Raw genomic sequence first — 115343 nt, 5'->3', positions numbered from 1 at the left:
GACCGCGCTGTACGGCGTGCTCGGCGTCGATCTGACTGAGATCCACGGGTTGGGTCCATCACTGGCATTGAAGCTTATCGGGGCGTGTGGCACCGATCTGAGGGCTTGGCCGAGCGCCAAGCACTTCACCTCCTGGCTGTGCCTTGCGCCAGGCAACAAAATCTCTGGTGGCAAAGTGCTTTCTTCACGTACCCGAAGGTCTTCGAGTCGGGCAGCCGCACTGTTGCGGTTGGCAGCCACAACCGTTGGCAGAAGCGATACAGCGCTCGGCGCATTCTATCGTCGGCTAGCCTCCCGAGCGGGCAAGTCGAAAGCCGTGACGGCGACCGCCCGCAAGATTGCGGTTTTGTTCTACAACACACTCCGGCATGGCATGAGCTACAAAGATCCGGGTGCCGCCCATTATGAGCAACAATATCGCAGCCGCGTCCTCGCCAACCTACAACGCAGAGCCAAATCGCTGGGCTTCGTCTTACAGGCCATTCCGGAGGACGCCAATCCGGCTGTTTCTTAGGAAGTCGATCGCAATCTTTGCCGGAACCCGGACATGAGCTTCCGCTTCATCGAGGACCATCGCGACGCCTATCCGGTACGATTGATGTGCGCCGTGCTCGAGGTCTCGCCGGCCGGCTATTACGCCTGGCGCGATCGCCCGGCGAGTCAGCGGACCAAATCCAATGCCACGCTGCTGGCTGCGATCCGGCAGGCCCATCACGACAGCAGCGGACGCTACGGCAGTCCCCGCGTCCATGCCGTGCTGCGGACGCAGGGCCGTGGCGCCAGCCGCGGCCGGATCGAGCGGATGATGCGCCGGCACGGTATCCGCGCCATCACGGCGCCGCCGCGCCGGGTGCGCACCACCGACAGCCGTCACGACCTGCCGATCGCCCCGAACCTGATCGCGCGCGACTTCACAGCGGAAGCCCCGAACCGCGTTTGGCTCGCCGATATCACCTACATCCCGACCGCGGAGGGCTGGCTGTATCTGGCGGCCGTCATGGATCTCTTCAGTCGAAAGATCGTCGGCTGGGCCATGCGGGATCACATGCAAGTCGAACTCGCATCCGCGGCGTTGACGATGGCCATCCAGCAGCAACGGCCGCAGGCCGGATTGATCCACCACTCCGATCGCGGCGTGCAGGGCGGATTCAGGCGGTCGTCGCAACACCAGTTACTTTCGCTCATGACAGCAAGGCGTCAAGCGCCTCCGCGGGTGTTTTCCAACCCAGTGTCTTTCTCGGTCGGGCATTGAGGGCTGCTGCCACAGCGGATATCTCGTCGGCGCTGTGGATGCTCAGGTCTGTGCCTTTGGGGAAGTACTGCCGCAACAAACCGTTGGTGTTCTCGTTAGTGCCGCGCTGCCAAGGGCTTTGCGGGTCGCAGAAGTAGACCTGGATACCCGCATCGATCTTGAGACGATCGTGCTGAGCCATTTCGGCTCCCTGATCCCATGTTAGCGAGCGGCGCAGCTCTTCGGGCAAAGTGATGATGGTGCGCGTGATCGCGTCGCGCACGGCTTCGGCCCCATGTCCCGCGAGGGCGGGCCCGTTCTTCGCGCGCGGAGCTTCGCCATGTCCCGCCAACCGTGGAAGGTGCAAGAGCATCGTAAAGCGCGTCGTGCGCTCGACCAGCGTGCCGATTGCCGAGCTGCTAAGACCGAGGATAAGGTCTCCCTCCCAATGTCCCGGCACTGCTCGATCGGCCGCTTCAGCGGGGCGCTCACTGATCATGATCTCCGGCGAGACAAAGCCCTTATCTCGCCTGCGTACGCGTGCTCTGGGCATCCGTAACACACGCCCTGTTCGCAAGCAGGCCGTCAGTTCGCGGCGTAGCGCCCCGCGGCCCTGAACGAAGAGGGCTTGATAGATAGCTTCGTGGCTGATGCGCATCGTCTTGTCGTCCGGGAAGTCGATCGGCAAGCGTCGGGCAATCTGCTCAGGGCTCCAGGCTTTGGCCCATCGCCGATCCTTGCGCGGCCCATGCCGGCGGCCCTTCCACGGAACGGCGGGACCAGGAACAGGAGTGCCGCTCGGAGCCACGACGACACCAGCAAGTCGCTCTTCCACATAAGTGCGCAAGGTGGTGTTGTGCGCAAGCTTGGTCAGCTTCGGACGACGGGCCGATCGATCTGCATGCCACTGGGCAGTCGTCGCCCGGTACTCCAACCCGCCGCTGCGGGTGGCCGCATTGCGCCGCAGTTCACGCGAGATTGTCGAGGCAGCCCGACCGAGGCGGCGCCCAATCTCCTGTATGGAATGGCCCTGCACCTTGAGGAGTGCGATCTCCTCGCGCTCTACCAATGAGAGGTACCGCCCAGAGAGCGGCTTGGCCGAAGATCTGAACATCGCTGGTGGCATGCCGCCCGCCTTTCGGAACCATCTGGTTCCGACAGGTTGCGACACTCCGGCTTCGAGCGCAGCCTCTTCGCTGCTCAGTCCACCGGCAATCGCCCGCCAGAATCGATTTTGTTCATCGCGCCCTGCAGCAGACGGTCGTCCTGGCGATGGTAATGGCGCTCGTCCTGACCGTGCCGATCGCCGCTTTCGAATGCTCATCGCAACCTCCACCTCCAGAGTGTTGCGACGACCGCCTGAATCCGCCCAGTATGCCTCACACGCCTATCGCGACGCTCTCACGGGCGCCGGCATCGTTGCATCGATGAGCCGCAAGGCCGATTGCTACGACAATGCCCCGATGGAGAGCTTCTTCCATACCCTGAAGACCGAGCTCGTTCACCATCGCGACTACCAGACCCGCGCCGAGGCCCAGCGCGATATCTTCGCCTTCATCGAGGGCTTCTACAACCGCACCCGGCTCCATTCCGCGATCCGATATATCGCCCCGATCGAGATGGAGCTAAAAGCCGCTTAAACCCGTCCACTTTTTCGGGGGAAGATCAGGAGTCGGTCAACTGTCTCTAAGTGCCCCTTGGCGATCGCAATTAGCCTTTCTCCCGAGCGGAATTCATCGAGCGCGGCGGAGAGTCCGCGATTGAACGCGAGGGCGCGCTGACGTTCTTCCTTGCCGAGATACCGGTTGCGACTGGTTATCGCGAGCCCATCCTGCTCGCGAACGGTCGCTACGGTGACGAGCTCGATTGGGAGATTGAGATCAACCGCCATGCGACGCACGACTGCGCATTGCTGAAAATCCTTCTGGCCAAAAACAGCACGTCGGGCTGCACCATGTTCAACAACTGGCATACGACAGTCGCGACACCGCGAAACTGTCCTGGCCTGAAGGCTCCGCACAGAGGTTGGGCGAGGTCGCCCGGTTCAACTAAGGTCTCGAAATGACTCGGATAAACTTCCTGTGCATCCGGCGCAAAGAGGAACGCAACACCGGCGTCGCGGCACAGTCCCTCATCCTGCAAGAAGTCGGGCGTGTAGGTGCTGAGATCCTCGTTCAGTCCGAACTGAGCGGGGTCGACGAAGATGCTGACGTTCGATCGCCGGGCTCAATCAAGCCAGCCCGGCGTCAGATCGTGCCGCCGGCCGACTGAGCGCATGGCCGCGGCGGTCCGGGTCGTATTCGAATTCGCCTTTGCGCCCGCAGGCGGTGCAGCGGAATTTCGCCATCTACCGGTCCTCCTCGCCGCCGCGCCGACGTCCTGCCAGGAGGTCCATCCGCCGGGCCACGGGGTCGTCGTCCGGCAGCTCTTCCGAAAGACCTCGAACCGCACGTCGATGGAATCGCAGACCGGGCACGTGAAGCGCTCGGAATCGTAGGTCCATGCGCCGCTCACGCTGCAGGCGCGGCATTCGAATCTCGCCATGGTCACTTCGGGACGCCCCGCCTCGACGAAGCGGTCGGCGGCGCGGTCGTAGAAGCGGTAGCGGACGCGCCAGCGGCCGCCGACGAGATGATGGTCGACGTGGAGGTCTTCGAGTCCTTCCTCGACCGGAACGGCGGGGCGGCCTTCCGCGTGCGCCTCGCAGCGCGTTGCGGGCCAGCCGCCGCCGCGCAGCACGCCGCGCGCTCCGCAGAGCTCCGCGTCGTACTCGCGCCGATCGGCTGGATCGACGGCAACTTCAAATCGGCAAAGGTCGAGAAGAAAATCGTGACCCAGGTGTTCAAGGCCGTCACGGGCATCAGCCCGAAGGACATCGCCAAACAGGGTGTCCTGGGAGGCGATAATTCCGAGCTCCGCAAGCTGGCCAACGCGGTTGCGGGCGGAGAAAACTCAGCGGTCCGCGAGGGACTGCGAATGCTCGATCCCAGGAACGAGAAGGGATTTGTTGGAGGTCATAATTCGGTGCCGCGGATCATCGGTCGCCAGATTGATCAGATCGTGAATCCGTTTCGCTGGAAATGGTAGGCGGCTGGCCGGACACCGATTGCCGCCCTGGGTCCAAAGCTCAGGGCGGTTCACGCGACGAAGCGCTTTCATCGAACGACAAAGAGGCGCAGCAGGTCAGACGCCGCTACGCATCTTCCTTGTTTGGCTCTAGCTGTTGAACGATTCGAAAATATCCTTGGCTATCGCTCTACCCTGCTCGATGCCGTCGTCGGCGTCGTACTGCCAGTGGATACCGAGCCAGATCCGGCTCTGCCCGTTCTCGACTTCTGCTTCTGCGAGATTCTTGAATTTGCGCTCGAATTTCGGCCGCGTCGCTCCGGTCGGCCCGCTGTTCAGCCCGTTGTACTCGTCAGAAGCGAACTTGAATGGGGTGTCGCCTCGCAGATAATGGCGCATTGCCTCGAAGACCTCTCCTCCGAATACGGCGTGTCCCGAGGGATAAGGCCGGAAACGGAGGCGTCAAGTTCGCGCCCGCCGGCGTTCTGTTCGATACTTGCGCGCCGAGCGGCGTGAACTCCTTGTTCTTGCACCCGAGGATCGTTGTATCCGGATCCGGATGTAAGTGACGGGCCGCGCACGGTGAAATTTGTACTTTCCGGTCCATGCGCCGATACCGGCATCGGCCATGGCAACGTTGATGAAGGCGAGGTACTGGGCCAGATCCTCGACACGCCTGATTGGTTGTTCTCTGAACCGACCGACAACGCGATTTCGTTGTAGAGCCCAGGGGGCGCGCACAGCAGCGGGGTCCCGTCGTACGCCAGTAGATGCCCTTCAGTGTCTCGTTCGAGGGATCAAGGGTCGGAATCCGTCTCCCAGACATGCAGGTTCGAGCGCCCGACGACGCCATCAGGCTTCCCGAATTGGAAGTGAACCTCGGGATGCGGCCGCCCCACCAAGATCAGCGTCGAAAACGCATCGATGTCGATCGGAATGTTGCGGCCGTTGGCCTTCGCTTCCGCCAGCATGCAGCCGAACAGCTTCAGAAAGTAAAAGTGCACGTTCAGCATTTCGCGCTTCGTGCCTGAAGATGCGGTTGCAGGGGGCCCATTGCCCGACCCTCAACCGCCTCGAACGCAACCGGTCCAACATGCACTCCCAGGCGCGATCGTGTGGCGGGGCACGGGTGTTGTTGCAGTGGGCGCAGATACGCACCGGCGACTTGAGGATCTTGGCATCGAGGCTTCCAACTGGGCTAGTGGCGATGCGCAAGCCTCAAGCCCCTCCTGGGCTATGGTCAGCTACGCAGTGTCGGCGGAAGCCAAGGAGGCCAAAAAAGGGGGTATGCCTGACTGCGCGCGCGTGCGCGTCGATTGGCGAGCGCTGTCTTGTGAAACTAGATCCATGAAGCGATCGTGCTAATCGAGACGCTCTCACCCGCGGCTCTTTACCCGGGCCTACTGCAGCTTGCCCAGAAAGATGCAGTCCCAATACATGCTGTCTTTCCAAGCCTGTTCCGCTTGGTCGCGCTCCCAGGCCCATTGACTTCGGTTGCCTGACGGCTTCGCCTGCGTAGGGCAAAGAGCCAATAGCTGGTCGGTCACGCTCTGGGCCTTGCCCACCGATAAGAATTGGAAGAACGGATTCTCGCCTTGTTTAGCGACCAGTGTCTTGGCCGCGGCATCGAGGTCGGGATCCTGGAGACTCATCGTTCTTGCCAGGAACAGGCCAACGGACGCGAGGTGCAATGGAAAGCCTGGTGTATTCGCGGTGGCGGATGCAAGAGCCTGTCCAGGCACGGACAAGATCAAATTCCTTGGGAAGGGTGCGGCGCCGGCTAGGTCGTCGATGACATCTTCGCAGAGCCTGGCCTTCGCCGAGCCAAGATAGTTTGCAGTTGCCTTCAGATATGTGCAGTCACCCGGACGGAACGTGCACCGCTTGTCAACAGCGTCGTCGGTACAATATCTGAGCCAGCCTTCCTTGATGCACTTCGAGCCGACCTTGATGAGGCAGGGACGATTATCCGCTATCCATTGTAGCCAGCGATCGAAAGCATTCACGTCCCTGGTCGCCACCGCGTACAGCATGACACCCAGCGCCTGATCGGGCGAGAACGAAACGTCATGATTGGGATACGTCCAGCCGATTCGGCGCGGCGATCGCCACCAACGTCCGTCAGCTCCCTGAGACAGACGCACACCCTCGCATCCTCTGCCGTCGCCTGCGGCGCAAAGTAGGCCGTTGAACAGGGTCATGTCGCCGTCGTCGCAGTGAGTTGGGTCTCCGGCTGAATATTTCGTAGGATAGGGCGTGCCGGTCGCATTGCAGAGGAGTGCTTGCGGTGGCTCCCAGAACATCAGGGCATCCGACAGCGGCGTGGCCAGCGCGCAAGTGAAGTGGATCACGAACGATAGAGCAACGGCGAAAATCAGAAAAATATGACGCATCGTCGCTTCCTCAGCACTGCGTGTGCGGACGCGGAACACAAACGCGCTCAAGATCGATCTCGATCTGCCCCGGAGACCCGACGATCTGCGTCTTGGAGAAATCGATCGAGAGAGTGACCGGCGCAGGCCCTCCTCCCTTCGACAGGAAACCAACCTTGGCGCCGCCGAAATCCGAACACGGGCTGAGTGCCTCGAACCGACTGTTGTTCATGCTGACGCATTGTGGCAGTCCGATCGTGATTGATGGCTCGATCGAAGCGATTTTCGGTATTGCTTGGTTCAAGGCCAGTTTCAGAAGAGAGCCGAAGTCCACGGTGTGCTTCGCGCCCGGATTCAACTCAATGGAATTATCCAGCGCGGAGAATTCCATCTCGACCGATCCGTTTGCCTTGATCGACGGAGTGGCTATGGAGATCGACGGCTTTCCCACGAGCCGCGCGGGAACGTTCTGCCCGGTCGCGTTGTCCGATGCTTTCAGGTCTTCGACGATGATACCGGCGTTGATCGTGGGCGTGCCGCCGTTAGCACCGAGCTGAGCGGTGACGCCGGCGATCACGAAGCTGATGCCGTATTTGTCCGTCGACCCGTTCGGTTGATAGGTGGCGCTTACAATCATTGGGAAGAGGCCACCGATGAGGCCGAAACGTTCGTCGGAGGGAGAGTTTATGGTTTGAGGTGCCAGAAGGGTGTCGCGGATGACGATCGTGGCGATGCCGTAAGGATTGTTGGGAAAGTACGAAGTCAGGCCGACGCTCTTGCTAAGGGCTTCTCTTAGGTCCGAGGTCGTATTGAGGACGCGGGCATGCGTCGCGCTCGCTTTGCCTACGATGTAGCGTCCTTGTTGAAATAGAATATCGCCAGGATTTGACGTGTCGGTGACGAGATATTCCGGAAATGCGAGATCGCCCGAGATCGGCCAGATCTTCTGCTTATCCGCGGGCTTCGTCTCCGGCACCCACTTCGATCCGTCCCATTTGGCGAAGGATAGCTGAACGGAGAGATTCGGGCCCGATGGAACGTTCGGCAAATTTGCTATGTACTGCTTCGGCAGGATGATCGGATAAGGAAGCCTGACCGGTACTGGTAATGCGATCTGGAAGAAGTTGTCCACGTTGAGCGCGCACAACAGGATGGTGAAGAAGTCGTCCTTCGGAGGACCGACGAGCGGCAGGTCTCCGGACAAGCATCCGGCGCCGACGATGACCGTGTGATTGGTGCATTGCGCTGCGCGCACTTCAGCAAACACAGATAGCGCGACCGTCGTCTGTACGGTCCCCGTCAGCAAATTGTAGTGCGACTTTCGATGGTCGCCGAACTGAGACAGCGCTCCCGTAAGCTGAGGCGTCGTGCAGATGGTGCCGTTGTTGTGATAGTATCCGTCGTAGCCGGTGCCGCTCAAGTTGTCGATGAAGTCGAATAGGCCGCCACCCATAGCCACGACGATGTCGTCGCGCGGATACTTGTACGCGGTCTGAGCTACCGCTGCGAATTGACACGAACAAATGAGCATCAGCGCGAGCGCGCTGGCGCGCATCTCCCAGAGCAATCTCATGAGAACTCCAATACGATCCGACGAAACGAATTGCGCCGAAAGGTCACTCGGCATACCGAAAAATTTTTATCTACTGAAGCGTGCGATGATCTTTTAACGCTCGGATTTTGTCAATAGAGTGTGGAAGGATCGCGGACGATGATTTTAACCGACGAAAGTTTCACGAGAGCAATTTGGACGAAGCAAATGGCCAATACAACAGATTATCAAACAAAGAAGCCGTGAAGGCCGCCCACGCAAAAATTCCGATCCGTGAAGGGCGAGATTTCGTGATCTGCAGGGTTCTCGAATGGGGGTACCAGCGCGGCGGCTTTGTTGATGCCAAGCAGTTTTTTGCCGTCGTCATCGAGGACGACCTTCCCGAGCTGCATCGATAGGCGAAGCTCCAAATACGGCGGTCTAAACGCGACCTCTCGATTTGACGATCTCGACGGTCGCTGCGGCGACCTCGATTGGGATACGGGCCGTCTCACGTGAGGGAGTGGATGGCTGGTCGATGGCCGCAGCCCTGCGCTGTTCTCCATTGGCGGATATCGTCGACCGACGCGGCCAGGCGCAAAAGACCCTACCCGGATATTGCAAGCAAAAGGTGGCGGAAGGAAAAAATTCACTTCTAGGTTTACTAACCGAGGTTGATGGTTTAGCCTGCTCTAGTATTGGCAGCGGTAGGAGTTCAGTCGTGGTGATCTCGAGGCGAAACGTTATGCTGCAGGGCGCCGTGATCGGCGCTGGTGTGATCGCCAGCGGCATACCCGGAATGAAGGCGCTCGCCGCAGGCCAGCCGCCGGAGCGCCGGACGCTCGAGGGATTGGCCTGGAACGATCCGATCGTCGCGACCTATCGGGATGCGGTCGGATTGCTGAAGCAGAAGTCAGCGACCGACAAGACGGGGTGGGCGGGTCTCGCCGCCATCCATGGCCTGAACCCGAACGCCTACAAGTTCTGTCCGCACGGGAATTGGTACTTTCTCCCTTGGCATCGAGCCTACATCCTGACCTACGAACGCATCATCCGGCAGCTGACGAACAACGACGACTTCGCTCTGCCATACTGGGACTGGACGACCAATCCGACGATGCCGGAGGTGTTTCTCGATCCCAAGACCAAGGACGGCAAGCCGAACTGGCTGTACGTCGACGACAACGATTTCCAGCAGAACTGGAAGCGGACATGGCCGGCGACCGATCCGATGCCGTCGCGCTTCGTCGGTCCGGCGGTCCTGCAGGACATCCTGCATGCTCCGGACTACGAGTCGTTCGGAACGAGCAGGCCGCGCGGGCAGGACAGCCTCGACGCTTCATGGGTGCTCAAGCGGACCGGACTTCAAGGCACGCTCGAGCGTCTGCCGCATAACATGGTGCACAACAGTATCGGCGGCTGGATGCCGTCGGCGATGTCGCCGCGCGATCCGATCTTCTTCATGCACCACTGCAACCTGGACCGGCTCTGGGCCGTGTGGAATTCGCTCGGCAACTCGAATTCCGACGATCATTTCTGGAAGGACATGACGTTCACGGACAACTTCGTGAACCCCGACGGTTCGTCGTATTCGCCCAAGGTCTCGGAGCTCGCGACGCCCGAGGCGCTCGGCTACACGTACGGCCTGCCGTCCACCTCGATCGTCGCGACGTCGTTCCCGAACCTGGTTGCCTTGCAGGGCAAGCTCGTGACCCTGCACGCCGCAGGGGTGCCGAAGGCTCCTGACGTCAAGACGTTCACGTCCTCCCCGAGCGGTCAGGACTTCGGCACTATCTCGAAGCCGCTCACGGTGCCGGTCAGCGTCGATGCCGGCCTTGTCGCAGCGGTCTCCAGACGTCGTCCGGTCTCGTCGGGAACCGAATTCCTGAACTTCGCCGCGGCGCGCGAACAGAGAGCGACGGGCGCGCGCGTATTCGCGTTCGTCCGGGATGTGGCGACGACGCAGCCGCAGAACACGGAATTCCGCGTATTCCTGGACCATCCCGGCCTGAGCGCGCAGACGCCCGTGAGCGATCCCGGTTACGTGGGCAGCTTCGGAATCTTCGTGCACGGCGAACATGGCGGTCACGGCGGTGGAGACGCCAACCCTTCGTTCGCGCTCGATCTGACCGGCGCCATGCAACGCGTCTATGCGGGTGGGCAGCCTCCGTCCGGCAAGATCGATCTGCAGTTCATTCCGGTCCCCATCGCGGCCAACGATCCCGTCGGCACCATACGTCCGGGTGCCGTCGAGATTGCATTCGTCAACGCGTGATCCCATGTCGGTGGTGTGCATGACTGCCGGGAGAACGTCATGGCGAACACTCGTATGCGTCGGATCGCCTCAGTCTGTACGCTCGTTCTTTCGTTCTGGTGTTCGACAAGCCACGCCCAGGAGAATGACCCGCTGCTCGCCACCGTCGACAAGCCGGCTGTCATCACGGCGACGCGGCGCGCCTCCACCGCCACCATCGGCCGGTCCGAGGTCATCGTCGGGATCAGCCGCTATCATCCATCGGCCGACGGTTCGCCGATCGAGGTCGTCGTCGACGGTCGCGTCGAAGGAGGCCCGGACCGGGAAATCGGGCGCTTCGGCGTCACGCCCGACCGGGAGTTCGTCGCCGACGATCCATCCGACGCCCAGCGCTTCCGCTTCGCTCTTCCGCCCGATTTCGCGGCCCGCGCGGGGGCCGGCAAGGCCCTCACGTTCATCGTGCGCCTCGTTGCCGTGCGCGGGAGCGGCAAGGGCGCGTCTCTCCGGGTCGGAGATGTGGAATTGCCTTGAGAGCCGGATCGACGTGCCGATTCCGCGAACGGGAGGATGCGATGGACCGACGTAGGTTGCTGTTGGGGGCTGCGGGTCTTCTCGTCGGCGGGGGGGCATCGGCCCAATCCGCCGCCGACGCTCCGGAACTAGCCGGCAAATGGACGTACCGGAGTTTCCACAATCGTCCGGCGCTCGTGGACGGCGATCCTCAAAAGGCGCTGCGCCTGATCTTCGCCGAGGCCGTGTTCACTTTCCAGACCGAAGGCAACTCGTTGAAGGGCGGGATCGACTGGGAGGGCGGAGGCCTCGACCTGGCGGGAACGATTCAGCCGGCGACCGCGACGACGCCGCTCTCGGTGGCCATCGTGGGCTCGGGCAGGCCGAAAACGAATACGGACGGCTGGGAATACGACTATCGGGCCGCGCTCGCGTATCGCTGGCCCAATGGCGTCGATCAGCTGCCCGCCCTCGTCGGATCCGTCATCCGTGCGAAGCCGCACAACGGAGCCCCCGCAGGATACGTCGCGTCCTTCATCGCGGTACGACAAAGCTGAATTCATCATCCGTTTCGACGGGAAAGCGCACATGTTCCGCAGACGATCTTTTCGATTTAGTTGTGTTGCCGAAAGACGCATGGTCATCGGGGTGCTCGCGGGCACGACATCGATGCTGGCGTGCATGGATACGGCTACGGCCCAGCAGGATCAGCAGATCAAGCGGATTGTGACGCCGCCGCCCGCCGCGCAAGTGCTCCGTGCCAGGCCCAGCGGTAGTCTGCTTGCGCTCGATGCCATCATCGCCGGTCCTCCCCTGGTTTCCGGAGAGGCGGTCATCGAGCTGAACATCGATTACACGGATTCCAAGATCTACAATCCGGCGACCGGCGACTACGACGCTGTCCGGCTCCGCTCGTACAAGGATGCCAAGCAGACCGCGCCGGCGAAGGTGCCGTTCGTCGCGCCGACCATAGACATCTCGCCGGGCGAGACCGTGCGGCTCACGTTGCACAATCTGCTGAAGCCGGAAAGCCAGAACTGTCCCTCGCCGGACGGCAAGATCAACACGCCGCATTGCTTCAACCGGACCAACCTGCATTCGCACGGACTTTGGATCAGCCCGGCCGGCAACAGCGACAACGTGCTGATCAGCATCAATCCCGGCGTAGACTTCCAGTACGAGTACAACGTTCCCCCGGATCATCCGGCGGGAACGTTCTGGTATCATCCGCATCTGCACGGTTCGACCGCGCTCCAGGTGTCCAGCGGCATGGCGGGATTGCTCATCGTCCGCGGAAACCGTCCGCCGACGTCTCAGAGCCCCGGCGACATCGATACGCTGCTTAAGGAAGCCACCGGAGCCCCGTTCCCCGAACGGCCGGTGCTGCTGCAGCAGGTGCAGTATGCCTGTCGCGACGCGAGCGGCAAGATCGAGGTCGACGCCAACGGCGCCTACGCGTGCAAACCCGGCGAGGTGGGCGGTATCGAGAGCTACGACCAGTTCGGTCCAGGCTCCTGGCCGGAATCCGGCCGATACACGAGCGTGAACGGCGAGGTCCTGCCGCTCTTCCCCGGCGCCCAGGCCGGACGCATCGAACGTTGGCGCATCGCTCATGCGGGCGTCCGCGACAGCGTCAGGCTGCAGTTCAAGAAGATGCGTCCGGGCGTCGTCTACGGGCAGCTCGCGGACGCCAAGGCGCAGCAGGATTGGGTCGCCGCCAATTGTCTGGGCGATCCTCTGCCGCAGTTCGCGATCGCGAGCGACGGTCTTACGCGCCGTAAGATCGCGCAACGTCAGACGACGGTGCTGCAACCGGGATATCGCGAGGACCTGCTGATGGTCTTCCCCGAAGCCGGAGACTACTGCGTGATCGACGACCAGGCGCCGGCGAACGCGAACATCAACGCGGACGTCAAGAGCCGCAAGCTGCTCGGAAGCGTCAACGTCGGCGTCGGGTATTCACCCGGCAGCGACCTCAGGGCCTTCGTGACGGCTCAGTTGCTGGCCGCCGCGGACCGCAACGTACCCGTAGCTTCGCGTCAGAAGGTCCGCGACGATCTGTCGAACGATTTGCGCTTGACGTCCTTCGCCCCGCATCCGGATGTCTCGGACACCGAGGTCAAGGGACATCGTCAGGCGGCGGATCTGAGGATCGGCGGCACCGGATTCGGAGTGAACGGCGTGCCATATAATCCTACCGGCGCGCCCCGCGTGCTCGTTCTCGGATCCGCGGACGAATGGACCTTGACCGCTGGCGTGCCGGGACATCCGTTCCATATCCACGTGAACCCATTTCAGATCATGGAGATCCGCAACCCCTCGAACGTCGATGTGAGCGTAGATGGCGAAGCGGACGATCCTCAGTACGCCAATCTTAAAGGCGAGTGGCGCGACACGCTGTTCGTCAAAACCGGCTACACCATCGTCACGCGATCGAGGTACCGCAGATACGTGGGCGACTTCGTGCTTCACTGCCACATCCTGGACCACGAGGACCAGGGAATGATGCAGAACGTTCGCGTGGCGATTCCGGATGGAGCGGGTGGAGTCGCGATGAATCACCATTGAGTCCGCCGGACGATCCCGATGGTGTGGTTGCGGTGCCCCGGTTAGAGGCGCAGCGGCCGCATCAACCGCTTCGTGGCGATGATGCCATGCCGCCGGCCCCGCTGACGCGGTCGCGTGCCGTCGTGTGCAGCTTCTGCGGTCATCCGTACATCCAGCCCTGCACCGCGCAGACGGAAGCTGCTTGCCCAAACATGATCTGGCTGCGCGGCGCGGCCCAGCAGTCCACCCGACACCATTATATTCCGCAGTTCTATTTGAGGCGCTGGGCTGGAGACGACGACAAAGTCTGCGAGTTCAGCCGCCCCTACAAAAACAAGATCTATCGCCAGCGCGTCTATCCATCCAGGCCGGCTTCGAGGACCGGCTCTACGAAAAGCCGGGCGTACCCAAATCGATCGCGCAGCAGGTCGAGGACAAGTTTATGGGCCCGGTCGACAACTTCGCGGCGAAAGCTTTGGACATCATCGAGGCCGAAGTTGAGAATATCCGCAACGATGCCGAGAGGCGGTCGGCCTGGTCGCTCTTCGTGATGTCGCTCATGATGCGGATGCCCGAGGACGTGGCCGCTCTCACACAGATTGAGGAAGACAAATGGAAGCTGGAACTTCCGAGCTTGAGGGAGAAATATGCCGCCAACCGCAAGCCGGACGATCCCGAGACGATCGAGGAGTTCATCGAAAAGAAGGATCCTGAATACTTCGGACGGTAGGTCATGGACGATCTGCCGGAATTGACGCATCACGAAGGGATTGGGCAGGCACTCAACGGGATGCGCTGGTCCGTCGTGGTCACGCCGGACGATGCACCGCCGTTTCTCACGTCCGACAGGCCACTCTTCATGTCGAAGACGTTCAGCGAACCCGAATGCTACCTGACCCTCCCTATAGGTCCCCGCCGCTTGTTCGTCGCGACCAACACTGGAGAAATCGAGTGCAAGTTCAAGGACCGGCCGCCCAAGGAGTTGGCTCACGAGGTCAACTCTCGGGTCGCCAAACAGGCCGTGAAGTACGTCTACGGGATCGACCATTCGGAGTTGGAATTCGTCGATAAGCTGATATCGACCGCCCGCCCGCCGAGGCTGATGGAGAGGTTGCGCGACCGGCGAAGGCAGGGACCGCCCGCTTCGAAGCGCCCCTGAGTTGCCTCGAAATCGGCCGAGATTGACGGTCTGCAGGCCCGAATCGGTGGTACAAGGCGTGGTCACAAAATCCGACTGGCCTTGTAAGGAATCCTTGTTTTATGCGGGTTTTCGCGGCCTGAAGGCATGGGGGAAGGGAGTCCCACTCTCTCCGCCAGCCTTCGCAATGTCCGGCCCGGAGACATAGGTAACGGAACGTACCTAAGACATGGGTGACAACCTCGTGCCGAACGGGTTGTCGGGGTTGCAAGGTCTTTGCTCCAAAAATCGATCCAATTTGCGGCCGGGGGCGTGCGATCTCGCGTTCTCATGTGGCGCGTCGTGGCCTGCTCATTTTTGCTCGGCCGCCGCTGTCGCCGTCAACCCCGCGCGTGCCGCGCCCCTTCGGGCTTCGGGGGGTGACCGCGACAGCGGGGCCAATCAAGGGGCCCGTCATGCCCGGAATGCGTCGCGATCAGGAGATTTTGGTGGTCGCTGCGACATCGGTGACGGGCCTGGGGCCGAATGGATTGTCGAGAGGTTGCAAGGTCTTTTGCTCGAGGTCGAAGTATCCGAGATCGTAGTGCATGAAGCTGACGAGCCAAATGCCCTCATCGACCTCCTTGATGCCGAGCTTTTGGCCAGCCAGCACGGTCGAGATATTGATCCTTTTACGATGCAGGCAGAGGCGACCGCAGGCCGTGACGACGACGTCGCGGTCGTGGAAGGGATAGGTGAGCTCCGGCAGGCCGGCATAGACCCGCGTTGAAGCGGTGTAGAGCTCGGCGGGGCACTTCATACCGAGCAACTCATGCGGTCGTTCGGCATTGAACTCGCGCAGGAACGCAAAAATGCGCGCTTACCATCCTCGTATGCCGGCGGGCCCGGAAGTCGACGTCGCCTCTTCTACTGAATGAAAGAGGCGGCCTCAGTTAGTGGCCTTACTTTGCCAAAACCAGGATCGCAGTCGACCGCGGCCTCAACGTCAGAGGGCGACTCTTCGCTTAAACCATTTCCTTGGTAGGCCAATGTAGTAGCCACGCCTCCGAAGTTCCGGCTCGGACCTGTTGAGCGTTTCGCAAATGGATTTCACAGGCGCGCCTGCATCGACAAGCTCGCGCAACAGTTCATCTTCCCGTCTGGTCCAGCGAGGAGAGCGGAGAGCCGCCTTCAAGTTAACCTCTTAGCCCTGAATTCATGCGGTTCTAAAGAAGAACTGTCCGCCAGCCCCGACAAGCTTGGTCTGCGATCTCCGCGTTCGTCTGGAATGCGCAGTACAGTCCCAATCAGGATGACGAAACTCATCTGAACAGATTTAAGTGTGATCAACTGTATGGCCTCCCATAGCGTCGCCTCGGCTATCCCAGCGATCGTGTCCTCCTCAAAAATGCCGGCGGAGGAATTCCTTCGAAAGCTATACGTTGGCATAGCCGAAGCTGGTCCTATGCCAACGAAATTTTGGAGCCACTAGGACTCGCCCAGACCTTGACGGACAACCTGTGAGATGGGCGTGCGGCCCTGGAGTTAACCTGCGTGCGATAGCCTATGGCTAGGATCGCCCGCCGCGGCCAGAACCGGCAGTACCAAACTCATGCAGTGGACCGGGCGCCTTGGTCGCAGCCAAGGCCGCGTCGACCAACATGGCGCGCGCAGAACTGCGGCCGATCTTGCTGATGCGGCCGTGATGGGCAGCTCCCAGTCGCGACAGCCGCACCCGCGGGTTGAGCCCGAAATCGCTCACCAGCTTCTGCGGGCTGTTGAACCGGCTGATCCTGCAGCGCAGTCCGCGTGATATCAATGCGGCCTGCATGTGTCGTGTGTATCGGGCTGCCCGGACCGTGCTTCCGGTGCCTCGGCTTGGACTCCTAGCTGTCGATGCACGCATGTCGCTTCCGGAGCAGCGCGGACTGCCTCGGCGCCTCGAGTGAGTGAGAACCCCACGCTGTCCCTGCTACGCTCGCTAGCTGAGCGCGCGGCATCGCTTCAGCACAACTCCGAAAAGGCTGCTCGCGCCTAAACTCTCGGTTCCAAATGACCTGACGGGAGCTGCGGGCGACAAGACAACTACGGATTCGCACTCTCGGCGCGTCAGGGGCGACCAGCCCTAAGTTCTCGGCTCATCGTGTCTGGCAGGAGTTGCGAATGGGACGGGTGATTGGCATTGATGTCCACCGAACCTCGGGGAACTGGTGCTGGGTGCAAAACACGATCGACAGCGGGATTGGCTTGCAGCCTTGGAGCCAGTTTAAGGCCGTTTTCCCAATGCTGTTCGCGGATCGTGAGCGTGCGTAGTCTAAGCACGGCCAAATGGATATCTTTGGGCCCGCGACCTCTCCGAACTGATGAGGACTCGCCCGTAGCGCCGACCATGCGGCGTCATTTGCTGTCGCGATCCCGAGGAATGCGTCGGCAACCAGCGAGATATTTGGTGGCGGCGTGAAAGTAGCGTTGTCGCCCAGGTATTATCCATCATCACGAAGCACCCGACTGGTGCGCCAGCACACGAGCGAGCAGTTCTAGCGCCTGATGGCCGACCATGGCATCCTTTGCAGCATGAGCCGTTCCGCGCCTAAGTCAGCCCGGTTGAGTTCGGGCGCAAGACGGGTTTAGCTGAACCCGGTGTCCATTAAACCGGCAGCAGCTCAGGCGCTTGCTGAACGCGTAAGGCCACCGATTTCTCGGGTTCGGAGCTTGCCGGAATGGTTGGCGGATTGTGAATCGGCGATCGGCAGGCTTGCGAGCACTAAGTCGACCGCTGCCCTATCCAGCCCCCAGGCCCGGGCAGCGTAGGATGGCCGGCGGCGGATGATGTCCGCCGGCCATCTGCTCGGACGAGTTGCCCAAGTTCCATACGAGGAGATTTGTGGTTCATCGTAGCCATCAGAAGCGAAGATGAACCAGAAGTTCAAACCGAGCAAAGCGACGGCAGAACAAGTATCGCCGGCGGGTGCGTGATCGCCTCGCAGTCCGACAACTGAACTTCTCCCGCACCGTGTCGATCACCTTGAATCGACCCTGGGATCTCTTCCAGAGTCGAGGTCGCCCTTCGCTTATTGCATGGAGGCCCGGTCTTTGCGTGCACCGAAATGCTCCGTGACGAAGACTTAGAAGACGGGCACAAAGAACACAGCGAGGAGCGTTGCTGAAATCATGCCACCGAATAACCCGGTCCCAATGGCGCGCTTGGTCTCGGCGCTGGCGCCGCGGGCAAGCATCAATGGGACCACACCGAGTGCAAAGGCCAGTGAGGTCATTAGGATCGGACGCAATCGAAGCCTGGCTGCTTCGAGGACGGCGTTCGTAAGCCCACGCCCTTGATTGGGAAGGTTCTTGGCGAATTCGACGATCAGGATCGAGTGCTTGGCCGAAAGACCTATGATAGTAATAAAACCGATGGTGAAGAAGACGTCATTTTCGAGCCCGCGCAGATGGGCCACGAGAACGGAACCGATTATAGCGGCACGACAAGCGTTACCGAGAACGGAATTGACCACTCTCGCAAAGCGCAGCCAGCAACAAAAAGACGACCAACATGGAGAGAGCAAGCAGGATTGGCGCCTGCGAGGCAGATTGCTTTTCCTGCAGAGACTGTCCAGTCCACTCGACTGTAAAACCTAGGGGAGTTGTGAGGCTAGTCTTTCCATTTCCATCATCGCGTCGCCGCTGGCTGGGTGCAGCCCCTGCCGGCAATGCGCATGGCCGGGTAGCCGTTGTAGCGGACGAACTGGTGGGGACTGGTTTTCCCGACCGGTGTGACGAGTTCTGAAGGAAACCATAGGGCCTGCATTGTTGCTGACATAAAGCTTGAGCACGCCGTCAACCTGCATGCGGCTCGTCGCAGCGCACACGCCGCGCCCGTATCACCACGGTTGTAGTGCCGGCTTGTCTGCATCCTCGCCAGATATGCTTGGGGGCCCGTTTCTACGTGGCTGAGGTGAGCGCCCGTAGTTGCCCAAGCTTGGCGCGGGCAATCGTGTTGATGTGCATGTGCCCATCTCGTGCGGCCATTACCACACCGATAGTGCGCCTTTACGCCGTGGGCCAGCCACCAAACCTGGTAGGCGTCCCTTGATCGCTCTTGGCGCTACAATTCCGCAGCCCGTGGGAGCTTGAGACACTCCCGCGAAGGCGAGGTGGTTAGCGTTGTTATGGCAAGGTTGGCCACTGAAGTTAGTGGGGCGTGGTAGGGACAGCGCTTTTTCGGACCAGCACAAGCGCCGAGTCACGTCGGGGCTAACTTCACCGGCAGCGTGGGCGCGGCAGGGACAGCGTCGAGTTCTCTTGAGGGAAGGCGCCGAGTCGCACCTGCGTTGCCGTCAATATCAAAGGGGTTAACCCGCTAGTTAGCTATGAAATGGAGGTACAAAGCATCCCATAGCGCCGCTCGGCTAAGAGCACAGTGGTGAAACGCGATCGAGCTCTCACCCAGATTAGCTCGCTACGCGATCTGACGCGATGGGTTCGGATGGACTGTGATCGGTATTGTGACCGGGCAGGCCGCATGCCAGGGCAACGTCACCTTCACGGGGCTTTTGATGAAGGACGCTGCCGACTTGGCCGACGCGCTGTCTTGGATCTCTGCTTTCAAGCATCGTCGATCGCGCAAGTTATGGCAGGGGTTGACTGCGCCTGTCCTCCAGCCCGACTTGATCCCCCCAACTAGCTCTGGGACGATCTGAAGAGCATCTGTTCGTCGATAGGAACGAGCGCTCGAGTACGGCAACAGATCACCGTATTCCTCCACGATAAGGCGTCAGGTCCGGGTTGATTCGAGTCGCAATGGACGAGGACGGCACAGTAGAGCTTCGAGCATGCGAATCTTCAACTCGACAACGCTCGGCTCGTTAAACAGTGCCAACGTCCGCTCGATTAAGTCCGCATGGGGAAGCGCGTCCGCAGTCCAGCCGAGTGGCACCAGCGTATCGGCGAAGCGCCAAACCACATGGCGCTAAGACACTATGGCATCCGCTCCCGGGAGAAGAGCGCGCCAATACCATTTCGCCGGATTGTGCAACGGAACGACGGTAAGGCGGAACCCAATTCTGAAAGCGGCGTCTGCGAAACGAAATCGGCGCAAGTACGGCGACAGGCAGCAGCATCAGAGCACGTAGCGCGTAAGAAACCGACGGAATTGTGCGATCGGGCCGCCGGTGAAGATACCGCGTCCAGTACTCCCAATCGCGCAGCCGAGATCTGGCTCTCCTGCGAGATCTGAAACAATCACGGTGACATCAAAGCGCTGGAGGTGCTGCGCACTTGGACCCAGCAAAGGAGCCTCATTGTAGGACTCCCGATGAAGACTCCGTCGCGGGCTGACGCGAGTTCGGCCTTGAGGTAGTTAACTCGATCCGAGAACTCGATCAGCGGCTGGCCGAACTTAATGTCGAGAGCGAGCAAGTGAAAGCGCGCATCGTCCATAGCCTGTTCGTGTTTTATCTTCGCTACGCTCAACGCCGCGTTGTTGGCATGTCTGGAACATACCGATGGCCAATACACGCGGCGTGGCTAGGATCTCGTCAAGATCGTCGACTGCACTACGCTGAGCGTTACCGCGGGCGTCGCCGAATCCATGTATGATCCGTCGGCGCGGCCGTCCAGTTTCGGTTGTTTGGGAACGATCGTATTTGTACGAGGTCCGTGCCGAAACGCTGCCGTCAGATGACCCCGGCGCCCTAAAATGGTCCAACATCTTCGATGCTTCATTGAACGATTTTGACCAGGATTGCTCACGACATCCAGGTGGCACGTCACTGCGCCAAAAGGAGTCTTGGAGTCGGCACGATTCTTCTGAAGATCGACCTGAACGTACAGAGAGGAAGCCGTCAATTTTAATGCGCCCTGCAAGGGAAGCTCTCCGGCATCGCCGTTCCGATATCAAATGATAAGCAACGCGTGCTTCAGAAAATACGGAATCTCCAATTGATTAGTCTGACCTCGGCAGCTCTGTACTTCGAGCGGCGTTTGTTGAAGCGACGATCGAAAGACGCGCGCGTCCCCGGCACCAGATCAGCCCCTGTGCAGTCGCAAAGGTCCGAAATGTGCACGAACAAATCCATGCCGTCGCAGTTGTCGAGTCTGACGAAGCCCCAGCCCTTCTCAACACTGTAGGAGACTACCGTTCCAGTCTGCATCTCTGATCTAACGTGTGTTCGAGGCTATGGCATGGCCGCTTAGGCGTCGGAATCGCAAGCCACAGCAAATCGGCGGGGCGGACCAGACGCTCGCGACGCCGAGCCCGCCCCTAACATCGCCGTATCTGGAGCAATACGTGATGGTACCCTAACCAGGCAAGGGCCGTGCCGAATTGAGAATTGGAGGTTCAGCAGGGACTTCGTAGCGGGCTGCAGGGTCAAGTTGTCGACATTCGTTTGAGAGCTGACGTCCGTCGTCAGACTCCTTGAACTAGCTGCAATACATCGAGGCGGCAATGCCTTCTGGGCGCCAGATCTCGAGATGTTCTCGCGCACAGCACCATGCGGATCCTCTCTTCCGCCGAATAATGCCGGCGCGTCTGTCGCCTAATGTCTTTTTACAACTTGTTCTGCCGGTGCTTTGCCCGGTCCGCATTTCTGTTTCATCTTCGTTTCCGCTGGCTACTATGAACCAGGAACTCCTCCCAAAGCAAAATCACACTGCCTGTTTTACAGGCCCTCACGGCGAATACTCTTTATGTCAGCGTGGCGCCTCGGCTAGCTAAGTGCCGCGCAGTCAAGCGCCGGCAGCAGTGCATGTCTAGGACAGTTCGCGAAGCTGGACTGGCAGGCCCAAGCAAGCATGGATAGTTTGCGCCGGACCAAAACAACGCCGCACCCCACGTGCGCGTCAGTCGGCAATCTGCACGTCCTTCGCTATGGCGAGTAAGGTCTCGGCTTTGAGCCTGCCGGCCCGGAAAGCTGTCGTAGGCTCGTGGCTCAACAACGGTCGCCTACTGTGCAGATTAGGCTGCTTCGCCGGATCATGCATCCTGCTGTAAGACGGGCTCGGCTTGAAGACTGTGAACGGTCTTTTGAACGCATCCGGAAATGCGCAGCATCTTCTCGACTGAAACAATCTAAACGGCAGGTGACACTGCTTCGGTGGCAGTCCGAGGCAGCTCGCGATACTGAACTCGCTTGAGAAGCCGCGTTCTTGAGAGTGAACCAAATCAATGTCCATCGTTCATGGCAGCCGCTCGTCTTGTTAGTTCTTGTGCATGGTGGAATCTGCGCGAAGTTGATGGACGCTAGAGAGGGCAACGATGCGCGTATTCGAGACAACGCAAATTGGCCGGCCCACTAGTATCCGAAGGGAAGTGCCTCGGAGATTCCAGGCCGAAACCGACACGAACCCGGTGCAGACCATCGCGCTCGATGCACCAGGTACTATCGCATCGAAACGTGAAGGCGCCAGCTTTGAAGTGACAGGGCTTCGTAGGTGCGAGCTCAAATGTTTGAGTATTTTCCTGAAAGCGCAGGTATGATCACCATCATTGGCTGGGAATTTCTCGTTCGAAGTCGCCCTCCGCCTCAGCCAGCTTCCGGAACGTGCGGAGGTCGACACGTCCGCCTGAGGGAGTATCAATATAGTCTATGTCTACTCCCGATCTCTCAAGACACTCCGCCTTACACAGGGCTTCTCTTGCGCTCAAACTTTGAACCGAAAAATGCTTCCGGCTAAACCCCGTTCGATGACACCTAATAATGTAGGGCACGGATCCCCCTCCGTTGAGAGCGACAGTATAACCAACTTCCCGAAACAGTGCGACCGACCATTCTTGGTAGGTCTTTGCGGGCGCGTTTGCGCGATCACCGAGGCTCCTGAGCTTCAAACCGACTTTCTGAAGCAGAACTGTGAGATCCTCTCCAATCAAAGTGCCAGACATCCGTCGAACTTCATCTGAAGTGAGTCAGAGCCAATAAGCTGGATGGCTACGGTTATCGTCTCAAAGTCTGTCGGACCGGCAGCAGAAGGAGAAATGTTGCGATAGAGTTGCGCTACGATCCAGGCAATGGGGCAATTGTGCATTTGCCGAAGCAATATTCGCATCACTCCAGTTGACTTCAGCGTTTCCTGCCTGCGAAGGCACGTCGTAGTGAGGTGAAGAACATGGAAGTCCTGCCGCACTGAGCCGAACGCGGAATGCTGTTCAAACTGCCACCTCATCCCTTTCGATCGGATCAAAGTGGCATAGCGCCCCGTCGGGCCACTCCCGAACCGCTGCACCTAAGGACATAGCTATGTTGCCATCAAGCGATCTTTGTTGGCCTCCAGAGCGAATCTCAAAGGGGATTGATGCTGTGCTGCAAGGTCGGCGTGAAGGCGCTTACCGAAAGCGTCGCCCGCGCTTGTCAGTTGCGACCCCTCGCATTGCAAGCCCCAAGTGCGCCTCGCCCGCATAAAAGCGGCCCCAGCCAATTGGCTGCAGCCGGGGCCGTTGTGCTCTGGCACGGCGGGGGCTATCGGCCAGGGCCGCATCAACAATCCAATCCCTTCGCCACAAGTTCGTGAACGATAGCTGCGCCAACGAGGCGGCGCTACTTTTGAAGCGCCTACGATCCATTGCCACCTTGATCTCGAAGGTGGCGACGATCGCCGCGCAGACCGCTGCACCGCCAATTGCTGGTACAGCATCGTTTCGACCATATGTGTACTAACACTGGACCAAGGCGGTTAATCCGGCCCCAGCCGTGAATCAGGACAGGCCGAGGCGGCCTTACTCTCGATGCTGGGGGTTCTGGTCGTGCCAGTGCGCCATCTGTTTGTACTCGCGGGCCATCTGCTCGAGCTCGCGCTTCGCTTTCGGATTGCTGGTTAGGGCGGCCTGGTGCCGGCCGAGCAGTTCAAGCGAGCGGTGCTAATAATTCGGCGGGAGATTGGTCTGGCATTCGGCAGAATACCACGCCCCCCTCGGGGACAGTCAGCTGTGTTACAAAGCGAACACTTCTCAGAGGGCCGGGCGAGAAGACCGCAGTCGCTGCCTCAAGACAGCTCCACGCGACGTTCCGCACGATCCGCGCTGCGGCTTGACCTAGCACATCGCGCGCTAACCCGGCGAGGATCTTAGCCGATCGTTAGCAAGAATCTGCAGTTTGCTCTTGGGACGAGCCGTGGGGACATGCACGGCCTTGTGCTCGGGCTCGGGGTCGAGGGTCCGCCAGCCAGCCCCGGAGGGCCTTCCATCACGCCCCTAACTTTCGATTCACATGTCTGGAGTCGGAACCGGTGCACGCCGTAGCGTTGGTGAAACCGGGGGCTGGCTATATATTTCACTTAGACCAGGGCTCTCCCTCGCGTCGCGTGCCTACGTCGTTGTCGTGCTGCCGGACCGGGGGGAAGCTTCCCGCATTGCGCAAGGAGCTAACGTCGGCTAGTGGACCCAGGCGCGGAGATCGGCACGCGGCAAATCCCCGGCGTGGGCGGCCTTATCGCTTTTTTGAAAGCAGCTCGCGAAGGGCGGCCGCGTCGAGCATCTGCTCGGCCAGAAGCTTCTTCAGCTTCGCGCTCTCCTCTCCCAGCGCCTTAGCGCTTGGTCTCAGAGACATCCATGCCGGCGAATTTAGCCTTCCAATTGTAGATCGTCGCTTCGGAGATCCCATGCTTGCGAGTCAGGTCAGCCGTTTCGCCCAAGCCTCATCCTCCTTTAATACCGCGATAATCTGCTCTTGCTGAACCTTGCTCGCCTCACCTGTCCGTCCCTCTTCAGGCCGGATTCTTACTACTTCGCCTTCTGGAACAAATACTTAGTGGCGGGTCACGTCCCAGAAAAATCCAAAAAAGTTCACGTCAAAAGAGGAAGCGGAGCACCTCTACGGGAGCTACTGAAACTGGCGGTTTTCTAGCTTCTTGACTTGGGTTTTATCTGGACGACAGCCAACGGAGACCCTCTATGTACATACCATCCCACTTTCGAGATGACGAACTCGAGAGCATTCGAGCGACAATCCGCTGCGCCCGATTGGCCAACCTGATCACAGCGACATCAGATGGGCCACTGGCGACGCCTCTTCCGCTCTTCCTCGATGAGAGCGAAGGCAAACACGGCGCGCTGTACGGGCACCTGGCGAAGGGCAATCCGCAATGGCGCACGGCCCCGATTGGAGAAGCTCTGGCGATCTTTAGTGGCGCAGAGGCTTATGTGACACCATCCTGGTATCCAAGCAAGCGTCAAACTGAACACGTGGTGCCTACATGGAATTACATCGCGGTCCACGCCCATGGGCCGATCGAGTTCTTCGACGATCCTAAACGCCTGCTTGAGATCGTGACGCGTCTGACGAATATCCATGAGGCGTCACGTGCGACGCCCTGGGCCGTCAGCGATGCGCCCGCGGATTTCATTGCCGTCCAGTTGCGTGAAATCGTCGGCGTGCGCATCCCGATCACCATGGTCGAAGGCAAGCGCAAGATGAGTCAAAACCGCCCTGCGCCTGATCGCGTTGGTGTCGCCACCGGCCTAGCGGCGAGCAAACTGGCACAGGACCAGGAAGTTGCAGCTCTTATCCTGGCTCAGGACTGAGACGATAATGTGTATGACCTTGGCCAACAGCGCCGATGGACATTACATCTGCAGCTCTCACACGCTCCAGCGGTAGAGATTAACCCAGGCATACAATTACCTCGCCACATTTACTAACCGAACAGTCGGCTCGGGCTTACCGCGCTGTAGACACTTGTCTGTATTGTGACAGAGGCACAATCTCGTGTCAGGTCCAGTACAGCGCGAATATCGAAAGTCCATTCGGCATTGTGGCTTGCCAGCGCCGCCTGGGTTGGCGCCTCCTGCTGTCCGCTTCGGCTTCACGGTTCGACATTAGAAGGGGAGGTCGGTGATCGAGTTCTTTCGTCACTAGGTCCAACCATCGGCTCAGTTCGATGACTCGCGCCAAATACCACGATTCGTTCAGTGCCCATTGGCGGTACACGGTCGTCTTTCGCTTGGCACGATGCTTGCTGAAGATCATTCGTTCCGAGAGGAAACTGCAAGGGCTTACAAAAGCAACATGAGCACAACGGCTTTGATCGGTGGCGTCATTCCGAGCACCGATGTGGTGAAACGTGCAGCGCGCATCGGCGCCGAAATCAAAAATATCAAGCTATCAGGCGATCTACCGGATCACGCGATCGCTGCGATCAACAGCTTATTGCTCGAGCACAAGGTGATCTTCTTCCGTAATCAAGGACATCTCAATGACGCCGAGCAGGAGCGCTTTGCCGCTCGTCTCGGAAAGTTAGTGCCGCATCCGATGCTCGGTGCTACCAAGGGGATGGCGTCGCTCCTAGAACTGGACTCCACTCGCGGCGGCGGTCGCGCAGACGTTTGGCATGCGGATGGGACCTTCGCCGACGCCTATCCCAAGATTTTGGTCCTGCGGGCCGTTGTAATGCCAAGGTTCGGAGGCGACACCGTGTGGTCGAACACAGCTGCCGCTTATCTTGGTCTGCCGCCGCCTCTACAACGGCTTGCCGACGACCTATGGGCCGTTCACAGCAACGTTTTCGATTACGCCGGGATCGCGCGTGTCCGCGAGGTCGACAAGAAGCACTTTGACGAGGTGTTCACCAGAACGGTTTTTGAGACCGAGCATCCCGTTGTACGCGTCCACCCCGAAACAGGCGAGCGGACGCTAGTGCTCGGCGCCCTGGTGAAGCACTTTGTTGGGGTCGGCAAATACGACGGACAAAAGTTGTTCGATCTGTTCCAATCTCACATCACCGCGCCCGAAAACACTGTGCGCTGGAACTGGCTAGAGGGCGATATTGCAATATGGGATAACCGCGCAACGCAGCATTACGCGGTCAACGATTACGGGGACCAGCATCGCGTCGTACGGCGGGCCACGGTCGAGGGTGACGTGCCTGTCAGCGTCGATGGCCGGAGCAGTGTAACGCGCTTCAAGGCGACCGAATAACTGCAGTCGGCACCCAGCGCCTCGCGTCTGAAAACCGAGAAAACCTGGTAATCAGAGTTGTATCGGGCGCGAACACACCTTTCCGACAAGATATCTCGGCTCTTGGCGCCAGCTCGGCAGCGCCTAGAGTTAGCGTCGCCCAACAGTCTCGGAAACCTTGAGCATCACTGTCCTTCGCCAGCGGCCGGTACGTGGCCTTCACGTTTCAGTTTAGAAAATCCTCGATCCGTGGCCATAAATCGCGCCAACATGGGAGCGATGAGCTTAGTCGGATCGACCATTTGACCACCCTGACGCGTAAGCGCTTCTGCATATGCAATGAGATCACGATGCACGGCCGCAGGCAGCTCCGTACTCACTTTGACCGGCTTGTCGTCTGGAAGCTCTCCAATTTTGAGTTTTGGCATGTTGTCACCCCCTATAGGGCGTAAGTATGAGGTCATGATTGACAAGAACACGAACCGGGAAGCCAGGTCGCACAGTCAGAGTAGGCTGGATGCTGAGACTGCGGCGAACGACCTGCTGTCCGGTTTGATTCAGTGAGTCGGAGGCGCCGTGTCGCAATGCCTGGATGATTGCGCTGTCGTTGCTGTTGGTGTCCGAGCCGGCACCCAATTCGGTCCCGACCGCCAGAAACGTCGATAGTGCCGCAGCCTTGAACAGTTCACCCCAGTGATTTTCGACCTGATCTTCGAGGCCTGCATATCCGGCAGTATCAGCGCCAAGCTGCCGCTCGAGAACGATTGAACGTCCATTCGGCATAATCAGTCGGGTCCAAACGAGCAGAACGCGCGACTGGCCGAAAGTGACCTGGCTATCATAGACCCCGATTAGGCGCGCTCCTTGGGGCACTAACAAGAACCGACCGGTGGGCGTGTCGTATACGTTTTCGGTCACCTGCGCGGTGATTTGGCCTGGAAGATCCGATCTAATCCCTGTAATCAGAGCTCCCGGAATCACAGTTCCGGCCTGCACGATGTAGGGTGAAGCGGGCCTGGCGATGCGGTCAGAACTGACCGTGCGGCGATCCACAGAACCGCTCACAAAGGCAAGCTTTCGGTCTTGACCGTTTTGCGCAGATCCGTCATCGCCGGTCCCCGCTGCATTCGATGGCACGACGCGGTCACTTCCAACAGCCGCAGCGGCGGGCGGACGTACTTCACTTCCATTGGTCGAAGCGAATAGACGACTGATGCGAGCAGCTTCGGTCTCTTGATCCCGCCGCTGCTGGCCCGGATCAGCGCCGCTCGTCGGCAACTGGGCTTGAGCGGCGAGGATCGGTCGGCCGAGGTCCCCGGGGAGTGGCGGACCAAGCTGTGGGATCGACTGGCGCGGGACGCCAGCATAGTCCTTCGGCAGCGTCGTTATGCCGTCGGCCACATTGTGGTGGTCGGTACTGTAAAGCTCATCGGCCGCTTGATTACGTGAGCGATTGTTCTGTAGCGACCATAGCACCGCTCCGCCAATGACAAGCAGGGCAACCGCGCTCCCGCCGGCCAAGACCTTCCGCGACAACCGCGTCACGCGCGGATGCTCTGCTCTCAAGCGGAAGCTCTCGAGCTGCTCCCCTTGTGACTCCGGCGGAACTGCTTGCTCGTGATCGTTTACGTTCCGAGCGTTCATGACGACGGCCTCCCGTCGGTCCTGACAATCCTGACTTTCTGCTGGTGCTCGCCGCCAAGCCGCAGTTCAGCGGCAGCAAACAGCCGATCAACGATCAATACGTTGCCGTAAGCGCGATAGTTGACGAGTTCGGTCTTGCCGTCTGGGCCAATGACGAAGAGCGGAGGCATCTCGCCTTGCACGATCCCCGCCGGGAATTCGATGTAGACCTTGCGGCCATCGTCATATGCGGCGAGCGGCCGCCAAGGAGGGCTGTCCCCTTCGATGGCATAGCGGGACATACGATGCGCCGGATCCGGCAGGACGGGCTTCAGAGCAACTGAAGGGGATCGTTCGCGCGCCGCTTCCGGATAGTACCAGGCAACGGATGGCATATATGGCCGCTCGCGGGAGCGGAGTTCGATCAGGTAGGTGCGCCGGTCGGTATTGACGACGAGGTTGGTCTCGATCGACGCTCGGGTCGGCTTGACCAGGATATGGACCCGCCGTGTGTCGCCGCTTCCGCTTTCGGTGTCGCCGACGACCCAGCGGACGGTATCTCCGGCCGCGATCGGCCCTGATCCCGTCAACTGTTCTCCCTCCTCGAGCGCGATATCCGTGATCTGCCCCGGTGCGGCGTAGATCTGATAAAGCGCCCCCGGACTGTAGGCGTAGATTTGCGCCGCGTTGAAATACCCCCGCTTGCGCGGTTCGACCCGGGCTGCGCTGTTTGCGGTCTCAACCCGGCTCACGGGTTCAGCGTCTTCCTTCCCTCCCGGCTTGCCGCCGAGGGCTGGTTTCCAGAGAGGCGGAACGTGAAGCGGTCGCGATCTATCGTCGAGAGCTACTGGCGTCGACGGTAACGGAGGGACTTCCGCGTCATAGCTGATTTCCGGAGGAATGTAGGTCGCGCAGCCACCGAGCGCAGATGAACCAAGTAGAAGAGCGGACAACAACGCACGCCTTGTATTCACGAACTCGGGCCAGGCCGAATTGAGCCTACTTTGCGCGGCTGGATGCTTCGATCGAACGTCAAACAGCGTCTTGGTCACTGACTCAACTCCTTTGACCAGTTGATGGCGCGGACGTAGACGCCAAGGGGATTCTTGCGCAGGCGTTCGGCATCGCGCGGTGTCTCGATCACGATCGTGAGAATTGCGGTCCAGCGCTCAGTCGAGCTCAACGAGCCGTTGTCGTAGACGCGCTGGGTCCACGCGACGCGAAAGCTCTCCGACGACGCGCGAATGACGCTCGAGACATCGACGGAGATTTGCGCCTTACCCAGCTTGGCAAAGGGATCATTGTTGCGCGCGTAATCATTGAGCGCAGCGGCGCCGCGATCGGTCGTAAAATCATAGGCGCGGAGCCAGTTTTGGCGCAGAACGATGCCGTCGGCCGGCAGACCTCTGACATCCTCGATGAAGCGCGCCAGATGGTACGCGATCTGAGCATCTGTAGGCTGATAGTCGACGTTCGCAGGAGCAACCCTTTGGGATTGGCCGAGATGATCGACTTCGACCACCCATGGCGTGATCGAGCCTTGGCTGGATTGCCAGACAAGGCTGCCAGCGAGACCGGCCGACAGCATCAAACAGCCGAACGCCATTAGGCGCCAGTTCTTGGCTTGCACACGCGCCGATCCAATGCGTTCGTCCCAAATCTGCGCGGCTTTTTGATAAGGCGTAATCGGCTCAGGCATGCGCCCGTAGTGAACTGATGGCCGTTTGAACATTGATGGTTGCCCCTAGTATCGAGTGATCGGTTTCAAGTCGTGCGATAGGTGGATTTGAAGCGCCGCGGTGCGGCGGAGATGCAGTGGTGCATCTCAGCGTTCTCCTTCGGACAAATCGACGGAGGAGCCGCTGCCGCCATGATCGCCCGAGCGGACCGCGTGGCCGGCGGCCGAGGCACCATGCCGAATGGTCTGAGCACGCTTCATGCGGCGCGCCCAGTCGGGCTGCCCTTCGGCCGAAGTGCTCGCGGTCTGCGCACCGGCTTCCCCACCTCCGCCGAGCGCAGCCGCTGCACGACGCAACGGGCTCATGGCAGCGGAGCCGCCAGCTTCCGCGACGCCGGCAAGGCCACCGCTTCGATAGGCGGCCGATGCTCCGCTTACAACCGCGCCGCCACCGCGTGCGGCGCCTGCAACCGCACCGCCAGCGAGACCAGCACCGCCAGCGGCAAGTCCCGCGCCCGCCGCAACAATGCCGCCGGCAGCAAGGCCTGTTCCGATCGCGGCGCCGGCGCCGAGTTGCGGTCCGCCTGATACCAGGCCGTTTGCGATACCCGGACCGAAGATGCCGAGGCCCAGCAAGGAGAGCGCCGCGAGCACCAGCGTCATTGCGTCTTCGATGGTCGGCTGTGCACCGCCGAAACCCGCGGTGAACTGCGAGAACAGGGTGGAGCCGATGCCGACAATGACGGCCAGGACCAGGATCTTGATGCTGGAAGATATGACGTTGCCCAGAACGCGTTCCGCCGCGAAGGCGGTCTTGCCAAACAAGCCAAAGGGAATGAGCACGAAGCCGGCCAGTGTCGTGAGCTTGAACTCGATCAGGGTGACGAAGAGCTGGATCGCCAGAATAAAGAAGGCGAGCAGCACCACGGCCCAGGCGAACAGGAGAACGACGATCTGGACGAAATTCTCGAAGAAACTGATGTAGCCCATCAGGTTTGAGATCGAATCGAGCAACGGTCGGCCGGCATCAAGTCCGACTTGGGCGATCTTTCCCGGCCGCAGAAAATCCGATGCAGATAGGCTTGCGCCGGATGCTTTCAACCCAAGACCGGCAAAGCTCTCGAAGACGACACGCGCGAGGCTGTTCCAGTTGCCGATGAGGTAGGCAAAGACGCCTACAAATAGCGTTTTCTTGACAAGGCGCGCGATAATGTCCTCGTCCGTTCCCCAACTCCAGAACAACGCCGCGAGCGTAATGTCGATCGCAGCAAGGGTCGTTGCGAGATATCCAACCTCGCTTCCCAGCAATCCGAATCCGTTGTCGATATAACGCGTGAACGTTTCAAGGAACTGGTCAATGATCCCCGTACCAGTCATGGCTTGCTCGCCTCAGGGGTCGCCAAGTTCGGATATCCCTGCGAGATCCGGCTTTGATCCTTTGGAGCGAGCGCCACGCCGGCGGCGGAATCATCGCGACCTGGAACTGCGGGACCGTCTTTCTTGCCAAGGAAGCGACGGCGGTTTTCGGCCCAAACTTGCTTGCAACGCTCATAGTCCCCTGCTTGCTCCGCAGTGACGCTGCGGCAGCGCGCGAGGTCTGAGCTGGTTGCGTTTGTCGTCTGCTCCGCTTTCGGCGGCGGAGGACCGTCTCCGCCGAGAAGCTGAATCGTGCAGGCAGTGACGACCAACACGCCAATTGTCGTAAGCAGTGATAACGCCTTGAATGCCCGGATGTCGGTCATCAGTGGAACATCTGCACGTTAGATGATTGATAGCCCTGCCCTGGCGTAAGAAACCGCCGGAGCTGTTCGCGGCCCTGGTCCTGGGCCGCCGCGCGTTGCGCGACTTCAAGGCTTTGCGCCCTGCCCTGCGCCGTCACGACAGCGGTGAGGTCGGCGAGTTGCTGCGCGTTCAGCGCGAGAATCTGGTTGCCAGCCTGTGTTGCCTGCAGCACGCCGCTGGCACCCTGGCTTGATGTTACGAGTGTGGACGTCTGGATACGATTAGTGTCGAGGTTGCCAACGATGCCGGCCTGGACGCGAAGCGCGTCTTGCGTTGCCGAGTAAGTATTCTGCCAGCGCGATTGGGCGTTGGAGATCAGCAACTGATTCGACTGGCTGCCGGTCGCCGGCGCGTAGCTCGTCGAGAAGGCATGATCGATCTGCTGGACGTCGTAGCCAATGCGCTGCGCCTGAGCCAGCAATTGCTGGGTCCGCTGGATCGAGTTTTGCAGTTGCTGCAGCGACGAGTACGGCAGGCTTGCCAGGTTCTTCGCCTGGTTGATCAACATCTGTGCCTCGTTCTGCAACGAGGTGATCTGATTGTTGATCTGCTGCAGCTCCCGCGCGGCCGTCAGGACATTCTGGACGTAGTTGGTGGGATCGAAGACGATCAGCGCCCGTGCGGGCACCGTGACGCCAAGCAACAGCGCGAAGGCGGCCGTGGTCGCCAATAGGCCAAGAGGTCTCATAGCGATTTCTCCAGATTGACGAGATTGGGAATCAGGTCGGCGGCCCAGGCGGTGCCACGCTGCTGTAGCCAGGCCGAGACAAAGCCGTCAGGTCCATGTTCGGTGACGAGCTGTGTGATAGCAGCCTGGTCTGCCTTGGAAGAGGCTGCGGCGAATGCGAGCGCGACTTCACCAAGCCCAAGTTCGAACATCCGGTTGCCCCGACGCGACTGGCAGTAGTAGTCGCGCTTTGGCGTTGCCCGGCTTAGAAGTTCGATCTGGCGGTCGTTGAGTCCGAAGCGGCGGTAGATGGCGGTGATCTGCGGCTCGATCGCTCGTTCGTTCGGCAGCAACAGGCGCGTTGGGCAACTTTCGATGATCGCCGGCGCGATCGCGGAGCCGTCGATATCCGACAACGACTGGGTAGCGAAGATGACGGACGCATTCTTCTTCCGAAGCGTCTTTAGCCATTCGCGGAGCTGGCCGGCAAAGTTCTCGTCGTCGAGGGCAAGCCAGCCCTCATCAACAATCAAGAGTGTCGGCCTGCCGTCGAGGCGGTCCCCGATACGATGGAAGAGGTACGCCAGCACGGCCGGCGCAGCACTCGTTCCGATCAAGCCTTCGGTCTCGAAAACCTGGACCGAGGCCTCGCCAAGGCGCTCGAATTCGGCATCGAGCAGGCGCCCGGAGGGACCGCCGAGGCAATAGGGTTGCAGGGCCCTTTTCAGGGAATTGGATTGCAGCAAGACTGAGAGGCCCGTGAGCGTGCGCTCCTCCCTCGGCGCCGAGGCGAGGGAGGTGAGCGCCGACCACAGATGATCCTTCACCTCCGGGGTGATCTCGACCTTTTCCCGTGCCAGGATCGCTCCGATCCATTCCGTGGTCCATCCGCGCTCATTAGGATCGTCGATCCAGGCCAATGGTTGCAGAGCGACAGGGTCTTCGTCCCCGTCAGACAACGCACCGCCGAGATCATGCCAGTCGCCGCCCATGGCGAGCGCGGCCGCCCGGATCGAACCACCGAAATCGAACGCAAAGACCTGCGAGTTCGGATAGCGCCGGAATTGCAGCGCCATCAGAGCGAGCAGCACCGACTTGCCGGCACCGGTTGGTCCCACCACAAGGGTATGGCCGACGTCACCGACGTGGAGGGAGAAGCGGAACGGTGTTGATCCCTCGGTCTTGCCAAACAGAAGAGGCGGGGCCTTGAAGTGCAGGTCTCTCGCCTCGCCAGCCCACACGGCCGACATCGGAATCATATGGGCGAGGGTAAGGGTCGAAACCGGCGGCTGCCGCACATTGGCGTAGACGTGCCCCGGCAGACTGCTGAGCCAGGCTTCGACGGCGTTCACCGTCTCGATCATGCAGGTGAAATCGCGCCCCTGAATGACCTTCTCGACCAGCCTCATCTTTTCATCGGCACCATTTGGATCGCCGTCCCACACCGTGATGGTTGCCGTGACGAATGCCTGTCCGATCTGATCCGAACCCAGTTCCTGCAAGGCCGCATCGGCGTCCATTGCCTTGTTATGCGCGTCGGTATCGAGCAGCGTCGACGCCTCGTTGGTCATGACCTCCTTGAGAATGGCGCCGATGGACTTTCTCTTTGCGAACCACTGCCTGCGAATCTTGGTCAGCAGCTTGGTGGCATCGGTCTTATCGAGCATGATCGCTCGGGTCGACCAACGATACGAGAACGCCAGGCGATTCAGGTCATCCAGAATTCCCGGGGTCGTCGCCCCAGGAAAGCCCACGATCGTCAGCACCCGCAAATTGGCCGGGCCCAACATCGGCTCGAGCCCGCCGGTCAGCGGCTGATCGGCCAACAGCGCATCGATGTACATGGGAATCTCGGGCACTCGAACCCGATGACGTTTGGTCGAGATCGTTGAATGCAGATAAGTCAGCGTATCTTGATCATCGAGCCAGGCGCATTCCGGCATGAACCCTTCGACGAGTTGAAGCACGCGGTTGGTTTGGTCGATAAATCCGCGGAGAACCTCGCGCGCGTCTGCTCCAACGGTGCGATCCCGGCCCTCATAGAGCAATCGCTCCGCCTTAGCCGCTCCCTCCTCCGGAGGCAGAAAGAGGAAGGTCAGGAAATAGCTGGACTCGTAATGAGCGCCCGCCTCCTCGAACTGAGCCCTGCGTTCCGCGTCCACGAGCGCGGATGCGACATCCGGAAACGTGCTCGGAGGATAGGCCCCAGCGAAATGACGCTGCGCCTCAACGAATACGGCCCACCCGGATCCGAGGCGACGGACCGCGTTGTTCAGACGGCCGGCGACGGCGACAAGTTCAGCGGGCACTGCGCTATCCAGGTCAGGTCCCCGGAACTTTGCCGTCCGCTGGAACGAGCCGTCCTTGTTCAGGATGATTCCTTCGTCGATAAGGGCTGCCCAAGGCAGGAAGTCGGCGAGGCGTGCACTGGAATGGCGATATTCGGCAAGGTTCATCATGACCGAGAGCTCAGAGGTTGAGATGGCCGGGAATGCGCAGATGTCGGCGCACCACATCGACGAACGCGGGATCGCGCTTGGCCGCCCAGACAGCGGCCATGTGGCCGATGAACCAGAGGACGAGACCCGCGATCCAGAGCCGCAGTCCGAGTCCAAGGGCTGCCGCCAGCGTGCCGTTGACGATCGCGACCGACCGCGGCGCGCCGCCCATCAGGATTGGCTCAGTGAGTGCGCGATGAACGGGCACGACAAAGCCTGCCACCTGATCATCCATCAGATCACCACGCCGCCGCCGAAGGAGAAGAACGACAGGAAGAAGCTCGAGGCGGCAAACGCGATCGACAGACCGAACACGATCTGGATCAACCTACGGAAACCACCTGACGAGTCCCCGAACGCGAGCGTGAGCCCGGTCACCACGATGATGATGACGGCGATGATCTTGGCGACCGGACCTTCAACCGACTGCAAGATCTGATTGAGTGGCTGCTCCCACGGCATGTTCGAACCAGCCGCCCATGCCGGCGCCGCTCCCAAAAGCACCGCGCCGAAGGCGGCCAACGATGCACCTCGAAGAAAGCGAAATTGCTGACGCATGTCAGTCTCCTGCTGATGAAAGGCTATAGTCACCGGCGTCTCCGAGCCCAGAGACGATGGCGAGCTCGGCGAGGCGACGGTCAGCGCCGCGGCCCGCAAGGACAGCGACGAGGTTGATGGTCTCGGCGATCAGGGCACGCGGAACCGTGATGACGGCTTCCTGGATGAGTTGCTCGAGCCGTCGCAGCGCACCGAGCGCGGTGCCCGCATGAATAGTGCCGATGCCGCCGGGATGGCCTGTACCCCAAGCCTTGAGCAGATCGAGCGCCTCGGCACCTCGGACTTCGCCAATCGGGATGCGATCAGGTCGTAGACGCAGCGAGGACCGAACGAGGTCCGATAACGTGGCCACGCCGTCTTTGGTCCGCAGCGCTACAAGATTGGGCGCCTTGCACTGAAGTTCGCGCGTATCTTCGATCAGCACGACCCGATCAGTAGTCTTTGCCACCTCGGCCAGAAGGGCATTCGTCAGTGTTGTCTTGCCGGTAGATGTCCCACCGGCGACGAGTATGTTCTTCCGTGCAGCGACCGCGCCCTTCAGGATCTTGGCCTGCTCCGAGGTCATGATCTCCTTGGCGACGTAGTCGTCGAGCGTAAACACCGCGACCGCTGGCTTGCGGATAGCAAAGGCCGGTGCTGCAACGACCGGAGGCAAGAGACCTTCGAAACGCTCACCGGTCCCGGGCAGTTCTGCCGAAACCCGTGGCGCGCCGGCATGCACCTCGGCGCCTACGTGATGCGCGACCAAGCGAACAATGCGCTCGCCATCCGCAGCCGACAGGGTTTCGCCTGTGTCGATCAGACCATTCGACAACCGGTCGATCCACAGCCGCCCATCTGGGTTGAGCATCACCTCGATGATCGCTTCGTCTTCGAGGTAACCGGCAATCGCTGCCCCGAGCGCGCTGCGCAGCATTCGCGCACCGCGCGAACTCGCTTCCGATTGAATGGAATGGATTGCCACCGTTCGCCCCACCGAATCAGGACGTCCAACGAGCGTCCTCAGATGGGGATGATTAGAAAAGGCACCGATGGACTTGGCGCAACAAGCGCTTTCGGTGATCGTAGGCTGGCGTAGAAAAAGAAAGCCTGAGAACCGATACTTGGGGTCTGCTCAACGGCATCCGTTCGCTACGGGTTGCTGCTCACCACTCCACATCGTCATCCGCAGGCAAGAGGATGACCGAATTTTCATACAAGCCAGCTGACTCGACAGCGTTGGAAATAGAAGCTGGCATGAAGAAAGGGATCGAACTCATCCATGAAGCGATGGACCGGCCCCAAGGCAGCGCAAACCAGACCAACGCCGCGATCTGCAGTGCTACGTTGAGACCGAACGCGACTTGATAGGCTTGGACGGGCCTATGGCCATCATTCGGAGACAATTGCTCCAGGATAAGACCTGTCGTGTATTGTGCCAGAAACGCCCAACCAAAGTGCAAGACGTTCAAGGCGCCGTTGGCACGACCGGCAAGCTCCGGCGGAAAGTAATCCGCTATCACCGCGAAGCTGACCACGGTTGCCGTTCCGACAATTGCGATAACAGACCAGGGCAAGATGGATGGCAGAGGCGCTCGTAGGATCAAGGCAAACTCAGCTGCGATAAATAGTACTGCAACCATCGCCAATATTGCCTCCGCCCCGATTCCCCTTCGTTTGATGTAATGGACCGTCATACCGAACAACCAGGCACCGCAGCTCAAGACGATCGACATTATGAACAGCTGTCTGACGAGACCTGCGCGATTAAGCCCCTCAACGTCTGTCAACCACGGCGATGCCCACAATCCCTGCAGGGACCAGGCCGATCCGATGCAAGTCGCCGACAACGGGGCCATTCGCCAAAAGCGCCGATCGCCGAAAACGGAGCTAAGGGTCGCGGGGGTTGACGCTATCGATGAGACAATGCCTCGTTCGGGCACCACGACATGGATGAGAATGGCCGTCGCTCCGGTAGCGGCCGCTAGAATCTCAAAGAGCGGCCGCCAGCCCATCCAAGCGAGTAGGTGTTCGACGGGAGCCGTAGCGGTCACCGCTCCTAGCGACCCCAGCATGATCATATAGCCGTTAAGCAAGGCAACTCGCTCTTTGGGGAACCAGAGGATGATGGACTTCAGTCCTGCCGTCAGCGCCGCAGCAACACCAAACCCGATCATTGCACGCGCGATCAAAAGCGACAGGAAATTGGTCGATACCGCGAACAGTCCGGCGCCCGCTGCTGCGAGCAAGAGCAGAACACTCTGGACACGACGTGGACCAAAGCGGTCCAACAATATGCCGACGGGGATCTGAGCCGCCGCGAACACAAGGAAATAGACTGACGTAAGCAGCCCGAGGTCGGCAGTCCCGAGCCCGGTATCCGAGTTGAGATGACTAGCGATCGAAGCGTTGATCGTTCGAAACAAATACGAAAGATAGTATCCAACCGCAAACGGGAGAAATACGCGCGCGGTGAGGCGCCATGCCCCTGAAATCTGCATGCTGGCCCCTCTTGCTGTCAGCTCGTGCAAGCCGATAGCGTGACTAGCTTTTCGTCGGTTCGGCTAAATCGCTGCGGTCGTAGGCTGGCGTAGAAAAAGAAGGGTCGGCGCGTTTGCGCATCCACGATGCTCGGTCAGGATTCGTCGACCGGTTCCTGACGGCGGATATCTTCCGGAATCTCACGTAGAAAGCTCTGGCCTTTCTGCAACCTGCGTCCCAAGGTCTCAACGAATCCTTCAAAGCGCTCCCGACCCTTTGCCTGCGCGGCCGCCTGCGCGTCGTTGGGTAGAGGCGGCGTAATCGTCAGCCAAAAGCGAATGAAGAGGGCTAAGGTCTCCGCTGTCAAACCAACGTCCCGCTCCAGCCTCTGCATCTGACGCGACAGCCGATCCAGGCGACGGCTAAACGCCGCCTCCCGCCTGTCCGCTCCATCCGGTGACAGAAACGAGGCGACAGCCGCTTCCACGATCGCAGACCGTGAAAGCTTCTTGCGATCGGCGAGCTCCGAGATCTGTTTCAGAAGCTCTGGCGGGAAATAGACATTCATTCGGTCGCGCATCTTGCCCTCAGAGCTCCATACCGTCATTCGGGTCCATGGCGACCTGACGGGCGACACCGCACATTTGTTGGCGCACGAGCCGGGACTGGCGGACCACGTCATCGTCATCGTCGAGAACGGCGGCAAATTCCTCTGCCGGCGTCGGTTCGATTGTTTCTTTGACGATTGCGACGTGATCGGGGAGCTCGGGCTCACGACGGAGCCCGCTATTCGCCGTGTCTTCCTCGGCCTCCGGGGCTTTGTCAGCCGGACCTCCCGTCGGCTTCAGCGATCCGAGCGCTGACCATCCGTCCGTTCGCGGCGATCGGCCGGCGCTCGCCGGATCGGGCGGCGACAAAACCCGCTCGGTGAACCGGCGATCCTCGTAGTAGCGGACCTTCTTCGCCCGGATCGGCGGTGTGCCCGCCACCATGACGATCTCGTCCATCGGCGGAAGCTGCATGACTTCGCCCGGGGTCAGCAGCGGCCTCGCCGTCTCCTGGCGCGAAACCATCAGATGCCCAAGCCAGGGGTTAAGCCTGTGACCGGCATAGTTTTTCATCGCCCGCATCTCTGTCGCTGTGCCCAGTGCATCGGACACCCGCTTGGCCGTCCGCTCATCGTTGGTCGCGAAGCTGACCCGGACATGGCAGTTATCGAGGATCGCGTTGTTGGGCCCGTAGGCCTTCTCGATCTGATTGAGCGACTGCGCGATCAAGAAGCTCTTGATGCCATACCCCGCCATGAAGGCGAGCGCAGACTCAAAAAAATCAAGCCGCCCGAGTGCGGGGAACTCGTCAAGCATCATCAGGACTCGATGCAGGCGGTCGCGGGCGTGCAGATCCTCGGTCAGGCGTCGGCCAATCTGGTTCAGCACCAGGCGGATCAACGGCTTGGTCCGCGAGATATCGGAGGGCGGCACCACGAGATAAAGCGTCGTGGGACGGCTGTCTGCGATCAGATCGGCAATCCGCCAGTCACAGCGGCAGGTCACCTGGGCCACCACGGGATCGCGATAAAGTCCGAGGAACGACATCGCGGTAGACAAGACGCCGGAGCGTTCATTCTCGGATTTGTTGAGGAGTTCGCGCGCGGTTGAGGCGACCACGGGATGGGCGCCCTGCTCGCCAAGGTGCGCGGTGGTCATCATCGCCTTCAGCGTCGCCTCGATCGGTCGCTTCGGGTCGGACAGGAAAGCGGCGACGCCAGCCAAGGTCTTGTCCGCCTCGGCATAGAGGACATGGAGGATGGCGCCGACCAGGAGCGAATGACTGGTCTTCTCCCAGTGGTTCCGCTTATCGAGCGAGCCTTCGGGGTCGACCAGGACGTCGGCAACGTTCTGCACATCGCGAACCTCCCATTCTCCGCGCCGGACCTCGAGAAGCGGATTGTAAGCCGAGGATTTCGGGTTGGTCGGGTCGAACAACAGGACGCGGCCATGACGCGAGCGAAAGCCCGCGGTCAGTTGCCAGTTCTCCCCCTTGATGTCGTGCACGATGGCCGAGCCGGGCCAAGCCAGCAGCGAAGGGACCACAAGACCCACGCCTTTGCCGGATCGGGTTGGCGCAAAACACAACACGTGCTCCGGTCCGTCATGGCGGAGGTAGCCGCGGTCGAGCTTGCCCAGCACCACGCCATCCGGACCGAGAAGTCCGGCTGTCCGAACCTCCTCCAAGCCGGCCCACCGCGCCGAGCCGTAGGTCTCCACATTCTTGGCCTCGCGCGCGCGCCACACCGACATGCCGATTGCCACCGCGATCGAAACGAAGGTCCCGGACGCCGCGATGAAGGCACCCTCGACAAAGACTTGTGGCGCGTAGGCATCGTAAACAAACCACCACCAGAAGAAGACTGGCGGGTAGTAGACCTTAAAGCCCGACAATTCGAACCAGGGTCGACCGAGTTCGGGCTGATAGGCGAGCCGCCACGCCGTCCACTCGGTTGCTCCCCAGATGGCCAGCAAGACGATCAGACCGACAACGATCACCTGCCCCCAGAGGATTTTGGTTCCGGACATTCCGAGCGTCCTTCCGCAACTGAATTGGTGAGATAGCTAGAGGCCGAGGTCGCGCTTCCGACCAAAGCCCCATTCGATGCCACCGCCGTCCTTCACGACGCCGGTGACGTGTTGGCCGAACCTCTTTTCGAGTTCGCGGGACCAGGGCACGAGCTGGAAGCCGAGCCCATTATCGATCATGGCGAAGCGTCCCGAAGTGAGCGTCAGCCGCTGGCGATACGTGCCCGCCACATGCTCCCCGGAGGCGGCGTTCACATGAGGCAAGCCGGTGCCGGCCGAGACCTTTGCGGCCACCTCGTCCAATTCACGTCGGCGTAACGTGCTCAGGAGGTCGCGCTGCAATATGATGCGTTGGCCCTGCCGCCGCGCCAGGCCTTCCTGGATCAGATGCTCGGTACGGGCTTCCATGGCGTCGCGTGTCTCGCGGCCGAAGCCGCCCATGGCGAGCGGCATGGGGTTGCGTTCGACCAGCCTGTGGTCGAGCCAAGTTGCCCCTCTTGCCTTGACCTGACCACCAAGATCGAGATCGGAACGGGTCGCGAGCAGCACGGTGGGGCGCGGATCGCCGGGTGGATCGAAACTCCGGACTTCGACGATGCCGCCGACTGGCGGTGCATATTCGAACGCCTCGAGCCCTCGGAAGCGCACGTGGTGCGCGCGTCCATCTGTTCCGTCGATGAGGGCGTAGGTCTCGCCGGTCAGTTCGTCATGCAATCCACGGTCGACCAGCCGTCCGATAATCTGGGCCGTCGGCCGTCCACCCTCGATGACGAAATCGGCAACGCCGCGGGCTTCTCCACGCTCGGTAAAGGCGCGGTGCATGGTTTTGATGATGTCGCCGCGCATACCGAGGTCGCGCAAGCTACGCTCGGCCTCGAGCCCTACCATCCATTCCCCCGGCGCCGCGGATGCGGCAAGGCCCATCTTCTCCAAATGTTGAAGGCGACCGATCATCAGGCGCCGGATCTCGGAATCGGACTCACCGGGACTCTCTGAGCGCAGATCGATATAGCCGGTCTCATCTGCAGCCAGCCGGATCTCCCCATCGAGCCGCGTCCATCGTTCCGCCGTGACTTCCCTGTCCAGCGAATTGCGGATCGCGTGCTCTGGTTTTGGTCCCAGTTCGATGGCAACCAGTTCCTCGGCGCGTGAGCGCAGGCCTCGGCTGATGTAGTCGCGGGAGATCACGAGATCCGCCCCTTCGTCATCTACTCCCCGAACGAGAAGATGGACGTGAGGGTTGTCGGTGTTCCAATGGTCGACAGCCACCCAATCGAGCCGCGTGCCGAGATCGGCCTCCATCTGCCTGGCGAGATCGCGCGTGAAGGCCTTGAGATCGGTCATGTCACCCGCATCCTCCGGTGAGACGATGAACCTGAAATGATGTCGGTCGCCCTTGCACCGTTCCGCGAAAGCCGCGCTATCGGCACGGTCGCTGCCGGCATCGAACATCTCGGCTCGCTCACCGCTCCGGGTCACGCCATCGCGCTTCAAATATGAGAGGTGGGCGGTCAGTGGCGCTGAGCGGAAGGCTCGCCCTTTGTGACGAACCACTCGGGCCTTCACCACGACGCGCCGCGTCGGGCTGAACAGTCTGGCGCGGCTAAAGGACAGCCGGCCACGGCCAAACGTGGAGCGCCCATAGGCCACCGAACGCCTGCCCGACCCTGCCTGACCCGAGGTGTGTCCTGCTTTCTTCGCCGCCCGCAGTACTTGGTTGATGAAGCTCTTCGGCTTAGGCGAGCGCGTGCTGCGGATGCGCCCAGGCCGAATACGCAGGTCACTGTCGCCCACGGTCACGGCAGGACCTCCCAACGATCAAACGCCCACACGGTGCCGAAAACGCCTTTGATTGTATCAATCAAAATGCAAGGCGCGGCACGCGCCCCGACCGACTGGCACGCCAGAACACAAGCCATGCCAATGGCTTGCGGTTCGACCGGCGAGCCCCTTTTATCTCGCCTTCCTAATCGGGCGGGCAAAGTCAACTCATTCCTACGCTTTTCTTCGACTCTTCGAACTTCAGCCATTACCGACTCCCTGCATCGACAACGCACAAGCGTCACCACAACCGCGCTTGCGATCAGCATTCACCAGGCGGGGTCCATGCGTTCCTTCGCGTTCAGCACTTCGGCCGTCGCATGCTCTTCATCAGGTTCGTAAACAGGGCTGTCCAAGCAGTCCGGCGCTCTCGTCCCCGAAGGGCGGCAGCAGGCAAGAGATAGCGGACATTCCCCGTTTCGCGGCCCCGCCAGGGGACGCTCACCGCGCGCGCGGATCTCTAATTTCGCTCCTCCTCAACATGCCGGGCGCTAGACCCAGTGCTAATCCGTCGTCACCTGCATCGCGGCTACCGAGCCGGTTTTAACCGCAGCCGCTGCGTGACTTTGGCGCCGAACCCGACGTGAAAGTCGGTCTCGCTGACCCACATCCGGTGCAGAATGCTTGCGAGCTTGCGCGCAACCGCGGTGATCGCGCACAACATGCTCGACCGTTTGGCGATCCGCAGGCCCCAAGCCCGCAGTGCTGACCATTTTCTGACTCGCAGCAGCAGGCTTGCGGCCGCCTCGCAAAGCGCTTCGCGCACGGCGACGTCACCCTGTTTGCTGATGCGCCCTTCGTAATCGATCGACGTGCCGGACTGGTGCCGCCTCGGCGCCAAACCAAAATGCGCGCCTACTGTTCGCGATCTGGCAAAGCGCCGGGGATCATCGACGCCGATCTTGAACGACAGGGCCGCAACGGGACCTACGCCTGGGACCGTCATCAGGCGCCGGCAGACAGCATCATGCTGGACCACCTGCAGCAGCACACGATGCAGCCGATCGTGCCCCTCGAGGATGGCGCGGCGCACATCCAACATCGCCTCGATGGTCATTACGAAGATCGGATCGCTGCGCTCGATCAGCTCTCGCACGCGGGCTTCGTAAGCACTGCGCGCAATGGCTCCAACGAGCAACCCATAGGCCCGCAGCGCACCACGAATGTGGTTTTCGAGGTCGATCAATTTGCGCTTGAGCAGCTTTCGGCTGGTCAGCAGCGTGCGCATCTTCTGCATGTCGATATTCTTGACATGAACTGCGCGATACCAGCCCAACCGCATCATCTGCGCGATGCCGCGCGCGTCATTCCGGTCGGTCTTGTTCCGCATTGTCGACAGCGAAACGCGCATGTGACGCGCTTCGACGACAATAATCGGGAGCCCCGCTGGCTGCAGCTCGCGATACAGCCAGATACCTAGCGATGACGCCTCGACTCCGACCCTATCGAGGCGATCCGCGTAGCCCTCTACAGCGGAGCGGATCGCCTCTGGCTCTGTGCTCACCTTGACTTCGCGGAGCGTGAGGCCATCGCTATCGACGATGCACAGACTGGTTTCTTTAAGACCGACGTCCAATCCAACGTACAGCTTCATCAGAGCTCTCCTGTGTGGCAACGACGACCTAAGTCGTTGCACCGGGCTCCGGATTCCGCCACACGGCGGCTATCGCCGTGCACTGGTTTCTCGGAGCCCGATTTGAAGAGCCCTCTTAATCGGTCGTGTCGTTGGCTTGCTCTCAGCCATTTTCGCTTCCTTTCTCGCTTGCGACAAGGACCTCTGCGCCACGCTTGAACGCGCTGTGCCACCACAGCCGGGAGTCCCGGTGCGCCGTGCACTCTTCCGCGCTCATCGACGGCATAATCTCGCTGCAGCAGGGCAGCGCGGACGCCGTCGCGGCGCATCTTTCCATCGGCATGACGGAGCCACATCACAGGCAGTCCGGCGTGGTCCACATCGCACGTCACGTGCGTGGCCACAGGCAAGATAGCGTGCGTTCCGTCGTCGTTGATCTGCACCAGGTCTCTTCCGCTTGTGGCGGAGCTCCGTGTTCAAAGCCTTGCGGTCATCGGGTCATTGATCTGCAATCGGCTCGGGTTGGTCATGCATGGGCTCCGAGCAGCTTGCGGTCCTTGGCGGCGGCACGCGCGCTCACGTCCGCCTGCGATGCGCCCGGATCGCCGCAATAAAACGTGCCATCGACCCACATCGCATGCATGATCACCGCAAGCTTGCGTGCCACCGCAACGGTCGCCTTGCGGTGGCTCGTGCGCTTGGCGATCGCCAGCCCCCACGTCTTGACCTTGTCCTTGCGCTTGAAGCGGGTCAGCAACGCACTTGCCGCCTCATAAAGCGCCCGCCGCACGTCGCCATCGCCCGCCTTGCTGATCCGCCCCTGCACGTCGATCGACGTGCCGGACTGCCAACGCCGCGATGTCAAGCCAAAATAGGCCGCCACATCACGCGACCGCTTGAAGCGTGCAGGGTCGTCGATCGCCGTCATGAAGCTCAGCGCTGCCACCGGGCCGACGCCGGGGATCTGCATGAAGCGCCGGCACAGTTCATGGCTCGCCACCAGCTTGACCACGAGATCGTGCAGCCGGCAGTACTCCTTCCACAGCGCGGCGCGCGCGTTCAGCATGGCATCGATCAGCTCGCTGACCAGCGCATCACCCGCCACCACCTCGCGCACCGCCTGCGCGAAGCCGCCGCGGCCAACATGACTGAGACGAATGCCAAACACCTTCAGCGAGTGCCGAATCGCGTTTTCCAGATCCAGAAACTTGCGCTTCAGATTGCGCCGGTGCGTCAAGAGCAGCCGCAGCCGGTAGCAGGCTTCGCTCTTGATATGCGCCTTGCGGAACCAACCGGTGCGCATCAAATGCGCCAGGCCGAGCGCGTCTGTCCGGTCGGTCTTGTTGCGCTGCGCCTTCAGCGCGGCGCGGACGTGGAAGGTTTCCAGGCAGACCGCGGGTACACCGAGGCGAAGCAATTCCGGGTGCAGCCAGGGTGACAGCGACCCCGCCTCGTGGCCGACCCGGCGCAAGCGGCCGAGATACGGCGTGAGCGCCACCTTGATCGTCTCTGGGTCGGTTACCACGGTGACCTCCAAGGCCACCTGGCCTTTGTCGTCCACCACGCAGATCGCCGTCTCGTCCATGCCGACATCCAGGCCACAGAAGAATTCCATCGCTCGCCTCCCGCGTTGCTGAGGCGGCGCAGTGTGCGCTTCATTCATCGCGCAGACCACTTGCGCTGCGGCCGCACATCCCGCTGCAGACCGATTACGGGCGGCCTTCCTAATCGGGCGGGCTCGTAGTCTCCCGGTCGCCGGTTCCCGAAAAAGCCGCCGCGTCTTGGCAGCCAACTCGCGAAGCCCCCACTGCTTCGGAGCGCTTGCGATAGCGATCGTTACCCGAAGGGCCGAGACACCCGTAGGGAGGCTCGGTGAGGAGCGAAGCGACGAGTAGAGCGCGGACCGAAGGCATCGCCCGTACGCCATCAGCACGTGCCACTTGCTCGGTGAAGCGCGCCGAGCTTGCGAACCCGCACACTTGGTCATTGCGATACTCCCGAATTCGATCGAGGGACGAACACGCCAATAGGCCGGGGGACCATGGGCGAAACATCGGGCGCCGAGATTGCGGTCGTGACACCGCCCGACGGCATAAGCGCCAGCAACCGATCACGCGGTTTCATGAGATCGGATCGCGTGACGAATAGCGCCGCGCCTGCTGATGACTGTCCGCTGGACGTCCATCTCGGCGGCAGTTCGATGGCAAGCAGATTTGCAAGCTTTGCGACGTATGCTCGCGTCTCGTCTGGCAGAGAGCCGCCCGCGAGATGCTCTTCATAGCGAGATGGTCCCGCGTTGTACGCGGCAAACACGCCAGGCGAGCCATACCGATCGAGCAGTTCGCGCAAGTAAGCCGTGCCGGCCATAATGTTGTCGTGCGGGTCGTAGAGGTCGTTCCCGAGATTATAGCGCTCGCGAAGTTCCGCCCAAGTCGCCGGCATGATTTGCATCAGGCCCATTGCGCCTTTTGGCGATCTGGCGTGCACGTCACCAGCACTCTCGATACTTTGGACTGAACGGATCCAGTTCGGCGGAATTGCAAAGCGTAGTGAGGCTTCATTGATGAAGCCGGCATATGAGTGAGCGGTCTGACTGATCGCCGGACGTCCCTCTGATGCGCTCTGGGCAAAAGCATCACTGTCGGACGCGGTCAGAAGAAGCAGCAAGGGCACGACAGCACAAGCGCGCGTGCCCAGCCGACCGAAGCATGCGGTCGGGCTCGCGCCAGCCTTGCAGGCATCGATCGAGGCGGAGTGCTCCCGCCATTGATCGAACAAGGGAATGGCGAGGAGAACACGTCGAATCCGCACGATCACTCCTCCCACGTCCATACCGGTATCGCACGGCCGATCACGCTAGATGCCGGAAGAAATCCAAAATACCGACCATCAAGAGAGTCGTCCGACTGCCAGTTCATCAGAAACAGCTCGCCGGCGCCGACGACGCGGCAGCCCTGCCATTTCGGCAATGGCCGCCCGCGTCCGTCGCGATCCTTCGCCTCGCCCACCGCGACCTCGTCGACCGAAATCGAGGGGCCGGTTCTGCAGACACTCTGCCCCGGAAGGGCGAGCACGCGCTTCAGCATGGGAACGCCAATGGGTAAATAGCCGTTAAGGTCGAGGAAGGTCGCGAGCGGCTCCGGCGGTTGCACGGCGACCAATTCAGTGACTTGGAATTGGTCCGCCGGTCGGAGGCGGTAGAGACCGATCGGCACGCTCGCGGATGCGTTCCAGATGTAAAGTGGAAGCGGCGGCTCCAGGACGATTGTCGCGACGAGCGCAGCAGCAGTCCCAAACGTCGCAACGAGTATCTTCAGGCGGCCTGTCATCGCATCACCCTTTGACGATGGAGCCAGGCCTGGTGGCGCGCCTTCGTGTAAGGACGCGGGTTTTCGTTGACGGACAGGCGGTTATGAACGTGATGCCAATGATCAGGCGCGACGTCAGCCGGATCGATGCCGAGCGCCTCAATGGCATCGATCATCTGCAACACCCGTTCGACCTTCGGCCAGCCGGACAGACGCAGCAAAATCTCTCCGCCGGGTGTCACATAAGGCACGGTCGAGCAGCGCTGCCCCGGCGCAACCGCGCGCAGGATGTCGATCCGCGAAATGATTGTCCCAAAGTCGTTGGAGGTCCACCGGACGAAGGCAAAGATGCTGGCGGGCGCAAATGACAGGACGCGACGATGACGATCAAGCTTCCGTTCCTTGACAACGCGACCGAACCGAATGCGGTTTTCGATTCGCTTCTCGAGCCACAGGACTTCCACTTCGGTAAGATCGCTCATACCGTGGCTCCCATACGCTCGAACTGGGAGCCGTCCGCTTTGGCGGAGGGGAAGGGCGTGTACGGCTTGTGAAGGCCAGCAGGACGGACGGGCCGGCTTTGCCGGCCACCTTCCATTCGCTTTGCGGCCTGGTCCGTTAGAAGAAATCCGAAGGATTTCTGGTTAGCCGGGGTACTGACCGGTGCCCCCTCGCCGGCCGTGCCGCTGCGAAAATGCCTCGCAGCGATTCGCGAACGGAGCGCGCGGTGCGGTCCGGCGGTCGGCGGTGGAGGCGAACGATGGACATCTATGCAGGGCTCGACGTGTCGCTGGAGACGACGAACATTTGCGTGGTGGATGGTGAAGGAAAGGTCATCCGGGAAGCGAAGCTCGAGACCGATTCGGACGCGATCGAGTTGTTTTTGGCGGAATGGGGCATCCACCTCAAGCGCGTCGGGCTGGAAGCGTTCTCGTACTCGGCCTGGCTGTTCACGGCGCTCGCCGAAAAGGGTCTCCCGGTGATCTGCATCGAGACCCGGCATGCCAAGGCGGCGCTCAACACCATGCTGAACAAGACCGACCGCAACGACGCCAAAGGCATCGCGCAGATGATGCGGACCGGCTGGTTCCGCGCGGTCCATGTCAAGTCGGAAGCCGCGCAAACGCCGCGGGCGCTGCTGGCCGGGCGCAAGGCGCTGCTCGGCAAGGTGCTGGACGTGGAGAACACGATCCGCGGCCTGCTCAAGCCATTTGGCCTGAAGGTCGGCGAGATCTCGGTCGGCCGTTTTGCAACTCGGGTGCGCGAGATCGTGGCCGGGAAGAAGGAATTGGAAGCCATCGTCACGCCGTTGCTGGACGCCCGCAATGCGATGCGGCTGCAGCTGGCAAAGCTGCACCGCCTGGCCCTGACGGCAGCGCGCAGCGACAGCGCGGTGCGACGGATGATGACGGTGCCCGGTGTCGGCGCGCTCGTGGCGCTGACCTTCCGCGCCACCGTCGACAATCCGGCGCGATTCAGCAAGTCGAGCAATGTCGGCGCCCATTTTGGCCTGACGCCGCGGCGCTACCAATCCGGACAGACCGATCGGGTCGGCAGCATCTCCAAATGCGGCGACGAACTGACGCGGGCGATGCTGTACGAGGCGGCGATCGCGATCCTCACCCGGATCCCGAAGAACTTTAAGCTGCGGCTGTGGGGCGTGCGGCTGGCCAGGAAGAAGGGTCTGAAGCGCGCGGCAACCGCGGTGGCGCGCGCGCTCGCCGTGCTGCTGCACAAGATCTGGATCGATGGCACCACCTTCCGGTTTGGCGCCGGCGGCAAGCGCGGCCGGGTCGCTGCGGCGATGTAAGGGGCTCCGCGACCCGGCCGCTTCCACGCGCGCCTTTTCCTTCCGCCACGGCGGAGCGGCGTCTCCCGGGGAGACGGGGATTTGGGTGAGATCGCAACTTTTCTTGCCGGCGGCTTCATGACGACGTTTGAAGCCATCAAGCACGGCGCTGGTTAGCCTGACCGCCCATTCCTCAGATTCTGGCTTGTGGTGGCCGTCGTGCCAACCACGGATGTTAGCGAGTTCTCCTCGACGAGCGAGCGGCCGCAAAAGGACGTGACGCGCAGCAGGCGATGATGGTGATGCTAATGATCGCGCAGATTTGCGCGCGATGGCGGTGGCGCGCGTGCGTTGGCGACAACAATCGTATTGCAGCGAAGCTTTGCGCGTGAGAGAGTGGATGCATGAGGCATCCTCGTTGCACGCGCGGCCGACTTGTTCACAACGTACTGATTCACAACAAGAAGTTAGTGTCAGCATGTTAGTAAAGTTAGAGCGGCCGGAAAGCGCGAAGAAACAAGCTCTTAAGCTCGATTCCGGTCCCTGATAGCACGAGGATCGGGTCCCCGATAGCACGAGGGTTGCGGTCCCCGATAGCACGAGCTGATTCACAGGTTGTCCTCCGAATTTGGAACGAGACCGCGCCGGCGCAAGCGCGCCGTTAAGGGATCGACAGACGTAGGCGCGAAGTTCAGTCGCTCGGTGCCATCAGGATCCCGTGTGAGCACGAGCTGATAGCCGGGCAATGTCTGGCGCTGAACGATCTGACGTACGTCGTAAGCAAAGTGCTTGAGCGGCGAGAGGATGCCGGACTTGGCATGGAGATGCACAAGGTCAAAGCTCCAGCCGCCATCCTGGTGGCCGCCGTGCTTGCGCACGAGGCGGTAAAGCCACCGCTCAAGTCCGCCCGTCAGATCGAAATAGGCGCGGTCGATCGTCAGCACGAGCGCGTCGTCGATGACGCCCGCATAGAACCAATCCGGCAGGATCAGCTCGAGCCCGAATGGGCGGCCATTTGCATCCGCCGTCTCCTTCCACTCGTTTATCCAGGAGAAGCGATGCCGTCGTCGTTCCGTCGGCTGGCGGATCGACGTCAGCACCGTCGTTGACTGAAGTCTGTCGAGGCCCGCCTTCAGACGGTCATAGTCGCGTGCGCTGGTGCCGCGGCCGACGAACGTCAGAATTTCGTATGGCGTTGCAGCCATCAGACGCGATGTCTTCAGGCCGGCATCCCGAGCTTCGACGATCTGAGACGCGGCCCAGATCAGAACGTCTGCATCCCAAATGGTCGCCATGCCGTGTTCCGGAACAGCTTCGACACGAATTGAGATCGCACCTGCGCGGAAATCGATCGGCACAATTCGCTTCGTTTTTGCGAGCGAGAAGAACGGATAGGCCATCAGATCCTGCGCATCTCGCGGCGCGAGATCGCCGGGCAGCGCCCGAAAGAGCTCAAGCTGGCCGCGCTCGGAATGGTGTTTGCGCCGCATAGTCACTGCTCTCACGCGGCTATCAGCGACGTTCCTGACCTGCATAGGGACGCAGGGCCGGATGCTTCTTGGCGGGCAGCACGGTCCCCTTGCCGGGATCGGATGTCGAGGTCTTGGCGCCGCGGTCGGCCCACGCTTTCAGGTCATCGACGGCGTAGACAACACGTCCGCCAATCTTTCGATATGTTGGTCCGGTGCCGTACGTGCGGTGCTTCTCCAGCGTGCGACCGGACAGGCCAAGGTAACGCGCTGCCTCCGGGGTACGCAGGAAGCGCGGGGGTAGACCGGCCATCGGATCGGGCATTTGGGGACTCCAGGATGACAGCGCACCACGGATGGCGGCGCCAGCGTGTGTGCGGTCATCATGGAGGAGCAGGTTCTCGGACGGGGATGCCGAATATGGAGGGAGCGGTTTTCGGCACCCTTGGGAACGACGCTACACATCCCCCGCCCGGGCCGCAGAATTTTGCGGTAACCACCGCGCATCAACGCGAGGCCGGCTTGCACCAGGCAGATCCTTCGATTACGCAGATCGTGGGTCTTCCAGGCGCGATCTGGGACGCGTTTCTTCCCGAACAGTACTTCGGCGATGACGCGATAGCTTGCGCGCGCCATGCGCGTCGAGCGCACGGATCGCAGCCCTCAAGCGGTCGCGCCGCTGTTTCGACAGTTGATGAAATCCAGGACCTGGCGCGCGTCCATTCATCGCGCGCCACAGCCGGCGCGCTGCATGCGCCCGCGCGTCGAAATCGCTGTCAAATGGCAGCTCGGCCGCATATGACGCGCCGAGCACCGGCGGCTCTCTGGACCAGACACGGTGATCTACCGCGCCGATGCGCAGCATGGCATGCCAGCCGTCGACAGCGCGGCGCACCTGGCCGGCTGCAAGGTTGGGCAGCGGTTTAGACGTCAAACTGCCATCGACGGTCGAGGCGACTGTGACAGGAATGACCGCTGCCAGAACCTCGGGCGCCCAAAAGATCGTCTGCTCGTCGAAAGACCTCTGCGGGTCATGGGCGAAAGCAGATGCTCCACCTCCTCCTGAATTCTGGTGTCACTTCGCCATCGGGGCTGCTGGCGATCATCGCCTCAAAGTCGCGTCGAAAGTCCGCGTTGCGGCGAAGACATTCCCAAGCGATGTCGGTGATTTCGGCGTCTTGTAGGGTCTTGTAGGATTCCGGCGACCGCCAGTTGAATTCAGGCACTGCTTCCGCCCCATTGCACGCAGCTAAAAGGATTGCGGCGCAATAGGTATGAACGAGGCGGTTGTAGGAAGCCCCTACTTCATTTGGCGCGAACAAGGTGACTCTGAGATGCGCTCCGCGCAGCAGAAGCGAACTTACATGGCGACATGCTGTTCGTCATAGTCCGTCAACGTCGGCTCGTTCGGCGCACTGTCAGCTACGTCTGGATCTAGCGATGGCTTCTGCATCATACCCGCTTTTAGGACGCCTATAAGCTACGCCATGATTTGATCGCCATCCAGACCTCCGTTGCCCGTTGGAATCCTGGATATTCGTTCGGTAGACTCGGCGGCCGAGCTCGGTCGCGCACGTAGCGTCGTCACAGTCAATAGCATGTTCGGATCGAATAGGAATGATGGTTCCTAGACGCGTCAGTTCTCATTTCGCCATGGATCTCAAAGAGATCATGGCTGTGAATCTGCGTCGGAAACGCCACGATCTACAAATCACGCAGGAGGAACTGGCCGAGCGCGCGGGTTTTAGCGCCCGGTACGTCGGCGCCATCGAACGCGGTGATGTATCCGCGTGCGTGACCGTGCTCGGGCAAATTGCCGAAGCATTGGGGGTGGAACCGGGGGACCTACTCAAAAATGCTGCGCGGCTTAGCAAATCGTAAGCCGCCTTAGGCCAGCCGCGAAGCACCCCGCCCGGCGGACCGGACGGGGCTTGGTGGGGCGCTCTTACTCGCCGTTCTTGCGCGGCCGCGACCACAGGAGGGTGTAGCCTTCACCGCCCTCGTCATCGAACAGGTTCGCGTAGATTGGAGCGTTGAAGGAAGGATCGTCGAGTTTGAGCGAGAGGTAGTCGCGGCCCTCCTCGGAGCGCTTCGACCAGGCGGCGCCGATCTCGGCTCGGCCCACGTAGATGCGGTGGCTGGGGGCGTTGTCGTTGGAGCGGTTCGTCTCGGCGACGATACGGACGCCCTTAGCTTGCAGGCTCAGGGTGACGATCTCGCCCTGAAAATCATTGCCGACCTTCTTGAAGGAACCGATGTTAGCCATGTCACTTCTCCTGTTGTGTTTCGAGCCCGCGACCACCGCGGCCTCGATGGCGATCTGCAGGCCGAAGACGATCGGCGACGCACCCGCTCGCGGGCCGGAGCGCAGCGGAGGACGCCGTTGTGGCGACTTTCTTGCCTCGCGAGGAATGGGCGAAGCCCAGGGGAAGAAAGTCGCATCAACGGCGTTGCGGCTCAGACGATCGAGGCGAAGCCGGTCTTTGGCCAGATCAAGCCATCAATGAGGCCACGTGCGTCGCGTGCTGGACCGCAATCTTAAGGAGAAGACATGGCTTATCTCGGTTTTGCTGAACAAGAGGTCGGAACGATTCAGAGCAGAAAGAGAAACAATCTGCTGCAAAGGGCGGTATCGTCTCCCAAGAACGGATCGAGGCAACACCGCTCCGCCGCGGCTGCGTGGGCCAGACCGAAATGCCGGCGGCTTGATCGAGGAGCTCCGAGGAGGACTGCCTCTCCCGCCCTCAGGTCTCGATCATCCCCGTTCATCGCGCCGATCTACGCGAACCTATTCGACGATGAAGGCGGTAAACGGTCATCCCTCGGGCCTTCCGGCCGTAAGAACTGGTTAGGACGGGCTCTCCACCACCCTACCCGGTTCGAACGGGCGGGTCTCGGCCAGAACGATCAAGCGCGTCCATGACGTGACGCCAATGCAAACCGCGCCCAGGCAAGCGAAGACCTCACGCCAAGCCAACGAAGGCACCCCGATCTGGGACACGGCGAACACCACATGATAGCCGGCAACGGCGGCGGGAATCGCAAATGCTGTCGCGATCGCGATGCGCAAAGCCAAGGATCGGGCAATTGCGACCGCGACTTGGCCGAGGACGAGCGTCAGCGCACCGCCGGCCGTCGCGATAAGCAGCGCACCAATGAGGCTGGCGCCGCTCTGAAACGCCGTCATCCCGATACTCAGGGCGACGAAAAACGGCAACGCATACACAGCGAGCGCAAAGATCGCCCAGCAGAACAAGCCGATTCCGAGTGTGTTGAGAACAAGCCCAAGGGCGAGCATGGTGGTGGCTCCATGTGCATAAATCTACCGGACGCGCCTTCCACCACCACCACGGCGCAACTCTGAACGTGAGACCGAAACGAGGCGGAGTTGCGGCGCATGCAATCCGCTTTGATCTGGACGCGAGAAGACGGCGCTCACGCACCGTCGAACTTCCAGACAGGAATGCCGAGGCGCTTCGCCTTGTCGGCGAGGTTGTCCTGGATTCCCGTGCCCGGGAAATGCATGACGCCGATCGGCAGGAGTTCGAGCATGACGTCGTTGCGCTTGAATGGGGCCGCCTTGGCGTGCTTCGTCCAGTCGGGCTTGAAGGCGATCTGAGGCACTTTGCGATTGGTCGCCCATTTGGAGGCGATAAGCTCCGCACCTTTGGGCGAGCCGCCATGGAGCAGGACCATGTCGGGATGCTTGGCGTAGACCTTGTCGAGGCGGTCCCAGATGAGGTGGTGGTCATTGAAGTCGAGCCCGCCGGTAAGTGCGATCTTCGGTCCTGGCGGCAACAAGACCTCGGTTTCAGCGCGACGCTTGGCTTCGATGAAGTCGCGGGAGTCGATCATTGCTGCGGTCAGTGTGCGGTGGTTCACGAGCGATCCTGATCGAGGGCGCCAGGACGATCCGGTGTGAGTCTCAAAGCGCTCGATGGCCTGGTCGCGGAAGAGCTCAAGGCAGTTGCGGCGCTCGATCAAAGTGATGCCTTCGGCCGCCAAGCGCTCGAGTTCGACCGATCGTACCTCGGAGCCATTCTGCTCACGCTGGCTCTTTTGCTGCGCCTGTTCGTTGTCGTCGAGATGGCGTTCGATGCGGTCGACGGCGCGATGGAACAGGTTGACGGTCGACCACAGCAGATCGCCCAGGTCCGGCTCGAGCCGCGTGTCGCTCAGTGTCGCAACCAGGGCGTCGAAGATGTCGGCGACGGCGCCAGCGATCATCTTGCCCTCGGGAAGCGGCCGTGGGTCAGGCTGGTCGTCGAAGGGACGGTAGCCGAAGAGCTGTAGTTCGGTGAGGACGTGGTCAGTTGGAGAAGAGGCGTGCGGCGGTTCAACCTCGTCGTGATCGGTCATTGGAGGGACCCTTTGCCGGATCGGCCGCGCCCATCGCGGCCTTCGTGGCGATCACTCAGACGGCGGGCGGAGCGGGCCAGAACCCGCAAGGGCCGAAGCGGCAGCGGAGGATGGCGGAGGCCGGCTATTTTGCTTCGCGATGCAAAGCGCGCCGGTTTGATGGCTGTTGTGTCTGCTTATCGCCGGCGCGCGGCGGAAAATAGCCGGGCGTAGCCATTGCCGGCCCGGGCCGCTTGCCGTCCGATCGCCCTCTAGAAGGCCGAGGTCGCGTCCTCTTCCGGCAGTGGCCTCGCTATGACCGACCGATCAACGTCGAAGCACCGCTATTCTGCGGCTACGGTCGACGCATGCATGAAGCGAACGACGTCCTCTGGTACGAGTTGAAGCCGCAACGCTGCTCGCAGGAAATGGAGACCGAAGATGTGCAGGTCTTCGTTGAAATCGCCCAGCCGGGGCGACAATGTGATCGCTTCAATGCCGGCTTCTTGCGCGCGCTGGGTGAGAGTAGCCTGCACGGCATCTCCAGCGGCATCTGCGTCGCGGGCGATATAGAGCCGACGCAGGCTAGACGGCAGCAACATGGCTGAGAGGTGATTGGCTGAGAGCGCCGCCGCCATAGGCAGAGTCGGCAGCACGTAACGCAACGAAAGCATGGTCTCGATCCCCTCGCCGGCGGCGAGCACGTCGTCCGCCACGCCGAAGCGAACGGCGTTGCCGCGCAGGTCGCCCATGGCACGTCGTGGCGTGTCGATCGGAGCCTTGCCGAGAAGAATGCGATCAAAGCCGTCTGGATCGAGCCAGGTTCGGTGCACTCCGGTGATCCGCCCCTCGAGGTCCGTGACGCAGGCAATCATCGCCGGCCAAGTCTCTGTCGGCGAGTGTTCATCCGGTCGATAGTAGCAACGAGGATGGAAGCGCAGGCTGCCACCATGGTGGACAAGGGCTATTCCGCGACGCTGCAAATACGTTTCGACCACCGTCCCCTCGATTGCGCTGGATATCGCAAAGAGCCGACGGGCGGCTTCCTGCGATCCAGCCGGCGCCATCGAACGAAGGGGTTCTGCGACCGGCTGGGGCTCATGACGAGGCAGTTTCAGAAACCGCCTCGCTTCCTCGGCGGCCTCGCTGAAGTCGTGCAAACCCCGGCATTCGCGGATGATGTCGAGGAGGTCGCCATGCTCGCCGGTCGCAGCGTCAGTCCATTTGCCGGCGGGGCCCTTAGGTGATTCCTGGAGCCGCACGAACATCGAGCGGCCCGGCGTGTTGCGGACGTCTCCGACCACCCAGTACCGGCCCGCCCGCTTGCCATTGGAGAGATAGTATCGGCACACTGCCTCGGCCTCGCGCGCGAGGCGGCGTGCCAACTCGGAGGCGTCGTGGGACATCACGCGGCCTCCCGCTCACTGACGCGCGCGACCGGATAGGTGTCGAGTACCTTTGTCAGGACCCCGACGCCGCTTTCGTCCGTGGGCACGAACATCCGCAGCTTCCAGGAGATGATCTCGCCAAAGAGGCCGTAAGCACGGAGCCGATCGCGCATCGTGTCGTTGAATCCCGACAGCTCGATGCGGCAAGCGCCCATCACCCGGACGCGTCGAAGCTGGAGTCCGTCCGCGAGGTCGAGGACAGCGCGTCCCTCCATTACCGCTGCAAAGGCAGCGTCCGGCGACAGCGTGGGCGCGTCCGCCGAGATGGCGTTTGCGACCCACGCGGCAGAAACCTTGCGCCCGATGATGCGTTCGCCCGCATCGGTCTGGAGCCGATAGACGCGGGTCGATTCGTTCGGCAGCCGCTTCCAGATGGGTAGCAGCAGTCCCGCAACGACGTGTATCGTGCTTTCCGTGAACTCCGGCACCTCGGCAATCTCCGCCAGCCAGGCAGCGGCAAAGCGCTCGCGATCCGCTTCAACCCAATGGCTCTCCACCATCATGTTCAAGGGGACCTGGTGCTGCTCCATCGGTCGGATCAGGCGGACGCGGCTCTCGATCTCGCCGTCGTCGAGCATGATGCTCGAGGCCGGGACCTGCACGGCCGCCCTGCCCGAGCGCTCGTTGATCAGCAGGACAGCATGGGCTGAAAGACGAGTCAGAGCGTCATCCAAACCAACAGGATGGTTACGCTGGCGCTGGATGATTGTGAGCAGCCGGGTCTCGGCGCTGGTGCCCGGATGGACATAGATCGTCCGCCGGTCGGTGACGACAAAGCTTTCGGCGCGGAGCGTTTCCAGCCCGAGGTCGTAGGTGCCCGACGCGACAGCACCCTCGATCCGAGCGGTCAAGAGCTGCTCGAAGGCAGTGAACAGGACATTCTGCAGGTCGATGGTGAGCGCCAATAACCTGTTCAGGAAGGTCGTGATCGGCGGCAGGTCATCCCTAAGGCCATTGATATCCGTCAGTTTCAGGCCGGTCGCATCCTCGAACCTCTCGAGCGAGCAACCTTCGACCTTGCCTCGGACGAGCAACGTGTAGAGTTGACGCAACGCATCGCGCCCGTACTGACTTTCGAGATTGTCCTCCGGCCGGAATAGACCCTGCCCTCCGGTCTGGCGCTGGCCGCGCGTGATGGCCCCCAACGTGTCGAGCCGGCGGGCAATGGTGCTGAGAAATCGCTTTTCGGCCTTCACGTCGGTCGCGATCGGGCGAAACAGCGGCGGCTGCGCCTGATTGGTCCGGTTGGTTCGACCGAGACCCTGGATCGCAGCATCCGCCTTCCAGCCGGGTTCGAGCAGGTAATGAACCCGCAAGCGGCGATTCCGGACCGACAACTCGGCGTGATAGCTCCTCCCCGTGCCGCCCGCGTCGGAGAACACGAGGATGCGCTTGACGTCGTCCATGAAGGCCGATGTCTCAGCGAGATTGGCCGAACCGGCGCGGTTTTCGACCACCAACCGGTCGCCCTTGCGGATGACGCGGCGCGAGCGGCCAGTCACTTCGGCGACCATGTCGGTGCCGAAGCGCTGCACGATTTGATCCAGAGCGCCGGGTACCGGAGGCAGCGAGGCGAGTTTCTCGATGAGGCGGCCGCGTCGTGCAACGGCTTCCCGGCTCTCAACCGGCTGGCCATCACGATAGACAGGCCGAGAGCAGAGGTTGCCCTCCGAGTCTGTAAAGGGCTCGTAGAGCTGAACCGGGAAGGAATGGGCGAGATAGTCGAGCACATATTCGCGCGGGGTGATGTCGACCTGGACATCGCCCCAGTCTTCGGTGGGGATCTCGGCAAGCCGACGCTCCATCAGCGCTTCGCCCGTTGAGACAATCTGGATGACAGCGGCATGGCCGGCGTCGAGATCGCGGTCGATCGATCGGATGAGCGACGGCGTCTTCATCGAGGTCAGGAGATGACCGAAGAAGCGCTGTTTGGCGCTCTCGAAGGCGGATCGGGCCGCGGATTTTGCCTGCCCGTTCAGCGTTCCGGTTTCGCCGGTGATGTTGGCTGCCCGCATCGCCGCGTCGAGGTTGTTATGGATGATGCTGAACGCATCTGCATAGGCGTCGTAGATGCGAACCTGTTCCGGCGTAAGCTGGTGCTCGACGAGTTCGTACTCGACGCCCTCATAGGACAATGAGCGGGCGGCATAGAGACCGAGCGCCTTGAGGTCGCGCGCCAGCACCTCCATCGCCGCGACTCCCCCCTCCTCGATTGCCTCGATGAACTCGGCGCGCGTGGCGAATGGGAAGTCGGCCCCGCCCCAAAGGCCGAGGCGTTGGGCATAAGCGAGGTTGTGGACCGTGGTTGCGCCCGTCGCCGATACGTAAACCACGCGAGCATTGGGCAAGGCGTGCTGGAGCCTCAGGCCTGCGCGCCCCTGCTGCGAGATCGCCTGGTCGCCGCGCTCGCCCTTGCCCGCGACCGCATTCTGCATGGCATGGCTCTCGTCGAAGACGATCACTCCGTCGAAGTCGGAGCCCAACCATTCAACGATCTGCCCGACACGCGAAAGCTTCTCGCCGCGCTCGTCGGTGCGTAGCGTGGCGTAGGTGGCAAAAAGGATGCCTTCCGAAAGCCGGATCGGCGTGCCCTGGCGAAATCGAGACAGGGGCGTGACGAGCAGTCGCTCCATGCCAAGCGCGGACCAGTCGCGCTGGGCATCTTCGATCAGCTTGTCGGATTTGCTGATCCAGACCGCACGGCGGCGGCCCTTGAGCCAATTGTCGAGCAGGATCCCGGCGACCTGCCGCCCCTTACCCGCGCCAGTACCATCGCCGAGAAACCAGCCGCGGCGAAAACGGACGGCATTCTCTGCATCGTCACGCGCGGCGGCCACAACATCAAAGGTCGCATCGACCATCCAGGAGCCTGCAAGAAATTCGGAATGCGCCTCGCCGGCATAAATGATGCTCTCGATCTGAGCGTCCGACAGAACTCCGTCTGCCACCAGACTTGGAGCCAGATGCGGACGCTGGGACGGCTTCGGCGGCGCAACGGATGCCATCGCCGCCGACTGCACGAGCTTGGTCGGATGTGCGCATGATCCGGGAATACGGATCGACTGCAATCCATACTCCTCGTAAAGCGCATCGGTGAGCCGGGTGCCTTCCGGCGGCGACCATTCGATCGTCTCATACGTAAGTTCCACACCTTCTGGCGCGCTCCCCGAAGTGGACGAGGGGCTTGGTGCAATGGGGCCGGCCGATCGGGAGATTGCAGGGCGCCTAATGACGTCGGCTACGACGGGCGCAGCGACGGACAACCGCGGAGGCACATGCTGATTGATCCACTCGAGCAAGGTGGCGACATCGCCGGCCATGCCTTGCGAGGTGGGAAATGCCTTCGGATCGGCGGCGGGCAACTTATCAATTACGAGCAGCCGCGTGTCAGTCTGAGTGCCGTGCTTGGCGTAGACGGCGCCGTCGATCGCGGTAGAAAACACGACCTGTCCGCGCTCCTGGAGGCGAACGAAGGCCTCTAGCCACGCCGGGTTTTCCGGCGCAAGGCCTGCGCCAACGATGGCAACCAGGCGCCCACCATCGCAAAGGCGCGCGAGCGCTGAAGCGATGTGCCGGAAAGCGGCGTCTGCCATCCGTCGATCGACGTTCGCCACCGCGGAGAACGGCGGGTTCATCAGAACGACGCTCGGTACTACACTCGCATCAAGGTGATCATCGATCTGCGCGGCGTCGAACCGCGTGACCTCAACGTTGGCAAACAAATCATCTAGCAGCGCCGCGCGGCCTTCGGCCAGCTCGTTCAACATCAGAGAGCCGCCGGCAAGCTCGGCCAGGATGGCGAGCAAGCCGGTCCCAGCGGATGGCTCCAGAACGCGGTCGGCAGGCGTAATGCCGGCTGCGGTGCATGCGGCCAGCCCAAGCGGGATCGGCGTCGAAAATTGCTGGAGCGCCTGACTGTCCTCGGAGCGCCGCGTATGAGTCGGCAGACAGCTCGCGATTCTCGCGAGCATTGGCAGCATGGCAGCCGTCGAGCCAGCCTTGGCGCGCATGGCCGGACCGAACTTGCGAAGGAAGAGAACGGTTGCCGCCTCGCAAACGTCATAGGCGGTCTTCCAATTCCAGGCGCCGGCCGCGTCCGAGGCGCCGAAGGCCGCTTCCATGGCGCTACGCAGGACGGCGGCATCGATGCGCCGGCCGCGTTCGAGATCAGTCAAGAGGTGTCGCGCGGCCCTAACGGCGGCGGAGGTGAGAGTAGCAGCGGCACGCATCGAGAGCGGCGCGGCGGCAGCGCCGCCCGCGAGAGATTCGGTCATGACAGGATTTCTTTCGGAGAGCAGGAACGGGTCGAACCATCAGGCGCTCTCCTCTGACCCCAACGGCTCAAACCCTTCCCGGCCCGACTCTCCCTCTCAGCGCTCGCCAAAAAAATGGGGACCGGCGCTGCACACCGGTCCCCAAGCAGCGCGGGATGGCTGGAGCCATCCCGCTCTATGTCACTCAGCCGCGTCGAGCTGTTGCGGGTCACCGTCGCCGGCGTTCTGCCGATCCTCATCGCCGGCGAGGAATTCGGGCAGCGGGCCCGCTTCGCCCTCCTGCGCCACTGGCGGCGCATCGGGATCGACAAGGCGCAGCGGCTCCGGCAACCAGGCCGAGCCATCGAGTAGACGCTCGGCCTCCTTTGCCATCTCAGCCTTCTTCAGATGGTCGATCAGTTGTGCCGACGGCTCGCCCTTGGCTTCCCGCACCGCCTCCAGAATGCGCGGCTTGGTGACCCTACCGAGATAGTTGTCGACGGTCGGCCGCCAGCCAGCCTGCACCATGTCGAGCCCGATCGCGCGTGCCAGCACATCCGCTTGGTTGAGACGGGTGCGGACACCGTGAGCGGAGACACGGCCCTGATTGTAGCGGTTGGCCGGCTCATAGACGGCATTGACCGCAAATGATGCACAGTGGGCGAACAATGATGCCTGTGCAGCTACCCGCGACCGCGATCACCGTGCGCTGGACGGAAGCGCCCTCTTCTTTACCTTCGGTCGACAACGCACCGGCGTCCTGCCCGACGTCACAATCAGTTGCCGGCACCTCGTCCTCTGGCCGGACGTAACCCCGGTCCACGGAGAGGCGCCCCTCGGAATCGATGCTGATGAAGACACCAGCTCGGGCGATCTCGGTCGGATCGTATTGCATCGGCCGGTTTTCGAATGCCGCCAGTGCCGCCTCGATTTCGCCGAGACGCTGGTCGATTTCGTCGGGCAGCTCGTCGGCATCCTGATAATCGGTTTCCAGCTTGGCTTGCTCGGCGTTGAGGGCATCGATGGTGGCCTGCTCCTCAGGCGAAAGATCGACAGGTTTGCCCTCGATTTTCCGCAGGCCTTGAGTGTGACCGTAGGAGAATTCTACGGAGACTGAGATCCACTGCCAGCCTTCGGCAGCAATGGTCTCAGCCTCGGCGGTGAGTTTTTCGGTCACGAGGCGGTCGAGCAACACGACGTCCTGAAGCCAGCCGCCGTCGTCGTGCTCGAACAAATCCCGCAGAACGCCGCCACCCGCCTGCTGATAGGCGTCGAGGCCCACAAATTGGGCCCGACGATCGGACCCGCGCACGGTGTTCTCGGTCAGCATGCGGCGGATCTGGTATGGCTCGTCATAACCGGAACGGCTGACGTTCTCCCATACTTGCTCCTGGCGGGCGTGATCGGCCGTGACTGAAAACGCCATGAGCTGCTCGAGCGTCATGCCGTCTTCGGCATAGACATCGTGCAACTTCGGCGAGACCGACGCTAGGCGCAGGCGCTGCTTGACGATCGCAGGGTTCACGAAGTGCCGGGCGGCGATGTCTTCCTCGGTCATGCCGAGATCGCGGAGAGTCTGGAAGGCCCGAAACTGATCGAGCGGGTGTAGCGGTTAGGTTATGCGTCAAGTGTCCTGTTAGTTGGATGGCGTTGATTCTTTGATCGTTTCGGCTGCGCCGTGCATTTTAGGTGTATCTTTGGCGCTGAAGCGCAGCCGGTTGTTTTCAACCACGATGGCTTTCTCGACGGAAGCGATAGTCGCCCTTTGATGCGTGCAGTGCTTTGGCGATAGCCTTGTTGATGTCGTCGAGATTGCAGGACTCCGGGTGGAACTTACGGCCAGCCCATTCATGCATGGCTTTGTGTTCTTCATGGTCGGGGTCGAGCCAGGCCTCGAGGAAGTTGGCATAGCCTGAAGGCCCACCAGCGTCTTCGGGAGGTCCTGACCGTGCGGCGGCGATACAGCGAGGATATTGGGCACTCTCCTCGCGCGCGACGCGCTCCAGGCGCAGCAGATGACGCCAATTATCGCCAAAGTCGTATTTGTAGAGGATCGTGAGAGGGCTTTCGCTGGGATCGTGGGGTAAGTGAAGGTCGATCATCCTGACCTCCGTCGCCTCGAAGATGCGGCTGTCGGACAGACCGTCCTCGTCGAACTCTGGAGCTCCGTAGATAAGACCGCCGATATTGAACTGATGCAGATGGCTGTCGGTCCAGCCGAAGGCGGCCTGCAGAACCTCGTGGAGTTGAGCAAGGTTGAGAGTTATTGGCAGTTCGAGGGTGCGGCTGATCTTGGGCTCGATACCGAGGATATGAACGTCGGCGCGCACGATGAAGCTGTCTGGATCGAAGGGGTCGAGCATGCGGCAAACCATGCCGCGCATGATTGTCGCAGGCAATGGGTAGAGCGACAAATATCCTCAGCGAACGCGGCGACACAAACCGGCAATCATAGATGACGTCAGGATTTTGGCCCGCGCGGGAGGGGCACTGGTTTCACGGCGCGATCACGTTCGGCGATCAGGCGGGCATTATGGTGCTTCTGCCGCTCAATCTCCGTTTCGGCTTCGAGGATACGCTTCAGCAGTACGGCATTTTCCGTCACCATGCGCCGCTCTTCGATCTGCAAGACCTGGATCAGAGTGCGCTGCTGGGCGAGTTTGTCTTCCCACGCCGCCAACCTTTCGGGGACGATCTTGCGATCGCAGGCGCGACGCAACTCATCGATCATCGAGCGATGGTTGGTGTAGATGGCGTTACGACCGACACGCGCCTCGCGTGCAAGCGTCGCAATGGTCAGGCGGTAGGTTCGCTTTTGCAGGTCCGGGTGTGTGGGCAGCCCCTTCACCAGGCGCTCCAACGCCTCCCGCAGCTTGCAGTGGGTGTTGCGCAGGCGTTTTTCGGCAGGCGTGAGGGCCGGCATTTTGCCGGTCTTACGCGCCATGGCGGGCATCCTTTCCATGGTCGAGCTCGTCAAGGATGCGATCGCATTCGGCAATCCGCGTCTGAGCGAGTTGCCGGCTGACTGGATCCAGGTCAGGATGGCCGAGAAGATCGGCATTGCGCTCACGGCGGGCCTGCCAGACAGGCCTGTGCTTGGCGGTGACGGCGAAGTTGGCGCAGGTGAGACACGTGCTTTCGGTCCTCAGCACGGGGTTGGGGCCTTTCTCATCGCCGAAGCAGGCGGCCGTTTCGACGCGGTAGACACAATAGCCCCAGTCACAAACACCGAGCCGCAGATCAGTCTCCTCCATCAGGAAGGAGACATAGGCCTGGACATCGCCGTCGCGCGTGCGCCCGCGGAACTGGGAGCGCGCGGCAATCATCCTGCCGCCCTTGCCCGCGAGGGCGGTTGCCGTCAGTACCTCTTCTAGAGCAGCGCGGGTTTCTTCCTGAGCATGCCGGTCAATCAGGTCGTTGAGGGCGAAGTCGGTCCCGACATAGCCGCGATCGGTCATGGCCCGGGTCACATGACCGAAGTGGGCCTGAAGCGCATGCAGGCCAGTGCGGTCGCGCTTGCCGACGAAGCGGGCGAAGGTTTTTCGGCCCTGATGCGTGTTCAGATGCCGGGGCTCGCCCTCGTGGTCCGGCAGACCGATGAACGGCGCAAACTGATCATTCAGCCGCCTTATAATCGTGGAGCCGACGGGGAGGTCAATGCGGGCGGCAGGACCGACCAGCCCGGTACTGGCCATCGTCAGGAAGAGATCGTCTCGTCCGCTTTGGGCTCGCAGGCGGGCGGTCAGCCGCTCCATGACCACGACAGCCCGCTCGACGGGGGCCGGCGCAACCCAGCGATGGGCTTCGCCATCTATGCTACGCGCCGTCTTGTAAATCCGCCCGACGAGATAGGCGAAGCTCTCGCTGCCGTCGCCGGCAGGATGCTGCTGGACACAGCCGATCTGAAGGCCGAGGATCTCCGAGAGACGGGCGCCGACAAGATAGCTGACCACCACAAAGCAGGCGTCGTAAATGCGATCGGCGAGATAGCGCACCTGCTTGGTGCTGGTGACGGGTGCCTCGTGCCAGGCAGTTTCCTCCCCAGGCAGTGTCGCGAAGGTGAACGGCGCGATCGCGTCGGTCACGATGAAGCCGGCCTTCGTCTGGCTGATCCCGCTAGCGAGCGCATGGTCGTAGACGGACTGCGCCTGGGCCTGCAGAGCAATGACGTCGTCGGCCGGGGTCCCGATCAGCCGCAGCGCCGCCGAGACCAGGGGTACAGCGATCGCGTCCGGCGTATAGGGCAGCCAGCCCCGGTCGTGGCGAACGAACCGCGGCGCGATCCCCGGGAATGGATCAGCGATCGCCACTTCCGGGAACTTTGCTCCCTGCAGATAAAGGCGCGTCAGCAGATTGGCGTGGTTTTGCAGCGTCGTGCTCTTCAGCGGCTTGCCCGGTTTGTGGCCCGGACGCTGCGCCATCACCGTCATAAACCGGTCGCAGGCGTCGTGGTCGAGATCGGCAAAGCACCGATATCCCTGCGCCGCCATCCAGCGGATCAGCATCCGCAACCTACTGAAGACGGAGACGATCGTCGATTCATGAGCGTTGCGGTATCCAGGAGGCGGGTCGAGTTTCAGGCTCCACACGAACAGCTTCGCCGCCTCTCGCCAGTCGGCCCATCGCGGATCACTGAACCGACTGTCGTCGGCAAGGACAAAGCCCCAGTCGAGTGAGAAGTCAGCTCGGTTGCTGCCAGGGCGCCGACCGTCGAGATGCCAGACCCGATCCAACCACACCGAGCGTGTCGAGATCCGAAGCGGCGCACGTGCTTCGGCGGGAAGAGGGAACGCCATGGAAGCCGTCATCGCTCACTCCAACGGCGGAAGCGGTGCGAGGGCCAGCATTCGTTGATTGGCATCACCTCGCAGTGTTTGCGGGAAGTCCGGCAGGATGTCGTCGACCAAGATGCGCAGGCTCGGCGCATACAGGAGCTCGAAGCGACGCGGATCAATGCGTTCACGCGCCCGCTCCAGTTCGCCGATCGCCTGAAGGATGCGCGCCATGTGCTCCACATTGATCGGTATGACCAGTCCCGGGCAGCGCAGACATCCGCCGAAGTGCCGGCAGACCCGACCTGCTATCGAGCCTGCTGCTGTGCCCGCGACCGGGTTGAGGCAACCATGACTGAACGGAACCGTCGCATTGCTCGCCAGCGCAATCTGGTCGCGCTGCGCCCGATCCTCGCCGTTCCCCTTCGCGCCGACGATCCAGCCGAGCATCAGCTCCTGCGATCGGGCGATGGTCTCGCGCTGGATGCGGTGCGTCTGCGGCCCCTTGACGTAAAGCTCGGTCGTGTCGGCGCGGGCATGGTTGAGCATATCCTGTGTCGCGACGATGTCGCCGCCAGACGCCTTGTAATATTCGGTGGCGACGCTGCCGCGCAGCAAAACGGCGGCAAAGTCCGGCAAGAGCTGACGTGCGCGCTCCGGTGCAGCCTTGTTCCAGATGGCGATCCGGGCATTGGAGCGTTTGATGAACGGCTTCAGGGCGTGCGCCAAGGTCGCCTCCGCAATCAGCGTGACCGTATTCTTCTTCTCGCTCTTCACCAGGAACAAGCGGTTTCGTTCCTGCCGGCTGGCTTGGGCTACGAGCGGCGCCGTCATCGCCAGCAACCTGTCGATCAGATTCGGCGCCGCGTAGCGGCGACGGCGGTCGAACGATCGCCTTTGCGCGCGCTTCACTTTGGCGCCGGCCCGAGGCTTGGCCCACTCGACGATGATACGATGCTCGTCGAGCGGATGTGCCACCTGGCAATCGCGCGTGATGAGCCGCAGTGCATCCGGATTGCCCGCCGTTTGGATCGCAATGGCGATGAAGAACGCGACGACCGTCTCGCCGGTCAGGTGCATGTAGCCGGCAAGATGACGAAGCCCGCCATGGCGGTTCGCCGCCGATATGTTGATGCCGCTGCGGATCGCTTCCGTGCGCGACGGCAGGACACCGTCACCCACGACTGCAAAGGCCCGGATCAGCTCGCAAAGCTCGGGATCGACGCCATCAACCGGCCCGCGCGCCCCAATGATCTTCCGCCCTGCTTCGAAGCGATCCCATGCCTCGTCGATCTCCTCATAGCACTCGCGCAGGATCGCCTTGAGGTCCCCTCCGCCGAGGCGCGGCCGTGTATCGGCAATGCGGTTCGGCCAGACCCGCCAGGGGAAGTCGATCCGCGACAGCAGCCGGGAGGGATGCCGCCGCTTGGTCCAGTCGATCATCTGGCGAAGCTGCATCAGCACATTTGCTCGCGAGTTCTTTGACCATGGCTTATTCGTCTGCTCCGCGATCTGTCGATCCAGCCATGCGATGTAGCGCCCGACCATGGCAGTGGTCAGATCAGAAGCGGACAAGATCTGGTCGTCCTCGCCCACAAAGCGCGCGAACACCTGCAACGCCATCCAGCAATGGCGCTGCGTCTCCTGGCTTGAGGCGGCATGATGATGGCGGAAGGAATCGGCCAGAAGCATTGCAATGTCCGACGGCAAACCGAGCCTGCCGAGATCGTAGCGTTTCACAACCTCGCCCCAGCCGTCGCGGAAGACGACGATGGTATCGGCTGGCTGATCCAGAACGATCGGCGCCGCAGCCGACAGCCTCCGGTCGATGCGCTCGCGTTTAACGGCCATCGGGGATCAGCTCGCCATAGAGATAGTCGATGCTGTCGGCGAGGTCCCGCGCATTCAGCTCGACGCAGCGCAGGTAGATCGCCGTGCTCTGGATCGAACTGTGCCCCAGCAGAACCTGCACGATCTTCAGCGGGTTCAGATCGGGCGTGGTCGCTGCCTGACGCTGCAATCGCACCAGCATCGTCATCGCAAATGTATGCCTCAGGTAATGCAATGTTCCGGTCACGCCAGCCGCGCGGAACGCCTCGGCAAACACCGCCGTCAATCGCGACTTGCTGACCAGATTTCCCTGAGTGTTGAGGAACAGAGTCGAAGGCGGCCGATAGTCGGGCCTCGCTCGACGCAACGCCCGGACCTGCGGCGTGCGAACCTCGTCGATGTAGCGCTGCGTGCGGTCGACCAAGCGGATCGGCGGGTAGATCGTGCGCGGCTTGTCACCCTTGGTGATCGTCAGCGGAACGCCGACCAGCGGATGATCCTCGTCATCCAGATGCGCTGTCTCCGGGACCTGGAATACAGCTAAGCCACAAAGCTCTTTGCGCCGCAGCCCCGTCGCCAGCGCCCATTCCGCCATCAGGCGATAGGGCATATCCAGATGCGCAAAGACGCGACGCAATTGGTCGACACGCAACGGTCTCGGCAAGCGCTCGTGCTCGGCTACCGTCAGGATGTTCGCCGCCATGGCATCTGGACGCGGATCGACATGCGCCAGGAACGATTGTCGCCGGCCGGTGCCCACCCGCACATCGACGAAGTGGAACGGCAGGCTCTCGATCCAACCGCGGCCTTGCGCCCACGCATAGAACCGACAGACCGTGCGGACCCGATCGTTCACCGTCGAGCGCGCGTAGGGCCGTTTCGTATGCGGGCTCGGCTGCGACAGCATGCGATTGCGCCAGGCCGCAATCTCGGCCTCGCTCACGCTGTGCCAGACGAGATTGGACTGCTCCAGGCTGTCAAACCAGTCGTGAAGATGCTCGCCGTAGGTTCTGACTGTTTCCGCCGCGTGGCTGCGGCCGGGTATCGTGGCCAGCTCCATCAGCCAAGCGAACACGGGCTCGATGATCGCCATCCGTTCCGACACCAAGATCGGAAAGTCCACCGGGATTGCAGCATACCCCATCGCAGCCCTGATGATCCGCACCACGATCTGTCCTCTTTGCTCACGACCTTTCCAAACGGCAAACGACATCCTGAAGGGCGTAAGCCCTTCCATCAGCAACAAAGAGACAGTTTCTCGAGCCAGCTGTTATCTAAGCGGAGCGCCTGCGGCGCCCTCTTCTCTTTGAATGCGAGGGGTTCCCCTCGCGCTCTCCCGTTCGCCACGTGGCAGGGTTGCAGGACTTCGCCTGCAACCATTTGACTAGTTTGTGGTGTCGCCGCCGCGTCAAGCGTTGTCCTCGCTTACGCTGCGGGAACGCTTGACTCGGACGTCTGTGTGCCTCCCTCGAAACGCCCCGCTAAGGTCATCGATTCCCATGACGGACCTAAGACTCTAAGAGGACAGTTGCGACACAGAACCTAACAGACCGACCCGCTCATCGTTCTCCGCCACCGAATCGTCCGGGGCGATGCCCCCTTGACGCACAACGCACGGCACCGCCTGCGTCTTTGACATGCGTTTCTGTTTCACCAGAAGCTTGAGGGCACGATAGCGCCTGCCGCCCGCCGGCACCTCGAACATGCCGGTCTCGTTGCCATCTGCATCAACGACGGCCCGGACACTCAGACTTTGCAGAAGCGTACGCTGCGCGATGCTCTCGGCTAGCTGTTCGATCGAGACACCGGCCTTGACGCGGCGAACGTTCGACTGGCTAAGCACGAGCTTGTTGAACGGAATGTCCCGGGAAGGCGACAGCGTGATCTTTTGTACGGCTTTCGTCATTTTGGCTCTCCACGACGGGCGGCCGTGAGACTCTCTCTCGGCTTCCAACCCGTCGCGAACAGCCCCCCTCCTCTCACTCTCGCGCGAGGCCGAGCATCACGCCGCCTCGTGATCGGCGACAGCCGAATCCAGCGACGGGGGCTCAATGGACCCGGGAACGAAGCCGAGCAAATACTCCGCGGCCTTGCTCGCCTGCGAGGCGGCACGCACGATGGCGCGATTGTCTTCGCGCAGGACTTCGAGCCAGGAGCCGATATAGTCGGCATGGCGTACGGTCGGGACGATCCCGAGCGACGCGCAGCTGAACGCGGAACTCAACTCGGCGACCAGTTCTTCGAAGGCGTATTTTTTCGTACCGTAGGATCCGCTCTGGTCGCGGTTCAGACGCGATGAATGCCCGGTCGCATGACCGAGTTCATGCAAGGCCGTGCGGTGCCAGTTGATGGGTTCGAAATAGGCCTGCGGCGGCGGGACCTGCACGTAGTCTTCGGCGGTTGCATAGAATGCACGATCCCCGCCGATCCGAAATGGAATTCCGCTGGCCTTGATCAGGGCGTTCACCGTGGGTTCGATGAGGCCAGCCGGGGGTGGCGGCGCAGCGGTGGCAATCTCGTCAGGCAGATCTGCGCACTGATCGACATTGAAAACGGTAAATCGTTTGAGGAATGGAATCGCCTGCACGTCTTCGCCAGTTTCAGCGGCGCGTCGTTTTTCGTCATTCGGCACGAAACGATCTGCATAGACAACAGTGGTGCCGCGCTCTCCTTTGCGAACGTGACCACCAAGCGAGAGCGCCTGGCGGAAAGTGAGCCAGCTTTGCCCGGTGAATCCGCGTTCGATCACGGCTCCCCAGAGAATGAGGATGTTCACGCCACTGTATTGCCGCTTGGTCGACGCATTTTTCGGCATGGCCAGCGGCGCTTTCGCCGCGGACGTACCCCAGGGCTGAACCCAGGGGACGCGTCCGGCCTCAAGCTCGGCAATGATCTTGTCGGTAATTTCGTTATAGAGGGTTGCCCGGTCCTGGCCGGCGCGCGCGCGAGCAGTAGTGTTTGACATCGCGGGTCTCCGCGACGGGCGCCGCGAGCCTCTCTCGCAACTTCTAACCCGTCACGGAAAAACCAGCCTGCACTCTTACTCTCAGCCCTTGCGCCATCTACCGAGGGCCTCATTCGCGATCAGGCGTGCGCCCAAGGGCGCATCGCCGCAACGGAAAATGGCACCCGGAGAGCGTGAGCATAGCGACCCGAAGGGGCACGCGGGTCCGAGTGCAGCGACGAGACCGGTTCAATAGCGGCACCCGGGAACGGGGCAGTGATAGCGATCGCCGCAGGCGAGCCCCTTTCCCGAGTGCCCCCGGCGAGGAGCACCCAAAGCTCTAGCGCGAGGGATCAAAGCCGCAAGGCCGAGACGCTGCGCGGCTCGGTTCACGAGAGCCCGGTGCGGCCCTGGCCGCACGCGCCAAAACCTGAGCGAACGTGATGCAGGCAATGATACGAGAACCGCCCGACGTTTTCACAGAGTCTCACAATTATGGAAGAGAGGCCTGTGGGCGGAGCGAAGCGGAGGCCACTAAGGGTCACGAGACCCGGCTAAGAGGCACCCGCAGGAGGGTCAGCATAGCGCCGACGCGTAGCGGCGGGACCCGGGACCGAGTGCAGTCGCGAGACCGGTTAAAAAGGCACCCGACCCGAAGGGCAGCGACGCCGGAATGCAATGACGGCGGGACCCGAGAGCGAGTGCCTCCGGCGAGCGACTCAATGCGGATTTACGTCTCCTTGGTATCAATTTTGCTTTTGTGATATCGTCTCACTCGTGCGCATGTCTATGCACGGCGTGGGCATGTTCACTGAGAGCCAATTCTTACAGAGGACGACATGGCCAAGAAAGCGAAGAAGGCAAAGAAGACCGCGAAGGCAGCCACCAAGAAGGTTGCAAAGAAGACTTCAAAGAAGAAGTAGTCGTATCGGCTGCTGATCTATTGCCGCCTCCGGGTCGCAACCCGGATGAAACGAGACCTTCCCAAAGGATATGAAGCGTCCTTTGCAGCCGTTCGGTGTCGCGGCACGCTAAGATAAGGCCGGACCTTTGTGCAGGTGGCTGCTGCATAAAGGTCTGGTTTTTCGTTTCTGCCCAGCGAGGGCGTGATTTGCTCGTGCGCGAGGGATCGAAGCCGCAAGGCCGAGACGCTGCGCGGCTCGGTCCACGAGAGCCTGGTGCGGCGACAGCCGCACGCGCTAAACGGACAAGGAGCAACCACCTGAGCTCGGACGTCTGAAGTATTGGAAAAATGATTTCTTCAGTTCCGTTCTTGCCCACCCTAGCACCTCGCCAAGCTGAAAATTCAGCCTTCGAAAAACCACGAGATCCCACGATCCCGAATCCCAGTCGTGTGTTAGCGATGGGGAACGTCTGTGGGACTAAACGATTCGTCTCAGCGTGGGAGGTCCCTTTAATGCTGATGACCAAGCAGAGACCGCCGGCGATCCGCACCCTGCGCGGTTGGGCGATCAACGTGCTGAACGAAGCCGGCGCCATCCGGGAGTGCGAGGAGCACGGTTGGATGCAGGACCGCGCCGATCCGCATGCGCGAGAGCGCGCCTTCGACATCGCCCGTCAGGATCCGCCAGCAGACGTATCCCGTGACGCAGCGGAGGCCGCGGTTCGCGACGTGCTGGACTCGATTGGTGATACCTGCCCAGAATGCCCTCTTGACGAGGAGGACCGACGCTAAGCACCGATGCCAACCCGTCTTCTACTCAGCGGCCTAGCCGCCTTTCCACCCGCTTCCGCGTATTGCCGACCTTTTTGACAGCCTTCTTCACCGCCGGCGCCGACTTTCCCGTCTTCTTCGCCTCGTACTGCACTTCGTAGTCCTGCCCGCCGGCCACCCGTGCCCGGTCCTGCTTGCGTCCGCGGGACGTCTTCGATTTCTTCGCTGCCGCCATGGATACCTCCTGTTCGTGGCGTCGAGGCAACGCAACAAGGATTCGCCGGTTCCGGAACGATTCGAACTGTGCCAATTTGAATCGCCTGTAGCGTGGAGTTCATCAGTGGCGTTTCAGCGTAAAAGGCCGGCGGCTATCGGCGTCAATGCGCCCTTCCCCGGCTTCATCGAACCGGCCCTGGCCACCTCGACCGAGAAGGTGCCATCCGGGGAGCGCTGGATTCACGAAATCAAGTTCGACGGCTACCGCGTCCAAGTCCATCTCGCCAACGAGACGGCGAAGATCTTCACCCGGCGTGGCCATGATTGGACGCATCGCTTCAAGAAGGTCGCTCATGATGCCTGGCGGATCAAGGCGAGCTCGGCCGTGCTGGACGGCGAGATCGTGGTACCTGCCGCCGACGGCACGACCGACTTCTCGGTTCTGCAGAACGAGCTCAAGGGCAAGTCGAAGAGCATCGTGCTCGTCGCGTTCGATCTGCTCTATCTGAACGGCCGAGATATCCGCAAGCTTCCGCTCTTTCAGCGCAAAGGCGAACTCAAGAGGATTCTGGGCGGCACCGACATCCAGTTCAGCGAAAGTTTCGAGATTGACGGCCGCGAGATGTTCGCGCACGCCTGCAAGCTCGGCCTCGAAGGCGTGGTCTCGAAGGTCCGGGGCAGCGCCTATCCAACGGGACGCACGAATGACTGGGTCAAAAAGACCTGCGTACAGCGTGAGACGTTGACCATTGCCGGCTTCGCACTCGATGGGACGAAGTGGGACGGCATCTACGTCGGCCGGCGCAAGGGCGACGACCTGGTCTACGCCGGTAAAGTCGACCGCGGCTTCGACAAGGTCTCGGCCGCCGATCTGCAGAAACGGCTTAAACCCCTCATCCGGAAGACCCAGCCTTATACCAAGCGCATCGCTCACAAGGGCATCTGGGTCGAACCCAAGCTTCTGGCGGAGATAGAATATCGCGCGAAGTCGGCCGAGGGAAAGGTTCGCCACCCCTTCTTCCGGGGCCTGCGGGAGGATCTGTGATGGATGCGTTCGATCGCTTCTGGCAATGGGCGAACAAGCCCCTGGAAAGTCCGCTGACGATCCCGGCCGAGCTGCATCGAGCGGTCATGGAGCTCGCTCCCGAGGACCGAGGGGACCGCACCGCGGTGAACCGAGCCGCGGCGCGCGCACCAGACCCCGAACGATGATCGCCGACGGCAACCCTTTGCATTCCCTCGGTGCCGAGCAAGAACTGCCAAGAAACTAACTCCGCGCACGCCGCAGCGCAGCTTCCAATCGCTCCCTCTCCTTATTCCAGCGATCGTCTTCGGTTTGCGATCTCTTCGCGAGGGCCTCAACCTCGGCCTGGATGGCGGCGGCCCGCTTCGCGTGCTCCTGCTCCGCCTTGTCCAGCGCAGCCTGCGCCTTGTCGACGACCTGCTGACGGCGATCACGCTCTTTCTGCCTAGCGGCCTCTTCCCTCGCCCGTTCACTCTCCCGGCGCTTCTCCTCTCGTTCGTATGCAAGCGCAGCCTTCCGCTCGGCCGTCTTGTCGACGGGACGGGAGGAAGGCTTCTTCGCAATTTGGCCCTTCGATTGGCGCGGGGCGTTCGTCGATCGTCTGTCCCCGCTGAGATGGGAGGGCAGTTCGGCTTGCTCGCTGAAGGTTCGGTTGGATCCGACCGGGCGCCTGAGAACGACGCCCGGCTTCTTCATGGCCGCAGCGATGACGTCCGGATCGTCGCTTTCCTTCGCCGCGCCCTGGTGGAAGAGATTGCTGTTGGCGCCCCAGGCATCGAGGGCCGCTTTCATCGAGGGGGCGGCGATCGCCAGATCGAAGAAGCCCAGCGAAGTCTGGTAGGTTTTCAGTTTTCTCGCCATCGGTCTGATCCGCCCTCCTCCATCGAGCCTCAACGTCACGCACGCCACGGAGCCCGCGGAACATGACGCGGCCCCGAAGCGTTCCCTAATCCTTGAAGGACGTCCATGCATTTCGCAACGTGCTCTTAAGGATTGGTCTCGAATGAGCCGGACGTCGACCCTGCCCAAACGCCTGCAGCCGATGCTCGCTACGCTCACCGACGCGCCGTTCGACGACCCTGGTTGGGCTTTCGAGGACAAGTACGACGGCTTCCGCATGATTGCGGAAATCCGGCGAGGCAAGGTTGCGCTCTACAGCCGCAACGGCAAGATCATCAGCCGCAGCTATATCGAGGTCGCGAAAGCGCTAGAGGGCGTGAAGGCGGATGCCGTGATCGATGGCGAGCTCGTCGCGATCGGCAAAGACGGCGTATCCCATTTCCAATTGCTCCAGAACGCCCTGCGCCATGAGGCCAAGCTTCTGTACTGCGCGTTCGATCTCATGTTTGCTGACGGCGAGGACCTGCGAGCGCTGCCGCTCCTCGAGCGCAAGAAGCGACTCAAGGCCATTCTGCCCCGCCATAAGCTGATCTCGTTCAGCAAGCATCGCAAAGGCAGCGGAACAAAGTTCTTCGCAGAAGCCGAGCGAAGGCATCTCGAAGGCATCATGGCCAAGCGCGCCGACAGCTCTTACGCGTCCGGGCGCCGGACCGCCGACTGGCTGAAGGTGAAAACCGCGCAGCGGCAGGAGGTGGTGATCGCCGGCTTCACGGCGCCGAGGCGAACCCGGCCCTTCTTCGGCGCCCTCGTCCTAGCGGTGCGCGAAGATGATGGATGGCGGTATATCGGCCACGTCGGCACCGGCTTCAGCCACCAGGTTCTCGAACAGCTTCACGGCAAGCTCCTGAAGCTCAAGACGGCCAAATCGCCCTTTCCCGCCAAGGTGAAGGATGAGCAGGTCACGACCTGGGTCCGTCCTTCGCTCGTCGCAGAGGTGAAGTTCGCGGAGTGGACCAGCAACGGCGAGCTGCGCCAGCCGGTCTATCTCGGCCTGCGCTCCGACAAAAACGCGAAGGACGTCGTATGTGAAAAGAACTGGTCGCGAAAATAGCGCCCGCCAAACGGAGCGTGCGGCCTGTTCAGCCGGCTTCGCGCTCGGATGCCGAAGGCCATGGCGGCAAGGGCGGCAACCCGAGAGCCTTACGTACCGGTCCGAACGACCGCCGGTGAGCTGCGCATGCGCCGAGCCTGGCGAGCGCGTCATAATGAGCCGGCACCGGGTAGCCCTTGTGATCCGCGAAGCCATAGCCGGGGTGTCGCACGTCGAGCGTCCGCATGATCCTGTCGCGCTCGACTTTCGCGAGGATGGAGGCGGCCGCGATGCTGGCGGACTTGGCGTCGCCTTTGATGATGGCCTGCTGAGGGATGTCGATTTCCTTCAGCCGTTTCGCATCGATCAGCAAGTGTTGCGGCGTCAATCCCAGCCCCCGGACCGCACGTTGCATAGCCTGGATGCCTGCCCAATAGATGTTGATGGCGTCGATCTCCTCGACCTCGACGAACGCCACACACCAACTCCCAGCCTTTTCCTTGATCTCCTTCGCGAGTTCTTCGCGAGCCGCGGCGTCGAGTTTTTTCGAGTCGTCGATTCCGACTATCCGCGTGCCCGGTTTCAGGATCACGGCGCCAGCGGAGACCGGCCCGGCGAGAGGGCTCATTCCGGCCTCATCCACGCCTGCCACGGCATGATGGCCTGTTTCCCACAGAGAGGTCTCGAAGCGGAGCATCTTGCGGAGGCGCTGCCCTTCCGACCTATTTTCGAAGCGGCGTTTATCGATTGAAGCCAGGATGGCACGCGCTCCGGCGCGGGTGTCGGCCCGCAAGATCAGCTCGACGCTGGCCTCGAGCGGTCTTTTCTCGACGACATAGCGCTGACGCAATACATCGAGTGAGTACTGGGACATTACGGCCTTCGTGAAGATTGACTGTTGGGGAGCATGTCAGTGAACTTTATGGCGGTTGTCTGAAGTAGCTATACAGCCTCACCGACCGCGCAACGCCCTTTCAAAAGGAACCCGGCCAGCTCTCCCGCGCGGGTTCGGCCTCCATTTCCTCGCTATATTGTCGCTCGCCGGCTCGGTAGAAGGACCCGTGCTCAGTCGCCGTCCCGAGTAGATCGGGGCCGGCATGGCCGCAAACAAGGTAACGGCGGTACGCTTGGGGCTGGGGAGGCAAATCGACAGTCCGGGACTATCAAACCGCTGCTCCCATTTGGCGGATTTCTCTTCCCTCAGTCGCTACCTCAAGACGCGTTTGCTCTTGCCCGTTCGCGCGCCTCGCGCCGGCGTTCACGTCTTTCGCGCCGTCGCTTGGCACGATCGGCGGGCTGCCGCAGCGGAGGAACAGGCGCCGGCGAGGTCGCACTCGTCTCCAGAACTGGAGGCGCCTCGGCCCTTGCCAAGGCCGTCGGCCGCGCTTCCATCAATTCGAGCAACGCCCGTCCTTTGGACGTGATCTTCCATCCTCCGCTTATCCGTTCGACCAATCCTTGTGAGAAGATGTCGAGGTCGGGCACTCTGGCCGCGAGGCGCCTGGTCCGGTCCGCCCAGTCGCGGCCACTCGTTGCCAGGATGGCCATATCCCTCTTGAGGTCCTCCATCACGGCAAAGCCGTCCGGATAAGCTACCAAAATCTTCAGGACGGTGACTTGAAAGTTCACGCCCGCCCCGCGATCAGCGCCACATCGTCGGCGCGTGCGAGAGGGCGTCGCGACCAATCTGTTTGAGACCTTCGGGAGAAATCTCGCCTCTCGTCGCAGCCTCTAGGATTTTCGACGCGACGTGGGTACGTGCCCCGATCTCGCGGTGCGAGACGCTTTCACAGACTTCATCGAGAACCGCGCGCAAAAGCGCGGTGGTTGCCGAGTCGAACATAAGCTGCCCCCTAAGGGAAAATCTAATCCTAGCGCGGTTTCGCCCGCTTGGGGATTCAAGCATGTTAAACTTTGCGGACGGTGCACTGCACCCATAACTGCGTCTCGCCCCTAATGGATCGCCTCTCTGGCCGAGGCCCCCAAAACCGAACTGATTGGGCTGAAAGACGACGCTGCCCAAACACTCTCCCCAGCGCAAACTTCCGCAGTGGCGCGGCCTGCAGCGCGCAAAGTGTCCCTCTCATTGCAAATCGCGAGGTCGACGGCTCTATGGGTTCGGCCTCGCGGCTGTTGCCTTTCTGCCGGTCAGCGCGATAGTCTCACGCGACCTCGTCGAGATGGGATTTACCATCCGCCAGAGCCTGCCGCGGATGACGAAGGAGTGACCGTCTGGCGTGACCGGTGCTTCACGATAGGCTAGGCCGACTTTCGCTGCGGCTTTGCAGCCGGCTTCTTGGCCGCGCCCTCCTTCGCCGCCTTTTTGCCGGTGATCGGCATCAGCATTTCCCTCTGCCCAGCGGCCGCCTTGCGCGGCTTCTTGGCCGGCTTCTTCGGCGCCTCTGTCGGGCCCGCTGCCTCTCGTCCGATGCTCTTACGCAGAGCATCCATCAGGTCCACGACATTCTCACCGCGAGGACGCGCTTTCGCGGTGATGGGTTTGCCGGCGCGCTTCTGATTGATGAGATCGATGAGGGCGGTTTCGTACTGGTCTTCGAACTTGTCCGGCTCGAAATGGCCAGCCTTCTGATTGACGATGTGCTTGGCGAGATCAAGCATGTCCTTGGTAACTTTGACATCCTGAATGTCGTCGAAATATTCATCCGCGGGACGGACTTCGTAGGGGTAGCGCAGCAGCGTGCCCATCAGTCCCTTATCGAGAGGCTCGAGCGCGATGATGTGCTCGCGGTTGGTCAGCACCACACGGCCGATTGCGACCTTGTTCATCTCGCGGATGGTTTCCCGAATGACGGCGAAGGCATCGTGCCCAACTTTACCGTCAGGACGCAGATAGTAGGGGCGAATGAGATATCGCGGATCGATCTCGCTGCGGTCGACGAACTCGTCGATTTCGATGGTTCGCGTCGATTCCAGCGCGACATTCTCAAGCTCCTCCTTGGTCACCTCGATGAAGGTATCGGTATCAACCTTGTAGCCCTTGACGATGTCCTCGTTGTCGACCTCCTCGCCAGTGTCGGCGTCGACCTTCGCATACTTGATCCGATGGCCGGTCTTTCGGTTCAGCTGGTTGAACGAGACCTTTTCGGATTCCGAGGTGGCCGGATAGAGCGCGACCGGACAGGTGACGAGGGAGAGACGCAGGAAGCCTTTCCAGTTGGCGCGGGGGGCCATCGCGGGGGAACTCCATTACAGATGCCGGATTCAAGACGAACCAACCGGCTTGGTTCCGACATCGCTACCCGCCCGAAAGGAGGATTTTTCACGGCGGCTGCCTCGTCGGACTCGACATTTGTTCTTGTTATGTTCTAATTGGGCATGACCGACCGACCCGCGAGCTGGCGCATGCCGACCCCGAAAGAGATGGAAAAACTGGCCGCTGAAGCCGTCCGTAGGCCGAGCCCTTCCACTCCGGCTCCAGAGGCGCCGCTTCCAGCCGAATACTGGGAATCGGTCCTTAGAGACCCTCGCGCCGGCACGACCGAGGCCCAAATGCGGCAGCGGCGTCTTTCCGAAATGCAGCGCCACGTACTGCGCGTCTCCTGCCGCCGCTGCGAGCGGACCGTGGAAATCCAGACCGCCGATGCCGTCCGCTTGTATGGCGCTAACGCAGTTTGGAAGGACGTGGCGCAGCGGTTGCTCGATAACACCTGCCAGCAGCGCACCGGCAGGCATGAAGAAGACGGGTGCTGGCCAGCGTTCGAGTCACCGTAGCCGCTCAGGATTTGCCGATCCGATCTCGTTGCACCTGGATGTCCGGATGGCCCCGAAGTATCACCCTACGCCCCTGTCGGGCGGTGATCGCAAGGCTCTGGCGAAAGAGCTCGGCAAGGCGCGCGCTATGGCCAACATCCTGGCTACCCAATCGGCGGAGATGCGGGCCAAGGGCGAGGCCATGATCCAGCAAGCCGACAGGCTGCTTTGCGAAAGCTGGAACGAGCGGATGTGGTCAGATGGAGAGCCGATCGATCCGTCACCGACCATCGATCAGGCCGTGAACCGAGGCTTCCCCTGGCTGGAGATCAGGTGCGCACGCTGTAAGACGCCGAGCGACGTCGACCTCGCGGCGATGAAGCACCCGCCGACCACCTTCGTGCACGGTCTTGCCAGCCGGCTGCGCTGCCGCAAATGCGCCAAGGCGGGCCGGCGTCCATCCGCGACTCTGCTACAGTTGACGTGGCAGCCGCGCCATCCTCGAACCGAATCCTGACCGATGTGCAATCTTTATTCGATCACGACCAACCAAGCCGCGATCAGCGCGCTGTTTCGTGTCGTGAACCGATACGTTGGCAACCTGGCGCCGATGCCCGGGGTTTTTCCGGACTACACAGCGCCAATCGTGCGGAACGGAGCCGAGGGCCGCGAGCTCGCTACCGCGCGATGGGGAATGCCGTCGTCATCAAAGGCACTGATGGACGCCACGACGAAGCGAGCCGAGAAGCTGGAGGCCAAAGGCAAGGCAGTGGATTTCAAGGAATTGCTCAGAATGGAGCCGGACGGCGGGACGACCAACATCCGCAATGTGAAGAGCAAACACTGGGCTCGTTGGCTCGGTCCCGAGCATCGCTGCGTGGTGCCATTCAACTCCTTCAGCGAGTTCAACAAGGCCGAGGGCGGCGATATCTGGTTCGCGTTCGATGATACCCGCCCCCTCGCCTGCTTCGCCGGCATCTGGACCAGTTGGACGTCGGTCCGGAAGGTCAAGGAAGGCGAGACGACCAACGACCTGTACGCGTTCCTCACGACGGAGCCCAACGCAGAGGTCGGCGCCATCCACCCTAAGGCGATGCCGGTGATCCTGACGACGCCGGACGAGGTCGAGACCTGGATGATGGCCCCTCTGGACGAGGCCCTGAAGCTGCAGCGGCCGCTTGCCGACGGAACGCTCCAGGTCGTCGCCCGCGGCGTCAAGGAAGACCCGGCCGGGCCAACATCGTGACTCACGAAACCGACGACCAAACGGGCCCATCGCCACGTCCATCATCCATGTCGACGCGACCTGGGGCGCGAGAGGAGCAGCCCACCACTCTATTCTGAACAGACTTGCGGTCCTGCAGTGCCGGCTTGATTGCGGCCCGTCCTGCGGACAGTCACGTCATCTCTTCAGATCAATCGCATTCGATGTCTGTGAATGAGGTGCCGAGCGCTTCAAGAGCCTGCTTAAGGTGGGCTTTGACGTCATCAAGTGTCCATCCATGAGCGGCCGCGCCGGTACCCGAAAGATTCACAAGTTTATCCGCCCCGCACACCTTTAACTCGCTCGTGACGACGCCGGGCGGCAAAAGTTGTTGCAGCAAGTTTTTGTCCCCGTAGACCGCTTGTCCGCCGACCACAACAAGCGACACGTTGGCCGGGGTAGCCTTGACGACAGGGTCAAGAGGAGTGGGTCGGGTGGTGTCGATTGCCACGTTCAGAGCGACAAAATCCGCGAATTGCCCGGGCGCCAGCGCACCGATGTAATCGGATATTCTGACAAGCTTCGCGGGGGTCGAAGTTGCCATGGCCACGAGCTCGTCGGAGCTGACGCCATAATGCCTGTATGCGTAACCCATTTCCTGCAGCATGCCCGCACTGCCGGACGGGCTCCAATCGGGCGCAATGGCGATGTCCACTTTTGCCAACCTGGCGGCGGCGATGTTGGTGGTCGAGCCATAGAGTTCGTCATTGCTGCGTGGCGACCAGATAAGTCCGACATTGCTGTCCCTCATGCCGAGAAAATCGGCGTCACGCAAAGCCGTACCGTGAACGAGGGCAAGACCGTCCCGTGGAATAGGAACAGGCTTGGGCTTCCCGATGACGGGTGCGAGCAACACTTCCTTGCTGAGCATGCTATATTCGCGGTGCGCGGCGGAATCAGTGCTCGCGCCCTCCGCGAGATGGACCACCATGCCCCGCAAGGTCTTATGGTCGAGCGCGCACAGAAGATACTCGAACCTCTCGTGCGTCAATTCGAGCGGGAAGACCTCATTTGTCGACGACATCAAGAATCTTTCGATCGGTTTCAGGTCTTACTGTGGGGCATTTGTCGTCGAAGACCGGTTGTTGTTGCAAGAAGCCGGAATCCGTATCGAGATTTCGGGCAAGTCCCGCGACGCACTTATGGTTTTCAGAGGTCTTGTCACTGCTCAGCAATCCTCCAAGGACCGACGTCGCCCCACCGGCAAGCGCCTTGATCTCCGCATAGATCTCCGCTTCGCAGGCTACAGTTGGCATTGCCGCGTAGTGCGGGTTGTTCAGCAAGCGGTCGTATTCCGCGTAATCCTGCCATTCATACCGGTTGTTAAACTTCCGGCCGGGCAGCCATCGTGGCTGGATATTCCAGGTGAGGTGGTCATGGAGATCGATGAAGCCGGGCAGAATGATGCCCGGCACCTTGACCGGAGACGTTGTTGGCTGCGCCGACGCGCTAGGGCCGACGCTCACGATCTTGCCGTCGCCCGAGATCGACAGCGTTCCATCGGCAAGGATGCCGCTTGGCGTCAGCATGACGCCGGCGACGCTCCATTCGACCGCGAGCGCGCTGGCGCCCGTCCAGCACCAAACCCAAAGAACCGCACAAGCCAGGGAATGAAGCCTCATCTCCGCCCCTCAACATCGGTGAACATCAGGACCTAAAGCCTACCTGATGATGGCACGCGCCCTCAAGGGCAACCAATGCTTGTACTGAGGAAAATGCGCGATGGCTGGCGTACGGCGCACCTCCGCCAGAACCTTCGCAAGGTGGCAAAGTTGTTCCTCATACGAAGCTGTAGCCAGGATAAAGGCCAGCAGAGCCGATCGAAGGCCTCAGTGCTGGCGCCAGTACATCGAATTGCGGTTCGCTTTTTTAACCACCTGCATTTTGCGCTAGCCTATTGATCCGGCACGGCTACGTGAGGGTCGTCAGCGCGCACGGAAGTTTGCAACTGGGCGGGATCAACTTTCTTGCGCTGTGCCCACTCAATAAGGTTGGCCGGGCGATAGGTTGGATCAGCACGCCAACGGTTGAACACGCTCGCGTCGATTGTCTCGTTGACGTTGATATGGCTTCCGTCTTCTCGGACATCCGGTCCTCGGCCGATGGTCCGAAACAGTGGCGGAGAAATCTTGGCGTACAATCCCGAGCCAAACGACGCATAGGAATCGGCAATCGGCGCCGTCAGAGCATCTCCATCCAAATCGACCTCCGATCGGAACGAAAGCCCCTGAGATTCCGCCTTCTTCATCATCCAGCGCAGCGGAGCCTGAGCCAGAAGATCGGTCTGATAGCCGCCCCCAACATTTGCGTGGGCACCGACAAACCAGCGCTGCTCAACACCGGAGAGCGGACGCGGTTGCGCGATCACCGCGTTCGGATCTTTCGGGTGGCGAACGTCCCACAGCGTCGGCGCGAAGTCGTTGCGGTGCTCATCAATGGCAAGCGCGTGATAGCCATTTAGGATATGGATACGTAAGCCCGTCTGCAGATAATCGAACTGAGAACGGCTAATGCCCGGAATATTTCCGGCTGCCACACCGACGGATCCAACGGTATCCCATACGCCCACAACTTTCACTTTCGCCGGCTGGGAATATTTGAGCAGCCACTTTTCCTGCTCCGTCAGCTTGCTGGTGTCTCCGGACGCTTCCTTCTCCTTCAACGTCCAAATGCTCTCCTCGTCACCCTTCCTGTAGCGGTCAAACAGTTCGGTCACCCCGATGGGGGAGCCTGCTTTCAGGATGCCATCTATGGCGATCAACCCAGCCAGGCTTCGGGCTGTAAACGCGCCACGGCTGAAGCCGAAAATGAAGATTTCATCGCCGTCGTTGTAGTTCTCGATGAGCCACTCGTAGGCTAGGCGGATGTTCTCATCGAGCCCCTGGCCGAAAACACCGCCCAGGAAACCGTTGACCCCGACCTCGTAGTAGACGAGCTGAGGTTTACCATCCTGGCTTTTCGCGGCGCAAAGCGCGCGCATGCGCCAGACGTTCGTATTGCTGTTGATGCTATTCCATGTGCCGTCGAGAAAAATTGCGAGGCGCTTCTGCTGCTGCTCTGCGCCGACGAAGTTCGGCTGATTTCCGCTCTTCTCTGAAGGGCGACCAATAATTACCCCAATCCAGACTATGGCCACGATCGCAAGCAAGAGGCCGATCGAGTGTCCGATCCGCTCGATCCATCGCAGAACCTTCATGACGTAGCCCCAGTTGCATGACATTGGCCGACTAAAGAGAGAATCGGCGGTTTTGCGGGAGCATAAACCGTCTGCCGATTCGATGCACGTCGCGCGCTTAAACAGCGAACCTTCTACTTGGGCGGGCTTTCCCTCCGTCCGATTTCTTCATGGCACTTGGCCTTGAGGTGCCGAGGGCCGCAGGCCCGACCAGGCGTGCGCCAACGGCGCATCGCCTCAACGGAAAATGGCACCCGGAGAGCGTGAGCATAGCGACCCGAAGGGGCACGCGGGTCCGAGTGCAGCGACGAGACCGGTTCAATAGCGGCACCCGGGAACGGGGCAGTGATAGCGATCGCCGCAGGCGAGCCCCTTTCCCGAGTGCCCCCGGCGAGGAGCTCCGCATCTCTTTGCGCGAGGGATCGAAGCCGCACGGCGGCCGAGACGCAAAGCGGCTCGGTTCACGAGAGCCCGGTGCGGCGAAAGCCGCACGCGCGCAAGCGGAAGATTCCCTCAGTCGGAAGATCTAGACTTCCTCGCGCGCATGCGTCTGCGCGTCATAGATCCGGATCTGAAGCATGGGAAAACGTTTCTTCAGTTCTTCTCCACCTGCCTTGGCGCCGTCTCTGGTTGCAAATTCGGCTTTGAGTCGGCCGTCCACTTCGAGTGCGTAACCAGAGGCCGGCAGTTCACGGGTAGCTGCAACCATTTCATTCCCATTGTGCAGTGAGGTGGTCGGGAATGATGGGTAACGTGAGTCGCCCAAACGGCGCTAGACCCACCTGCCCGAATGCGGTGATCGGTCATCGCACCTTGTGGATTGACGTCTCGCAGTGGAGCCCCTCAAGGATGGGCATTTGCGTCGTCCGAACAGGCGGACGGGTTTCCGCTGGCGCGGATGCATGCACGATAGAGCCACGGCTCGACGTAGCTGCCCTTCCAGAGCCCTTGGCCTGCGCGCTCGGCCTCCCGCTGAGCTTCGTGATATCTTCCCTTCGAATACTGAGGCCAATCCAGCGCGAGACCGTTGCGCACAAGCCATTCCCCGAGATCCCTGCCCGCGACGGAACAGGTCGCGACCGTGCGGCCATACCGGTCGAGACTCAGCAGGACACAGTTGACGGGACGCCGCGCAATGTAAGCGTCGAGATCATTCGCCGCCTGCGAACCACAGCGGTACTGCAAACTGTCGTCACCGCGACATAGCTGGGTGCTTTCTGGAGCATCCACACCCCAAAGCCGGATCCGCGTCCCGTGAATTTCCAACGTGTCGCCGTCAACGACGCTGGCCTGACCGACAAAGCTGTCGGCGAGGGCCGCGCTCGATAACAGCAGGAGCATCAATGCAAGGACTCGGCGTTTGCTCATGACTTTGGGCTACCAGCGATTAGCGCAGATCGCGCGGATTGGATTTCGACCAGTTTTCGAGCGGCTTGAGCACCGGCAGGTTCTCCGGCCGCTCGGGATAGTGAAACTCCGTGCCACGCAGCCATCTGCCCTCGAAACGGTTCCAGAACAGGATCGCATCCATCTGCCAGGTAAACTCATAGACCTTCCAAACGCCGTCGCTCTTTATGACTTCACCCGTTGCGTTGAAAGGCAGGTTGTTGAGCTTGCAGAGCGCGTAGATCTCATCCCAATGCTCGCGGATATAGCGGTCCTCCAGGGCCACATGATACGGCCGGTCGGCACGCCACCGGGGGCCGCCTCCACGCGGATAGAAGCCCTGGCGCGGCATCAGGAATTCGGGGATGCGCGCAATTGCCTAGCCGATCCGACGCGCCTCATCCGACGAAAGCTTGCCGACGCCGAAGCTGTAGCGCTGCGCGTCATCGCGGCAATAGAGCCACGCGAGGGTCACGCCGTTGGCGTCCCTGACCACATAGCACTCGGAATTTTCCCGGACCAACGTCCAGGGCGGCTTGAAACGGCGACTTGACTCCATGAGAACAAAATAAGAACATGAACCAACGACGGTCACCTGGAACAACGCCATGTCCTCGGTCCCCAAGCCGAACGAACGGGACGATGGTCTGAAGACCGCCGTCGACGAGGCGATCGCCGCTCGCGGCGGCGATATGCGCTCGGCTATTCGCGCGCTGATCGTTGCGAACAATTTCCTGGAGTCGGAGAATTCAGAGTTGAAGAAGGCCGTCTCCCACGCCTACACGCGGGGCGCTTTCGAACCTACACGGGATAGGCGGCGCTGAATGTGCAATCTCTATTCGATCACAACCAACCAGGCGGCGATCGCCGGTCTGTTCAGGCGCATGAACCGCTATGTCGGCAATCTGGCGCCAATGCCCGGTGTTTTTCCGGACTATCCGGCACCGGTGATCCGCAATGTCGGCGACGCCGAAGAATTGGTTCTGATGCGTTGGGGCATGCCGCCCCCACCCAAGACGGGCGGGCCGCCGGTCACCAACATCCGCAATACGTCCTCGCCGCATTGGCGCGGCTGGCTGAAGCCGGAGAACCGCTGCCTCGTGCCGGCGAACAGCTTTGCCGAATACGCCCCCGAGCCAAATCCGGAGACCAAGAAGAAGGACGTCGTCTGGTTCGCACTCGAGGAAAGCCGGCCGCTGTTCTGTTTCGCCGGCATCTGGACCGAGTTCAGAGGTGACCGCGGCACCAAGTCGAAGCCGATCCCCGGCCCCCACCTCGTCTACGGTTTCCTGACGACCTCACCCAATGCGGTCGTCGAGCCGATCCATCCGAAGGCGATGCCAGTGATGCTGACCACCGAAGAGGAGCGCGATGTTTGGATGCGTGCTCCTTGGGACGAAGCAAAGGCACTGCAGCGCCCTTTGCCCGAGGACGCACTGAAGATCGTCATGCGCGGCGAAGACAAGGAGGACAAGATCGCTGCGTAGGCTGCATTTGCACGAGCACCAGTTGAATGTACTTTTGCCGGAGCGCTCGCGGGAATGCGACTGAGACGCTGAAGTCCCGTCTAGGTCGCATGTGCGTCTTCTCGGGTATCACACCGGTGGATTGATTAGACGGGGTTGGTCGCTTTCGCCCAAGGCCCGATACCTTCCACGATGTCGTGATCGAGAAACATCCTATCACGTCTCTCCAGGGTCTGGTCCATCGCACGCTTTAATTCCATACGGTTGAGCTGCACATGTGCGAGCTTAAGGGCAAAGAAACCGTCACTGCTGGTTCGTCTTTGCACGGCATCCTGCATCCATGTCCAGGCGCGCGCGTCCGCCGAGTGCAGAAACAGCACCCAAGCGGCATAAGCGTCAACTGCATCCTGAGCTGCGAGATAGTTCTGCCACCAATGATGGGCGCAGGCTTCGCGCCAGCGCAAACGCGCGGCCTTGACGCGCAGATCGGCAATATCCGTGCGGACCTGGCCTTCGGGCCAGGCCTCCGGAACAGGGAGCGCATAGCCAGTGCCCAGCCCGTCCAGGAGGACGGCACGTCGCTGCCGCCAAGTCAGCGACCACGCACGATCTGCAGCCCCAAGATCGGCGATCCAGGCGGCCATGCCATTGTACGACGCCGCCAAGGCGACATCGAAGAGATGCTGATCCGAATGGCAGAATGGCAGGCTTACAAGTTCGTCCCGAAGCGCGGCGACCGGCGCTGAATCGGGAACGCGAAACACTATATGCAGCAACTCGTCCACACCGGCCGGACCAATGTAGCGTGTTGTCACACTCATGCGCAGTGCGCGCCAAAGCGCGGCACCGCGCATGGGATCTTGAATGAGCAGCGCCTCACACAGTGCAAGGAATGCAGTCTCGGCGAGGCGCACGCGTCTGCGGAAATCCGTACTGATGTCGTGCGAGCCTTCCAGCCAGCGATCGATCATATCGGGCGCATGCTGGATCACAGGTCCCAGATCGACGGCATCAACATTGGTGAGATAGAGGCTCGCTCCTGATTGCCTTGCTTCCTCGATACGAGCTGTTGCGGTCTCTACTGCGCGTTGGTGAGCCTTGATGCGCGCATCGGCATCGAGCGCAGCGCGGATCGCTGCTGGACTATTTCGGCCCTGGGGATCGGGCCTCAGCTGTACGGAAACGAAGAATGGAGTGAATCTCTTCTCCGTCCGATCGACGGTAAGGGTCGAGCCCGGGTCCGGTTCTGCGATTTTATTGGCGGCAAGCACGTGACCGAAGATCTCGGTAGCAAGCCGCACCTCAGCGGGGTCGGCGCCACGGACGCGCGCCGCCTCCAGCAGGCGCCACGGCGCAAGCCGCGGCCCCAACTGGTCAAAGGGCAGAGCCGATTCGGATCTGATAAGTGCACCGGTGCCATAATGGTTGACCCAGACATCCGCCGCCGGGCTCCAGCCCCAGGCCTTTACGGCAAGATAGCGCCCAAACCGGGCAGCATCGGCCAGCGTCAGCATGCGAAATAGCACACCGTCCAGGTCATGATCGGGCTGGTCGATCAAACTTATCAGCCACGACCAAGCGCTATCGCTAAAGCCGCCCGGGTGGATCGACAAGAGCACGACGAGATCACGCCGCTGCTTGGCAGACGCCGCGCCGTAGCGCGCAATCAGGGCGTCAACGTCCGCCAGAGACGGAGTTCGCATGACCTCGGCAAAATCGGCGGGAATGAATTTGAGATCGGCCGCAATCAGTCTATCGAACTGAGTCTGTGCATCACCAAGGGACTGCAGTTCGATCTTGAGCAACTCGCTCGCCGCGACCCCCTCATTATTTTCGTCCGCCTCGTGCGCGCTCAGGCGTAAGGCCTGCGCTGCCTGCGCCTCCGTCATTCCCGCCAGGATGAAAGCCTCGTTGGCGTGAATAGCGCTCCAATAGCGCGACTCGGGTGGACAGGACGCGAAGCTTTCCATTTTGCGACGTAGCAAATCAGCGAGAGCGTCCGGAGCGCATCGCGCGAGTGCCGGTTGGAGTTGTTCGAAGAACAGTTCTTCCGGGATACGTCCCATCTGCCGATGGATCTTCGCCACATCGAAGCCGGCAGCGGCGGAACGCAATTCCTCGACGAAGCCGGCTGGCGGCTGAAAGATTGGATCGAGCCAAAGCTCGGCTGTGCGCTGCAAGCGGGTATGGAGAGGCCGCTCCTTGTCCTCAAGCGTAAAGTGCGCGTGTCGGCGCTCGAGGGCAAAGAAACTCCGGCTCGGGTTCGCCAAGTAGTCTTTCTCGTAGGTGAAGTGCCGGTCGAAGTCCGGGTCGAGGCGAGCGGCGCTTTCCTCGTCGGCTTCCTGTCCGCTGAGCCAGAGCAGGAGCGCCGCGGCGCGCGCAGGAAGTTGCGGGTGAATGCCGGATTCGGGCACGCGCGAGCAGATATCCCCTGACAGACCGCGCAGGGCAACAGCTGTGGGTTCGGGATCGAGCTCATTCAAGTAGCAAAGCCATTTCAGCCCCTGCCATCCATCCGTGTGTCCGCGGACGGCCGAGGCGACCGCTATAGCCTCGAAACACGGCGTGATCTTCGACAAGGGGAACCCTTCGAGGAGCGTAGGCGCCACGGCCTGCAGCCTGCCATCGTCGCGATCGACGAGACGCAGCGTAAGCCCCAGCACCGACAATGGTCCGGACGTATCGATCCCGATACGGCTGCGGTAACGCTCCGCACGACGCCGCTCGAAGTCGGCGTTGGCGTCCGGCCTGTGGTCAACTTCGCGCGATACCATCGAGAACCAGGCACGGACCCGCGCCGCGATCGCGGTCAATTGCGCGCCTTCGGTTCGTGGGATGGCGCGAAGCGCATTGACCGCCCATATTCGAGCGGATGCCTGTGCGTGCGCGTCCGACTGTTCCACGGCATCGAGAAGGGCGTCTGGAATGCTCGGTGCGAGGCTCTCAAGCTCACGGCGGTGGCTATCGGTGACGTTCTGAGTTTGCAGCCACGCTGTGACCAGAACGCCTCCGATGGGCGTTGTGAACGGGCCTCCGCGTTCGACAAGAATCGAGACCGCCGCCCGGAGAATTTCTGCACGCTGGTCCAGGCCGGCGATCGGGTCGAGCCATTGCGTGACCTCGGCTTCGGCCTCCGCAAAGGTCGCACCGCCTATCGCATCGAGATGCGCAAGCAGCGCGGCCCCGAGCGCGTGGGCTACGACGGTCGGACTGAGCTGCATTGCGCCGGAGGGTCCAGGGCGTGCGAAGCGTCCATCAATGATGTCGCTCAGCCGTGCATACACTTCTCTCTCGGAGAGATCGGGCCGGCTCGCCGTTTCGCCGAGGCTCTTGAGGGAGAATTCTTGGATACCGCCGCGGTAACGTCCGGCGATTTCAGCAAGCCACGCACGCCACTCATTTTCGCTGAAGGATTTACCGGCGCGATCACCGAAGGTGTCCCGCCCATATTCCCACAACAGCCGATGGATCGTGACCTGACCTGCCTCCACGAGCCGATCGCGAAAGCGGATGACAAGCTTGAACAAGCGCGGGGTGCGCGCAAGTTCGATGAGGTCGGGATGCAAATCTGCCTGAGCAAGGTTCTCGAAAGCGAGCATCTGATCGAGCTCGCCGCCTGCCGTGGCATCATAGACGTCGACAGCGACGGAGGCTGCCGCAACGACAAGCCCGCGAAGGCCCGAGAGCTTGTCTTCGAAATGATGTCTGCGCGTGCTGACGATCACACGCACCCGCCCCTCGAAGGCTACGCCCTGGAGGGTCTTGAGGAGCGTCAGCCAAGGAACCGAGGGCTCCTGATTGAGGCCGTCGAATAGCACGGTGAGAACAGGCCCCTCTTCCCTCGGCCGCTTGAGCAGATAGGCAAGCCGACGCAACCAATGCTCGGGACCGCGCGTGCCGGTAAGCTCGCAGAGACGATCGGCAAAAAAACGCCTGAGGGTCGATTCCGAGATCCCGGTCAGACCGGCAAGCGCGGAAGAGGGAACGGTGAGGACAATCGGCTGTTCGTGCACCCGGTCGGTCAGCCAGTCGAGCGCAGCCCAGGTCTTGCCGACACCGTCCCACCCGATGATCGCCGCCGGCGCGTCGTTAGCTGCAGCACCCCGCCACCAGGCATCCAGCGCATCGTGAACCCGCTGGCGTCGCACCCTCTTGGACTGAGTTCCCCCTGCCGCATCTTGCCCCAGTTCGGCGTTCGAAATGCGGTGCGAGGTCCAGATGCCCTGTAGCTTGCGGTGCGATTCGGATCTCAGGCTTTCGAAGCCAAGGGACCAGACTTGCAGATTTCGGCGCAGGCTGACGATGGCCTCGCCCATTGCAGGTTGCAGGTGGCGCGCGTGATTGGCAGCTTCTTGCGAGAACGAGGCTTGCACGAGATCCGGGCCGAATGCGCACAAGGCAGCGAGCGGCGCGGGCTCGTGTTCTTTCCAGTCGATGACGATAACGGGAATGCCGAGCCGTTCGCCCTTTTGCACCAGGTCTTGAGCGAGTTGCTCGGGAACGCTGCGCGTGGCAATCAGAACCCACGCTTCCAGCGCCTCGTCGCGTGCCAGCGCATGGTCGATTTCGCCGAGGAGTTCGCGATCACTCAGGCTGGTCTCGTCGCCATATTTCTTGCACTCCAAGCGGAACCGGCGATCCTGCTGGCCAACCGCACCCGCATCGCCCCCGTGTTGAAAGCCTGACTTGGCTACGGCAACCGAAATGCCGAGCAAGCGGCCCACAAGTCCGGCCGCGAGATCTTCCAGCTTGTGAGCGTTCTTCTCGGCCTGAAGCGCAGATTTCAATTGGCTCTGATGGGACAGCTCTTCGGGGGTGAGCGGCATGACGATCGGTTGGAACGAATGGGACTGCGAGACGCGTACTGGATCCTACCTACGGCGCGACCAAGTCCGTCGAAGGCAACTAGTGTTGGCGGCGAGGACACGCTAACTCTCCTCGTCGGCCAATGTTATGACTAGTCGCACCAAGATGATTTACGGCCGGCCCGAGCCGCCCTACCCATTCTCACATCCTTTGGCTGAGAGACCGGTAGTAGCGGTACTGACCTGAGCCTGCCGGATGCTCGAATTGAAAGCAACCCGCGAAATTCTCAATCGCCTGCATGACCCCTTTCAGCGACGGTGCCGTGAAGGCATGGGTCTGTCCCGTCGACCAATGCGAGAGGTAATTGCTTACGATGGTTGCCACCGAGGTGTTGAGGCCGGCGAGTTGGGCAGGCTCCAGGACCAGGCGGCCAGCCGCGTCGTGGAGGTCGACGGCTGCTCTGATGGCATCTATCAGGTTCTTCGCCATGTGCTTGTCGTCGTTGAAGGCAATGCCGATAGGCACGGGAACGCCGACCTTAGAGATGACCTCCTCAAGTTTGAATTCGAGGTACTGTCTGATCCGGGGAGCGGCATCGTCGGTGTTTCCGGTGTCGAGAAAGGCGTGGGTCGCATCGCGGATCTTGTGGATTGCGCCCGACTGCGGCAGGACCGATGTCCGTGCCGTGCCCTGAATGCACTGGTGCCACCAGCCGCCGTCGTTGGCATTGGTGTTGAACAGCTTCTCGAGGACGGTATCGTGGCTGAGAAGGATGACCTGCGGGCCATCTGGGATTCCCGGTCGGGCGAATTGTCCTTTGATCACGTTCATCAGATGGAACTGGTGGCCGGAATCAAAGCTCGATGTTACGTCATCGAGAACCAGAAACTTGGCGCCCCCGCCATACAGCGAGGCGGCCGCCAAGTAGACGCTGATCGCGAAGGCGTTGCGATAGCTCTCCGAGAGAACAGCCTGGGCTGAGATGTCCGGCAGCGTCCAGAACTGAGCAAGCGAGATGGAAATATCCTCGCTGCCGGCGCGCTTGCTCAGGGCCGGCACGACATCGGTGTACATGATCGCTGCGAAGATATCTCGGCTGATGGGTTCGATCGCGGCGAGCCGACGCGCGCTTGCCGCGGACTCGGCGCTTGCGAAGCATGAGCTGGCCGCGTCAAGGAAGCTCTTGACCCGGGCAATTCGCGCAAGTTCCGCGACGATGGCTGATTGCTCTCTCAGCGCGGCGCGCAAGTCCGACAAATTGCTCTGGAGGCGGCGTGCAGCTTCAGCCTTCTCCACCACAGCGGTGAGCTTTTCGGGAAGGCTCTTCTCCAAGGCGAGTTTCCTGTCGGTCAGCTCTTTGATGTTTGCGACCGCGCGCTCGGTGAGCGTTTTGAGCCATTCGGCCAGCGCGCGAGTGCGTGCCCCCTCCAGGGCACCCTTCAGCCCGGCGTCCTTTGCCTCGGCGAGCTGGGCCTGCTCATCTTCCTGACGGCACAACCGTTCCAGCTCGTCAAGCTGATTCCAGCCTTGTTCGGTCCACTCGCGAGCCAGATTGGCAGAAGCCGTCTCCACGGCCTCAAACGCGGCGATCTTGTCGCGAACGTGGTCGAGAATCGAAGCGGGGCCGGATCGATCACATGTCGGGCAGAGGCACTTGTCCGCCCAACTGTCATCGGCAAGGATGGTTTCGCTGAGGCCGTAGAGCTGACGGAACAGATCTCCTTGCGTGAGCTTTAGGGCGGCGTCGCGAGCATCGGCCAGTTCCACAATGCGCTTGGCATGCCGTTCGCCTGGCGCGGCTTTCACCGCCTCTGACCACCTCGCCTCGTCGCGCAGAATTTTCGCAAGTTCTGCCCTTGCCTCACCTCCCTCGGCAGCTTTAGCTGCGTCGACGCAACGCGAGGGATCGATCTCCTCGAACGTTCGTCCATCACAAAGGGGCTTGAGCAGTTCGATGCCACTGAGGGCGGAATGCGCCTTCGCGAGCATCGTCGCCTCGGCTTCGGCCGGATCGTACTCGTCACCGACCAGCGCTGTGAAGGCTTCCTTGATATTGGCTCGGGCCCGCTGGACGGATACGGCCGCACTGTTTTTCTTGGCTTCCTTGCCGGCGAGGCCAAAGTGATTGTTGAAAGCCCTCGTGTTTGTCAGCGAGGCCAACCCTTGTCGCAGGGACGAGTAACGCTTCAGCCCCAGCAGTCCCGCGAAGGACCGGCCGCGCTTCTGCGGCGCAAAGTCAATAAAGTCCTGAAACGTCTTTCCGTCGAGAAGGACGAACTCGCGATTGAGGTCCGCCAGGATCGCATTTCCGTCTACACCTGCGCTAGCCACAACGGTTCGCCCGCCGACTGCATCGCGCCGGACGGTCACATCGACCTCGGCGCCGCCATCGGCAGGCACAAGGGTCAAGGTGATCGTTCCCACACCACCCGCATGGAAGCGGTTGAGATAATAGGATGAGCCCTTTTCGGCCGCAGGCAGATCGTCGAGCTTGGGAATGCGGCCGGTAATCGCGTAGACCACAGCATCAAAGATCGATGTTTTTCCAACCCCGTTCGGCGCGGAGATGGAGTTGACGCAATCCGTCTTGAGTTTGAGAACAAGGGGAGCACCCTCGTTGTTGATGCCACGAAACCCTTCGATGGAGATCTTCTGAAGATACCAGCCGCTCATCGTGCAGTGCTTTCCTCAGAGGACGTTTGCTGCGGTTCGACAGGCGCCGTCGCTAGATACAACGCGTCCAGGAGCGCATCCTGATCGAGAGCGATTTCCAGACTGAGCTTTGACAGTGCCCCCGACAGGACATCCGCCAAGGGATTGTCGACCTGCTTAAGCGTGGTCGCGAGCGCCGAAATGTTTTCATCAACGGTTCTGCTGTCATCGATCTCGAACGCAATTTCAATGTTCGGCACTATTCTCCCCCAAGCACACAATCTTTCCTCGACTCTAGCCAATGCGGCAACGCAAATACCTTTTTTGCCACTGCTTATATGAACTCAAATGGTACGGATTCGGCGTCAGATTCAGCACGAGTGACGCGTTGTCCACCTCGCAGACAGCGTGTCTTAGTACGTTCCGTACAGCGGCGCCCTATGGGCTCCCGCGGGCCATCCTGCGAGGATCTAGCCTAATATTTAGGAGCGCGATGCGTGCGACAGTCAAAAGGGCCATCTGAACCAGAGCCCTTGATGTTCGCGTTGTAGTATTGGCCCATCGACGGTGCGGCCAAAAAGGCCTCGAAGGTCGCTGCAGGCATCTCGCAATAAGGATAATACACTGATCTTAGTTGCATCACCATGAACTGCTGGGACTTGTCGTAGCACGTGCGGTTAATGAAGCTGCTTCGGGAAATATCGGTGCAGGCGAACGATGCAAGATCTAGCTTGCCGTAATATTTCACGTCAATTGTTTCCGCCGCCGCCCAAGTGGCGCCGGCGAGAGGAGCAATGATGAAGACTGCAAACCGATACACGTGAAATTCTCCCTGCAACAGAGCCGCTGATTTGACTTCACGGACGCTTTTCCGTTTTCGAAGCGCGATCTTCGGCGTCCTCCTCGCACATGTAGGCGCCGCGCTTCGTGGTGCCGTAGCTCTTCGTTCCCGCGAAGTGATAGACCTTCGACGGTAGGTTAACCCAGACGACGGTGTCGGTCGGGCAGCGGGCTTTTGCGGAAGCTTCATCTGCAAACTGCCCGGCCTCCAGCGTTGCCGGGTCTTTCGGCGCGGACGTTTGCGGTGCCGGAGCCGGCACAGGTGCCGCAGTCGTCGTCGTGGGGGCCGGCTTTTGCGGCGCTGGGGCTGGCGCAGCTCGCGTCGCGGTTGGTGCGGGCCGACTCGGTGGGGGCGCAGCAGGTGCCACCTTGGGTTCGGGAGCAGGCGCACTTGGCGTAGTACCGCTGGCCCTGCACTGCTCGACGTAGGCCCTCTCCGTGACGCCACGGGCTTGCATGCCTGCCTTGTCAGCTCGCCATTCGGCGATGCACTCCTTGGCGGTCTTCTGGGAAGACGAGGCGCTCGTCGGCGGTGATGGCGGCGCAGCGGGCGGAGGCGTCGCGGCGCTTGGCCTCGGCGGAGGGGCGGAAGCTGCTGGCGCCGCACCCGCCTTGCATTGTTCAACGTACGCTTTTTCGGTCACACCTCGGGCTTGCATGCCGGCCTTATCAGCGCGCCACTCGGCGGTGCACTCTTTTGCGGTTTTCGATCCGGCAGCCGTCGCTTGCCTGAGCGCTGGCGGTGGCCCCGTCTCCACCGGTTTGGCCGGCGGTGCGACAGCGGTTGGCTCCGCCTCACCCCTGCATTGTTCGACATACGCTTTTTCGGTCACACCCCGGGCTTGCATCGCGGCCTTGTCCGCGCGCCACTCCGCCGTGCATTCCTTCGCAGTCTTTGCGAAGGCCGGACCTGCGGAGATGCCGAATACAACCGCAGCAGCGATGAGACCAATGCCGATCTTCATGTTCGTTCTCCTGGCTCCGTGGCCTGCTAATCCACAAAAGCGTTCAATTTGTCTCGTTGGGAAGTGATCGCGCGTATGCCGCGACTGAACCGCGGACGCCCGGTCGTAAAAAAGCCGCTGCAAGTGTTCTTCTCGTCGCAGCGATCGCATTCTTCCACGAAGCCGTTCTTCCAGTCCGAGATCGACTGGAGCGCGTGCGGCCAAACAGACTTTGGAAGAACACACTTGGGAAGATTGTACACCGACACGTTGACGCCAGCGGCGCTCAAGTGATCGACGGCCCTCGTGAGTCCGTCGCCATAGTCCACCGGATCCATCCAGAGCATGGCATCGTTTGCAATTGCAAAGCCGGTGTTTTCGAGGCCCATCAACGCGACGTGGTCGACGAACGGCAGATTGCGGGCAATCCACCGACCCGTGTCCTCGATGATCGGCGCGGTCAATGCATGCAGGACGACGCGGATTTCGACCCGTTGTCCCCGGTCCTTGAGCTTCAGAATACCCAGGATCGTCTCGTCGAACGCGCCCTTGGCCTGCACCACGTGATCATGAACATGATCGACCGAGGCATAGACCGGAATGGCAGCCATCAGGTTCGGGTGGCCGATATCCTTCCAAGCGTCGACAATCCGCGAGTCGGAGAATGCGCGGCCGTTGGTGAGCACCTGGATGGCCGTCGTCGGCAGCCGGTCGCGGCAATCTTTGAGGACGCCGGTGAAATCTTCCCAATCCGACAAGGTCTCCCCGCCAGTAAACGTCAGCGCACGGGTCGCCCGATCAATGAGAGGCAGGCTTTCCTTGATTTCGCTGAGTATCCACCGGTCATCGACATCTTTCGGCGGTTGCGAGCACATCAGGCAGTAATTGTTGCATCGTTCCGTGACCAGAAACGAGTTGTGCGCCGAATTGCGGCGATACAGCGTGCGGAATTTCCTCGATGCATGATCGAAACCAATGACATCGCCGTCCGCGAGATAGTCATACCTCGGGGGAACAGCGACGAGCCGTCCTGTGAACGTACCGGGTAGATCGATTGAGCCGTCGGAGACGACAAGGATGGACGGCCAATCGGCTTCTATCGCGCGCCGGATGTCGCCTGGCGTTCTGGCGAGCGCGAAATCAGCCATATGACGTTCGGCTGCACTGTCAACCGACCGGAGCCTGAGGACCGATCGGGCCTTGTCCGAAGAAAATCCAGCGCTCTGCGAGGCTGTGCCATAGAGAGGAAGGGTCATGCTGCGGCCCACCGTCGCAAGATGGCAGCATCCTCTGGGGAGTTTTCCACAATATCCAGCAGCAGGCCCATGATGCCCTTTTGCCGGGCACAAAACGCCGACAGGGGCTTGATTCCAAGGGCGTCACCCTGCGTGGCGTGATGATAAACAGGGTCCGCTCCGCAGTGGCTCTCATACACACAGGTCGAGCATTCGGGCGCACATTGCGTGAGCGACGACGAAATCGCACCAATCAGCTTATCCGACAGGACGAGAGAACCGTAGCTGTCGTCGTCCACGTGACCAAGCCGGAACGCGTCATCACCGGTCTCGGCAAGCATCCTGCCTTCATCTGACGCGAAAACACTGCCGTCATAGTTGTAGACCAGCGCGCCAAGGCCGGCGCCGGCCGGGCTGCGCAAATCAACGTAACCAATGGGGCGGTCCGAGAGCATCCGTGTGAGAAGCAGCGTCGCGTAGAACTCCCGGAACGGCGTGCCCTGTCGGTTGATCTCCAAAATCCGGCGTAACCCGCGCTCGTAGAAGGCGAGCCACTTCTGCGCGTCGTATTTGGCGAACTGCTTTGTCTTGATGGCAAAACCGAATGGAGAAAGCGGGCGCAGGAAGATGCCATCCAACCCCAATTGGAGATATTCGTCGATGATTTCATCGACGCGATCGAGGCTCGCCTCCGTAGTGGTCATCAAGGCCCCGACCCCGTCGGGACCTAGAATCTCCCTCGTTCGCCGGATTCCAGCAATGGCTAGTTCATGACTATTTCCACCGGGTCGAGGGCGATTCTTGTTGTGCAGGTCGGCAGGACCGTCGAGGGAAGTCGAGAGCAGAACGTTGTTTGCCTTGCAAAAGCCGAGAATGGCATCGTCAAGCAAGGCCAGGTTTGACGCGATGACGAAGTCGAGCTGTTTGCCGGACCGAGCCTTCGCGGCAGCAACAATCGTTCGGATCAGCGGAAAATTGAGAAGCGGCTCCCCACCCTGAAACTCAAGCTTGATGCGAGCCGAGGGGCTGGCGAAGGCAATGTCCAGGGCGCGCATCGCCGTTTCTTCGCTCATATCGAAGCGCGAGCGATCAGTGCTTTGGCGCGAAACCTGGCAATAGGGGCAAGAATGCTCGCAACGTAGCGTTACGACAAAAATATGGAGCGGGGTCGTCTGCTGCAGGAACGACATCCGGCTTCTCAGTCGAGCCGCCAAGAGCTGCCGTTGCGCCTTCTGGTTGGTTCCGGTAACCAAATGAGCGGCATAGGCCTTTTCGTAGAGGCCGTCGCCGGGTCGAACCTGAAGGTCGACCAGCCTGTGCAGTTCTTCCTCGGTCAGGCGGATGAAATCGCCGACCAGGTTGGAGACGAGATACTGGCCTGAGCCGGCGCGCTCAAAATTGAACGGCAACAACGAAAGATCTCCGGTTGCCGCGCTGAACGCCTCAGGAGGTGAAAACCGCGCCATGGTCCTCCGGCAGAACTTTATCCGCCATCATTTTTGTTAGCGGCCAGGGCCCCGAAGGCAAGTGCGAGGATGACGTTCCGAACGCCTTCGGTTTTTTCAGCGACGCGAGACCGCAGGTTTTCGTCGGCGACAAGATTCAGAAACCGTTCCTTCAGTTCGTCCGAACTGAGCGCGGCTCGCCTTTGCGGATTGGCAGAAGAAACCAGGCGGCACACATAGCGGTCGCCCGCCCGTTCAATTTGGCAGGTCGCCGTTCCGATCAGACGATAGGCTGCCGCGTCCAAAGCACTGAGGCTTTGGACGCTTGAATCGAAATCGACAGCTACCTCGACCGGGGACGCCGCAGGAAGCTTAGCGGCTGGAGGCATGGGACGCATGAGAAGCATGCGACGCGTGGGAGGCATGGGAGGCATGCTGGGCCACGATGGTGCCATCGGCCTCCTTCGTCATGACGAAGCCAAGAAGGTCCTCGCCCACCTGGTAATGGGCATTTGGTTGAAGGTTCGAGACGGTGTTTTCGGCCGCTACCGCGGTTGGTTCGTTGGCAACTGCTGCCTTGGCCTCCGCGCCCTGAACCGACATTCCGGTGAGTGATGCGATTGCAGCGCCAAGCGAAAGCACAACTTTTGACTTGTCAGTCATATAGCCCCCAATTCTTAATTTGCTCAAACAATACGCACTCTTACAACTTCCGATGGCGCAGAGTCTATAGTTCTATTGGTCGAAAGCTCACTCGATCCGGATCGGCTCCCCGCGCCCCGAAATCTTCCGCCCATTGATTTTGTTGCACCTTTTCTTCGAAATGCTGTCAGGTATGTGACGTTTTGGTCGGAGCCAGTGGAAATGCTGGCAGCCTGCGATTTCGAATCCCTCTGTGTGATAGCAGCCCCGAGCGAATAAGGGGGCGCAAGGATTCGTGCTGCAAGGAGCGATCTCGATGCTGATGACGAAGGAGAGGCTGCCCGCGATCCGCACGCTACGCTGCTGGACCAGTCCTCGGCATAGCTATTTGGCCTTCTTCGTCGTGCGTAAGCGCGCATACGTCGCTTTGATAAGTTCATCCAACGCGGCTGCTGCGTCCTCATTCAGATCCGGATCATCCCTCAAGATCGAGGATATTTGAGCCAATGGACTCGCACTGCCGAACGCTCTGGGCCGTTGAGTCATGAATTGATCAGCCGGCATCTTAAGCCAGGCCGTCAGTGCAGCAAGACTGTCCACGTCGGGCCGCTTGCCCTGAGAAAGCCGCGTCAAGGTAGATGCGCTTACGCCCGAACCAGCCGACACATCCTTCCAAGTGATGCGCCGCGCTAGGCGCTCCGCATCCAATGCTGCGTGCAGCGCAGCAACGTCAAATTGGGCGCCTTCATCTTTTTTCGATTTCACTCTTGCAATTCCTCGCCACAAGTGCAATATTAATTTCACTCTAGCAATTCTTGGTCTTTCTCGCAATAGGAGAATTACATGGCCGACGAAGAACGCGACGACTTACCAGAGAAGCTCGAAGCTGAGGCCGAAAGACTCGAAGCGAAGGCCGAAGAGCTTGAGGCAGCGGCTCACGAGCTCGAGGCGGAAGCCGAAAAGCTTGAGCGAGAAGCCGAGGAGCTCGAGGTCAAGAAATCCATCGAGGTGATTTTCAATGAGAAGTACCCGGTTGTCGTCCACGGAAGGGACCAGACCGGTCTGAGCCTCAAGCAAGCCGCTATCGAGCAGAAGGTCCCGATTCAGCTCGACTTCGTCCTCAGCATCGAGGTCGGCGGTGGCAAGACCGAGTTGATAGGTGACACGGACTACATCAAAGCCAAGAAAGGCGATCGGTTTCTCGCGATTCCGAACGACGACAACTCATGAGCGAGATCACGCCGATCATCATGAAGGCTATCGAGCAAATCAGGGCAAGTCTTCCTGATTGTCTGCTTAATGCTATCCCGGACGGAAGCGGCGGCGCATATGTCACCTTGGATAAGGTGCCGCTTGGAAAGCCGTGGGCTCAGCCGGACACCTGGATCGGCTTCTTGATATCGTTTCAATACCCATATGCGGACGTCTATCCACATTTTGTTCGACACGATCTTCGCCGCGCCGACGGCAAGCCTCTCGGTGAGGGACTAGGACAGGCGCAGTTTCGTAACCAGCCAGCGGTTCAGATTTCACGCCGATCAAACAAATTGAATCCGGCGACCGATACCGCGTGCCTTAAGCTCTTGAAGGTTCTGCAATGGCTTCGATCTCAGTAAGACCCTGGCGCTTGATACTGCCCGAAAAGATGAAGGCAGAGCTATTCGCCCATCTCTTTCCCGGGGACGGCGACGAACACGGCGCCATCATTCTTGCCGGCATATGCCAGACCGACCGAGGGCTCAAGCTCGTTGCCCGAGAACTCCACGTAGCCGTGGACGGCAAGGACTATATACCTGGGCGTCGCGGTTATCGCATGCTCAAAGCAGAATTCATTCAAAGCCGAATCCTGAGGGCCCGGGATCTCAAGCTCGCTTACCTTGCCATTCACAATCATGGTGGAACGACTTCGGTCGGCTTTTCAGCAGACGACTTCGCTTCTCACGAGCGGGGATACCCATCGCTTCTCGACATTTCGCGCGGGATGCCTGTCGGCGCCCTAGTGTTTGCTCATTCTGCTGTCGCGGGTGATCTGTGGTTCGAAGGGCTAACGCGTGCGCCTCTAATGGAGGCTGTTGTCATTGGCCAAAGGCGCGAACTCCTCCATCCCTCGCCGCGGACGGTGGTCAGCAATACAGTAGTCGAATACGATCGTCAGGCAAGGCTGTTCGGCGACACCGGCCAGGCAATCTTGCGTTCACTACGGGTGGGCATTATTGGTGCCGGAGGCGCTGGCTCGATCCTCGCAGAACTTCTTGGTCGCCTTGGTGTTGGAGAAATCGTTCTCGCTGATCCAGATCGAGCAGAGATCACCAATTTGCCGCGGCTCATAGCAGCACGCCGGATCGATGCGATTATCGACTGGCTTCCGTCGAAACTTCAAACCAGATTCGCCCGGTATAAAGTAGATATGGCGGCTCGGAACATTCGCCGCGCAAATCGATCAGCAAAAGTCACTCCGCTTCGGTCGAATTTCCTAGACAAGCACGTCGCCAAGCATTTCGTCGATTGCGACTACATTTTTCTGGCGGCCGACACGATGGGTGCACGCTTGCTCTTCAATGCCATTGTGCAACAGTATGGTGTCCCCGGAGTGCAAGTTGGCGCAAAGGTTCCCCTATCCTCATCAGGAGAGGTGGGAGACGTTTTCTGCGTGGCGCGCAAGGTCATGCCTGGATATGGATGTCTATGGTGCAATGGTCTGATCAATCCTGCAAGGTTGCAGGACGAGGCAATCTCTGACGAGACACGTCAGGGCTACTCGTACGTGGCAGACCCTCAGGTCACCGCCCCAAGCGTCATAACTCTAAATGCAATCGCGTGCGCTCACGCTGCGGATGAGTTTCTGTTTCACGTTACTGGCTTGAAGAACCCCGAAGCCAATGAAGATTGGCTACGCTGGAATTCTCGTAAGGGAGCCGCGGGATATGATCGCCCACGTCGCGATATGACCTGCCTTGAGTGCTCGACGGTAGATGACAGCCGATTGGGACGTGGAGATTTCTTTTCGCTGCCGACGCGGGTCAAATAGTCAACGTTTGTCTCGCCCGTCATAGAGATTGTCGTTTTCAACGAGGACTGCGGTCTGTGCTGAGGCAGCGTCCTGCTTATTTACGTCACGTAAAAATACAACGCCTGGCAGATGTAACATGAGCAGCCCAGCGACTTCGCGCCCGGACGATGTTGCATCGATCAGGCTGTGACCGAAAATTCGTCGGAGGCCGGCCGACGAATTGTTGTAGGAATCAATCGTCGATATCTCGGTCACCCAGGTAAAATGTGGCAGATGAATTTTAAGCAGGACGTCCTTTAAAGCATCAGACGCGGTGCCTCTGGCGATATGGCGTCGATAACCTTCGGCTGATGTTAGATAGGTTTTGAGGAGCAGTGTGCCGCTATTGTGAGCAACCAGAAGATCATCAAGGAGCGGATTGACAGTACCTGACTTGCTGATCAGCGCCTTGAGTTGATCAATTTGCGAGAAAGCGTTTTCCATACGTCTGCGAGCTGTCAACTCGGCAGCACGTGCCGTAGAGAAAGCCCGCATCGGCATTAACGCCATTGCAAACACGCCGTGCGTCTCAACATCGAACTGAAGATCGCCCGCTCGCGTCTTGCGCCGTACAATGTCTTCGACAGAAAATTTATTCGTGGTGTTGGCTGTGGTCGGGATAACCTTATACGGGCCAGCCTGATCGTCATGAACGATGAAGCCCGCCACATAATCTAAAGGGCGCGACGTCGGTAGATCGATTTTCGAGAAGACACGGCCGATCACAGTCACAGCGTGTCCGATATGTGCGCTTGGGACGTTAAGGCCAAGTATGACTGGGAGACCCGATTCCACGTACGGCAAGATCTGTTCGCCTATGTCTCTTCCCTTGAAGCAAAGCGGCTGAAATCCCATCTCGCTCACCGCTCTAATCATTCTCTCCGATGTCAGGAAATCGGAGCCTGCGGGAAGTGAAGTCGCCTCTTCGGGAGTCGTCGGCGCAGCAAATTTTGTGATATCCGCAACGGAGAGCCAATCATATCGGTAGCGCTGGTGCATATGTCGCGCGCCCATCCAGATCGCGATCTGAGCGCAGGCACCCACACGGGCGTCTTGCTGCATAAAGGCTGCACCACTGACGTCGAGTTCAGCCCCGGCCAAGTTCGCGCGGATGTCCGCCCGGCATGTGATAACGGATTCGAGGTCTTTTCCCTCCGGTCCCCGCATCTTTAATGCGGACCGGCCAATCGACGCATTGGGAAGCGGGCGCAGCACGCAAAACCCACAATAGCTTCGCTTCGAGGTCGCCTCTAGCGCTTCAACGCGTTCATCCCAATTCTTTATCGCAAAAATCTTGGCGACATCTTCCGCAAAAAAATGAATGCGTTTGCAGTGCCGATCGTATGTCTTGAAGGTTTGCGCATAGAAGTACCGATAGTCGGCAGAGTAGTCGCGATCGATGTATGGGGATTCAATCAGGTAGGACGTTACGTTCGAAAGCATGAGGTGGTGAATAACGCTGTTCACCACGGTCGACGGACCGCCGAGCAGCGATGCCAATTGTTGCCAATCTGTGGGATGCGCTAGCGGGCCAATTTCGAACGTAACATTCATGCACGCTCAACTTTAGGATGAAACAAAGGGCAAAAAATTTTCGTTCATGTGCGTTGGCTTATCGCCAAGCAAACTTCAGTGTCTCTTGAGCGGCCTTCACCGCTTCGTCTTGAATATCTTCGATTTCAAACAGCGTTTGCTCATCGGCCAGCAGAGAGAAGCCGGCATCGGTTGGGTTGAACTCACGTCTTTGCGTGAGAGCAGGCACCTCAATCGGTGGCGTTGGTTTTTCTTGCTTAGGCAGGTTGCTGCTCCATCAACTGCTTAAATTACGTAGGATCCAGATCTCGCTGCTGAGATCTCGTTGGAACAGACTAGGCGAGCACTTTCGAAATTGCACGTCGAATCGACTCTATCCTGTTCTTTAGAGTCAATAGGTGTTGCACGTCAATCACCTCCAGCGGATTTGCTCGGAATAATAAGCGGTTGAGCATTTTGTTCCGCTCCTGTTCCCTCTGCCGATCATATGATCGGCGATGGTATCCCCTGGAGGGGAGGAAATCCTAGCAGCCAAACACGCGCCGCTACCAGAGCGGGAATGACTTACGATAAGCTGTCTTGTCATGAATCAACGCACGCAGGCTTACTTCGACGAGCTCGTCAGGCGCGCCGTAACTGCCGCAGCGATTCCGCGCGAGCCACAGCCGCTGGCCCAGCCCAATGCGTGTCACGGAAACTGCGAGGAATTCGCCCGGCGTCATGCAGGCCATGAAGTCGTTCGCGGATGGCTTGTGGTGGGAGGCCACTGGTTCGTGCCGCACAGCGTCGTTCGTGAAATCGCATCGGGGAGGATGATCGACATAACCCCCGATCTCAATAACAGCGGCATGATTCCGTTCGTTGAACACATGGGATCGGAGGAGGATTTCATCATCCTGCGCCAAGGGCGCGACGGAGGCTGGTTGCACATCTCGACCTGACTTCTCACGCTGAGGCACTGACGTGATACCGGCTCCACGCTGGGCAGCCAATAACCCCGACATTCATCGAAGCGCCGCGTGCGATCATCTAGACGCTACCTCTTCGGCTAGAATAGCCTCTTTGCTATGAGTGAACCGCGCCTGAGACCATTGCCGGGGACCGCATCCGCTGGAACCTGGCGCATGCACAATGCCGACGACGTAGTCGCAGACGGGCGACTTGCAACATTCTGAAGCGGCCAACACCTGCAACGGTTGCCTTGATCGGCACCGGCTTCTACTTGCAACCAAAAGGCGGCTTCGCGACGGCCGCGCACGTGGCCCTGGAGGCCGAACAACAGCTTGCCGCCGAGCCGGATTCGGTTGGCGTAGCCCACACCCTTCCCAACGGCAAAACTCGGTTTCTTCCGATCTGGAAATTCTTCATTCACCCAACCGCAGACGTGGCGTTCGGGATTCCGCGCTACGAGTTCGTAAACGACGCCACGGGCGAGGTTATTCGACCAAAGGTTCTGTCCTTAACATCGAAGGCGCCAGAAACCGGAGCCTCGGTGAGCACCTGGGCATACCCATTGCACCGGATCATTGACGATGCGGCAGGGCAGTCGTTGCACCTTCAGCCTGACTTTTACGATGGCCTATTGGAAGAATATTTCGAGGATCGCGGCCCTTCGGCAAAGCTTAGGCCGCCTTTATTTTCGCACCAGCATCAACCTCCATGGAGGTTCGAGTGGTGGGCCGGTCTTCAACATGGCCGGTCAAGTCTTCGGCGTGGCATCATGCAGTTATGATGGAGCCACCGATATCGCCTTTGTAACACCCGCGAATGCGTTGCTCGACCTCGAGATTCCAGAGCGCATCTCTGACACCTTTACGGGAGGACCAAACGTAAGCCTACGTGAACTTGTAACGCGCGGTCGGATCGTGATGGATGCACCATTGTCGTTCCGCGATGAAGGAGAGCCGTGATGCACGAGAACGACAGGAGCATCCTGACGGCCGCGCTACGGAAGGCCTCGATTGACTATTAGCGTCAGACGCCAAGGCCAACATTGGCCGGAGGCGGCCCGAGCAAAGAGACCATGGATGAACTCGAGGCAGCATTCGAGAGTTGCGCCACCTACAGGGCGGTTGCCGGCAAGGTTCTGTTCAGTGGAGGCTCGGGACCGATCATTGACGGGTACGGTCTGGCATCACGGCTATTTTCCAAGGGTGTTCAATACGCCGAAGATATCGATGGAGCCGTGGATTGGGTGATCCGTCTGATGACAACGCAGGAAACCACCAGACGGTTCAAAGCCGCTTTCTGGGGCTTGCAAGTCGATCAGGACGCTTGGCTGTCCACTCGATCTCGCCTGATGCCGTTCGACGCATTGCCGGAATCGCATATGAAGAGACGAATCGTCGAGCGAGCCAGGCGCTGCTATGACGGCTCTCAATGGATGATGCAGAGCTATTTCGACAAACCATCGGCGGCTTTCGTCGAGGACCTGCCGGGATTCCCATATATCCGCGCCGACAACGCGGCGTTCCTGAAGATGAACGAGATGGTCTGGAAGGTCGAGACACTTTCTGTGTTGGCGCAAGCATCCGCTGTTGGTCATCCTATTGCCGTCGCCTGCTGGTTTGAGTATGCGGACACCGAACTTGAATGGGCGGAATGGGAAAACAGCCTCACTTGGCTGCTCCCTGAGATCCATCCGGCTGTCAAGCGCACGGTCTCGACCGATATCGCTGTGCTGAACGCGAATATCCGACGCTACGCGAGTCTTGCCGAGGATTACCGCGCGCGCGTTTTTCGATCGATGGAGCGCTTCAGGCTTAGCCAGTCTCGCCAGCAACCCATAGATCGCGTTCTCGATCTCGCGCTCGCCTTCGAGATAGCCCTAAGTGATCAGGGTGACAATGCTCCCCCGAGCTGGAAAGTCAGTGTCCGTTCTGCGCAGTTGATCGGCGGTCCACTCACCACGCGTCAGAAAAACAGGGATGGCATGGCTGTCCTCTACGACCTTCGCAACCAAGCAACTCACGGCGGCTCGTTGAAGGCGAAAAACAAGAAGCCGGTCGAGCAGGTTCTTGAAGAGAGCTTCGGGCTGTACGTCGCCGTCGTGAACAAGCTGCTCAGCCTTGGTTCAAAGCCGGATTGGAAGTCGATCGAACTGGAACCGAGCAACGGTTAAGCATGCAGAGTATGTTTTGTGACTTGGGTTGCGCGAGCAGGATTTTAACCAGCAACCTGAAGGTTACGAAGCCGAAGGTCGGAATGAAAGCAATAAACGGTCTAGGTCGCGTCCCAAGCCAACCGAACCGGTTTCGCACCAGAGAGACCTCACACCGATTCAGTGATGCTCATTATGCTTTCGGCAAAGAGGGCGATTCGTCCTATTTGTACGCCACGGCTACCCAGCAGCCATACCTGCGCTCTAGATTTCTTTCTTGCTAGAGCAGCCTGCGCTCTTATTGCCTCAGGCCCATCATGGTTCGAGGCGGAAGCATGCGCGGCAAGGACGAAATGACTCGGATCGAGGCATCAGGGTCGCCAAATAGTCGGAAAATGCCGCCTGCTACGAAGCGCCGTCGTAAGAACCGTGGCATGCCGCCGCCCGCGACGTTCGATATCGATACTCTGCCGAGCAGCTCTAATTTGACGGCACTAGAGGCGGCTGCGGTCATCCGGCGCACGCCCGGAGCACTGGAGCAGTGGCGGCGCGATCCGAACCACCCGCTGAAATGGCGGTACGTCGATGGCCGGCCCCTCTATCGTGTCGATGCGGTGCGCGACTATCTGGCCAAGTGCGATAAGACCACTAAGACGCCTCAGCCGCATAATGCTCACGGAGACGGCCGAGGAGCTCGGCCTTGATCGGATCAAGCGGATTCGTCCGCTGCAGACGCACGATTTTGCCGACTCGTTTCGCGCCGACCAACTCCGCAATGTAGTCGTGAGCCGCTTCGAACGCCATCTTGCGGATGATCCACTGTTCGTCGTGATTGTAGACCTGATCGATTCCGCTAGGCTTTTGCCCAACACACAGCCGCTGGATTTCGTTGTCGTAGCCACAGCGTGACATGATGGTGCGCAAGCTGCGCCTTAAGTCATGCATCGTGAACTTGGCGACACTCGCTTCTTTGACCAGGCGCTTGACCATCTTGGTGAAGCCGGACATCTGGCCGCCGGTCTTTGGTGATGGGAAGACATAGTCGGCGGTTGCCCGCTGGAAATGTTTCGCGGCCGAGAGCACCTCGTCAACCAAATGAGTGCGCGGCACATCGTGGTGCAGCCCCATCTTGGTCCACGCCGCATCGAACGTGATACGGTCATCCATGATGTGTTTTCGCCATTCGATCATGGTAGGCTCGCTGCGGCGCGGGCCGCCGAGCAGGCACATGCGTGCCAGGAGACCGAAAGCCCCGAGCTTGCCGGATGCATCCCAGACCTTGATGATCTCCTCATCGGTCAGCGCGCGGCCCTTTGTTCGGCGCCCGACTCTCTGCGCTCGGGTTTCCTTGGGCGCGCGATAGCCGGCGAGCACGTTGTGCTCGACGTAACCTTCGCCGACGCACCATTCGAGGAAGGTATGCACGTGCTTGCGCAAGTCCTTGGCTGCGCCGCGCTTGCCGGTCTTTGCAATCTTGTCGACCGCAGCCATGATCTGCCGTCGCGTCAGGTCCCCCACGCCGCTCTCGGCGTGATTCTTGAGCCCGCGCCGCAGCGCCGACATTGCTGGCTTCCAGTTGACGACTTGACGTTCGGTCAAGGACGTCTGGTAGGGACCATCTTCAACAATGAGCGTCCCGAGCGTGGTGCGTTGCTTTTCGGCTGCCTGTTGCCGCCTCGCCTCGCGCTTCGCATCATTCGGGTCCAAGCCCTTGACGACCTCGCCTGCGGCGATGGTGGCGGCCTTGCGCGCGGCCTTCTCGTTATATTTGGGCCACGCGCCGAGGGTCTTGCGCTGGGTCCCCCTCACCCCCGGCTTGGTGAAGAGGTAGACCCAGGTCCGGCCGCCGGTGGCGCGCATGCGCAAGGCGAGGCCGGGGAGCTTGTCGTCGTGGAGATAATGCTGGGCCTTACCCGGGGGCAGCGTTGCGTTGCGGATCACCGCATCGGTGAGTGTCAGCTGGTTGGCCGGCTCCGTCATGATTCCTTCCCTCTCTCTGTGCCCGGTGTGCCCCGCAAGAACGGCAGTCAGTCCTCGAACAGAACCGGGTCTCAGACCTCCCCCGTTTTTGTGCCCCAAGGGAAAATCCACGGCGGGCACAGCGGGGGCATACAAAATGTAGTAAGGTCACCTATGGGCTCTTATGGCGACATAAGGCCGTAACCACCTTCAATTAAAGGAGTTTTTACACCTCAACTATGGCCGGATTTGGTTGGCTCAGGTCTACGGATTGTGGTTCACACGGGAGAGGTCCAAGGTTCGATCCCTTGTGCGCCCACCATTTTTCTTCCTGAACCATCCAGTTTCGAGCGATCGCGGCCGCCTGACGGCCCACTCGCGGCTGTCCGCACCCGTCTCATCAAAAAAATGGAAAAACAACCCCATGCACAGTAGCGGACGCGAGCGGAAACAATGGGTTACGCATTTTCCGAATTTCGGTTGACACGTCGGGCAAAACACGGGCAGGATGGCATGATCCGGAGAGAGGCCTGCGTGCGGCTCTAATGAGCCATCAGGACAGGCAGATCCGCATGCTCCATGATATAGCTGGTCGCCCCGCCGAATATCATTTGCCGCAGCCTGGTGCGGGTGAAGGCTCCCTTGATCAAGAGATCGCAGCCTTGAGCCCTGGCGGCATCGAGGACCGCCTCTCCGGTCTCGCGATTCTCCAGTTCAACCCTTGTCACATGGGCTGCGATGTCATTGTACCGCAGTTGCTGGACGATCCGATCGGCAGATGGTCCTGGTACCCCCTGGCCGCCAATGACGGTTAGGACCGATACCCTTTCGGCCACACGGAGCAACGGCATGGCAAATGCGTTTGCCCGAGCTTGCTCGGTACTACCATTCCAGTGGATCATGATATTTGTCGCGATACTTCTTGGTGCATTCGATGGCGTCAGTAGGACGGGCCTGCCGCTCTCAAACAGCGCGGATTCAATCGCGCGACGATGAGGGCTCGGAGCATCAATGTCAGACCGTGCCATCACGATCAGATCGAAAGCGCGCCCATAACTTCCGACAACGTCTTCGCCCTCCGGCGCGGTCTCCAGCCAGCCGAAGCATGGTCCACGCGATCCCGCAGTGGCTCGAGGAATATCGTGCTTCAACATGAATGCTTCGAAAAAGTTGCGCATGTCGTTCAATTCGGCTTCGGTCTTAACTTGATACGAATCTAAAAGGACGCCGGTGGCCAATTCCGCGGCTACATATTGAGGCATGCCGAAGCGGAGTGGAAAGCCTTCGATATAGGCGCCGGAACGTTGCGCGAGGCCTACGACGACATCGAGCGTGGATGTCATCATCGAAATATTTCGAAGCGGGACCAAGAGCGTCTTCATTTTGAACCCCCGGTGCTTTCGGTGAACATTGACGCAGGATGCCTAATTTCACTTGGGACGGCGCCTAGGAGATTACACCTTGCGAGCCGTTCCGGTTTGTCATCGACCACGAGACTGATTGCGGTCATGCGGCCTGCTCGAGCCTTGTATCGATCTCCTGGCGCAGCGCCGCGAAGTCGATAGGTTTGGTGAACAAGTCGGCGGCGCCGTTCTCCAGCGCTTTGCGCTTGGTCTCGGCATCACCGTAGGCTGTGATCATGATGACCGGAACATCGGGGCGGGCGGAGCGCACGATAGATAGCATCTCCAGCCCGCTCATTCCGGGCATGTTGATGTCAGACAGGATCAGGATCAGGGTGGCCTCCTCAATCTCGGCTGCGCGCTGCAGGGCCGCCGGCGCCGACGGGGCAAACTCCATGAGAAAACGACCGGCGCGCAGATCGCGGCGGAACTGCTGGCGGAATAGCGCCTCGACGTCGGGCTCGTCGTCGACGACCATGATATAAACGCTCAACTTCTGCCTCCGGTCTGCAATGGTGCCTCCAGCGTGCGCGGCAGCGTAATGATGAACTCTGTATAATCGCCAGCCTCGGTCTCGACCTCGATGCTGCCGCCGTGTTGCTTCACAATGATGTCGTGGCAGATTGAAAGGCCAAGCCCGGTACCTTCGCCTGCGGGCTTGGTGGTGAAGAATGGATTGAATATTTTCTCTCTCACGTCGGCCGGGATGCCCGCGCCATTATCGCGAATCCGGATTTCCACGGCGCCGCCGAGATTTGTGGTCGTCGCGCGCAGCCTTGGCTCGAAGCCGCCACCGGCGGCATCCTTTTGCTTGCTAGCCGCGTAGAATCCATTGGAAATAAGGTTGAGGAACACCCGCGTGATTTCCTGCGGATACAGGTCGAGCGCCCCGGCACTGGGATCGAGATTCCTTTCAAGCTTGATGTTGAAACCTGCCTTTTCAGCGCGCGCGCCGTGATAGGCAAGGTTGAGACTTTCCTCAACGATGGCGTTGATATCGGCCGAACGGCGCTCGCCAGAACCCTCGCGCGAGTGCAGAAGCATATTCTTGACGATGGAATCAGCGCGCTTTCCGTGCTGCACGATCTTTTCCAGGTTGCCTTGTAGCATGCGTATCAGCGCGTCGATGTCCTGCCTTGCTGCCTCGCCAAGGGCGGCTGAGCGCAGCCCGTCGCCGAGCTCGTCAATCAGCTCGGAGGAAAGCGCAGCAAAATTATTGACGAAATTGAGCGGGTTCTTGATTTCATGTGCAATGCCGGCGGTGAGTTGCCCGAGCGAGGCGAGCTTCTCGGTCTGGATCAACCGATCCTGCGCGTTTCGCAATTCCTCGAGCGATTGCGACAACTCCATAGTGCGCTCGCGCAGTTCATTCAGCAGGCGTGCATTCTCGATCGCGATCACACCCTGGTGCGCGAAATTGGACACGAGCTCGACCTGTTTGTCCGTGAAGGGCTTAACTTCCTGGCGGAAGATCGTGATGGTGCCGATCAGCTCGTCTTCCCTAAGCATGGGCACGATGACGAGGGTCCTTGCGCCAGCAAGGTCGGCAAGCGCGCGAACGTTCGGGTTGCCTTCGACGTAGGGCGGCTGAGTCCTGATGTCGTCGATATGAACCATCTGATGAGTTTTCTCGACGGTGCCGAGCCCGCTTGCGGGATGTGGGCGAATGCTCTGGTGCAGCCGGGTCTCAACATAAGCTGGCGGCGCGTTGTGCAATGCGACCGTACGAAAGCCGCCTTCCTCGTAGAGATTCATAGTGCCGAAGCCGGCGCCGCAGATCCGTGTCGCATTCTCCAGCATCTTGTGGAAGACCGGAGTCAATGCGCCTGATGAAGCGCTTATGATTTCCAGCACCTCCGACGTTGCGGTCTGCCGCTCCAGCGATTCGTTCAATTGCTCGAACAGACGCGCGTTGCCAATGGCGATAACAGCCTGATCTGCAAAAGTTTGAAGCAGAGCGATCTGCTTCTCGCCGAATGGACGAACCTCGGTGCGACGAAGCACGATCGCACCCATGCTCTCGCCTTCGCGCAACAGCGGCACGCTTAGAACAGTCCGAACGTTGGAGCGAAGCGCATATTCCCGTCCTGTCGGGAATTCGTCCCCTTCGGGCCCAAGCAGGTCGTGCACGTGAACGGTGCGGCGGTCGCTAATGGCCCGGCCGCTGGGCGATTGCACACTGATCGACCGTCGGCTCCACACCACGGGAACTTGTCCATGATGCGCCTGGACAACGATGTCGTCGCCGTCCCTCAGAACGACTAGCGCATCATATGCCTCGCAAAGCCCGCATGCGCTTTCCACAATCGCTTCGAGCGCCGGACCGACTTCAGTCGGCGAGGAAGCGATAACCCTCAGGATATTGGCGCTGCCGGTCTGGTACGTCAGCGCCTCGGACAGATCTCGCGTCCTGCTTTGCAATTGTTCGAAGAGCCGTACGTTCTCGATGGCGATCACGGCCTGGTCGGCAAACGTGGCGACCAGCTCAATCTGCTTTTCCGTGAAAGGCTGCACGCGCTTGCGAGCGATCACGATCGCGCCGATCGGCTCATTCTCGCGCATGAGGGGAACACCGAGCGCCGTGCGCTGACCAGCCATGGTAGTCGACTCGCGCAGGCCGTATTCGGGATCGGCAGCGACGTCGAGGACCTGCACCGGACGGCGCTCGAGTACGGCCCGACCTGTGACCGTGCTCCGTCCGGGGATAATGGGGTGAGCTTGCAGAAACTCGCTGTATTCCTCGGAAAACCCGACCGCTGCTCCGGCGTGATATTCATCACCTTCGCGGCGCATGATGAAGGCCATCTCCGCTTCGCACAGCCGTGCCGCCGAATCGACCAGCGTGTTGAGCACGGTTTGCAGGTCGAAGGTGGAGCGGCTGATCACCTTCAGCACATCGGCAGTCGCGGTTTGCTGCTGAAGCGATTCGGCGAGATCGCGCGTCTTCGCCTGGACCTCATCGAATAGCCGGACATTCTCAATCGCGATCACGGCCTGATCGGCGAAGGTCTGCAGAAGCTGCACATGATGTGGAGCGAAGGTGCCAGGCTCGACTCGCGTGACGCTGATCATGCCGATCACCACGCCGCCGGTCGTGAGCGGAACGAACAGCATGCTGCGAAAGCCGCGGGCGCGCGCGATTAATTTGATTTCGGTCGTCAGCGCTTCAGTGTCGGGGGTCGGTACCACCTTACCCGCCTGAGTTCTTGCGAAACTCTCAAAATCGGCAATCGGCCTCGGAAACATGTTCTGCAAAGCCGCATCGGCGGCAGGATTCGTCGGCGTGAATGCTGCCAGGTGGGCCATACCGTCGATGAAACGGAATACGGTCGTCGAAAAGCCGCCGAGCAAGGCATTGGCCCGCCTTGCGATTGCATCGAATACCGGCTTCACCTCCGACGGCGAACTGGCAATGATCTTGAGAATGTCCGCGGTGGCGCTCTCGCGATCTTGTGCGGCGCGCAATTCGGCCAGCAGCCGCGCGTTCTCTTGCTGCAAATCCGCCACCACGTCCTGAGGAAGCGCGGCCATCATGAAAATCCACGTCGCCAGCCGGTTCGGGGCCGACGTCAAAATCTGATCAAGAAACCGTTGGGAATTATTCCACTGTCAGGTGCTTCCGACCAGACTTATCGCTAGTTGATTTTCAATCGACTACGCGTCAATTCGCCCCCGCGATCGACCGAACCGGCGGGTTCCACGAACTGCCGCTGCCGTCGACTTCCTTCGTGCGGCATGGTGGCAGGCCTTGACGAGCGGCTGGACCTAAGTGCTGCGCTAAGTGCGACGCCCGCAAGGTCCCAGCAACCGGCGTGCAACGATGACCGCACCGTCACCGATGCAACTACCGAAGTGGAGGGAAGCTCTGGCGCAAAGCGGCATCCTTCGGACATAAAGTCCCGTGGTCATGCCCTTTTACTTACCCGATATTGGAGCGCTTCCACGAGCAGCGAGAAGGCCGGCGAAGGCTGGCGCCGACTGGGATAGTAGAGATGATATCCCGAGAACGGCGGGCACCAATCCGAGAGCACGCGGACCAGGCGGCCCTGGGACAGGTACGGCTGCACATGTCCCTCGGTGAGGTAGGCAAGGCCGAGCCCCTTCAACGCTCCGTCCAGCAGAAGGCCCGCGCTGTTGAACACGAGCTGGCCCTCCACCCGCACATTGAGCTCCCGCCCGTTCTTTTCGAATTCCCAGGCGTAGAGGCTGCCGCCGTGCGTCGGCAGGCGGAGGTTGAGGCAATTGTGGTGAGTCAGGTCCTGCGGCGTCTTCGGTCGCTTGCGTTCGGCGAAGTATGAGGGCGACCCGACGACCGCCATCCGCAGGTCGGGGCTGACGCGCACGGCGATCATGTCCTTGGCGACGAGCTCGCCGGGGCGGATGCCCGCATCAACCTGCTGCGCCACGATGTTGGTGAGCCCGTAGTCGATGATCACCTCGACATGGATGTCCGGGTACTTGGGCAGGATCTTCCGGAGCGCCGGCAGCAGGATCTCGGCGGCGGCAAACTCTGTCGCCGTCAGCCGGATGGTTCCGGCAGGCTTCTCGCGCAATTCGCTGAGCGCAGCAAGATCGGCATCCATCTCGGTGAACTTCGGGCCGACGCTGAGGAACAGCCGCTCTCCGGCCTGGGTCGGCGTGACGCTCCGCGTCGTCCGGTTCAACAATCGCACGCCGAGCCGCTCCTCCAGATTCCGGATGATCTGACTGAGCGCGGATTGCGTCATGCCGAGCTTTGCCGCAGCGCGCGTGAAGCTGCGCTCCCTCGCGACTGCGAGGAAGGCGAGGAGATCGCTGGCATCCTCTCTGTTCATTCATAAGCCCGGCTAATGACCGCATTCGAAATCTATCACCTAATCGGACGAGCACGGAAGTCTTAGGTTCGGACTAGCGATCGGACGCTCCAGAACGAAGGCAAGGACCTATGACAGAAGCAATCGAGCTCCCGAACGGCGTCAGCGCCCCGGAAGCCGCCGATCGCCTGCGCCGACGCAGCAGGAGCTCTGAGCTCGCATGTCGGTAACAACCATTCGAGAGGCCGCTGCGCCGCGCGGCGTCGCCAACCTGATGCCGATCATGGCGGTGGTGTTCGTTGCCTTCTTGGTCATCGGCGTCGCGATGCCAATTCTTCCCCTTCACGTCCACGATGGGCTGGGCCTGGGTACCTTCGTGGTCGGCCTGGTCGCCGGCAGCCAGTTCGCCGCTTCGCTGATCTCGCGGCCGTGGGCTGGCCACTTCTCGGATCGAAGCGGAGCGAAGCGCGGCGTGATCGTCGGCCTGCTCGCTGCCGCGGCCTCCGGACTGCTTTATCTGCTCTCTCTCGGCTTCGCCAACACCCCGCTGGCGTCAGTCTCTATACTGCTGCTCGGCCGTGGACTGCTCGGCGCGGCCGAGAGTTTCATCATCACCGCTGCGGTGAGCTGGGGACTTGCGCTCGCCGACGCCGGCAGCACCGGCAAGGTCATCGCTTGGGTCGGCTCGGCGATGTTCGCGGCTTTCGCGATCGGCGCGCCCGCGGGATCTGTGCTCTACGCTGCCTACGGTTTCGCTGCGATCGCGACCGCCACCGTCGTCGCGCCATTACTGACGCTCCTGCTCGTCGTCCGGCTCCCCGCGGTCCCTCCCCTCCACCAGCAGACCCGCACCTCCTTCGCCGAGGTGTTCGGTGCCGTCTGGCTCCCGGGCTTGGGCTCGGCACTCGGCAGCGTCGGCTTCGGCGCTGTCACCACATTCGCCGCGTTGTTGTTTGCGAACCGCGGATGGGCCAACGGATGGCTGGCCTATTCCGCTTACGCCATCGCCTTCATCCTGGCCCGGGTGTTCTTCAGTCATGTAGCCGACGTGCTCGGCGGGGCAAAGGTCGCGCTGGTCTGTGCGGGAATCGAAGCTGCCGGCCAGGCGCTGATCTGGCTTGCGGTCCGGCCCGAGATGGCGCTCGCCGGCGCCGCACTCACCGGCTTCGGCTTCTCGCTGGTCTATCCGGGC

The 115343-nt window shown here is 60.8% G+C and carries 99 protein-coding genes and 11 pseudogenes (2 of these 110 only partly in view); 31 read left to right on the top strand and 79 right to left on the bottom strand.

The genetic code is table 11. The features are described 5' to 3' along the window. Positions 1–514, top strand: partial view of an IS110 family transposase gene (locus ACNJX8_RS08010; protein WP_439361836.1) — the final stretch only. 854 nt of this gene lie to the left of the window's left edge; the window shows 514 of its 1368 coding nt (coding positions 855–1368); its start codon lies off the left edge, out of view; it ends in the stop codon at positions 512–514. A 27-nt stretch (positions 515–541) separates the two neighbouring features. Then, positions 542–1141 (top strand): annotated as a pseudogene (locus ACNJX8_RS08005) (IS3 family transposase); the annotation flags it as partial. Between the two features lie 40 nt (positions 1142–1181). Here the strand turns inward: ACNJX8_RS08005 and ACNJX8_RS08000 are convergent. After that, positions 1182–2555, bottom strand: coding sequence for an IS30 family transposase (locus ACNJX8_RS08000; RefSeq protein ID WP_439360174.1), 1374 nt, complete (start codon positions 2553–2555; stop codon positions 1182–1184). A 46-nt stretch (positions 2556–2601) separates the two neighbouring features. Between ACNJX8_RS08000 and ACNJX8_RS07995 the strand changes: the two are divergent. Beyond that, a pseudogene (locus tag ACNJX8_RS07995) lies at positions 2602–2871 on the top strand (IS3 family transposase); the annotation flags it as partial. 29 nt (positions 2872–2900) lie between these two features. Here ACNJX8_RS07995 and ACNJX8_RS07990 read toward each other — a convergent pair. Next, positions 2901–3442: pseudogene (locus tag ACNJX8_RS07990) on the bottom strand (4-phosphopantoate--beta-alanine ligase); the annotation flags it as partial. A gap of 15 nt (positions 3443–3457) precedes the next feature. After that, positions 3458–3970 carry a hypothetical protein gene (locus tag ACNJX8_RS07985; protein WP_439360173.1) on the bottom strand — a complete coding sequence of 171 codons (513 nt, stop codon included), beginning with the start codon at positions 3968–3970 and terminating at the stop codon, positions 3458–3460. A 90-nt stretch (positions 3971–4060) separates the two neighbouring features. Between ACNJX8_RS07985 and ACNJX8_RS07980 the strand changes: the two genes are divergently transcribed. After that, the gene (locus ACNJX8_RS07980) at positions 4061–4318 is read left to right on the top strand and encodes a hypothetical protein (RefSeq protein ID WP_439360171.1); all 258 of its coding nucleotides are present in this window, start codon (positions 4061–4063) and stop codon (positions 4316–4318) included. 129 nt (positions 4319–4447) lie between these two features. Here the strand turns inward: ACNJX8_RS07980 and ACNJX8_RS07975 are convergent, their stop codons facing one another. After that, positions 4448–4696 carry a hypothetical protein gene (locus ACNJX8_RS07975; RefSeq protein ID WP_439360170.1) on the bottom strand — a complete coding sequence of 83 codons (249 nt, stop codon included), beginning with the start codon at positions 4694–4696 and terminating at the stop codon, positions 4448–4450. 144 nt (positions 4697–4840) lie between these two features. Here ACNJX8_RS07975 and ACNJX8_RS07970 point away from each other — a divergent pair, with 144 nt between their 5' ends. Continuing rightward, positions 4841–5020 carry a hypothetical protein gene (locus ACNJX8_RS07970; RefSeq protein WP_439360168.1) on the top strand — a complete coding sequence of 60 codons (180 nt, stop codon included), beginning with the start codon at positions 4841–4843 and terminating at the stop codon, positions 5018–5020. Between the two features lie 74 nt (positions 5021–5094). Here ACNJX8_RS07970 and ACNJX8_RS07965 read toward each other — a convergent pair whose 3' ends face one another. The 3 genes from ACNJX8_RS07965 to ACNJX8_RS07955 form a co-directional block, all read right to left on the bottom strand. After that, the gene (locus ACNJX8_RS07965) at positions 5095–5310 is read right to left on the bottom strand and encodes a hypothetical protein (protein WP_439360167.1); all 216 of its coding nucleotides are present in this window, start codon (positions 5308–5310) and stop codon (positions 5095–5097) included. Positions 5311–5697: 387 nt separating this feature from the next. Beyond that, entirely contained in the window at positions 5698–6690 is a 993-nt protein-coding gene (locus tag ACNJX8_RS07960; RefSeq protein WP_439360166.1) for a hypothetical protein, read from the bottom strand. Between the two features lie 10 nt (positions 6691–6700). Beyond that, the gene (locus tag ACNJX8_RS07955) at positions 6701–8242 is read right to left on the bottom strand and encodes a hypothetical protein (protein WP_439360165.1); all 1542 of its coding nucleotides are present in this window, start codon (positions 8240–8242) and stop codon (positions 6701–6703) included. A gap of 173 nt (positions 8243–8415) precedes the next feature. Here ACNJX8_RS07955 and ACNJX8_RS07950 point away from each other — a divergent pair, with 173 nt between their 5' ends. From ACNJX8_RS07950 to ACNJX8_RS07925, 6 genes and pseudogenes are all read left to right on the top strand, one after another. Continuing rightward, a complete protein-coding gene (locus ACNJX8_RS07950; protein ID WP_439360164.1) occupies positions 8416–8619 on the top strand; it encodes a hypothetical protein in 204 nt (67 codons plus the stop codon). Between the two features lie 119 nt (positions 8620–8738). Next, positions 8739–10475 carry a tyrosinase family protein gene (locus ACNJX8_RS07945; protein ID WP_439360163.1) on the top strand — a complete coding sequence of 579 codons (1737 nt, stop codon included), beginning with the start codon at positions 8739–8741 and terminating at the stop codon, positions 10473–10475. A gap of 54 nt (positions 10476–10529) precedes the next feature. Further along, positions 10530–10985, top strand: coding sequence for a hypothetical protein (locus ACNJX8_RS07940; RefSeq protein WP_439410315.1), 456 nt, complete (start codon positions 10530–10532; stop codon positions 10983–10985). A gap of 41 nt (positions 10986–11026) precedes the next feature. Beyond that, positions 11027–11521 carry a hypothetical protein gene (locus tag ACNJX8_RS07935; RefSeq protein ID WP_439360161.1) on the top strand — a complete coding sequence of 165 codons (495 nt, stop codon included), beginning with the start codon at positions 11027–11029 and terminating at the stop codon, positions 11519–11521. Between the two features lie 79 nt (positions 11522–11600). After that, complete coding sequence (locus ACNJX8_RS07930; RefSeq protein WP_439360160.1) at positions 11601–13532, top strand: multicopper oxidase family protein; 1932 nt, start codon at positions 11601–11603, stop codon at positions 13530–13532. Between the two features lie 86 nt (positions 13533–13618). Next, positions 13619–14670 (top strand): annotated as a pseudogene (locus tag ACNJX8_RS07925) (DUF4238 domain-containing protein). A 454-nt stretch (positions 14671–15124) separates the two neighbouring features. Here ACNJX8_RS07925 and ACNJX8_RS07920 read toward each other — a convergent pair. The 5 genes and pseudogenes from ACNJX8_RS07920 to ACNJX8_RS07900 form a co-directional block, all read right to left on the bottom strand. Beyond that, positions 15125–15505: pseudogene (locus ACNJX8_RS07920) on the bottom strand (IS481 family transposase); the annotation flags it as partial. Between the two features lie 702 nt (positions 15506–16207). Beyond that, positions 16208–16420, bottom strand: a pseudogene (locus ACNJX8_RS07915) (transposase); the annotation flags it as partial. A 1333-nt stretch (positions 16421–17753) separates the two neighbouring features. Continuing rightward, positions 17754–18485: pseudogene (locus ACNJX8_RS07910) on the bottom strand (efflux RND transporter permease subunit); the annotation flags it as partial. Positions 18486–20546: 2061 nt separating this feature from the next. Next, entirely contained in the window at positions 20547–20780 is a 234-nt protein-coding gene (locus tag ACNJX8_RS07905) for a cold-shock protein (protein WP_439360159.1), read from the bottom strand. Positions 20781–24056: 3276 nt separating this feature from the next. Then, positions 24057–24338 (bottom strand): annotated as a pseudogene (locus ACNJX8_RS07900) (transposase); the annotation flags it as partial. 176 nt (positions 24339–24514) lie between these two features. Between ACNJX8_RS07900 and ACNJX8_RS07895 the strand changes: the two are divergent. Both ACNJX8_RS07895 and ACNJX8_RS07890 read left to right on the top strand, forming a co-directional pair. Then, positions 24515–25144 (top strand): FMN-binding negative transcriptional regulator, encoded by a 630-nt coding sequence (locus tag ACNJX8_RS07895; RefSeq protein ID WP_439360158.1) that lies wholly within the window; start codon positions 24515–24517, stop codon positions 25142–25144. A gap of 484 nt (positions 25145–25628) precedes the next feature. Continuing rightward, positions 25629–26537, top strand: a complete 909-nt coding sequence (locus tag ACNJX8_RS07890) for a TauD/TfdA dioxygenase family protein (protein WP_439360157.1) — start codon at positions 25629–25631, stop codon at positions 26535–26537. 164 nt (positions 26538–26701) lie between these two features. Here the strand turns inward: ACNJX8_RS07890 and ACNJX8_RS07885 are convergent, their stop codons facing one another. From ACNJX8_RS07885 to ACNJX8_RS07790, 20 genes are all read right to left on the bottom strand, one after another. Further along, a complete protein-coding gene (locus tag ACNJX8_RS07885) occupies positions 26702–26944 on the bottom strand; it encodes a DUF2274 domain-containing protein (protein ID WP_439360156.1) in 243 nt (80 codons plus the stop codon). Between the two features lie 4 nt (positions 26945–26948). Continuing rightward, positions 26949–28160: a TrbI/VirB10 family protein gene (locus tag ACNJX8_RS07880; protein ID WP_439360155.1), complete on the bottom strand. Its 1212-nt coding sequence runs from the start codon at positions 28158–28160 to the stop codon at positions 26949–26951. Next, positions 28157–29191 (bottom strand): P-type conjugative transfer protein TrbG, encoded by a 1035-nt coding sequence (gene trbG / locus ACNJX8_RS07875; RefSeq protein ID WP_439410314.1) that lies wholly within the window; start codon positions 29189–29191, stop codon positions 28157–28159. The genes ACNJX8_RS07880 and trbG overlap by 4 nt, the downstream gene beginning before the upstream one ends. Continuing rightward, the gene (gene trbF, locus ACNJX8_RS07870; RefSeq protein ID WP_439360154.1) at positions 29188–29871 is read right to left on the bottom strand and encodes a conjugal transfer protein TrbF; all 684 of its coding nucleotides are present in this window, start codon (positions 29869–29871) and stop codon (positions 29188–29190) included. The genes trbG and trbF overlap by 4 nt, the downstream gene beginning before the upstream one ends. A gap of 93 nt (positions 29872–29964) precedes the next feature. Then, positions 29965–31194, bottom strand: a complete 1230-nt coding sequence (gene trbL / locus ACNJX8_RS07865) for a P-type conjugative transfer protein TrbL (RefSeq protein ID WP_439360153.1) — start codon at positions 31192–31194, stop codon at positions 29965–29967. After that, positions 31191–31559, bottom strand: a complete 369-nt coding sequence (gene trbK-alt / locus ACNJX8_RS07860; RefSeq protein WP_439360152.1) for a putative entry exclusion protein TrbK-alt — start codon at positions 31557–31559, stop codon at positions 31191–31193. Before trbK-alt ends, trbL begins: the two co-directional genes overlap by 4 nt. Next, positions 31559–32287: a P-type conjugative transfer protein TrbJ gene (trbJ, locus tag ACNJX8_RS07855; RefSeq protein WP_439360151.1), complete on the bottom strand. Its 729-nt coding sequence runs from the start codon at positions 32285–32287 to the stop codon at positions 31559–31561. The genes trbK-alt and trbJ overlap by 1 nt, the downstream gene beginning before the upstream one ends. Then, complete coding sequence (gene trbE / locus ACNJX8_RS07850; protein ID WP_439360150.1) at positions 32284–34725, bottom strand: conjugal transfer protein TrbE; 2442 nt, start codon at positions 34723–34725, stop codon at positions 32284–32286. Before trbE ends, trbJ begins: the two co-directional genes overlap by 4 nt. Before the next feature lie 10 nt (positions 34726–34735). Further along, on the bottom strand, positions 34736–34999 hold the full coding sequence (locus ACNJX8_RS07845; protein WP_439360149.1) for a VirB3 family type IV secretion system protein: 264 nt from the start codon (positions 34997–34999) through the stop codon (positions 34736–34738). Further along, complete coding sequence (locus ACNJX8_RS07840; RefSeq protein ID WP_439360148.1) at positions 34999–35322, bottom strand: TrbC/VirB2 family protein; 324 nt, start codon at positions 35320–35322, stop codon at positions 34999–35001. Before ACNJX8_RS07840 ends, ACNJX8_RS07845 begins: the two co-directional genes overlap by 1 nt. A 1-nt stretch (position 35323) precedes the next feature. Continuing rightward, positions 35324–36238 carry a P-type conjugative transfer ATPase TrbB gene (gene trbB, locus ACNJX8_RS07835; protein WP_439360147.1) on the bottom strand — a complete coding sequence of 305 codons (915 nt, stop codon included), beginning with the start codon at positions 36236–36238 and terminating at the stop codon, positions 35324–35326. A 229-nt stretch (positions 36239–36467) separates the two neighbouring features. Beyond that, the gene (locus ACNJX8_RS07830) at positions 36468–37802 is read right to left on the bottom strand and encodes an MFS transporter (protein ID WP_439360146.1); all 1335 of its coding nucleotides are present in this window, start codon (positions 37800–37802) and stop codon (positions 36468–36470) included. Positions 37803–37936: 134 nt separating this feature from the next. Then, entirely contained in the window at positions 37937–38362 is a 426-nt protein-coding gene (locus tag ACNJX8_RS07825; protein ID WP_439360145.1) for a CopG family transcriptional regulator, read from the bottom strand. A gap of 7 nt (positions 38363–38369) precedes the next feature. Beyond that, positions 38370–40358, bottom strand: a complete 1989-nt coding sequence (locus tag ACNJX8_RS07820; RefSeq protein WP_439360144.1) for a conjugal transfer protein TraG — start codon at positions 40356–40358, stop codon at positions 38370–38372. A gap of 36 nt (positions 40359–40394) precedes the next feature. After that, on the bottom strand, positions 40395–42158 hold the full coding sequence (locus ACNJX8_RS07815; RefSeq protein ID WP_439360143.1) for a relaxase/mobilization nuclease domain-containing protein: 1764 nt from the start codon (positions 42156–42158) through the stop codon (positions 40395–40397). A gap of 550 nt (positions 42159–42708) precedes the next feature. Next, positions 42709–43773 carry an IS110 family transposase gene (locus ACNJX8_RS07810; protein ID WP_439360142.1) on the bottom strand — a complete coding sequence of 355 codons (1065 nt, stop codon included), beginning with the start codon at positions 43771–43773 and terminating at the stop codon, positions 42709–42711. Between the two features lie 505 nt (positions 43774–44278). After that, positions 44279–45367, bottom strand: coding sequence for an IS110 family transposase (locus ACNJX8_RS07805; RefSeq protein WP_439361835.1), 1089 nt, complete (start codon positions 45365–45367; stop codon positions 44279–44281). A gap of 368 nt (positions 45368–45735) precedes the next feature. Continuing rightward, the gene (locus ACNJX8_RS07800) at positions 45736–46584 is read right to left on the bottom strand and encodes a lytic transglycosylase domain-containing protein (RefSeq protein ID WP_439410313.1); all 849 of its coding nucleotides are present in this window, start codon (positions 46582–46584) and stop codon (positions 45736–45738) included. Further along, on the bottom strand, positions 46566–47081 hold the full coding sequence (locus ACNJX8_RS07795; protein WP_439360140.1) for a S26 family signal peptidase: 516 nt from the start codon (positions 47079–47081) through the stop codon (positions 46566–46568). Before ACNJX8_RS07795 ends, ACNJX8_RS07800 begins: the two co-directional genes overlap by 19 nt. Continuing rightward, positions 47078–47542 carry a DUF2840 domain-containing protein gene (locus tag ACNJX8_RS07790; protein WP_439360139.1) on the bottom strand — a complete coding sequence of 155 codons (465 nt, stop codon included), beginning with the start codon at positions 47540–47542 and terminating at the stop codon, positions 47078–47080. Before ACNJX8_RS07790 ends, ACNJX8_RS07795 begins: the two co-directional genes overlap by 4 nt. Before the next feature lie 278 nt (positions 47543–47820). Here ACNJX8_RS07790 and ACNJX8_RS07785 point away from each other — a divergent pair, with 278 nt between their 5' ends. Further along, positions 47821–48870 carry an IS110 family transposase gene (locus ACNJX8_RS07785; protein WP_439360138.1) on the top strand — a complete coding sequence of 350 codons (1050 nt, stop codon included), beginning with the start codon at positions 47821–47823 and terminating at the stop codon, positions 48868–48870. Between the two features lie 587 nt (positions 48871–49457). On the opposite strand, the gene ACNJX8_RS07780 is transcribed toward ACNJX8_RS07785, so the two are convergent. From ACNJX8_RS07780 to ACNJX8_RS07765, 4 genes and pseudogenes are all read right to left on the bottom strand, one after another. Further along, entirely contained in the window at positions 49458–50339 is an 882-nt protein-coding gene (locus ACNJX8_RS07780; RefSeq protein ID WP_439360137.1) for a replication initiator protein A, read from the bottom strand. A 22-nt stretch (positions 50340–50361) separates the two neighbouring features. After that, positions 50362–50643 (bottom strand): helix-turn-helix transcriptional regulator, encoded by a 282-nt coding sequence (locus ACNJX8_RS07775; RefSeq protein WP_008561544.1) that lies wholly within the window; start codon positions 50641–50643, stop codon positions 50362–50364. A gap of 164 nt (positions 50644–50807) precedes the next feature. Then, positions 50808–51183 (bottom strand): annotated as a pseudogene (locus tag ACNJX8_RS07770) (DUF2285 domain-containing protein); the annotation flags it as partial. 166 nt (positions 51184–51349) lie between these two features. Continuing rightward, positions 51350–51544 carry a transcriptional regulator domain-containing protein gene (locus ACNJX8_RS07765; RefSeq protein WP_128941416.1) on the bottom strand — a complete coding sequence of 65 codons (195 nt, stop codon included), beginning with the start codon at positions 51542–51544 and terminating at the stop codon, positions 51350–51352. Positions 51545–51971: 427 nt separating this feature from the next. Here ACNJX8_RS07765 and ACNJX8_RS07760 point away from each other — a divergent pair, with 427 nt between their 5' ends. Then, on the top strand, positions 51972–52199 hold the full coding sequence (locus ACNJX8_RS07760) for a helix-turn-helix domain-containing protein (RefSeq protein ID WP_439361834.1): 228 nt from the start codon (positions 51972–51974) through the stop codon (positions 52197–52199). Positions 52200–52263: 64 nt separating this feature from the next. On the opposite strand, the gene ACNJX8_RS07755 is transcribed toward ACNJX8_RS07760, so the two are convergent. The 13 genes and pseudogenes from ACNJX8_RS07755 to ACNJX8_RS07695 form a co-directional block, all read right to left on the bottom strand. Then, positions 52264–52584 carry a DUF736 domain-containing protein gene (locus tag ACNJX8_RS07755; protein ID WP_018454792.1) on the bottom strand — a complete coding sequence of 107 codons (321 nt, stop codon included), beginning with the start codon at positions 52582–52584 and terminating at the stop codon, positions 52264–52266. A gap of 582 nt (positions 52585–53166) precedes the next feature. Then, positions 53167–53616, bottom strand: coding sequence for a hypothetical protein (locus ACNJX8_RS07750; protein ID WP_439360136.1), 450 nt, complete (start codon positions 53614–53616; stop codon positions 53167–53169). 137 nt (positions 53617–53753) lie between these two features. Continuing rightward, positions 53754–54677, bottom strand: a complete 924-nt coding sequence (locus ACNJX8_RS07745; RefSeq protein WP_439360135.1) for a DUF2493 domain-containing protein — start codon at positions 54675–54677, stop codon at positions 53754–53756. A 323-nt stretch (positions 54678–55000) separates the two neighbouring features. Beyond that, on the bottom strand, positions 55001–56062 hold the full coding sequence (locus tag ACNJX8_RS07740) for a DUF7146 domain-containing protein (RefSeq protein WP_439360134.1): 1062 nt from the start codon (positions 56060–56062) through the stop codon (positions 55001–55003). Further along, positions 56062–60378: a strawberry notch-like NTP hydrolase domain-containing protein gene (locus ACNJX8_RS07735; RefSeq protein ID WP_439360133.1), complete on the bottom strand. Its 4317-nt coding sequence runs from the start codon at positions 60376–60378 to the stop codon at positions 56062–56064. The genes ACNJX8_RS07740 and ACNJX8_RS07735 overlap by 1 nt, the downstream gene beginning before the upstream one ends. Before the next feature lie 180 nt (positions 60379–60558). Continuing rightward, a pseudogene (locus ACNJX8_RS07730) lies at positions 60559–61966 on the bottom strand (ParB/RepB/Spo0J family partition protein); the annotation flags it as partial. A 115-nt stretch (positions 61967–62081) separates the two neighbouring features. Further along, entirely contained in the window at positions 62082–62732 is a 651-nt protein-coding gene (locus ACNJX8_RS07725) for a plasmid pRiA4b ORF-3 family protein (protein WP_439361833.1), read from the bottom strand. A gap of 86 nt (positions 62733–62818) precedes the next feature. Next, the gene (locus ACNJX8_RS07720) at positions 62819–63301 is read right to left on the bottom strand and encodes a hypothetical protein (RefSeq protein WP_439360132.1); all 483 of its coding nucleotides are present in this window, start codon (positions 63299–63301) and stop codon (positions 62819–62821) included. After that, on the bottom strand, positions 63291–65165 hold the full coding sequence (locus tag ACNJX8_RS07715) for an integrase (RefSeq protein WP_439362068.1): 1875 nt from the start codon (positions 65163–65165) through the stop codon (positions 63291–63293). Before ACNJX8_RS07715 ends, ACNJX8_RS07720 begins: the two co-directional genes overlap by 11 nt. A gap of 3 nt (positions 65166–65168) precedes the next feature. Next, a complete protein-coding gene (locus ACNJX8_RS07710) occupies positions 65169–66980 on the bottom strand; it encodes a phage integrase SAM-like domain-containing protein (protein WP_439360131.1) in 1812 nt (603 codons plus the stop codon). Continuing rightward, entirely contained in the window at positions 66970–68127 is a 1158-nt protein-coding gene (locus ACNJX8_RS07705; protein WP_439360130.1) for a tyrosine-type recombinase/integrase, read from the bottom strand. Before ACNJX8_RS07705 ends, ACNJX8_RS07710 begins: the two co-directional genes overlap by 11 nt. Positions 68128–68505: 378 nt before the next feature. Further along, positions 68506–68865: pseudogene (locus tag ACNJX8_RS07700) on the bottom strand (ParB/Srx family N-terminal domain-containing protein); the annotation flags it as partial. 96 nt (positions 68866–68961) lie between these two features. After that, positions 68962–69924, bottom strand: coding sequence for an ArdC family protein (locus ACNJX8_RS07695; protein WP_439360129.1), 963 nt, complete (start codon positions 69922–69924; stop codon positions 68962–68964). A gap of 1396 nt (positions 69925–71320) precedes the next feature. Between ACNJX8_RS07695 and ACNJX8_RS07690 the strand changes: the two genes are divergently transcribed. Further along, on the top strand, positions 71321–71599 hold the full coding sequence (locus tag ACNJX8_RS07690) for a hypothetical protein (protein WP_439360128.1): 279 nt from the start codon (positions 71321–71323) through the stop codon (positions 71597–71599). Positions 71600–71624: 25 nt separating this feature from the next. Here ACNJX8_RS07690 and ACNJX8_RS07685 read toward each other — a convergent pair whose 3' ends face one another. Further along, complete coding sequence (locus ACNJX8_RS07685; protein ID WP_439360127.1) at positions 71625–71813, bottom strand: DUF3606 domain-containing protein; 189 nt, start codon at positions 71811–71813, stop codon at positions 71625–71627. A gap of 105 nt (positions 71814–71918) precedes the next feature. Here ACNJX8_RS07685 and ligD (ACNJX8_RS07680) point away from each other — a divergent pair, with 105 nt between their 5' ends. Beyond that, on the top strand, positions 71919–72839 hold the full coding sequence (gene ligD / locus ACNJX8_RS07680) for a non-homologous end-joining DNA ligase (protein WP_439360126.1): 921 nt from the start codon (positions 71919–71921) through the stop codon (positions 72837–72839). Then, a complete protein-coding gene (locus tag ACNJX8_RS07675) occupies positions 72839–73006 on the top strand; it encodes a hypothetical protein (protein ID WP_439360125.1) in 168 nt (55 codons plus the stop codon). Before ligD (ACNJX8_RS07680) ends, ACNJX8_RS07675 begins: the two co-directional genes overlap by 1 nt. Before the next feature lie 55 nt (positions 73007–73061). On the opposite strand, the gene ACNJX8_RS07670 is transcribed toward ACNJX8_RS07675, so the two are convergent. Next, positions 73062–73679: a cell envelope biogenesis protein TolA gene (locus tag ACNJX8_RS07670; protein ID WP_439360124.1), complete on the bottom strand. Its 618-nt coding sequence runs from the start codon at positions 73677–73679 to the stop codon at positions 73062–73064. 142 nt (positions 73680–73821) lie between these two features. Between ACNJX8_RS07670 and ligD (ACNJX8_RS07665) the strand changes: the two genes are divergently transcribed. Further along, positions 73822–74769 (top strand): non-homologous end-joining DNA ligase, encoded by a 948-nt coding sequence (gene ligD, locus ACNJX8_RS07665; RefSeq protein WP_439360123.1) that lies wholly within the window; start codon positions 73822–73824, stop codon positions 74767–74769. A 28-nt stretch (positions 74770–74797) separates the two neighbouring features. Here the strand turns inward: ligD (ACNJX8_RS07665) and ACNJX8_RS07660 are convergent, their stop codons facing one another. The 4 genes from ACNJX8_RS07660 to ACNJX8_RS07645 all read right to left on the bottom strand — a co-directional run bounded on the left by ACNJX8_RS07660 (position 74798) and on the right by ACNJX8_RS07645 (position 77940). Beyond that, positions 74798–75622: a ribonuclease HII gene (locus ACNJX8_RS07660; protein WP_439360122.1), complete on the bottom strand. Its 825-nt coding sequence runs from the start codon at positions 75620–75622 to the stop codon at positions 74798–74800. Between the two features lie 338 nt (positions 75623–75960). After that, the gene (locus tag ACNJX8_RS07655; protein ID WP_439360121.1) at positions 75961–76377 is read right to left on the bottom strand and encodes a hypothetical protein; all 417 of its coding nucleotides are present in this window, start codon (positions 76375–76377) and stop codon (positions 75961–75963) included. Positions 76378–76390: 13 nt separating this feature from the next. Then, positions 76391–76591, bottom strand: coding sequence for a hypothetical protein (locus tag ACNJX8_RS07650; protein ID WP_439360120.1), 201 nt, complete (start codon positions 76589–76591; stop codon positions 76391–76393). 416 nt (positions 76592–77007) lie between these two features. Then, a complete protein-coding gene (locus ACNJX8_RS07645) occupies positions 77008–77940 on the bottom strand; it encodes a Ku protein (protein ID WP_439360119.1) in 933 nt (310 codons plus the stop codon). Positions 77941–78084: 144 nt separating this feature from the next. Here ACNJX8_RS07645 and ACNJX8_RS07640 point away from each other — a divergent pair, with 144 nt between their 5' ends. Genes ACNJX8_RS07640 through ACNJX8_RS07630 form a run of 3 tightly spaced genes read left to right on the top strand, consistent with a single transcriptional unit; the run spans position 78085 to position 79705 of the window. Next, complete coding sequence (locus ACNJX8_RS07640; RefSeq protein WP_439360118.1) at positions 78085–78480, top strand: hypothetical protein; 396 nt, start codon at positions 78085–78087, stop codon at positions 78478–78480. Positions 78481–78526: 46 nt separating this feature from the next. Next, on the top strand, positions 78527–78976 hold the full coding sequence (locus tag ACNJX8_RS07635) for a hypothetical protein (protein ID WP_439360117.1): 450 nt from the start codon (positions 78527–78529) through the stop codon (positions 78974–78976). A gap of 3 nt (positions 78977–78979) precedes the next feature. Continuing rightward, a complete protein-coding gene (locus ACNJX8_RS07630; protein WP_439360116.1) occupies positions 78980–79705 on the top strand; it encodes an SOS response-associated peptidase in 726 nt (241 codons plus the stop codon). A gap of 169 nt (positions 79706–79874) precedes the next feature. Here ACNJX8_RS07630 and ACNJX8_RS07625 read toward each other — a convergent pair whose 3' ends face one another. From ACNJX8_RS07625 to ACNJX8_RS07595, 7 genes are all read right to left on the bottom strand, one after another. Continuing rightward, entirely contained in the window at positions 79875–80747 is an 873-nt protein-coding gene (locus ACNJX8_RS07625; protein WP_439360115.1) for an amidohydrolase family protein, read from the bottom strand. Beyond that, positions 80731–81345: a hypothetical protein gene (locus ACNJX8_RS07620; RefSeq protein ID WP_439360114.1), complete on the bottom strand. Its 615-nt coding sequence runs from the start codon at positions 81343–81345 to the stop codon at positions 80731–80733. Before ACNJX8_RS07620 ends, ACNJX8_RS07625 begins: the two co-directional genes overlap by 17 nt. A gap of 272 nt (positions 81346–81617) precedes the next feature. Next, a complete protein-coding gene (locus ACNJX8_RS07615) occupies positions 81618–82919 on the bottom strand; it encodes a DUF2235 domain-containing protein (RefSeq protein ID WP_439360113.1) in 1302 nt (433 codons plus the stop codon). 505 nt (positions 82920–83424) lie between these two features. Further along, complete coding sequence (locus ACNJX8_RS07610) at positions 83425–83607, bottom strand: hypothetical protein (RefSeq protein ID WP_439360112.1); 183 nt, start codon at positions 83605–83607, stop codon at positions 83425–83427. Positions 83608–83741: 134 nt separating this feature from the next. Next, positions 83742–84239, bottom strand: coding sequence for a thermonuclease family protein (locus ACNJX8_RS07605; protein ID WP_439361832.1), 498 nt, complete (start codon positions 84237–84239; stop codon positions 83742–83744). A 46-nt stretch (positions 84240–84285) separates the two neighbouring features. After that, positions 84286–84636 carry a hypothetical protein gene (locus ACNJX8_RS07600; RefSeq protein WP_439360111.1) on the bottom strand — a complete coding sequence of 117 codons (351 nt, stop codon included), beginning with the start codon at positions 84634–84636 and terminating at the stop codon, positions 84286–84288. Positions 84637–84663: 27 nt separating this feature from the next. Beyond that, positions 84664–84894: a hypothetical protein gene (locus ACNJX8_RS07595; protein WP_439360110.1), complete on the bottom strand. Its 231-nt coding sequence runs from the start codon at positions 84892–84894 to the stop codon at positions 84664–84666. Between ACNJX8_RS07595 and ACNJX8_RS07590 the strand changes: the two genes are divergently transcribed. Continuing rightward, a complete protein-coding gene (locus tag ACNJX8_RS07590; RefSeq protein ID WP_439360109.1) occupies positions 84893–85108 on the top strand; it encodes a hypothetical protein in 216 nt (71 codons plus the stop codon). The genes ACNJX8_RS07595 and ACNJX8_RS07590 overlap by 2 nt on opposite strands. Then, a complete protein-coding gene (locus ACNJX8_RS07585; RefSeq protein ID WP_439360108.1) occupies positions 85109–85771 on the top strand; it encodes an SOS response-associated peptidase in 663 nt (220 codons plus the stop codon). It begins immediately after the preceding gene. A 125-nt stretch (positions 85772–85896) separates the two neighbouring features. On the opposite strand, the gene ACNJX8_RS07580 is transcribed toward ACNJX8_RS07585, so the two are convergent. From ACNJX8_RS07580 to ACNJX8_RS07535, 10 genes are all read right to left on the bottom strand, one after another. Next, positions 85897–90576, bottom strand: a complete 4680-nt coding sequence (locus ACNJX8_RS07580) for a hypothetical protein (RefSeq protein ID WP_439360107.1) — start codon at positions 90574–90576, stop codon at positions 85897–85899. A 181-nt stretch (positions 90577–90757) separates the two neighbouring features. After that, entirely contained in the window at positions 90758–93229 is a 2472-nt protein-coding gene (locus tag ACNJX8_RS07575) for an AAA family ATPase (protein ID WP_439360106.1), read from the bottom strand. Further along, entirely contained in the window at positions 93226–93468 is a 243-nt protein-coding gene (locus tag ACNJX8_RS07570) for a hypothetical protein (protein WP_439360105.1), read from the bottom strand. Before ACNJX8_RS07570 ends, ACNJX8_RS07575 begins: the two co-directional genes overlap by 4 nt. Before the next feature lie 215 nt (positions 93469–93683). Then, on the bottom strand, positions 93684–94028 hold the full coding sequence (locus ACNJX8_RS07565; protein WP_439360104.1) for a KTSC domain-containing protein: 345 nt from the start codon (positions 94026–94028) through the stop codon (positions 93684–93686). Positions 94029–94065: 37 nt separating this feature from the next. Next, positions 94066–95013, bottom strand: a complete 948-nt coding sequence (locus ACNJX8_RS07560; RefSeq protein WP_439360103.1) for a hypothetical protein — start codon at positions 95011–95013, stop codon at positions 94066–94068. A gap of 26 nt (positions 95014–95039) precedes the next feature. Continuing rightward, a complete protein-coding gene (hxsC, locus tag ACNJX8_RS07555; protein ID WP_439360102.1) occupies positions 95040–96140 on the bottom strand; it encodes a His-Xaa-Ser system radical SAM maturase HxsC in 1101 nt (366 codons plus the stop codon). A 104-nt stretch (positions 96141–96244) separates the two neighbouring features. Further along, a complete protein-coding gene (gene hxsB / locus ACNJX8_RS07550) occupies positions 96245–97693 on the bottom strand; it encodes a His-Xaa-Ser system radical SAM maturase HxsB (RefSeq protein ID WP_439360101.1) in 1449 nt (482 codons plus the stop codon). Between the two features lie 17 nt (positions 97694–97710). Next, the gene (locus ACNJX8_RS07545; protein ID WP_439360100.1) at positions 97711–98070 is read right to left on the bottom strand and encodes a hypothetical protein; all 360 of its coding nucleotides are present in this window, start codon (positions 98068–98070) and stop codon (positions 97711–97713) included. Continuing rightward, positions 98045–98335 carry a His-Xaa-Ser repeat protein HxsA2 gene (hxsA2, locus tag ACNJX8_RS07540; RefSeq protein ID WP_439360099.1) on the bottom strand — a complete coding sequence of 97 codons (291 nt, stop codon included), beginning with the start codon at positions 98333–98335 and terminating at the stop codon, positions 98045–98047. Before hxsA2 ends, ACNJX8_RS07545 begins: the two co-directional genes overlap by 26 nt. Before the next feature lie 363 nt (positions 98336–98698). Further along, positions 98699–99079, bottom strand: a complete 381-nt coding sequence (locus ACNJX8_RS07535) for a helix-turn-helix domain-containing protein (protein WP_439360098.1) — start codon at positions 99077–99079, stop codon at positions 98699–98701. A 78-nt stretch (positions 99080–99157) separates the two neighbouring features. On the opposite strand from ACNJX8_RS07535, the gene ACNJX8_RS07530 reads away from it, so the two are divergent. The 3 genes from ACNJX8_RS07530 to ACNJX8_RS07520 are packed head-to-tail and all read left to right on the top strand — an operon-like array spanning position 99158 to position 101342. Further along, a complete protein-coding gene (locus tag ACNJX8_RS07530; RefSeq protein WP_439360097.1) occupies positions 99158–99544 on the top strand; it encodes a hypothetical protein in 387 nt (128 codons plus the stop codon). Further along, positions 99541–99930 carry a hypothetical protein gene (locus ACNJX8_RS07525; protein WP_439360096.1) on the top strand — a complete coding sequence of 130 codons (390 nt, stop codon included), beginning with the start codon at positions 99541–99543 and terminating at the stop codon, positions 99928–99930. The genes ACNJX8_RS07530 and ACNJX8_RS07525 overlap by 4 nt, the downstream gene beginning before the upstream one ends. Continuing rightward, positions 99912–101342: a ThiF family adenylyltransferase gene (locus ACNJX8_RS07520; RefSeq protein ID WP_439360095.1), complete on the top strand. Its 1431-nt coding sequence runs from the start codon at positions 99912–99914 to the stop codon at positions 101340–101342. The genes ACNJX8_RS07525 and ACNJX8_RS07520 overlap by 19 nt, the downstream gene beginning before the upstream one ends. On the opposite strand, the gene ACNJX8_RS07515 is transcribed toward ACNJX8_RS07520, so the two are convergent. Both ACNJX8_RS07515 and ACNJX8_RS07510 read right to left on the bottom strand, forming a co-directional pair. Next, positions 101343–102917, bottom strand: coding sequence for a hypothetical protein (locus ACNJX8_RS07515; RefSeq protein ID WP_439360094.1), 1575 nt, complete (start codon positions 102915–102917; stop codon positions 101343–101345). Positions 102918–102975: 58 nt separating this feature from the next. Beyond that, entirely contained in the window at positions 102976–103125 is a 150-nt protein-coding gene (locus ACNJX8_RS07510) for a hypothetical protein (protein WP_439360093.1), read from the bottom strand. Positions 103126–103480: 355 nt separating this feature from the next. Here ACNJX8_RS07510 and ACNJX8_RS07505 point away from each other — a divergent pair, with 355 nt between their 5' ends. From ACNJX8_RS07505 to ACNJX8_RS07495, 3 genes are all read left to right on the top strand, one after another. Further along, on the top strand, positions 103481–103837 hold the full coding sequence (locus ACNJX8_RS07505) for a hypothetical protein (RefSeq protein WP_439360092.1): 357 nt from the start codon (positions 103481–103483) through the stop codon (positions 103835–103837). Positions 103838–104097: 260 nt separating this feature from the next. After that, a complete protein-coding gene (locus ACNJX8_RS07500) occupies positions 104098–104628 on the top strand; it encodes a hypothetical protein (RefSeq protein ID WP_439360091.1) in 531 nt (176 codons plus the stop codon). A gap of 291 nt (positions 104629–104919) precedes the next feature. Continuing rightward, on the top strand, positions 104920–106017 hold the full coding sequence (locus ACNJX8_RS07495; RefSeq protein ID WP_439360090.1) for a hypothetical protein: 1098 nt from the start codon (positions 104920–104922) through the stop codon (positions 106015–106017). A gap of 627 nt (positions 106018–106644) precedes the next feature. Here ACNJX8_RS07495 and ACNJX8_RS07490 read toward each other — a convergent pair. The 5 genes from ACNJX8_RS07490 to ACNJX8_RS07470 form a co-directional block, all read right to left on the bottom strand. Next, positions 106645–107976: a tyrosine-type recombinase/integrase gene (locus ACNJX8_RS07490; protein ID WP_439361831.1), complete on the bottom strand. Its 1332-nt coding sequence runs from the start codon at positions 107974–107976 to the stop codon at positions 106645–106647. 521 nt (positions 107977–108497) lie between these two features. After that, positions 108498–109337, bottom strand: a complete 840-nt coding sequence (locus ACNJX8_RS07485; protein WP_128944778.1) for a universal stress protein — start codon at positions 109335–109337, stop codon at positions 108498–108500. Between the two features lie 124 nt (positions 109338–109461). Beyond that, positions 109462–109851 (bottom strand): response regulator, encoded by a 390-nt coding sequence (locus ACNJX8_RS07480; protein WP_439360089.1) that lies wholly within the window; start codon positions 109849–109851, stop codon positions 109462–109464. Then, the gene (locus ACNJX8_RS07475) at positions 109848–112889 is read right to left on the bottom strand and encodes a GAF domain-containing protein (protein WP_439361830.1); all 3042 of its coding nucleotides are present in this window, start codon (positions 112887–112889) and stop codon (positions 109848–109850) included. The genes ACNJX8_RS07480 and ACNJX8_RS07475 overlap by 4 nt, the downstream gene beginning before the upstream one ends. A gap of 374 nt (positions 112890–113263) precedes the next feature. Continuing rightward, on the bottom strand, positions 113264–114172 hold the full coding sequence (locus ACNJX8_RS07470; RefSeq protein WP_439360088.1) for a LysR family transcriptional regulator: 909 nt from the start codon (positions 114170–114172) through the stop codon (positions 113264–113266). A gap of 199 nt (positions 114173–114371) precedes the next feature. Between ACNJX8_RS07470 and ACNJX8_RS07465 the strand changes: the two genes are divergently transcribed. Further along, a protein-coding gene (locus tag ACNJX8_RS07465) for an arabinose transporter (protein WP_439360087.1) crosses the window boundary here: on the top strand, positions 114372–115343 show its 5' portion. Its footprint extends 237 nt past the window's final position; the window shows 972 of its 1209 coding nt (coding positions 1–972); the start codon lies at positions 114372–114374; its stop codon lies off the right edge, out of view.

Origin of the sequence: Bradyrhizobium sp. SPXBL-04 (assembly GCF_051853035.1) — a bacterium.
Lineage (GTDB): Bacteria > Pseudomonadota > Alphaproteobacteria > Rhizobiales > Xanthobacteraceae > Bradyrhizobium > Bradyrhizobium zhanjiangense.
This window is presented reverse-complemented; position numbering and strand designations above follow the sequence as displayed.

Excerpts from the sequence above, each read along its gene's own strand:
- ACNJX8_RS08000 (WP_439360174.1), bottom strand. The coding sequence starts at position 2,555 with ATGAGCATTCGAAAGCGGCGATCGGCACGGTCAGGACGAGCGCCATTA.
- ACNJX8_RS07975 (WP_439360170.1), bottom strand. The coding sequence starts at position 4,696 with ATGCGCCATTATCTGCGAGGCGACACCCCATTCAAGTTCGCTTCTGAC.
- ACNJX8_RS07965 (WP_439360167.1), bottom strand. The coding sequence starts at position 5,310 with ATGCTGAACGTGCACTTTTACTTTCTGAAGCTGTTCGGCTGCATGCTG.
- ACNJX8_RS07960 (WP_439360166.1), bottom strand. The coding sequence starts at position 6,690 with ATGCGTCATATTTTTCTGATTTTCGCCGTTGCTCTATCGTTCGTGATC.
- ACNJX8_RS07955 (WP_439360165.1), bottom strand. The coding sequence starts at position 8,242 with ATGAGATTGCTCTGGGAGATGCGCGCCAGCGCGCTCGCGCTGATGCTC.
- ACNJX8_RS07945 (WP_439360163.1), top strand. The coding sequence starts at position 8,739 with ATGGCCGCAGCCCTGCGCTGTTCTCCATTGGCGGATATCGTCGACCGA.
- ACNJX8_RS07940 (WP_439410315.1), top strand. The coding sequence starts at position 10,530 with ATGCGTCGGATCGCCTCAGTCTGTACGCTCGTTCTTTCGTTCTGGTGT.
- ACNJX8_RS07935 (WP_439360161.1), top strand. The coding sequence starts at position 11,027 with ATGGACCGACGTAGGTTGCTGTTGGGGGCTGCGGGTCTTCTCGTCGGC.
- ACNJX8_RS07930 (WP_439360160.1), top strand. The coding sequence starts at position 11,601 with ATGGTCATCGGGGTGCTCGCGGGCACGACATCGATGCTGGCGTGCATG.
- ACNJX8_RS07905 (WP_439360159.1), bottom strand. The coding sequence starts at position 20,780 with ATGCAGACTGGAACGGTAGTCTCCTACAGTGTTGAGAAGGGCTGGGGC.
- ACNJX8_RS07895 (WP_439360158.1), top strand. The coding sequence starts at position 24,515 with ATGTACATACCATCCCACTTTCGAGATGACGAACTCGAGAGCATTCGA.
- ACNJX8_RS07890 (WP_439360157.1), top strand. The coding sequence starts at position 25,629 with ATGAGCACAACGGCTTTGATCGGTGGCGTCATTCCGAGCACCGATGTG.
- ACNJX8_RS07885 (WP_439360156.1), bottom strand. The coding sequence starts at position 26,944 with ATGCCAAAACTCAAAATTGGAGAGCTTCCAGACGACAAGCCGGTCAAA.
- ACNJX8_RS07880 (WP_439360155.1), bottom strand. The coding sequence starts at position 28,160 with ATGAACGCTCGGAACGTAAACGATCACGAGCAAGCAGTTCCGCCGGAG.
- trbF (WP_439360154.1), bottom strand. The coding sequence starts at position 29,871 with ATGTTCAAACGGCCATCAGTTCACTACGGGCGCATGCCTGAGCCGATT.
- trbL (WP_439360153.1), bottom strand. The coding sequence starts at position 31,194 with ATGACTGGTACGGGGATCATTGACCAGTTCCTTGAAACGTTCACGCGT.
- trbK-alt (WP_439360152.1), bottom strand. The coding sequence starts at position 31,559 with ATGACCGACATCCGGGCATTCAAGGCGTTATCACTGCTTACGACAATT.
- trbJ (WP_439360151.1), bottom strand. The coding sequence starts at position 32,287 with ATGAGACCTCTTGGCCTATTGGCGACCACGGCCGCCTTCGCGCTGTTG.
- trbE (WP_439360150.1), bottom strand. The coding sequence starts at position 34,725 with ATGATGAACCTTGCCGAATATCGCCATTCCAGTGCACGCCTCGCCGAC.
- ACNJX8_RS07845 (WP_439360149.1), bottom strand. The coding sequence starts at position 34,999 with ATGGATGATCAGGTGGCAGGCTTTGTCGTGCCCGTTCATCGCGCACTC.
- ACNJX8_RS07840 (WP_439360148.1), bottom strand. The coding sequence starts at position 35,322 with ATGCGTCAGCAATTTCGCTTTCTTCGAGGTGCATCGTTGGCCGCCTTC.
- trbB (WP_439360147.1), bottom strand. The coding sequence starts at position 36,238 with ATGCTGCGCAGCGCGCTCGGGGCAGCGATTGCCGGTTACCTCGAAGAC.
- ACNJX8_RS07830 (WP_439360146.1), bottom strand. The coding sequence starts at position 37,802 with ATGCAGATTTCAGGGGCATGGCGCCTCACCGCGCGCGTATTTCTCCCG.
- ACNJX8_RS07825 (WP_439360145.1), bottom strand. The coding sequence starts at position 38,362 with ATGCGCGACCGAATGAATGTCTATTTCCCGCCAGAGCTTCTGAAACAG.
- ACNJX8_RS07820 (WP_439360144.1), bottom strand. The coding sequence starts at position 40,358 with ATGTCCGGAACCAAAATCCTCTGGGGGCAGGTGATCGTTGTCGGTCTG.
- ACNJX8_RS07810 (WP_439360142.1), bottom strand. The coding sequence starts at position 43,773 with ATGAAGCTGTACGTTGGATTGGACGTCGGTCTTAAAGAAACCAGTCTG.
- ACNJX8_RS07805 (WP_439361835.1), bottom strand. The coding sequence starts at position 45,367 with ATGGAATTCTTCTGTGGCCTGGATGTCGGCATGGACGAGACGGCGATC.
- ACNJX8_RS07800 (WP_439410313.1), bottom strand. The coding sequence starts at position 46,584 with ATGGACGTGGGAGGAGTGATCGTGCGGATTCGACGTGTTCTCCTCGCC.
- ACNJX8_RS07795 (WP_439360140.1), bottom strand. The coding sequence starts at position 47,081 with ATGACAGGCCGCCTGAAGATACTCGTTGCGACGTTTGGGACTGCTGCT.
- ACNJX8_RS07790 (WP_439360139.1), bottom strand. The coding sequence starts at position 47,542 with ATGAGCGATCTTACCGAAGTGGAAGTCCTGTGGCTCGAGAAGCGAATC.
- ACNJX8_RS07785 (WP_439360138.1), top strand. The coding sequence starts at position 47,821 with ATGGACATCTATGCAGGGCTCGACGTGTCGCTGGAGACGACGAACATT.
- ACNJX8_RS07780 (WP_439360137.1), bottom strand. The coding sequence starts at position 50,339 with ATGCGGCGCAAACACCATTCCGAGCGCGGCCAGCTTGAGCTCTTTCGG.
- ACNJX8_RS07775 (WP_008561544.1), bottom strand. The coding sequence starts at position 50,643 with ATGCCCGATCCGATGGCCGGTCTACCCCCGCGCTTCCTGCGTACCCCG.
- ACNJX8_RS07760 (WP_439361834.1), top strand. The coding sequence starts at position 51,972 with ATGGATCTCAAAGAGATCATGGCTGTGAATCTGCGTCGGAAACGCCAC.
- ACNJX8_RS07755 (WP_018454792.1), bottom strand. The coding sequence starts at position 52,584 with ATGGCTAACATCGGTTCCTTCAAGAAGGTCGGCAATGATTTTCAGGGC.
- ACNJX8_RS07750 (WP_439360136.1), bottom strand. The coding sequence starts at position 53,616 with ATGCTCGCCCTTGGGCTTGTTCTCAACACACTCGGAATCGGCTTGTTC.
- ACNJX8_RS07745 (WP_439360135.1), bottom strand. The coding sequence starts at position 54,677 with ATGACCGATCACGACGAGGTTGAACCGCCGCACGCCTCTTCTCCAACT.
- ACNJX8_RS07740 (WP_439360134.1), bottom strand. The coding sequence starts at position 56,062 with ATGTCCCACGACGCCTCCGAGTTGGCACGCCGCCTCGCGCGCGAGGCC.
- ACNJX8_RS07735 (WP_439360133.1), bottom strand. The coding sequence starts at position 60,378 with ATGACCGAATCTCTCGCGGGCGGCGCTGCCGCCGCGCCGCTCTCGATG.
- ACNJX8_RS07725 (WP_439361833.1), bottom strand. The coding sequence starts at position 62,732 with ATGGTTTGCCGCATGCTCGACCCCTTCGATCCAGACAGCTTCATCGTG.
- ACNJX8_RS07720 (WP_439360132.1), bottom strand. The coding sequence starts at position 63,301 with ATGGCGCGTAAGACCGGCAAAATGCCGGCCCTCACGCCTGCCGAAAAA.
- ACNJX8_RS07715 (WP_439362068.1), bottom strand. The coding sequence starts at position 65,165 with ATGACGGCTTCCATGGCGTTCCCTCTTCCCGCCGAAGCACGTGCGCCG.
- ACNJX8_RS07710 (WP_439360131.1), bottom strand. The coding sequence starts at position 66,980 with ATGGCCGTTAAACGCGAGCGCATCGACCGGAGGCTGTCGGCTGCGGCG.
- ACNJX8_RS07695 (WP_439360129.1), bottom strand. The coding sequence starts at position 69,924 with ATGTCAAACACTACTGCTCGCGCGCGCGCCGGCCAGGACCGGGCAACC.
- ACNJX8_RS07690 (WP_439360128.1), top strand. The coding sequence starts at position 71,321 with ATGCTGATGACCAAGCAGAGACCGCCGGCGATCCGCACCCTGCGCGGT.
- ACNJX8_RS07685 (WP_439360127.1), bottom strand. The coding sequence starts at position 71,813 with ATGGCGGCAGCGAAGAAATCGAAGACGTCCCGCGGACGCAAGCAGGAC.
- ACNJX8_RS07675 (WP_439360125.1), top strand. The coding sequence starts at position 72,839 with ATGGATGCGTTCGATCGCTTCTGGCAATGGGCGAACAAGCCCCTGGAA.
- ACNJX8_RS07670 (WP_439360124.1), bottom strand. The coding sequence starts at position 73,679 with ATGGCGAGAAAACTGAAAACCTACCAGACTTCGCTGGGCTTCTTCGAT.
- ligD (WP_439360123.1), top strand. The coding sequence starts at position 73,822 with ATGAGCCGGACGTCGACCCTGCCCAAACGCCTGCAGCCGATGCTCGCT.
- ACNJX8_RS07660 (WP_439360122.1), bottom strand. The coding sequence starts at position 75,622 with ATGTCCCAGTACTCACTCGATGTATTGCGTCAGCGCTATGTCGTCGAG.
- ACNJX8_RS07650 (WP_439360120.1), bottom strand. The coding sequence starts at position 76,591 with ATGTTCGACTCGGCAACCACCGCGCTTTTGCGCGCGGTTCTCGATGAA.
- ACNJX8_RS07645 (WP_439360119.1), bottom strand. The coding sequence starts at position 77,940 with ATGGCCCCCCGCGCCAACTGGAAAGGCTTCCTGCGTCTCTCCCTCGTC.
- ACNJX8_RS07640 (WP_439360118.1), top strand. The coding sequence starts at position 78,085 with ATGACCGACCGACCCGCGAGCTGGCGCATGCCGACCCCGAAAGAGATG.
- ACNJX8_RS07635 (WP_439360117.1), top strand. The coding sequence starts at position 78,527 with ATGGCCCCGAAGTATCACCCTACGCCCCTGTCGGGCGGTGATCGCAAG.
- ACNJX8_RS07630 (WP_439360116.1), top strand. The coding sequence starts at position 78,980 with ATGTGCAATCTTTATTCGATCACGACCAACCAAGCCGCGATCAGCGCG.
- ACNJX8_RS07625 (WP_439360115.1), bottom strand. The coding sequence starts at position 80,747 with ATGTCGTCGACAAATGAGGTCTTCCCGCTCGAATTGACGCACGAGAGG.
- ACNJX8_RS07620 (WP_439360114.1), bottom strand. The coding sequence starts at position 81,345 with ATGAGGCTTCATTCCCTGGCTTGTGCGGTTCTTTGGGTTTGGTGCTGG.
- ACNJX8_RS07615 (WP_439360113.1), bottom strand. The coding sequence starts at position 82,919 with ATGAAGGTTCTGCGATGGATCGAGCGGATCGGACACTCGATCGGCCTC.
- ACNJX8_RS07610 (WP_439360112.1), bottom strand. The coding sequence starts at position 83,607 with ATGGTTGCAGCTACCCGTGAACTGCCGGCCTCTGGTTACGCACTCGAA.
- ACNJX8_RS07605 (WP_439361832.1), bottom strand. The coding sequence starts at position 84,239 with ATGCTCCTGCTGTTATCGAGCGCGGCCCTCGCCGACAGCTTTGTCGGT.
- ACNJX8_RS07600 (WP_439360111.1), bottom strand. The coding sequence starts at position 84,636 with ATGCCGCGCCAGGGCTTCTATCCGCGTGGAGGCGGCCCCCGGTGGCGT.
- ACNJX8_RS07590 (WP_439360109.1), top strand. The coding sequence starts at position 84,893 with ATGTCCTCGGTCCCCAAGCCGAACGAACGGGACGATGGTCTGAAGACC.
- ACNJX8_RS07595 (WP_439360110.1), bottom strand. The coding sequence starts at position 84,894 with ATGGCGTTGTTCCAGGTGACCGTCGTTGGTTCATGTTCTTATTTTGTT.
- ACNJX8_RS07585 (WP_439360108.1), top strand. The coding sequence starts at position 85,109 with ATGTGCAATCTCTATTCGATCACAACCAACCAGGCGGCGATCGCCGGT.
- ACNJX8_RS07580 (WP_439360107.1), bottom strand. The coding sequence starts at position 90,576 with ATGCCGCTCACCCCCGAAGAGCTGTCCCATCAGAGCCAATTGAAATCT.
- ACNJX8_RS07575 (WP_439360106.1), bottom strand. The coding sequence starts at position 93,229 with ATGAGCGGCTGGTATCTTCAGAAGATCTCCATCGAAGGGTTTCGTGGC.
- ACNJX8_RS07560 (WP_439360103.1), bottom strand. The coding sequence starts at position 95,013 with ATGAAGATCGGCATTGGTCTCATCGCTGCTGCGGTTGTATTCGGCATC.
- hxsC (WP_439360102.1), bottom strand. The coding sequence starts at position 96,140 with ATGGCTGATTTCGCGCTCGCCAGAACGCCAGGCGACATCCGGCGCGCG.
- hxsB (WP_439360101.1), bottom strand. The coding sequence starts at position 97,693 with ATGGCGCGGTTTTCACCTCCTGAGGCGTTCAGCGCGGCAACCGGAGAT.
- ACNJX8_RS07545 (WP_439360100.1), bottom strand. The coding sequence starts at position 98,070 with ATGCGTCCCATGCCTCCAGCCGCTAAGCTTCCTGCGGCGTCCCCGGTC.
- hxsA2 (WP_439360099.1), bottom strand. The coding sequence starts at position 98,335 with ATGACTGACAAGTCAAAAGTTGTGCTTTCGCTTGGCGCTGCAATCGCA.
- ACNJX8_RS07530 (WP_439360097.1), top strand. The coding sequence starts at position 99,158 with ATGGCCGACGAAGAACGCGACGACTTACCAGAGAAGCTCGAAGCTGAG.
- ACNJX8_RS07525 (WP_439360096.1), top strand. The coding sequence starts at position 99,541 with ATGAGCGAGATCACGCCGATCATCATGAAGGCTATCGAGCAAATCAGG.
- ACNJX8_RS07520 (WP_439360095.1), top strand. The coding sequence starts at position 99,912 with ATGGCTTCGATCTCAGTAAGACCCTGGCGCTTGATACTGCCCGAAAAG.
- ACNJX8_RS07515 (WP_439360094.1), bottom strand. The coding sequence starts at position 102,917 with ATGAATGTTACGTTCGAAATTGGCCCGCTAGCGCATCCCACAGATTGG.
- ACNJX8_RS07505 (WP_439360092.1), top strand. The coding sequence starts at position 103,481 with ATGAATCAACGCACGCAGGCTTACTTCGACGAGCTCGTCAGGCGCGCC.
- ACNJX8_RS07495 (WP_439360090.1), top strand. The coding sequence starts at position 104,920 with ATGGATGAACTCGAGGCAGCATTCGAGAGTTGCGCCACCTACAGGGCG.
- ACNJX8_RS07490 (WP_439361831.1), bottom strand. The coding sequence starts at position 107,976 with ATGACGGAGCCGGCCAACCAGCTGACACTCACCGATGCGGTGATCCGC.
- ACNJX8_RS07485 (WP_128944778.1), bottom strand. The coding sequence starts at position 109,337 with ATGAAGACGCTCTTGGTCCCGCTTCGAAATATTTCGATGATGACATCC.
- ACNJX8_RS07475 (WP_439361830.1), bottom strand. The coding sequence starts at position 112,889 with ATGGCCGCGCTTCCTCAGGACGTGGTGGCGGATTTGCAGCAAGAGAAC.
- ACNJX8_RS07470 (WP_439360088.1), bottom strand. The coding sequence starts at position 114,172 with ATGAACAGAGAGGATGCCAGCGATCTCCTCGCCTTCCTCGCAGTCGCG.